General features: G+C 36.1%; 99 protein-coding genes, 1 tRNA gene, 1 other RNA gene, 3 pseudogenes, 1 riboswitch and 2 other annotated features. Of the genes and pseudogenes, 40 read left to right on the forward strand and 64 right to left on the reverse strand.

Annotated elements, in window-relative coordinates; genetic code table 11:
• The 3 genes and pseudogenes from ACFVQC_RS16130 to ACFVQC_RS16140 all read right to left on the reverse strand — a co-directional run.
• Positions 1-596 (reverse strand): annotated as a pseudogene (locus ACFVQC_RS16130) (hypothetical protein); the annotation flags it as partial.
• A gap of 194 nt (positions 597-790) precedes the next feature.
• A complete protein-coding gene (locus tag ACFVQC_RS16135) occupies positions 791-1,573 on the reverse strand; it encodes a membrane protein insertase YidC (RefSeq protein WP_377898690.1) in 783 nt (260 codons plus the stop codon).
• A gap of 28 nt (positions 1,574-1,601) precedes the next feature.
• Positions 1,602-1,886, reverse strand: a complete 285-nt coding sequence (locus ACFVQC_RS16140) for a hypothetical protein (protein ID WP_215574111.1) — start codon at positions 1,884-1,886, stop codon at positions 1,602-1,604.
• A gap of 275 nt (positions 1,887-2,161) precedes the next feature.
• On the opposite strand from ACFVQC_RS16140, the gene ACFVQC_RS16145 reads away from it, so the two are divergent.
• Both ACFVQC_RS16145 and ACFVQC_RS16150 read left to right on the forward strand, forming a co-directional pair.
• Complete coding sequence (locus ACFVQC_RS16145) at positions 2,162-3,055, forward strand: YitT family protein (RefSeq protein ID WP_016096587.1); 894 nt, start codon at positions 2,162-2,164, stop codon at positions 3,053-3,055.
• Positions 3,056-3,396: 341 nt separating this feature from the next.
• Entirely contained in the window at positions 3,397-3,783 is a 387-nt protein-coding gene (locus ACFVQC_RS16150) for a DUF3938 domain-containing protein (RefSeq protein ID WP_377898691.1), read from the forward strand.
• Positions 3,784-4,040: 257 nt separating this feature from the next.
• On the opposite strand, the gene ACFVQC_RS16155 is transcribed toward ACFVQC_RS16150, so the two are convergent.
• From ACFVQC_RS16155 to ACFVQC_RS16175, 5 genes are all read right to left on the reverse strand, one after another.
• Entirely contained in the window at positions 4,041-4,181 is a 141-nt protein-coding gene (locus ACFVQC_RS16155) for a DUF3985 family protein (RefSeq protein WP_087982923.1), read from the reverse strand.
• 96 nt (positions 4,182-4,277) lie between these two features.
• Positions 4,278-5,330 carry a M50 family metallopeptidase gene (locus ACFVQC_RS16160; protein WP_377898860.1) on the reverse strand — a complete coding sequence of 351 codons (1,053 nt, stop codon included), beginning with the start codon at positions 5,328-5,330 and terminating at the stop codon, positions 4,278-4,280.
• A gap of 42 nt (positions 5,331-5,372) precedes the next feature.
• Positions 5,373-6,080 carry a DUF3169 family protein gene (locus tag ACFVQC_RS16165; RefSeq protein ID WP_033715981.1) on the reverse strand — a complete coding sequence of 236 codons (708 nt, stop codon included), beginning with the start codon at positions 6,078-6,080 and terminating at the stop codon, positions 5,373-5,375.
• On the reverse strand, positions 6,070-6,291 hold the full coding sequence (locus ACFVQC_RS16170; RefSeq protein WP_002145012.1) for a helix-turn-helix transcriptional regulator: 222 nt from the start codon (positions 6,289-6,291) through the stop codon (positions 6,070-6,072). The genes ACFVQC_RS16165 and ACFVQC_RS16170 overlap by 11 nt, the downstream gene beginning before the upstream one ends.
• A 229-nt stretch (positions 6,292-6,520) precedes the next feature.
• Complete coding sequence (locus ACFVQC_RS16175; RefSeq protein WP_000455364.1) at positions 6,521-7,135, reverse strand: DedA family protein; 615 nt, start codon at positions 7,133-7,135, stop codon at positions 6,521-6,523.
• Positions 7,136-7,549: 414 nt separating this feature from the next.
• Between ACFVQC_RS16175 and ACFVQC_RS16180 the strand changes: the two genes are divergently transcribed.
• The 6 genes from ACFVQC_RS16180 to ACFVQC_RS16205 all read left to right on the forward strand — a co-directional run bounded on the left by ACFVQC_RS16180 (position 7,550) and on the right by ACFVQC_RS16205 (position 12,164).
• Complete coding sequence (locus ACFVQC_RS16180; protein WP_377889754.1) at positions 7,550-7,993, forward strand: DUF3978 family protein; 444 nt, start codon at positions 7,550-7,552, stop codon at positions 7,991-7,993.
• Positions 7,994-8,023: 30 nt separating this feature from the next.
• Positions 8,024-8,485 carry a L,D-transpeptidase gene (locus tag ACFVQC_RS16185; protein WP_012261946.1) on the forward strand — a complete coding sequence of 154 codons (462 nt, stop codon included), beginning with the start codon at positions 8,024-8,026 and terminating at the stop codon, positions 8,483-8,485.
• 364 nt (positions 8,486-8,849) lie between these two features.
• Positions 8,850-9,515: a response regulator transcription factor gene (locus ACFVQC_RS16190; protein WP_000148832.1), complete on the forward strand. Its 666-nt coding sequence runs from the start codon at positions 8,850-8,852 to the stop codon at positions 9,513-9,515.
• A complete protein-coding gene (locus ACFVQC_RS16195) occupies positions 9,493-10,932 on the forward strand; it encodes a sensor histidine kinase (protein WP_341308046.1) in 1,440 nt (479 codons plus the stop codon). Before ACFVQC_RS16190 ends, ACFVQC_RS16195 begins: the two co-directional genes overlap by 23 nt.
• A gap of 138 nt (positions 10,933-11,070) precedes the next feature.
• Complete coding sequence (locus ACFVQC_RS16200; RefSeq protein ID WP_377889758.1) at positions 11,071-11,973, forward strand: EamA family transporter; 903 nt, start codon at positions 11,071-11,073, stop codon at positions 11,971-11,973.
• Between the two features lie 62 nt (positions 11,974-12,035).
• The gene (locus ACFVQC_RS16205) at positions 12,036-12,164 is read left to right on the forward strand and encodes a hypothetical protein (RefSeq protein ID WP_269719584.1); all 129 of its coding nucleotides are present in this window, start codon (positions 12,036-12,038) and stop codon (positions 12,162-12,164) included.
• 42 nt (positions 12,165-12,206) lie between these two features.
• Here the strand turns inward: ACFVQC_RS16205 and metG are convergent, their stop codons facing one another.
• Positions 12,207-13,841 (reverse strand): methionine--tRNA ligase, encoded by a 1,635-nt coding sequence (gene metG / locus ACFVQC_RS16210; protein ID WP_377889761.1) that lies wholly within the window; start codon positions 13,839-13,841, stop codon positions 12,207-12,209.
• A 50-nt stretch (positions 13,842-13,891) separates the two neighbouring features.
• Positions 13,892-14,162: a binding site (T-box leader), on the reverse strand.
• 114 nt (positions 14,163-14,276) lie between these two features.
• On the opposite strand from metG, the gene ACFVQC_RS16215 reads away from it, so the two are divergent.
• The 4 genes from ACFVQC_RS16215 (at position 14,277) to ACFVQC_RS16230 (ending at position 19,537) form a co-directional block, all read left to right on the forward strand.
• Positions 14,277-15,095 carry a class I SAM-dependent methyltransferase gene (locus ACFVQC_RS16215; RefSeq protein ID WP_377898692.1) on the forward strand — a complete coding sequence of 273 codons (819 nt, stop codon included), beginning with the start codon at positions 14,277-14,279 and terminating at the stop codon, positions 15,093-15,095.
• Positions 15,096-15,512: 417 nt separating this feature from the next.
• Positions 15,513-17,207, forward strand: coding sequence for a methyl-accepting chemotaxis protein (locus ACFVQC_RS16220; protein ID WP_377898693.1), 1,695 nt, complete (start codon positions 15,513-15,515; stop codon positions 17,205-17,207).
• Positions 17,208-17,409: 202 nt separating this feature from the next.
• Positions 17,410-19,101 carry a methyl-accepting chemotaxis protein gene (locus tag ACFVQC_RS16225; RefSeq protein ID WP_377898694.1) on the forward strand — a complete coding sequence of 564 codons (1,692 nt, stop codon included), beginning with the start codon at positions 17,410-17,412 and terminating at the stop codon, positions 19,099-19,101.
• Between the two features lie 118 nt (positions 19,102-19,219).
• Positions 19,220-19,537 (forward strand): metal-sulfur cluster assembly factor, encoded by a 318-nt coding sequence (locus tag ACFVQC_RS16230; protein WP_000082521.1) that lies wholly within the window; start codon positions 19,220-19,222, stop codon positions 19,535-19,537.
• Positions 19,538-19,580: 43 nt separating this feature from the next.
• On the opposite strand, the gene ACFVQC_RS16235 is transcribed toward ACFVQC_RS16230, so the two are convergent.
• From ACFVQC_RS16235 to ACFVQC_RS16265, 7 genes are all read right to left on the reverse strand, one after another.
• Positions 19,581-21,230: a M4 family metallopeptidase gene (locus tag ACFVQC_RS16235; RefSeq protein ID WP_377889770.1), complete on the reverse strand. Its 1,650-nt coding sequence runs from the start codon at positions 21,228-21,230 to the stop codon at positions 19,581-19,583.
• A gap of 211 nt (positions 21,231-21,441) precedes the next feature.
• Positions 21,442-22,137: a pirin family protein gene (locus ACFVQC_RS16240; RefSeq protein ID WP_377898695.1), complete on the reverse strand. Its 696-nt coding sequence runs from the start codon at positions 22,135-22,137 to the stop codon at positions 21,442-21,444.
• A 50-nt stretch (positions 22,138-22,187) separates the two neighbouring features.
• Positions 22,188-22,598, reverse strand: a complete 411-nt coding sequence (locus ACFVQC_RS16245) for a MarR family winged helix-turn-helix transcriptional regulator (protein WP_377898696.1) — start codon at positions 22,596-22,598, stop codon at positions 22,188-22,190.
• 113 nt (positions 22,599-22,711) lie between these two features.
• Complete coding sequence (locus ACFVQC_RS16250) at positions 22,712-23,146, reverse strand: DUF3920 family protein (RefSeq protein ID WP_377889776.1); 435 nt, start codon at positions 23,144-23,146, stop codon at positions 22,712-22,714.
• Between the two features lie 137 nt (positions 23,147-23,283).
• Positions 23,284-23,877 carry an undecaprenyl phosphate transporter UptA gene (uptA, locus tag ACFVQC_RS16255; RefSeq protein WP_071748102.1) on the reverse strand — a complete coding sequence of 198 codons (594 nt, stop codon included), beginning with the start codon at positions 23,875-23,877 and terminating at the stop codon, positions 23,284-23,286.
• 81 nt (positions 23,878-23,958) lie between these two features.
• Positions 23,959-25,158 (reverse strand): cation:proton antiporter, encoded by a 1,200-nt coding sequence (locus tag ACFVQC_RS16260; protein WP_377889778.1) that lies wholly within the window; start codon positions 25,156-25,158, stop codon positions 23,959-23,961.
• The gene (locus ACFVQC_RS16265; protein WP_001026076.1) at positions 25,159-25,656 is read right to left on the reverse strand and encodes a cation:proton antiporter regulatory subunit; all 498 of its coding nucleotides are present in this window, start codon (positions 25,654-25,656) and stop codon (positions 25,159-25,161) included.
• Positions 25,657-26,065: 409 nt separating this feature from the next.
• On the opposite strand from ACFVQC_RS16265, the gene ACFVQC_RS16270 reads away from it, so the two are divergent.
• The 3 genes from ACFVQC_RS16270 to ACFVQC_RS16280 all read left to right on the forward strand — a co-directional run bounded on the left by ACFVQC_RS16270 (position 26,066) and on the right by ACFVQC_RS16280 (position 28,781).
• Positions 26,066-27,499, forward strand: a complete 1,434-nt coding sequence (locus ACFVQC_RS16270) for an alanine/glycine:cation symporter family protein (RefSeq protein WP_377898697.1) — start codon at positions 26,066-26,068, stop codon at positions 27,497-27,499.
• A 294-nt stretch (positions 27,500-27,793) separates the two neighbouring features.
• Positions 27,794-28,234, forward strand: coding sequence for a Dps family protein (locus ACFVQC_RS16275; RefSeq protein WP_377898698.1), 441 nt, complete (start codon positions 27,794-27,796; stop codon positions 28,232-28,234).
• Between the two features lie 349 nt (positions 28,235-28,583).
• Complete coding sequence (locus ACFVQC_RS16280; protein ID WP_000656314.1) at positions 28,584-28,781, forward strand: hypothetical protein; 198 nt, start codon at positions 28,584-28,586, stop codon at positions 28,779-28,781.
• 15 nt (positions 28,782-28,796) lie between these two features.
• Here the strand turns inward: ACFVQC_RS16280 and ACFVQC_RS16285 are convergent, their stop codons facing one another.
• Positions 28,797-29,078 (reverse strand): hypothetical protein, encoded by a 282-nt coding sequence (locus ACFVQC_RS16285; RefSeq protein WP_377898699.1) that lies wholly within the window; start codon positions 29,076-29,078, stop codon positions 28,797-28,799.
• 118 nt (positions 29,079-29,196) lie between these two features.
• The gene (locus ACFVQC_RS16290; RefSeq protein ID WP_483861740.1) at positions 29,197-29,775 is read right to left on the reverse strand and encodes an LOG family protein; all 579 of its coding nucleotides are present in this window, start codon (positions 29,773-29,775) and stop codon (positions 29,197-29,199) included.
• A gap of 73 nt (positions 29,776-29,848) precedes the next feature.
• Here ACFVQC_RS16290 and ACFVQC_RS16295 point away from each other — a divergent pair, with 73 nt between their 5' ends.
• The 3 genes from ACFVQC_RS16295 (at position 29,849) to ACFVQC_RS16305 (ending at position 32,052) form a co-directional block, all read left to right on the forward strand.
• The gene (locus tag ACFVQC_RS16295; RefSeq protein WP_377898700.1) at positions 29,849-30,172 is read left to right on the forward strand and encodes a MazG nucleotide pyrophosphohydrolase domain-containing protein; all 324 of its coding nucleotides are present in this window, start codon (positions 29,849-29,851) and stop codon (positions 30,170-30,172) included.
• Between the two features lie 53 nt (positions 30,173-30,225).
• Complete coding sequence (locus tag ACFVQC_RS16300) at positions 30,226-30,732, forward strand: ferritin (protein ID WP_002015996.1); 507 nt, start codon at positions 30,226-30,228, stop codon at positions 30,730-30,732.
• A gap of 147 nt (positions 30,733-30,879) precedes the next feature.
• A complete protein-coding gene (locus ACFVQC_RS16305) occupies positions 30,880-32,052 on the forward strand; it encodes a DUF418 domain-containing protein (protein ID WP_377898701.1) in 1,173 nt (390 codons plus the stop codon).
• Between the two features lie 43 nt (positions 32,053-32,095).
• On the opposite strand, the gene ACFVQC_RS16310 is transcribed toward ACFVQC_RS16305, so the two are convergent.
• From ACFVQC_RS16310 to ACFVQC_RS16320, 3 genes are all read right to left on the reverse strand, one after another.
• Entirely contained in the window at positions 32,096-33,277 is a 1,182-nt protein-coding gene (locus ACFVQC_RS16310; protein ID WP_016096573.1) for a NupC/NupG family nucleoside CNT transporter, read from the reverse strand.
• A gap of 351 nt (positions 33,278-33,628) precedes the next feature.
• On the reverse strand, positions 33,629-34,810 hold the full coding sequence (locus ACFVQC_RS16315) for a NupC/NupG family nucleoside CNT transporter (protein WP_219920795.1): 1,182 nt from the start codon (positions 34,808-34,810) through the stop codon (positions 33,629-33,631).
• 300 nt (positions 34,811-35,110) lie between these two features.
• Positions 35,111-36,541 carry an alanine/glycine:cation symporter family protein gene (locus ACFVQC_RS16320; protein WP_377889793.1) on the reverse strand — a complete coding sequence of 477 codons (1,431 nt, stop codon included), beginning with the start codon at positions 36,539-36,541 and terminating at the stop codon, positions 35,111-35,113.
• Between the two features lie 301 nt (positions 36,542-36,842).
• On the opposite strand from ACFVQC_RS16320, the gene ACFVQC_RS16325 reads away from it, so the two are divergent.
• Entirely contained in the window at positions 36,843-37,481 is a 639-nt protein-coding gene (locus tag ACFVQC_RS16325; RefSeq protein WP_377898702.1) for an NAD(P)-dependent oxidoreductase, read from the forward strand.
• Between the two features lie 45 nt (positions 37,482-37,526).
• On the opposite strand, the gene ACFVQC_RS16330 is transcribed toward ACFVQC_RS16325, so the two are convergent.
• From ACFVQC_RS16330 to ACFVQC_RS16350, 5 genes are all read right to left on the reverse strand, one after another.
• Positions 37,527-40,709, reverse strand: coding sequence for a putative mucin/carbohydrate-binding domain-containing protein (locus ACFVQC_RS16330; RefSeq protein ID WP_377898703.1), 3,183 nt, complete (start codon positions 40,707-40,709; stop codon positions 37,527-37,529).
• A 520-nt stretch (positions 40,710-41,229) separates the two neighbouring features.
• Complete coding sequence (locus ACFVQC_RS16335) at positions 41,230-41,697, reverse strand: GNAT family N-acetyltransferase (protein WP_377898704.1); 468 nt, start codon at positions 41,695-41,697, stop codon at positions 41,230-41,232.
• Positions 41,698-41,874: 177 nt separating this feature from the next.
• On the reverse strand, positions 41,875-42,810 hold the full coding sequence (locus ACFVQC_RS16340; RefSeq protein ID WP_377889799.1) for a thioester domain-containing protein: 936 nt from the start codon (positions 42,808-42,810) through the stop codon (positions 41,875-41,877).
• A 125-nt stretch (positions 42,811-42,935) separates the two neighbouring features.
• Positions 42,936-43,775 carry an aldo/keto reductase gene (locus ACFVQC_RS16345; RefSeq protein WP_377898705.1) on the reverse strand — a complete coding sequence of 280 codons (840 nt, stop codon included), beginning with the start codon at positions 43,773-43,775 and terminating at the stop codon, positions 42,936-42,938.
• A 15-nt stretch (positions 43,776-43,790) separates the two neighbouring features.
• Positions 43,791-44,954, reverse strand: coding sequence for an MFS transporter (locus ACFVQC_RS16350; protein ID WP_377898861.1), 1,164 nt, complete (start codon positions 44,952-44,954; stop codon positions 43,791-43,793).
• Between the two features lie 393 nt (positions 44,955-45,347).
• On the opposite strand from ACFVQC_RS16350, the gene ACFVQC_RS16355 reads away from it, so the two are divergent.
• The 3 genes from ACFVQC_RS16355 (at position 45,348) to ACFVQC_RS16365 (ending at position 47,787) form a co-directional block, all read left to right on the forward strand.
• Positions 45,348-45,695, forward strand: a complete 348-nt coding sequence (locus ACFVQC_RS16355) for a winged helix-turn-helix transcriptional regulator (RefSeq protein WP_002144974.1) — start codon at positions 45,348-45,350, stop codon at positions 45,693-45,695.
• Between the two features lie 428 nt (positions 45,696-46,123).
• The gene (locus tag ACFVQC_RS16360; RefSeq protein ID WP_002174139.1) at positions 46,124-46,564 is read left to right on the forward strand and encodes a DUF1641 domain-containing protein; all 441 of its coding nucleotides are present in this window, start codon (positions 46,124-46,126) and stop codon (positions 46,562-46,564) included.
• A 44-nt stretch (positions 46,565-46,608) separates the two neighbouring features.
• On the forward strand, positions 46,609-47,787 hold the full coding sequence (locus ACFVQC_RS16365; protein WP_098989429.1) for an NAD(P)/FAD-dependent oxidoreductase: 1,179 nt from the start codon (positions 46,609-46,611) through the stop codon (positions 47,785-47,787).
• 195 nt (positions 47,788-47,982) lie between these two features.
• Here the strand turns inward: ACFVQC_RS16365 and tyrS are convergent, their stop codons facing one another.
• The 5 genes from tyrS to ACFVQC_RS16390 form a co-directional block, all read right to left on the reverse strand.
• On the reverse strand, positions 47,983-49,245 hold the full coding sequence (gene tyrS / locus ACFVQC_RS16370; RefSeq protein ID WP_377889804.1) for a tyrosine--tRNA ligase: 1,263 nt from the start codon (positions 49,243-49,245) through the stop codon (positions 47,983-47,985).
• Positions 49,246-49,301: 56 nt separating this feature from the next.
• Positions 49,302-49,518, reverse strand: a binding site (T-box leader).
• A gap of 107 nt (positions 49,519-49,625) precedes the next feature.
• Positions 49,626-50,543 carry a UDP-N-acetylmuramate dehydrogenase gene (gene murB, locus ACFVQC_RS16375; RefSeq protein WP_377898706.1) on the reverse strand — a complete coding sequence of 306 codons (918 nt, stop codon included), beginning with the start codon at positions 50,541-50,543 and terminating at the stop codon, positions 49,626-49,628.
• Positions 50,544-50,930: 387 nt separating this feature from the next.
• Positions 50,931-51,326 carry an SET domain-containing protein gene (locus ACFVQC_RS16380; protein WP_002144963.1) on the reverse strand — a complete coding sequence of 132 codons (396 nt, stop codon included), beginning with the start codon at positions 51,324-51,326 and terminating at the stop codon, positions 50,931-50,933.
• A gap of 207 nt (positions 51,327-51,533) precedes the next feature.
• The gene (locus tag ACFVQC_RS16385; protein WP_377889808.1) at positions 51,534-53,036 is read right to left on the reverse strand and encodes a DUF4077 domain-containing protein; all 1,503 of its coding nucleotides are present in this window, start codon (positions 53,034-53,036) and stop codon (positions 51,534-51,536) included.
• 35 nt (positions 53,037-53,071) lie between these two features.
• The gene (locus ACFVQC_RS16390; protein WP_377898707.1) at positions 53,072-54,130 is read right to left on the reverse strand and encodes an endonuclease/exonuclease/phosphatase family protein; all 1,059 of its coding nucleotides are present in this window, start codon (positions 54,128-54,130) and stop codon (positions 53,072-53,074) included.
• A gap of 219 nt (positions 54,131-54,349) precedes the next feature.
• A riboswitch (Fluoride riboswitch) is annotated at positions 54,350-54,409 on the forward strand.
• A gap of 54 nt (positions 54,410-54,463) precedes the next feature.
• Here ACFVQC_RS16390 and crcB (ACFVQC_RS16395) point away from each other — a divergent pair.
• Positions 54,464-54,868 (forward strand): fluoride efflux transporter CrcB, encoded by a 405-nt coding sequence (crcB, locus tag ACFVQC_RS16395; RefSeq protein WP_377889965.1) that lies wholly within the window; start codon positions 54,464-54,466, stop codon positions 54,866-54,868.
• Positions 54,865-55,221 carry a fluoride efflux transporter CrcB gene (gene crcB / locus ACFVQC_RS16400; protein WP_377898708.1) on the forward strand — a complete coding sequence of 119 codons (357 nt, stop codon included), beginning with the start codon at positions 54,865-54,867 and terminating at the stop codon, positions 55,219-55,221. The genes crcB (ACFVQC_RS16395) and crcB (ACFVQC_RS16400) overlap by 4 nt, the downstream gene beginning before the upstream one ends.
• Positions 55,222-55,409: 188 nt before the next feature.
• Here the strand turns inward: crcB (ACFVQC_RS16400) and ACFVQC_RS16405 are convergent, their stop codons facing one another.
• The 7 genes and pseudogenes from ACFVQC_RS16405 to ACFVQC_RS16435 form a co-directional block, all read right to left on the reverse strand.
• A complete protein-coding gene (locus tag ACFVQC_RS16405; protein ID WP_377898709.1) occupies positions 55,410-55,649 on the reverse strand; it encodes a DUF3947 family protein in 240 nt (79 codons plus the stop codon).
• A 100-nt stretch (positions 55,650-55,749) separates the two neighbouring features.
• A complete protein-coding gene (locus ACFVQC_RS16410; RefSeq protein ID WP_377889815.1) occupies positions 55,750-55,983 on the reverse strand; it encodes a DUF3955 domain-containing protein in 234 nt (77 codons plus the stop codon).
• A 160-nt stretch (positions 55,984-56,143) separates the two neighbouring features.
• Positions 56,144-57,337 carry an MFS transporter gene (locus ACFVQC_RS16415; RefSeq protein ID WP_377889967.1) on the reverse strand — a complete coding sequence of 398 codons (1,194 nt, stop codon included), beginning with the start codon at positions 57,335-57,337 and terminating at the stop codon, positions 56,144-56,146.
• Positions 57,330-58,892: an ABC-F family ATP-binding cassette domain-containing protein gene (locus ACFVQC_RS16420; protein ID WP_377898710.1), complete on the reverse strand. Its 1,563-nt coding sequence runs from the start codon at positions 58,890-58,892 to the stop codon at positions 57,330-57,332. Before ACFVQC_RS16420 ends, ACFVQC_RS16415 begins: the two co-directional genes overlap by 8 nt.
• A 437-nt stretch (positions 58,893-59,329) precedes the next feature.
• On the reverse strand, positions 59,330-59,845 hold the full coding sequence (gene speG, locus ACFVQC_RS16425; protein WP_377889819.1) for a spermidine N1-acetyltransferase: 516 nt from the start codon (positions 59,843-59,845) through the stop codon (positions 59,330-59,332).
• A gap of 139 nt (positions 59,846-59,984) precedes the next feature.
• Positions 59,985-60,389: a phosphate-starvation-inducible protein PsiE gene (gene psiE, locus ACFVQC_RS16430; protein WP_002129862.1), complete on the reverse strand. Its 405-nt coding sequence runs from the start codon at positions 60,387-60,389 to the stop codon at positions 59,985-59,987.
• Positions 60,390-60,441: 52 nt separating this feature from the next.
• Positions 60,442-61,152: pseudogene (locus tag ACFVQC_RS16435) on the reverse strand (nuclease-related domain-containing protein); the annotation flags it as partial.
• Between the two features lie 456 nt (positions 61,153-61,608).
• Between ACFVQC_RS16435 and ACFVQC_RS16440 the strand changes: the two are divergent.
• The 3 genes from ACFVQC_RS16440 to ACFVQC_RS16450 all read left to right on the forward strand — a co-directional run bounded on the left by ACFVQC_RS16440 (position 61,609) and on the right by ACFVQC_RS16450 (position 63,772).
• Complete coding sequence (locus ACFVQC_RS16440; protein WP_002144944.1) at positions 61,609-62,139, forward strand: RNA polymerase sigma factor SigX; 531 nt, start codon at positions 61,609-61,611, stop codon at positions 62,137-62,139.
• Positions 62,140-62,142: 3 nt separating this feature from the next.
• Entirely contained in the window at positions 62,143-63,090 is a 948-nt protein-coding gene (locus ACFVQC_RS16445; RefSeq protein WP_377898711.1) for a DUF4179 domain-containing protein, read from the forward strand.
• 319 nt (positions 63,091-63,409) lie between these two features.
• Positions 63,410-63,772 (forward strand): hypothetical protein, encoded by a 363-nt coding sequence (locus ACFVQC_RS16450; RefSeq protein WP_377898712.1) that lies wholly within the window; start codon positions 63,410-63,412, stop codon positions 63,770-63,772.
• Positions 63,773-64,110: 338 nt separating this feature from the next.
• Here ACFVQC_RS16450 and ACFVQC_RS16455 read toward each other — a convergent pair whose 3' ends face one another.
• Complete coding sequence (locus tag ACFVQC_RS16455) at positions 64,111-64,542, reverse strand: Lrp/AsnC family transcriptional regulator (RefSeq protein WP_215580071.1); 432 nt, start codon at positions 64,540-64,542, stop codon at positions 64,111-64,113.
• A 166-nt stretch (positions 64,543-64,708) separates the two neighbouring features.
• Between ACFVQC_RS16455 and ACFVQC_RS16460 the strand changes: the two genes are divergently transcribed.
• The 4 genes from ACFVQC_RS16460 (at position 64,709) to ACFVQC_RS16475 (ending at position 67,941) form a co-directional block, all read left to right on the forward strand.
• Positions 64,709-65,290, forward strand: coding sequence for a beta-class carbonic anhydrase (locus ACFVQC_RS16460; RefSeq protein WP_002198892.1), 582 nt, complete (start codon positions 64,709-64,711; stop codon positions 65,288-65,290).
• Between the two features lie 31 nt (positions 65,291-65,321).
• The gene (gene cynS / locus ACFVQC_RS16465; RefSeq protein ID WP_001081567.1) at positions 65,322-65,771 is read left to right on the forward strand and encodes a cyanase; all 450 of its coding nucleotides are present in this window, start codon (positions 65,322-65,324) and stop codon (positions 65,769-65,771) included.
• Between the two features lie 127 nt (positions 65,772-65,898).
• Entirely contained in the window at positions 65,899-67,179 is a 1,281-nt protein-coding gene (locus tag ACFVQC_RS16470; RefSeq protein WP_377898713.1) for a purine/pyrimidine permease, read from the forward strand.
• A 240-nt stretch (positions 67,180-67,419) separates the two neighbouring features.
• Positions 67,420-67,941 (forward strand): cysteine hydrolase family protein, encoded by a 522-nt coding sequence (locus tag ACFVQC_RS16475; protein ID WP_377898714.1) that lies wholly within the window; start codon positions 67,420-67,422, stop codon positions 67,939-67,941.
• A gap of 280 nt (positions 67,942-68,221) precedes the next feature.
• Here ACFVQC_RS16475 and ACFVQC_RS16480 read toward each other — a convergent pair whose 3' ends face one another.
• The 12 genes from ACFVQC_RS16480 to ACFVQC_RS16535 all read right to left on the reverse strand — a co-directional run bounded on the left by ACFVQC_RS16480 (position 68,222) and on the right by ACFVQC_RS16535 (position 79,734).
• Positions 68,222-68,974: an iron ABC transporter ATP-binding protein gene (locus ACFVQC_RS16480; RefSeq protein ID WP_002144935.1), complete on the reverse strand. Its 753-nt coding sequence runs from the start codon at positions 68,972-68,974 to the stop codon at positions 68,222-68,224.
• On the reverse strand, positions 68,971-70,035 hold the full coding sequence (locus ACFVQC_RS16485; protein WP_002144933.1) for an iron chelate uptake ABC transporter family permease subunit: 1,065 nt from the start codon (positions 70,033-70,035) through the stop codon (positions 68,971-68,973). Before ACFVQC_RS16485 ends, ACFVQC_RS16480 begins: the two co-directional genes overlap by 4 nt.
• Positions 70,032-71,048 carry an ABC transporter permease gene (locus tag ACFVQC_RS16490; protein ID WP_002159921.1) on the reverse strand — a complete coding sequence of 339 codons (1,017 nt, stop codon included), beginning with the start codon at positions 71,046-71,048 and terminating at the stop codon, positions 70,032-70,034. The genes ACFVQC_RS16485 and ACFVQC_RS16490 overlap by 4 nt, the downstream gene beginning before the upstream one ends.
• A gap of 19 nt (positions 71,049-71,067) precedes the next feature.
• Entirely contained in the window at positions 71,068-72,081 is a 1,014-nt protein-coding gene (locus tag ACFVQC_RS16495) for a siderophore ABC transporter substrate-binding protein (protein WP_002139176.1), read from the reverse strand.
• 480 nt (positions 72,082-72,561) lie between these two features.
• Positions 72,562-73,239 carry a response regulator transcription factor gene (locus tag ACFVQC_RS16500; protein WP_377898715.1) on the reverse strand — a complete coding sequence of 226 codons (678 nt, stop codon included), beginning with the start codon at positions 73,237-73,239 and terminating at the stop codon, positions 72,562-72,564.
• A 394-nt stretch (positions 73,240-73,633) separates the two neighbouring features.
• Positions 73,634-73,988: a transfer-messenger RNA gene (gene ssrA, locus ACFVQC_RS16505) on the reverse strand.
• A 126-nt stretch (positions 73,989-74,114) separates the two neighbouring features.
• A complete protein-coding gene (smpB, locus tag ACFVQC_RS16510; protein WP_001123917.1) occupies positions 74,115-74,582 on the reverse strand; it encodes an SsrA-binding protein in 468 nt (155 codons plus the stop codon).
• 215 nt (positions 74,583-74,797) lie between these two features.
• Positions 74,798-77,212 (reverse strand): ribonuclease R, encoded by a 2,415-nt coding sequence (gene rnr, locus ACFVQC_RS16515; RefSeq protein ID WP_377898862.1) that lies wholly within the window; start codon positions 77,210-77,212, stop codon positions 74,798-74,800.
• Between the two features lie 223 nt (positions 77,213-77,435).
• On the reverse strand, positions 77,436-78,176 hold the full coding sequence (locus ACFVQC_RS16520; RefSeq protein WP_162836430.1) for an alpha/beta hydrolase: 741 nt from the start codon (positions 78,174-78,176) through the stop codon (positions 77,436-77,438).
• A gap of 162 nt (positions 78,177-78,338) precedes the next feature.
• Complete coding sequence (secG, locus tag ACFVQC_RS16525) at positions 78,339-78,572, reverse strand: preprotein translocase subunit SecG (RefSeq protein WP_002144925.1); 234 nt, start codon at positions 78,570-78,572, stop codon at positions 78,339-78,341.
• A 95-nt stretch (positions 78,573-78,667) separates the two neighbouring features.
• Positions 78,668-79,360 carry an LrgB family protein gene (locus tag ACFVQC_RS16530; RefSeq protein ID WP_377889838.1) on the reverse strand — a complete coding sequence of 231 codons (693 nt, stop codon included), beginning with the start codon at positions 79,358-79,360 and terminating at the stop codon, positions 78,668-78,670.
• On the reverse strand, positions 79,357-79,734 hold the full coding sequence (locus ACFVQC_RS16535) for a CidA/LrgA family holin-like protein (protein WP_179117541.1): 378 nt from the start codon (positions 79,732-79,734) through the stop codon (positions 79,357-79,359). Before ACFVQC_RS16535 ends, ACFVQC_RS16530 begins: the two co-directional genes overlap by 4 nt.
• Before the next feature lie 438 nt (positions 79,735-80,172).
• On the opposite strand from ACFVQC_RS16535, the gene ACFVQC_RS16540 reads away from it, so the two are divergent.
• Entirely contained in the window at positions 80,173-81,123 is a 951-nt protein-coding gene (locus ACFVQC_RS16540) for a nucleoside hydrolase (protein WP_377898716.1), read from the forward strand.
• Between the two features lie 50 nt (positions 81,124-81,173).
• On the opposite strand, the gene eno is transcribed toward ACFVQC_RS16540, so the two are convergent.
• The 13 genes and pseudogenes from eno to ACFVQC_RS16605 all read right to left on the reverse strand — a co-directional run bounded on the left by eno (position 81,174) and on the right by ACFVQC_RS16605 (position 92,679).
• Positions 81,174-82,469, reverse strand: a complete 1,296-nt coding sequence (gene eno / locus ACFVQC_RS16545; protein WP_002112796.1) for a phosphopyruvate hydratase — start codon at positions 82,467-82,469, stop codon at positions 81,174-81,176.
• Positions 82,470-82,499: 30 nt separating this feature from the next.
• On the reverse strand, positions 82,500-84,029 hold the full coding sequence (gpmI, locus tag ACFVQC_RS16550; RefSeq protein ID WP_377898717.1) for a 2,3-bisphosphoglycerate-independent phosphoglycerate mutase: 1,530 nt from the start codon (positions 84,027-84,029) through the stop codon (positions 82,500-82,502).
• Positions 84,026-84,781 (reverse strand): triose-phosphate isomerase, encoded by a 756-nt coding sequence (gene tpiA, locus ACFVQC_RS16555; RefSeq protein WP_002016069.1) that lies wholly within the window; start codon positions 84,779-84,781, stop codon positions 84,026-84,028. The genes gpmI and tpiA overlap by 4 nt, the downstream gene beginning before the upstream one ends.
• Before the next feature lie 32 nt (positions 84,782-84,813).
• On the reverse strand, positions 84,814-85,998 hold the full coding sequence (locus ACFVQC_RS16560; RefSeq protein WP_002112800.1) for a phosphoglycerate kinase: 1,185 nt from the start codon (positions 85,996-85,998) through the stop codon (positions 84,814-84,816).
• A 139-nt stretch (positions 85,999-86,137) separates the two neighbouring features.
• Positions 86,138-87,142 (reverse strand): type I glyceraldehyde-3-phosphate dehydrogenase, encoded by a 1,005-nt coding sequence (gene gap, locus ACFVQC_RS16565; protein ID WP_377889845.1) that lies wholly within the window; start codon positions 87,140-87,142, stop codon positions 86,138-86,140.
• A 26-nt stretch (positions 87,143-87,168) separates the two neighbouring features.
• A complete protein-coding gene (gene cggR / locus ACFVQC_RS16570; RefSeq protein WP_215554690.1) occupies positions 87,169-88,197 on the reverse strand; it encodes a sugar-binding transcriptional regulator in 1,029 nt (342 codons plus the stop codon).
• 135 nt (positions 88,198-88,332) lie between these two features.
• The gene (locus ACFVQC_RS16575) at positions 88,333-88,578 is read right to left on the reverse strand and encodes a glutaredoxin family protein (protein WP_002144911.1); all 246 of its coding nucleotides are present in this window, start codon (positions 88,576-88,578) and stop codon (positions 88,333-88,335) included.
• Positions 88,579-88,587: 9 nt separating this feature from the next.
• Positions 88,588-89,895, reverse strand: coding sequence for an RNA polymerase factor sigma-54 (rpoN, locus tag ACFVQC_RS16580; RefSeq protein WP_377898718.1), 1,308 nt, complete (start codon positions 89,893-89,895; stop codon positions 88,588-88,590).
• A gap of 258 nt (positions 89,896-90,153) precedes the next feature.
• Positions 90,154-90,229, reverse strand: a tRNA-Arg gene (locus tag ACFVQC_RS16585).
• Positions 90,230-90,589: 360 nt separating this feature from the next.
• Positions 90,590-90,790: a hypothetical protein gene (locus ACFVQC_RS16590; RefSeq protein WP_001029589.1), complete on the reverse strand. Its 201-nt coding sequence runs from the start codon at positions 90,788-90,790 to the stop codon at positions 90,590-90,592.
• Between the two features lie 33 nt (positions 90,791-90,823).
• A pseudogene (locus tag ACFVQC_RS16595) lies at positions 90,824-91,003 on the reverse strand (hypothetical protein); the annotation flags it as partial.
• 513 nt (positions 91,004-91,516) lie between these two features.
• Positions 91,517-91,816, reverse strand: coding sequence for a hypothetical protein (locus ACFVQC_RS16600; RefSeq protein WP_016096555.1), 300 nt, complete (start codon positions 91,814-91,816; stop codon positions 91,517-91,519).
• 83 nt (positions 91,817-91,899) lie between these two features.
• Positions 91,900-92,679 (reverse strand): YxeA family protein, encoded by a 780-nt coding sequence (locus ACFVQC_RS16605; protein WP_377898719.1) that lies wholly within the window; start codon positions 92,677-92,679, stop codon positions 91,900-91,902.
• A gap of 205 nt (positions 92,680-92,884) precedes the next feature.
• Between ACFVQC_RS16605 and ACFVQC_RS16610 the strand changes: the two genes are divergently transcribed.
• From ACFVQC_RS16610 to clpP, 8 genes are all read left to right on the forward strand, one after another.
• Complete coding sequence (locus ACFVQC_RS16610; RefSeq protein WP_000216167.1) at positions 92,885-93,091, forward strand: DUF1657 domain-containing protein; 207 nt, start codon at positions 92,885-92,887, stop codon at positions 93,089-93,091.
• A 107-nt stretch (positions 93,092-93,198) separates the two neighbouring features.
• Positions 93,199-93,687: a YhcN/YlaJ family sporulation lipoprotein gene (locus ACFVQC_RS16615; protein ID WP_377898720.1), complete on the forward strand. Its 489-nt coding sequence runs from the start codon at positions 93,199-93,201 to the stop codon at positions 93,685-93,687.
• 28 nt (positions 93,688-93,715) lie between these two features.
• Positions 93,716-94,192 (forward strand): stage V sporulation protein AC, encoded by a 477-nt coding sequence (gene spoVAC, locus ACFVQC_RS16620; protein ID WP_002034730.1) that lies wholly within the window; start codon positions 93,716-93,718, stop codon positions 94,190-94,192.
• Entirely contained in the window at positions 94,193-95,209 is a 1,017-nt protein-coding gene (gene spoVAD, locus ACFVQC_RS16625; RefSeq protein ID WP_377898721.1) for a stage V sporulation protein AD, read from the forward strand.
• Positions 95,206-95,556, forward strand: a complete 351-nt coding sequence (spoVAE, locus tag ACFVQC_RS16630; protein ID WP_000575919.1) for a stage V sporulation protein AE — start codon at positions 95,206-95,208, stop codon at positions 95,554-95,556. The genes spoVAD and spoVAE overlap by 4 nt, the downstream gene beginning before the upstream one ends.
• A gap of 11 nt (positions 95,557-95,567) precedes the next feature.
• On the forward strand, positions 95,568-95,774 hold the full coding sequence (locus ACFVQC_RS16635; protein WP_000215909.1) for a DUF1657 domain-containing protein: 207 nt from the start codon (positions 95,568-95,570) through the stop codon (positions 95,772-95,774).
• Positions 95,775-95,794: 20 nt separating this feature from the next.
• Positions 95,795-96,664 (forward strand): DUF421 domain-containing protein, encoded by an 870-nt coding sequence (locus tag ACFVQC_RS16640; RefSeq protein WP_002144904.1) that lies wholly within the window; start codon positions 95,795-95,797, stop codon positions 96,662-96,664.
• 239 nt (positions 96,665-96,903) lie between these two features.
• Positions 96,904-97,485, forward strand: coding sequence for an ATP-dependent Clp endopeptidase proteolytic subunit ClpP (gene clpP, locus ACFVQC_RS16645; protein WP_001049156.1), 582 nt, complete (start codon positions 96,904-96,906; stop codon positions 97,483-97,485).
• Positions 97,486-97,691 lie beyond the last annotated feature (206 nt).

Below are 97,691 nucleotides of genomic sequence, written 5' to 3' on the forward strand. Positions count from 1 at the left end.
TCTTGCTCTAAAATCGACTTCGCTTTTTCCTTTGTTGCCTCATCTAACCCTGCAAACATATCCTTGTGCTTACCCTTCTCTGGGAATTTCACACCTAATTTTGTTAATTCCTCTTTTGCTTGCTCACGTGTTAGTTTCCCGGATTTTTCTTGCTCTAAAATCGACTTCGCTTTTTCCTTTGTTGCCTCATCTAACCCTGCAAACATATCCTTGTGCTTACCCTTCTCTGGGAATTTCACACCTAGTTTTGTCAATTCTTCTTTTGCTTGCTCACGTGTTAGTTTCCCGGATTTTTCTTGTTCTAGAATCGACTTCGCTTTTTCTTTTGTTGCCTCATCTAGATTCGCAAACATATCTTTACGTTTCTCTTTCTCTGGAAGCTTTACACCTAGTTCCTCTAATTGTTTCTTTGTATCATCCATAATCGTTTTTACTTTTTGTTTTGTAGCGGCATCTAAATCTTTTTTCGCCGTTTTTGTAGGTTGATCCGCTACTGGAGTATTCGTTGCCGCAAATGCTGGTACACCAATTCCTCCTATAATTCCAAATGATAAAGCACCTGCAATTGCTAAATACCCAACTGTTTTCTTCTTCATAGGAAATTTCCTCCTTCACATTTCTAAAGCATGTACACTTTCGTATACAATGCCTATAGTAATGTTGATTTCTTAAAATTTCCTTAACGAGTTAAATAAAATGGAACTTTAATTAGTGGGGGTGTGCATCCTACACTACTCGGATTGGGCTTTTACGGGACAAAAAAACACCGCTCATCACGAGCGGCGTTTATCTAAGCTTTTTGTAATTGTAATTCTTCACGTTCCATTATTTTTCTTAATACAATTGTTTGTGTCATTGTAAATAAATTACCTGTAATCCAATACAGCACAAGTCCTGACGGTGCCGCAATTCCCATAAACAAAATCATCGCTGGCATCATTATTTGCTGTATTTTCAACATTTGTACTTGCTCTCCAGGCGTTATATTTGATTGGAACACCTTCATTTGAATAAATGTTGTTAACGCTGCGATAATCGGTAATATATGATATGGATCTGCATGTCCTAGGTTCACCCATAAAAATGAAGATGTACGAATCTCTTCAGTTCGGCTAATCGCATAATACAAAGCAGAGAAAATCGGCATTTGTATAAAGATTGGCCAGCACCCAGCTAACGGATTCCAACCGCCTGATTTCATTAGTTCTGACATTTCTTTTTGATACTGCTTTTGTTTTTCAAGATCTTTACCCACATCACCGTGTTTCTTTTTCAGCTTCTGTAATTCAGGTTGCATTTTTTTCATTTTCATTTGACTACGATATTGCGAAACAGCTAATGGAATCAGTGCTGAACGAACAACAAGCGTAATGACAATGATCGCAATCCCAAAGCTTCCACCAGATATATGATGAGCAACAAATTGAATCATATACGATATTGGATATACGAAATAATGGTTCCAAATTCCCGTACTATGTGAATCTATCGTGCCTGCATTACTGCAACCAGATAAAACAAAAACAAGTAATAATGATAAACTAATGAGCGCAGCTCGGTTTGATTTTAACATGTTCATTCCTCCAATGTTTCGTAATTAATTAGCGAAACATTGGTGTATACGGGCCTACCTCGTCACTCTCTCCACTCGATTCTTGTCTGCGGACAGAGCGAATCATTCCATATTTATAAAAAATCGAGAAAAGCGGTACATTTCCGATACCCTCTTCACACTTATCAACTAGTTTAAAAGCTCTCTGTCTACCGCTTGATGCTTGCTGACGTACGAAACGAGAAACGTTAGCAAGAAAAAAGACTTCTAATACACAAAGTGCTGTCGTTACAAACGATATATACAGAAGTGCATCCTGCAATAAAAATTCCATCGCTTCACATCCTTAATAAAGTCATTTTAGCACATTCAACAAACATTCTCTATTTCCTTTTATTTTCAAAAATGAATTTTGCATATTTTCTCAAAAAATTATGCTAGAAAATCAATGTATTCGCTTTCTTTAGTATATTCACACGTATCTTTGAATAGGTTTAATTTTTTAGAAATTTATAAAATTTTTGCATTATAATAAAACTATTGCCAGTTTTTGAAAAAAGCTTTATTCTCTTCTTGTAATCAAAAATGAATATGGAGATGAAACATACTATGGGTCAACTAGGAGACGCCGATTACGTTCCCGACACCGCCTTTTTATCCTTCCCAGCAGCTAAAACATTTCACTTAGAATTTATCATACAGTTAGTTGTTATTTTTATAGCTTCTATTTTGTATGCAATTTCTATGAATATGTTTTTTATCCCGCATAATATGATTAGCGGTGGGTTCGCTGGTGTAGGGATGATTATCGGTTATTTAATGCACTACAATATCGGTGCACTTATCTTTTTACTAAACATTCCTCTTCTTATTTTAAGTCACTTTTACTTAGGCAAGAAGACAACCTTTTTAACAGCATACTTCGTAGCTGTATCATCTTTAGCGATGAACATTATCCCAGTACACCAAGTTTCAGACGATATTTTACTTTCTTCTGTATTCGGTGGTGTCATCTGCGGCGCGGCCTCAGGAATCATATTCCGATTTGCTTCTTCAACAGGTGGTTTTGATGTTGTTGGATTGATTGTAGCGAAACATCGCGATGTTTCAATTGGAGCAATCATCTTTGGATTCAACTTAATCTTACTTGTTGCAGCAGGATTTATTTTCGGATGGGATATTACGCTTTATACGTTAATTAGTCGGTTTGTGGTCAGCAAAGTAATTGATGCCGTGCATACAAAACATATTAAATTAACGATAATGACAATTACAGAAAAAGGTGAGGAAATAAAAAGCTCACTACTACATCACGGCATACGTGGCGTAACAATGGTAGATGCTGTCGGCGGCTATACAAACCATAAGAAAAAAATGATTTACACTGTCGTAACTCGCTATGAGTTAGGCGAAATGAAACGAATTATTCGCCAAGTAGACAATCGAGCATTTATGAATATTACTGAAACCGTTGAAATCGTTGGACGTTTCAAACGTATATAAAAAAGCGCAAGGAGCTACAGTTCCTTGCGTTTTTTATTTTTTACACTTATTACAAAATCAGATAATTCTATTAGTGTGGCAATAAATGTGTTATAATAAAAGTAGACTTACAAAAAAGAGTATATAGACTTGGAAGTTTCTCTTATTTATATAAGCAAAAAGAAACAAGAAGTCGTGTATATTTCAGACACCATACACGTAACGGCTTAAAAAAGCTGCTCATCTTAGTTATTCTTCACTGATCTTTTTATAAAAAGATTCGTACAACTAAAATTCACTTCAATATACTATACCTACCTTTTTGACTTCCAAATCATCTTATTACATAAGGAGATGAACATATGAATCAACATATACGATACACAATAGCTGTCCTGTTTGCCATTATCGGCGGCGTAATTTGCTTCTGGACAAACACTCAACTTGGAGAGAATATCATTTTTAATGGAATCGAAACACTTGTAAGCGCTTCAATTTTAGGCGGCTACATTTTCTTCCTCTTCAATCCAGAAGAAAATGCTCAAAAAACAATGTTATTAACAATGATCGGAATCGTTGGCGGATGTATTTCCTACTCAATGACAAACTATACATTACCACTTCAATTAAGCTCAGCTTTCTTCCACGGTCTTTGGACTTGGTTTATTGCATTCTGCCTAGCAGATGTATTCAACCTATTACAAGATCCTGAAGAAGAAAACAGTCGCCAAATCGAAAGTAACTCTTAAGCTGGAAGATATTCTTCCAGCTTTTTTGTTTGTTATTCTTTCCTGTTCATACCCCATCACCAAAATAAAAAGAAGTTACCCCCACGGCAACTTCTTTTCCACATACCCCATCCGGTACTCACCGGAATATATCAACGATTTTTAAAATATATCGATCGTTTCTCCACTTATATCAGCGATTTTTTCATTATATCAACGATTCGACACAGTATATCGATTTATCGACATCCTTCGATATCTCTAAAGCACAACATACCCTATCCCCCAAGCAACTTACTACCGAACTCCACGATTAAAAAGATAACTAAAAGAATCGCGAGTATTTTTAATGCTACGTATGCGACTTTAAAAATAGCATAAATAAGCAAGACTATCAAAATAATCGTTAAAATTTCCATATTTACTTCCTCCAAGCTTTGCTCTTCTTATCTCATTTTACTCGCCTCAGACTTTTTATGGAACGGCATAAGATGACATAGAAAAAAGAGGATACCTCACCCGTCGTAAGATACCCTCTCCTTTAGCCGCTCAAACCATTCTCTCTCTAATTGTAAATATCCGATTTCACTCTTCTCTGCACTCTTCAATTCTTTATCAGCTTTCTTCATATAAGTGCGAGCATCTTCTAGATCTCCCTCTAAATATTTAACAATTCCATGTGTACGGTAATACCCATGTAAATCCACTTTTGTAATTGCCTTTACATGTGCCTTTGCTTCTTGCAAGGAAAGACTTTCCTTCTGATAAAGAACTTTATATAAGAGATACCAACTATGAAAACTACTAACGAAGAATTTATTTTCCTTCGTTACCGGTAGTTGAACAATTTGTTCTATATATGGTATTGCTCTTGCCATTCCCTTTTGATCTGATCTAGCAAGGAAGACGAGCATCAGTCCGCTCATGCTCTCTCTTATTCCTTTATTCTCTTTTAATTTTTCCTCACTAAGTTCTATTAACCTCTCATCCCAATCTTTCGGTCTTTTATAACTAAATAACTCACTTGATACTTGAATCGTATATAAATGCTGCTTAGCTTTTTCATCATCTTTAATTAAAATGAGAAATTGCATGCCATCACTCAGAAACGTTCCTTTTATCGGCACGATTGTAGCTGCAAAAATCACAAAATGGAAAACGGAAAAATATAAAAGATATTGATAATAACTCACCATATATATGTAACCAAAAGTAATACCAAATAGTAAACTTGTAATCGGTCCACCTAAAGTCATCCACGCCCATTTTTTTGAAAGGTTCGGTGTCTCTATAGAAGGCGGTACTAGCATCGCCACGCCTCCAAAGTACTCCCATAATTTATTTTCTCGAATTCGTATTTTTCCTTTCTCATTTTGCACAGTAATAGGTCCTACTGTCATAAATTTAAAATTCAAACCACCTATTAAACCAAATACTACATGCCCTAACTCATGAATGGATAGCACTAATAAAAAAACTCCAAATAATGCCCATATATCCAACATTGTTTCTAATTTACCAGTTTGGATTACTCCGTATAAAATGGACAAAACTAACGCCGCCGTCATGGAACCAGCTGGCCTTCTTAAAATATCCACCTTTTTCTCCCCTTAATAAATCATTTTTCTCTGCATTTCGTACATGAATTTTCCGAGATGCAATATCCAAATAAATGAGATTAAACCAATTAATACAAAATCGATATCACTAGCCGCTGTATATATAACAGCACCCCACCATACATATGCCAGTACTGTATTCGTAAACTCATACGCTTTATATCCAGCCTCATGCACAATGTGCTTTAACCCTTCATCTACGTTTTTCGTCCACATTTTCATTGATTCCATATATGTTACACCTTGTTCAGGATATAGCTTATTATAACGATTTTTTGTTATGATCCCGATAATTACTACAATAGTTAAACAGGCAATAGAAGCTACTAAATTCCACACTGCAAATGAAACATTTATATCCTGCAACAGTGCACGTCTACATGTAATAACTGCATATACAAACCATGCCTGCGTAACTATATCACCTACACGTAAATATATACTTATAATGCCTAATTTTCTGCCTTGTACGCTCTCTTCTTCATCACGCGCTTCCGCTAACATACGTGTATTCTTCCAAGTGTAATACATCATTACGATTCCAAAAATAGTACATACACCTATTAATATATTGGGTGATAATTTTCTCGGTTCATCCGAGAGTAAATCTAAAGCTATATAAGATGTTAAAAAGCCACCCATCATACTTAATGCTATTTTCCCCACAAAATCAAATTGTTTTTTTATTTTACTCTTCATCGTCCTCTTCCCCCTCCACTAACGTAAATATTTCCTCCACCGGTACATTGAAAATGTGTGCGATTTTTAACGACAATACAATAGATGGTGCATAATCCCCGCGTTCAATTAAACTAATGGTTTGCCGTGATGAGCCAATCGCTTTCCCTAAATCCCCTTGTGATAAACGATGCTTTGCTCGAAATTCCCTCACTCGATTTTGAAGCTTCATGTCTTCCCTCTTTTTCATTTATTTAATTAAAATTGTAAATAATATCCTTATCTTTGTCAATTATAATTGTCATTTTGACGTTAATAATTGTCAGGTAATCTATATAATAAATATGGAATATTAAGCATATGAGAAGACAATAGCTTATTAACATAGATTGGAACATAAAATAAAAAAGGCAGTGCTTTTGCACTGCCTCCCTAATTTCTGACATAGAATGGATTCCATATTAACTTGCGTTTTGTAACAGTACTCGTTTTAACTGTTTGCGGAAACGAATGCCTAATGTAATTGCTACAATAACAATAACTCCAAAGATGATTTTACCGATATGACCTTCTAGCACCCCAAAAATATCATGTAAGTTTCCTCCTAACCAATAACCACCGATTAAGAAGAATGATACCCAAAATAAAGCACCTGAATAAATTGTAATCGCAAAACGGCGAAACGGTAAGTTAATGATACCTGCAAAGTATCCTGTAAAATGACGTACACCAGGAATGAAGAAACCAATAAAGATAAGGAAATATCCATACTTATCGAACCACATTCTAGTTAAATCAATTTTTCTTTGTGTTAAAAATACGTACTTCCCGTACTTTTGAACAAAAGGCATACCAAGCTTATTCCCTAAAAAGTATTGAATCGTCATTCCTACACTTGTCCCAATAAAGGATAGGATAATTAAAATAGGTAAACTTAAATCACCCTTCTGTGCTAAAAATCCCGCATATGCTAACGTTGGCTCTCCCGGAAACGGAAGTGCAATATATTCTAACAGCAAACCTACAAGTACTACATAATACCCGTATTGCTGAAATAATTCATGAACCCATTCCATGTCATCTCCCCTTTCATCCGCGTACAACTTGTTACTATTATTGTATAAAAAAATTGTCGAAATAACTATCACAATAGCTTACATTTTTATTACATTTTTGTAAGGCTCACACTAAAGTTTTCTGTTCTTTATTTGCTTATACCCATTATCATTTTAAAATGAGCTAACAACTATATACCGTACGGAATATAGCCATTAATATACATTTTTTATCCAGTTTTTAACACTTGGAAATCACCTTATTTTGTTCTCTATAAAAAACCATAACAAACTCATATGAACTTCATATTAGCTTCATATACGTATTGTAAGATTATATCGGAATTTGTTGAAAAATTTAGCTAATATATGACTAAACATTAAATTGAATAAATATAAGTCGCTTTTCGAAATTGAAAAAAGGGTGAATAAGAAATGGAAGCTTATAAAATGCACGATTTTATTAATACGAATGTTGAATCTCATCAAAATGAAACCGTTTTTAATTTACAAATATGTGAAACAAATGAATTTGACGTAAGTTTAACAAAATCTACAACGCTGTCTTTTATCGTTTCAAAAAAGAACATTAAGATCGTCACGAGAAAATGGGTTAATTCAAATCAAGAAAGCATGATTGGCAAAAGCTACATCATTCCAACGAAAGCTTTTCACTATTTCTTACCGATTATTTCTGAAACTGAAGATGAACTAAAGATTCAAGTTCAAAGTTTTGGACTACATGGTGAGCTTTTATTAAATGAAAGATTACTTATTGATAAAAACAACAAATGCAATACAAAGATTACTACCTTCTTTGAAACATTAGATGAAAATGTCAATCAAGCATTACGAGGATTACAAATTCATTGTATGTAAGACTACTACAATAAGTAAAAGGAGAATATAATGAAAAAACTATTATTAAGTGCGCTATTATCATTAGGATTTTTAACTCTTCCATTCACTACTGCAGAAGCAGCTACGACGAAAGATCAGCTTATCGTAAACACACAAATAAATAAAATGGATTATTATCAAGATGGAAAATTCATAAAAAGTTTCACTGTCGCTACTGGAAAAGCAGCAACACCAACACCTAAGGGTACTTTTCAAATCGTAAATAAAATTAAAAACCGTCCTTACTATACAGGGAAAATTAAAGGCGGCGATCCACGTAATCCACTTGGGGACCGCTGGCTCGGATTAAATATGGCAGGAACTTACGGAACAACGTATGCGATTCATGGAACTAACAATAATCAAGCAATCGGGAAAGCAACAACACTTGGTTGTATTCGTATGTTTAACAATGATATTCACTGGTTATTTGAGCGCGTTCAGCAGCAAGCTACTGTCACTGTAAATTAGCCTAAGAACAAGATTTACGTGTAGCCAAGAATTTTATGTCTTGGCTTATTTTATTTATTCATTTACAGTAGCAAAACAACTGTATTTACATATATAATAAAAATAGATTGCATTCAACATCATCGTAACATTGATAAACATGGATATTAAAATTATACAGTTATAATATTTTATAAATTTTACAATACATACTATAATAGAACTACTGTAATTCTGAACTATTCAGTGACACTAAACAATCCCCCTTGCTACTTTCATTACTATTTTATAGCGGGGGCTTATTATATGTATAAACAATCTGAGTCATCCAAAAAATGATGAATTCGAATATTGCAGTAAAAAGCGTTATTTAGGAGGTGTTACTATGACGCATATACTGGTGATTGAAGACAACCCAGATATACAAGAACTTATTCGTGAATTTCTAATGGCACAAAACTTTACTGTTGATGTAGTTGGTGCTGGAACAGAAGGCATTCTTCTTTTCCAAAAAAATTCATACGATCTTGTCCTCCTCGATGTAATGTTACCAGATATAGATGGCTATAGTATTTGTAAAATTATGCGAGGACAATCTGATGTACCAATCATTATGTTAACAGGCTTACATAATGAAGAAAGTGAAATTAAAGGATTTGAGTTAGGTATTGATGACTATATTACAAAACCGTTCCATTACACCGTATTTATAAAACGTGTAGAAGCTGTATTAAGAAGGGCAGCAACGAAGGAAGCAGAAGCTGCAACTATACTACAATTCCATGAATTGATGTTAAATTCTACAGCATATGCCGCTTATGTTCATGGTAATCAAATTGAATTGACTACAAAAGAATTTGAAATTATATATACTTTACTGCAAAATCGGGGAAAAGTACTATCAAGAAGTGATTTGTTAAATAAGGTATGGGGCTATGAACATTATGGTGATGTGAGAGTTATAGATACACATATTAAAAACTTACGAAAAAAATTAGAAATTCCTTATATTAAAACGGTGAAAGGCATTGGCTACAAAATCGAATCGTAGCAAAGACAACATCACCAAAAATATATTCATCAAAACCTTATTATTTTGTATTCTGTTATCACTTTGTCTTTATCAAATTATTTATTTTCTAGCCTCAAATTACGATAAAGATCGTTTGAAAGCTTCTGGAACGCAAACTGCGGAACAAGCGGAATCAGACAAACAAAACGACCAAAGTAAAACAAAGCAAAATAAAGCTGTGTCAGAGAGTAGCATCTCTAATTTTCAATCTTCTCAAATAGACATGAAAACACTCTCTACAGCCATCAATCATCTTTTGCAGCCTAGCCAAACTGCAAAAGCAAAAGAACATGCACAAAATATTCCGGGGAAAAGTAACACAACGTCTTCACTTACAGAAGCGGAAAAGCAAGTTACTAACAATGATGCCTTACATACACAAAATGCAGCAAGTAAAGCAAATGATACACATGATAATCCAAAGTTAACAGATGTGTTGCAGCAGTTAGCTCCACATATTGGGGCGACAATGCTTGCATTATCTCTGCTTGGATCTTTAATCTACGCAAAAATAATCGCCAAACCTTTCCGATATATGAGCGATGCTTTAAAAGATATTATGAATCTTGATTTCTCAGATAAAAAAGCACTGAACAAAAATACAGATCAAACAGATTTTAATTTGCAAGTAGCTGCCTCACAAGTACCTACTATTGTGAAAAATTTACATGAAAGCAATCAAGATTTAAGAAATGAACTCAAGAAGGAACAACAGTTAGAACAATCTCGTAAAGAATTTATGTCTATGATATCCCATGAATTAAAAACACCAATCGCAGCCGTTATGGGACAACTCGATGGCATGATTCACGGAATTGGCGCTTATAAAGATAGAGATAAATATTTAAAACGTTCATATGAGATGATGCAAGATATTAACATATTAACGGAAAAAGTGTCAGAATTATCCAAAATACAAAACCCTCAATTTAAACCAAATTTAAAAGTTATCTCATTAACTAATATTATTGAGGACGTTATAAAGAAAGTAGATTATTTTGTATCTGTAAAACAATTAAATGTTCAATCTAACATTAAACAAGATGTACAAATTTTAGCTGATCCTAAATTTATGCAAACTGCTATTTTTAACATTATTTCAAATGCAATTCATTATACAATTGACCATCAGCATGTATATATAAAACTTTATGAAAAGCCAAACGGTTACGCATTAGAAGTATTAAATACAGGTTCTCAAATTGATGAAGATAAACTTGCCCATTTATTTGAACCATTCTATCGCGCAAATCCTGACAAACACGGCTTAGTACAAGGTAGTGGTCTTGGGTTATATATTGTAAAACAAATATTAGATAAACATCAGTTTCCTTATGGAATACAAAACACACCTCAAGGTGTAAAATGCTCCATTGTATTCCCAAAAGCAATGTAAAACCTACTCTAATTTCATACCCCAAATTCATACTTCGTATGAATGGCGGAATTTTGTAGAGTATCTTACTCTGTTTCGTTCGCCCGTTATCCTTATTTGGATAGCGGGCGTTTTTTATTATTTAAAAGGAGGATTTTTATGGAGAAGTTTAAGTATTCACTACTCGTTTTACTCGGTGCTTGTAGCTACGGCGTACTTTCAACTATTTTCAAACTCGGATTTATTGACGGATTTTCAGCACACCAACTATTAGGCGGACAATATGTCTTCGGATGGATTGGACTACTTTTACTCGTTCTGTTCTTTTCACGTCATAAAGTATCAAAAAAACAATTCTTTTCGTTACTAACAGTCGGCACAACAATGAGTATGACGGGTATTTTCTATGCTATTTCTGTAGAAGAACTGCCAGCTTCTATCGCTGTCGTTTTACTCTTTCAGTTCACTTGGATTGGTGTAGTCATCGAAGCGATTGCCAACCGAACATTCCCAAGCCGTGAGAAAGTTATATCTATTATTATTTTATTTACTGGTACATTGTTTGCTGGTGGAGTATTTGAAGGTCTTGGACAAAACTTTTCTACGAAAGGTATTATCTTCGGACTATTAGCTGCCGTCTCTTTCTCATTCTATGTATTTGTAAGCGGGCGCGTTGCTACAGATGTTCCGCCTTATACGAAAAGCTTTCTTATGACAACGAGTGCTACTCTTATTGTATGCTTATTTTTCCCGCCTACCTTTTTAACAGATGGTACCTTACAAGCAGGCCTATGGAAATATGCTTTCTTTCTTGGACTGTTCGGGGTTATTATACCTGTCATTTGTTTTTCGATTGGGGTACCAAAAGTCGGAACAGGACTTGGTACAATATTAGGTGCAGCTGAATTACCAACAGCAATTATCGCTTCTATTACACTTGTTCATGAAGTTGTATCGCTAATGCAGTGGATTGGGATTGTAGTTATATTACTCGGTATTTTCACACCACAACTACTTACTGCTAGGAAAGAAAAAAAACAGCATACGATGCATAGTGCGTGAACAATACGTTACTTGTAAGAAAATACAAATAACGTTACTATACGGTATATACGCAAGGGGCAGTGAAAACTCCTTTAGTAGAGTACTTTAACGATACATTTAAAATAACATATGCTATTGCGGCTATTATTCTCGTAATCCTTGCTGTGCTTTTCTTTTTGAAAGATAAGAAAGAAGGTTATACAGCATAACAAAAGACCTTTCATTTATTTGAAAGGTCTTTTCCTTATATTTCACTTTACCGCTCCATATAATTTCTCTACCTCATGTTCAATTTGTTTTACATCGATTCGCTCAAATAATGGCTGCACATTATCAATTCGGTTTGGCAACGTATTTTGAGGTTCCCAATTTACTTTAACACTCGATAATGTATTTCTAACTCTTTCACTTGAAAACGGTAAAAATGGTTCAAGCAGTTGTGCAAAGTTTGCTATCAGGTAAACACAATTACAAATTGTTTCCTCACATGAAACTGGGTCCTCTTCTCTTTGTTTCCAAGGTTGCTTTTCGTCAAAGTATTTATTTGCAAAGCGAACTGTATCAAATATTGTTTCTAGTGCCACCTTAAATTTAGTTTGTTCAATCGCCTCTCCTACACTTGCATATAATCCTTCTACCTTATCTCTCAGCTCTATATTAATATTTGCTTTTGGCACAATGCCATCATAATACTTTTCAATGAACTTCAACGTCCGATTCACAAAGTTCCCGTATGCGCCTAATAGTTCACTATTATGACTGTAAATGAATTCACGCCATGAAAAATCAGTATCACGATTTTCTGGTGCATTTACTGTTAAAAAGTAACGAATAGAATCTGGATTATAGCGTTCCAATATATCAGGTACCCATACTGCCCAGTTTTTACTTGTCGATAACTTTCTTTTTTCTACTGTTAAATACTCATTCGAAACGATATGACGCGGGATCGCTTCTTCTCCTATTCCAAGTAATACCGCTGGCCAAATGATTGAATGAAACGGGATATTATCCTTACCATGTACATAATATGTTTTCGCATCTCTATCCCAAAACTCTTGATCAGCTTTCTCTGTTTCTTCAGCCCAGTTTTTACTCGCTGAATAATATCCTGTCACCGCTTCAATCCATACGTAAATTTTCTTATCTTCATATCCTTCCACCGGAATTGGTACCCCAATTGGTAAATCACGTGATACTGCCCTATCTTGTAATCCTTCCTTTAAATATCTCTCTGTTAATTGAATTGCATTGTCGCGCCATGTTCCTTTCTGCTTTGCAATTTCTACAGCCGCTTTAATTTGTTGTTGAAATTTATGCAATGCAAAATAGAAATGCTCTGTTTCCTGTACTGATGGCGTACTACCGCACAACTTACATTTCTTTTCTAACAAATCGAGTGGATCTAAAATAGCGGAACAAGCATCACATTGATCGCCCCTCGCTGCTTCATGGCAATGCGGACAAATACCTTCTACATATCGATCCGGTAAAAATTGCGTACACGTTTCGCAATAAGCCTGTTCAACGACTTTTTTATAAATATAACCTTCTTCTAATAGACGTAAAAAGACTTTTTGCACAGTTTCATGATGATGCTCACTATCTGTACGTGTATAGTAATCATACGTAAAACCAAGATTATGAAAACATCGCTCGAATTCTTCATGATATTGATCAGCTATTTTCTTTACTGTAACCCCTTCTTGTTTCGCTCTAATTGCAATCGGTGTTCCATTACAATCACTTCCTGAAACATACAAAACATTTTCACCTTTAGCCCGATAATAACGCGCTAAAATATCTCCTGGTAACAAACTAGCAATATGTCCAAGATGTAACGAACCGTTTGCATACGGCCAAGCGCCTCCAATAAAAATACTCATCTTATATTCCTCCTTTAAAATATAAAAAGCCCCACCCCTATCTTAAAAAAGATAAGGGCGGGGCTGGATAAACAGTCGCGATACCACCTTATTTCGTCAGTCATTCACATAACTAACCTTAACAAGTACGGAGCTATATGCTCTTATACTGTGGTTTTGATAACGAGAACCAACTCTCGTCGCCGCCTACTATTATCATTTGATAAGTTCAGGACGAAGCTCAAAGGCCATTGTTCAAATGAATATTCTTGCTTCTTCTCAGCTACCGAAGCTCTCTGGAAAGAATGGTTCCATTCTACTTTTCCTTTTCAACGCTTTTATGTATAACACATATTTTACGACTTAATAACAGAAAAATCAAACTTTTATTCAAAAAAAACAGGAAATCCTATTCACTCACCGAATAACTATACGTTCACAAAAGGAGTGATAACATTGAATCAAAAGCAACTAAGTGCGATTAATGAAAAAAGCTGGAACGCAGCTGCTTATGAAGCTTGGACAAATCGCCACGGGGCGCCAGAGGATTATGCGAAAAAGCTCATGGAAGATCCCGTGCGCGAGGTAGATCATTATTTACCCTACATACAATCTCCAAAAGGAAAGCGTATTATTAATTTACTCGGATCAAAAGGCAACAAAGCAGTTGCTCTTGCTCTTTTAGGAGCCGATGTAACAGTTATAGACATTTCAGCAAGTAATGCTAAATATGCAAATGAACTAGCAGAAGCTGCTGGCGTCTCTATTCAATATATCGTTTCCGATGTACTAGATTTAAATCTATCTCAATCATTTGATATCGTGTTACTGGAACTTGGCGTGCTCCATTACTTTTTAGACTTAAAGCCACTCTTTTATATAATCTCTCACTTACTAAAACAAGATGGGACATTTATACTGCGTGACTATCATCCTGTTTATACAAAATTATTAGGAGTAGATCATCCAGCATTTCGAGCGAATGGCAATTATTTTGATGAGGAACTTATTGAAGATGACGTAGCTTATAGTGCTCTCCTTACTGAATCACAGAAATACACTTTACCGAGAACAAAAATTAGGCGCTGGACACTAGGAGAAGTTATTACAGCAATGGCAGAAACAAATTTCAAAGTTGAAAAATTGATTGAAGAACACGGATCTCATCAAAGGTGGGTCTTCCCTTCTACTTCACCCGAAGGAATTGAAGAACGTATACCCGGTCTATATACATTAATTGCGACAACATGCAAAAAAGGATCCCTTCACGGATAGGATCCTTTTTTTGCATGCTTACGCATATAAGTTGAGGTTGGAGATTACCATAATTCTGTAGAATAGGACACAAGATATTTCAACATTCGTCTCTGACTTACGTCGTCAAAAAGGGGTATGACCAACATAACGAAGAGTAATGTTCAGTTGATAGTGATAATCGTTATCAACTGATTAGAAGTATACAGGATGTCATTTCAAATTACAATAGCCTTTCTAGTTTTTATTTATGAATTTTTTGATATACAAATGTATACATTTTAAGAACTTTTACTCATATCAATTTGCCTTCTTCCATTATCTGCTATAATTTTCATTGAACAGATTAATAACTTCGTAATAATGGATTTATTAATTCTGTCCCTAATATCCATAAATCAAAATAAATAGTTCTTTTAAAAAAAGGTAGGGGTAACGATGAAATATATTAGTATTCGAAAAAAACTACTCTTCACACTCTTAAGCATTTGTTCCTTATTTAGCATTGCTCTCATTATTATTCTTACATTCGCTATGAACCAAGCAAGTGAAGTTGAAACATTAAAAAACGATGTATCGAAAAGAGCAACCATTTTAAAAGAACGCGGTGATTGGTTCCAAGCGCAAGTTGCTGGCTTACAAGAATATTTACTATCACACGATCAAAAAGGATTAGATAAATTCAACCGGGAAGGAAAGAAATTAGCTGATACAAGAGAAAAAGTAACAAGTGATAAAAAACTCCCTGAAGGAATGAAAGAGGCCATTTTAATGGGTGCGAAATGGCGAAGCGTCATAGATAATAAGGTTCTCCCCCTTGCGCGTGAAGGAAAATGGGACGAAGCATCCAAAATTGCTTTGGCTCAAACAGATTACGTAAATGACCTTTTAAGTCGTTTTACTAAATACGCAAATGAAGAAAATGAAAAACGTGACACATTAATTGCTGATGTTCAATCTTCATCATCTCTTATCCAATATATTATTTTCTTCTCACTCATTATATGCACATTAACTTCTATTTTATTAGCATGGTGGTTCTCTGGTAAACTCGTTAAACCTATTCGACAAATTGATGCGAAATTAAAAGAATTAGCTTCTCAAGATGGAGATTTGACCGCGAGATTGAATGTAACTAGTAAAGATGAGATCGGTGATATTGCATATTCCTTTAATCAAATGCTCGCTAACTTACAACGTATTATAAAGCAAGTTCAACAAACATCAACAAGTGTAAAAGAAGCTTCAGAAAATATGTTCATCGAAACAACTGCATCTATGGACACTACCACACAAATCCAAGAGACTATGAATGCTCTTGATCATAATATTCGTTCACAAGTATCTAGCATCGAAGAAAGCTCTACTGCAATGGATGATATGGCAACGAGTGTTCAACGTATTGCAGAATCTGCCTCTTCTGTTGCTGGTTTAGCTGTTACAACTTCTGAAAAAGCAGATGATGGAAATAAAGTCATTGAGAAATCTATTACACAAATGCATACAATTAACGAAGCTGTTAACGCTACATCACAAGTGGTAGAGCGACTCATTACACATACAAATCATATTGATACTGCACTTCAATCTATTTCTAATATTGCCGAGCAGACGAATTTGCTCGCTTTAAATGCTTCTATTGAAGCGGCCCGTGCTGGTGAACATGGAAAAGGATTCGCTGTTGTTGCCGATGAAGTTCGTAAACTTGCGGAACAATCTAAACTAGCCGCAACCGACATTAACCATTTACTTCACCAAATTCAAGCAGATACGAAAATAGCCAATGAAATGATGACACAAGGACAATCAGAAGCTTCACAAGGAATCACAATCATTCGTACGGCTGGCTCTTCATTCTCAGCAATTGTTAACCACGTTAATAAAGTCTCTGCACAGATGCAAGAAATGTCTGCAACTGCTGAAGAAATGGCCGCAAGTTCTGAGGAAATGAATGCAGCTTTAAATACTATCGCTTCTATTTCAAACGAAGTTGCCGCTGAAACATCACAGACAGCACATTCAGCTGGTGGCCAAGTAAATGTAATGAAAGACATTGCTACAAAGTCATCAGAAATGAAAACTGCAGTACAAGAACTCGAAGTTCTCGTTTCTCATTTCAAAACAAATGCATAATAGTAAAAAAGAGGGATTTCTTTTTTTAGCCCCTCTTTTTTACTTTAAAATATATCTTTCTCTCTCCCACTCTGTCTGCTATAATTCCTAAAGGAAATACGAAAGCTTTATTCTAACTTTAAATAGGAATAAGGCTTTCTTTTAAATTGTTATATAAAGTAATCCTAATACTAGAATTTCACAAAGGAGATTTTTCAATCATATGAATTTTATTAGCATTCGAAAAAAATTAATGTTCATGATGGGAACGATTTGCGCTTTATTTGGCATTGCCTTAGCTTTTATTCTATTCTTCGCTATTGATCAGACTCGTAAAGCTGAAGCATTGCAAAAAGAAATTTCGCCTCTTGCAACAGAGTTAAAAGAACGTGGAGACGCTTATCAAGTACAACTTTCTGCTTTAAGAGGTTATTTACTGCAACATGATCAAGTTGAATTAGACAAGTTTCATGAAATGAGTAAACGTCTTGAGGATTCAAAAGATAAGCTTCTTTCTAATCCTAATATTTCTCAGCAAGTAAAAGATACAATGCAATTAGGTTCTACATGGAGACAATTTATTGATGATAAAGTAGTTACTCTTGCAAAAGAACAAAAGTGGGAAGAAGCATTACAAGTTGCTTCTTCAGAAAATGGCACTGTTTATAAAGTTATTGGTGATTTCACAAACTATAGCAACGAACAAGCTAAGTTACGTGATCAATCCATTGAAAAAATTGACCAATCATCACTACTAATTGAATACGTTGTATTCTTATCACTTGTTATATGTATTGTCGTTGCAATTATTCTTGCATGGTGGTTCTCTGGTAAACTTGTAAAACCAATTCAGCAAATTGATACTAAACTAAAAGAGTTATCTTCCCAAGAGGGTGACCTAACAGCTCGTCTACAAGTAAATAGCAATGACGAGATCGGTGCAATTGCAACATCATTTAATAAAATGTTAGAAAACCTACAACATATCATTAATCGTGTTCAAAAAACTTCTGTGGAAGTACAAAATGCTTCTGAAAACATGCTAGAAAAGACTAATACATCACGCGAGGCAACAATACGAGTTCAAAGCTCGATGTCCAATTTAAATGCAAGCATTCAATCGCAAACTTCTAGTATGGAAGAAAGCTCGACTGCAATGGATGATATGGCAATGAGTGTTCAGCGTATTGCTGAATCAGCTTCTTCTGTAGCCGAACTTGCTGTAGCTACATCTGAACATGCTAACGACGGAAGTACTGTAATCCAAAAATCGATTTCACAAATGACCACGATACATGAAGCTGTGAATGCTACATCAGAAGTAGTCGAACGTCTAATCACTCACACAAAATATATTGATACAGCTGTACAATCTATTTCTAATATCGCTGAACAAACAAATCTACTTGCATTAAATGCTTCTATTGAAGCTGCTCGTGCCGGCGAACAAGGAAAAGGATTTGCTGTCGTAGCTGATGAAGTTCGTAAACTTGCTGAACAATCAAAAACAGCGGCAAAGGATATTAACCAATTGCTGCATCAAATTCAAAATGACACAAAAACTGCTAGCTCTATGATGGCTCAAGGTCGTTCCGAAGCATTTGAAGGTATTAACGTCATCCGTGATGCCGGCTCTTCTTTCACAACAATCGTTGGTCAAGTGAATAAAGTGTCTACTCAAATGCAAGACATATCAGCAACTGCTGAAGAAATGGCCGCAAGTGCTGAAGAAATGAATGCTTCACTTAATAACATCACTTCAATTTCTAATGAAGTTTCAAGTGAGACTGCCGCAACAGCACAATCTGCTGGGAAGAAAGTCCTTGTTATGAATGAAATGACAAAAACTGCAAAAGAAATGAAACAAACAGTTGAAGAATTAGATGAACTCGTATCTCATTTTAAAACTGAATAGCTTTTTTAAAAATATTCCTCTTCCAAGAGGAATATTTTTTTGAGCTCATTTCCTGCACATTATACATATATCCGTTATAATGAGAATCGATATCATTAATATTTAGGGGGTGCTACACATGTCACAACAAGCATTTGAAGAAAAGTTATATGCGAACTTAGAAGCTGTTATTGACCCTGAATTAGGTGTTGATATTATCAATCTTGGATTAGTTTATGACGTTACAGCAGATGAAAATAATAATGCTGTCATTACAATGACGATGACTTCTATCGGTTGTCCAATGGCTGGTCAAATCGTATCCGACGTTAAGAAAGTATTATCAACGAACGTACCTGAAGTAAATGAAATAGAAGTAAATGTTGTATGGAATCCACCATGGTCGAAAGAACGCATGTCACGTATGGCGAAAATCGCATTAGGTATTCGTGATTAAATAAGGAAAAGACCTGACAATCCAGTCAGGTCTTTTTCTCTTATTATTTTACTCCTACAGCATCATAAGCTTTCGTTACAGCTTGTACAGCTTTAGAGTTTTTACCGTATAAATCCTCTGCTGATTGAAGTGCAGCTTGGCGCATCATTTTAAAGTCAGAGTTTGCAGTTAAATATTTAGTAAGAGCACGGTAGTAAATTTTTTCTGTTGCTTCACGGCCAACACCAACAACTTTCACACCGTAATGAGTGCCGCCCTCAGATACTAAATATGCTGCTTTATTATTGATGCTACTGTTAATATGAACGCCGCCATTATCAGCTGTTCCAGTATAACGTTTATTGTAATGATCTGGGTAACCTTCACCAGGTTTTAATGGATTCGGAATAGATGCTGGATCTTTCAGAGATCGAAGTGCATCTCCAGGTTTACCAGGTGTATAAATATCGGCACCTAAATCCCAGCTCTTCTTTTCAACCATGACACCCATGATATCAGATATCGATTCATTTAACGCTCCTGATTCATTTTTATATACAAGGTTTGCTGTATGTTCAGTTACAGCATGCGTTAATTCGTGGCCAATAACATCTAGCCCTGCTGATAATGGAATGAATGTCTTACCATCTCCATCACCATACATCATTTGCACACCGTTCCACGCTGCGTTATTCCAAGATTCACCTACGTGAACAGCAGAAATAAGTTTCGCACCTTTATCATCGAAAGAGTTACGGTTAAATGTCTTTTTATAATAATCATATACTTTTCCTGCATTCACATGCGCATCTACTGCCGCTTTATCTTCGAAGAACTTAGATTTACTTGCAATTTCTTCTCCTGTATATCCAAGAATTTGTGAGAATAAATTAAACCAGTCTTCGTTCATATTCTCTGCATCAAATGTATGGACACCTTGTCCTCGTGTACCATCAAATAAGTTGAACGCTCCTGTTTTCGTATCTTGAGCAATTTCAAATGATTGTCTAGCCCCTAATACTCCGTAACCAAATCCAGTAATGTTATCTACAGCATTATATTTCTCAATAACATTCCCATTTGTTGCATCAACAAAATAATGCCAATATCCTGGTGCTGGTTTAGAAATTGATGCTTTAACGAGGTATGCAAGATAGTACTTTCCATCTTTTTCATAAACAAATAAATCTTTTTTCACACCATCATAATTCTTTACTTTACCAATTTCTTTCTCAATATCAGCTTTTGCGATCGTTTCTGCTTGTTCCGCACTAATACTTGCAGATGCAGGAATATTTTTATCTTCTAAATTCGGAATAACTTGTCCGAAAAATGCTTTTACATTATTCTCTTTATCAAGCGTAACCGTTTGATCTGAGCCATACACAGGAATGTTATTATGCTTCTCAACTAACTTCACATGTGTTGTACCAGATTCAGCATCTTTTTCTTCACCAACGACATTAAAATGTTTATCAATATTTCCTGCTAGTTTAAACATATCTTTCTTGCTCTCTAAATATTGAAATACTGTCTCTTTTTTATCTAGGCCTTCTGGTGCTTTCCACTCTTCACCTATGTAAGCTGGTGTTTTAAACTCTTGGTGATACTGGATTTTTTGCTCTTCCGCTTGTGTTTTTGTTGCTCCAAACGCCCCAAATCCCCCAATAATAACGGATAACGCTAATGCTGATGAAACTGCTTGCTTTTTCAATCTAACACTCCCCATTCCCCTAAAAGTTTTTGACACCTTTATAAAATTCTAAATAACCAAGCAAATACCTTTTTCTAAAAATTGAGAAAATTTTTTCTGATAATTCAACTCACCAAAAAGAGGACATCGTTTTTCTATGTCCTCTTTCCTATAACTTTTCATTCCGCTATTTATATGCTGGGAAAACACCAATGATTAAAGTTTCACTTTATTACATTTTCATTTCAATTGCTAAATAGTGAGATTTTTCTTTCGCTTGAATATGAATATCTTCTTCTACAGCCTCCGCTGCATCACGCATTACAAGTGTTTCACCGTTTACAACGCTGCTACCTTCAATTTGTACAAGGTATAATTGACGTCCTTCTTTAACAGGAAAATGAATTTCTTTACCAGCCTCTAATGATAAAGAATATAAATTTGCATCTTGGTGAATATGAATTGGTGCATCTCCATCAGAAGGAGATACCATATGGAACCACTCATTTTCACGTTTACTCCAATCAAATTTAAACTCACCATAGTTCGGCTTATGACCATCGCGGTCTGGTAAAATCCAAATTTGCAATAAACGTAATGTTTCATTTCCTAAGTTATGCTCACTGTGAAATACACCAGTACCTGCACTCATATATTGAACATGCCCACGCTCAATTGTCCCTCGGTTCCCCATACTATCTTCATGTGTTAATTCACCATCTATAACGTAAGAGATAATCTCCATATCACGGTGCGGATGCATATCAAAACCAGTTTGTGCCGCTATTAAATCATCATTCATAACACGTACTGCTCCAAAATTCATGTTGTTTGGATTATAATAATTTGCAAAAGAAAAATGAAAATGTGTATTTAACCAACCGTGATTTGCTCTTCCCATATTTTTATGATCAACTTTTCTAAACATATCCTTCACCTCATATTATCTTGAAATCGAGATATTTATTTTTAATTTTATCACTGCAACTTCTTCAGTAATTCTAATAATTGTTTTTGTTCTTCTCTATTTAACTTATCAAATTTCTCTGCTTGAAATGTTTCTTGCGGCGGGACTATTTCTTCATATAGAACCTTTCCCTCTTCTGTTAATGAAATATATTTCGTGGTACCTTCTTGGTCACGCTGAATCCAATCGAGTTGCTCCATCTTATTTAAAAGTTGAGTAACATTTCCTTTCGTAACAAATAACTTATTTCCAAGCTCTTGCTGCGTTAAACGATCGTGTCCTCCAACTTGAACTAATACATCAAACTGAGCAGCAGATACATTCCACTTTTTCAAATGCTGATTCGTCTCACGAATACTTCTATTATAAAAGCGTGATAAACGAAACCATAATAGTAATCCAAGTCTTTCCTCTGCTTTCATTCCATCACCTCGCTCATTTGATACTATTAGTTTAGAACTAAACTTAATAAAGGTCAAATACTTATTTTTCATTAGCAACAAATAAAAGCACAGTGATTTTTCTCCACTATGCTTCAGCTTAAATTTCTATTTTTATATTCATCTAGCTTCCTCTCCGCGAAATGCCTCGCATCTTTCTCGATCCATCTTTCTTCGTATCGTTCATGTCCAACATGTAGTACATCGTCCTTATGCTGCATCGCATGCCTGAATTCATGCAATAGCGTTTTGAGCACTTGCTCATACTCTTCCCACATACAGACGAAAATTAATTGTTTTTCTTTATGATAAAAACCACCTACCGGGAATAAAAACTCCTCTTCTTCTTCTCCTAATGATAAAAGTACATGATTCGCATCACACGTATCACAAAAAATAACTGGCGTTGCACTTACTTCAATAAGAGAAAACAAATCATTTCTTAACTTTTTGACATCCCAAGGAAGCTCCGAATCCAACACATACCAATTCTCAACTTGTTGATATACATTTTGAAACTGGAGTTCCATTTTTCTATAATCCCCTTCCCAAACTCCCTTTTCCTATATGTATGCCACAATATGGTAAATATTAAACGTACTCTTTGCCCTTTGAAAAATGACAATAAAAAAAGGAACCTATGTCGGCATAGATTCCTTTTCCGTAATCACTTTTTTTTCATCATTTTTTTGAGTACAAAATAACCAAGTGCGCAAACAATAGCAGCAAGTGCAAAATATTTCACATATGGCCCAGCTACTTTATTAATACTTTCCCACTCTGTTCCTAATTTAAAGCCTAAATATACAAACACAATTGACCATGGAATAACAGCTAGTGTAGTTAGCGTAATAAACTTAGCATGTGACATTTTCGCAATACCGGCTGGTATCGAAATAGCATGACGCACAACAGGAATAAAACGCGCTGTAAAAATAACACCAGTTCCGTAACGATTAAACCACGCTTCAGCATAATCAATATGTTTCTTCTGAATCAAAATATATTTTCCATATCGCTCTAGAACAGGTCTTCCTCCATATCGACCGATCCAATAAATGAATAGTTGTGCGATTACACCACCAATTGTACCGAACGCGACAGCACCCCAAAATGTAATGCTTCCTGTTGATACTAAATAACCTGCATAAGATAATACGATTTCACTTGGGATAACCTCTAGCATTAATCCAAGCATAATTCCCCAATAACCAAGTCCTTCTAGAAAAACTAAAACTGAATGAATCAACTCTCCTAACATCATTTACCTCTCTTTACTGTTTTCATTGCAAAAAATAAAAGTACAAGCAGTAAATATCTTGTACTTTTATTTTTTAAAAATTTATCTAGTCTTCGTATCCCACTTAAAGATTTTATTTAAAAATTTATATACATTCTTTGATTCTTTCGTTAGAAGCGGACCTAAAATGGATAGTATCAGCACATATAGTGCTGAGAATGGTTTCAATACCGACATTAAACCACCCGCGATACCGATATTAGCCATAATAATTGAGAATTCTCCCCTTGAAACGATTGTCAATCCAATATTTGTTGATGCTTTATGAGATAATCCAGCTTGTCGTCCTGCAATCATCCCTGCTACGAAGTTTCCGATTATCGTCAGAAGTACAGCACCTAACGTTAACCATATTGCTCCGCCCAATGAGAATGGATCAATACTTAATCCGAAACTGAAGAAGAAGATAGCTCCGAAAAAGTCTCTAAATGGAACAACAAGATGTTCGATTCGATCACTGTGCTCTGTTTCAGAGAAAACTAAACCTAAAAGAAGTGCTCCGATTGCTTCTGCAACATGAATTGTTTCTGAAAAACCAGCGATAAAGAACAACGAAGCAAATACTACAATAATAAAGATTTCATCGGAACTAATATTGAGCAATCTATTTAATAACGGCGTAGCCTTTCTAGCTACTACGAAGAATAGAAGCATATATCCTAAAGCAATTCCAATTGAAGTGAGGGCACCTAAGAACGAAGCATGATCCCCAAGGACTAAGCCAGAAACTACTGATAAATATACAGCAAGGAATATATCTTCAAACATAATAATTCCTAATATTAATTCGGTCTCATTATTACCAGTTCTTCTTAAATCCACTAACACTTTAGCAACGATGGCACTAGAAGAAATCGTAATAATACCCGCAATAATTAAGATTTCAAGTAAGGGGAAGCCCATTATAAATCCATATAATAATCCAAGTGAAAAGTTAATTAAAATATAAATTGTTCCGCCAATCGCAATAGAACGTCCAGATTTAATTAGTTTTTTCATCGAAAACTCTAGGCCTAGATAGAACAGAAGGAACAGAACTCCAATCCTTCCAAGGAAGGAAATTACACTTGCACTTTCAATAAATTTGAGATCGATAACACCTATTGTCGGCGCATGCGGTCCCACTAACATGCCAAGAACAATTAGAAAAGGTATTACTGAGAATTTAAACTTTCCAGCGATTACTGCCGCAATTGCTACTAAAACTAAAGCTGTACCAACTTCAAAAATTAAAGTATCCATCTAGTCAGTCCCCCTATTCGAAAGTAACTCATTAATAATTTTTTTAATTTCTTCTCTCTCACCCGAAACTACAAGCATATCTCCTTCTTCAATTACTGTTTCTGGTCCTGGATTAAATAGCTTTTTCATATTCTTTTTCATAACTGCAATGATCGTTACGCTATATGTTTTTCTTATTTCAAGATCACCGATTGTTTTTCCGATTGCTGGAGCTGTATTCTCTACTTTAAACCACTCAATCGCTAAACCTTCAAAGACCATTTCAACATTTTCTAATGCTCTAGGCTTGTATACCATTCCACCTAATATTGCTGCAATTTGTCTTGCCTCTGAGTCACGTAATGAAATACTTGAGATGCTTTCTTCATGGTCTGAATCAAAATGATACATTTCTCTACGCCCATCATCATGAATGACAATCACCATCTTTTCGTTACCTTTCGTAACGATTTGAAATTTGTAACCAATACCCGGAAGTTCACTTTCTCTAATATTCATATTTAGCTCCTCCACAACGATTTTTATTTGAATTTTCTGTTTTTCCGTCTTTTATTCATCAAATCAATTTTAGAAATTCTAACCATTCAGGATACCTGTGATTTGGAAATCTTTTATTGTAATAATAAGTGGCTCCTAAAAAGATACTTAAAGATGTAATGATAAAAAATAAATTACTTCTCATTTTCAAACTCTTAAGACTTACTTTCAATAAAGATTCTTCTTTCAAATTATCCCCTCTTTTTCGCTTTAAATTTAGTTTTTTAAAATGTAAATAATTCTAAAAATATTACGATGTAACATAATCATAACACAAAATACGTTTAAGTAACATAATTTTTTAGAAAAATTGATTCTGGTATATTTTTTGCATATAATTTTCTTATTACGAAAAAAGGAAGTGTATTATATGGTTGATATCTTTAGCAGATTCCTTGAGGTAACGAATAATATTTTATGGTCATATATTCTTATTGCAATGTTAATCGGCTTCGGTCTTTATTTCTCTTTCAAATTAAAATTTGTCCAAATTACTCATTTCGGTGAGATGGTCAGTTTAATTAGTAAAGGATTTAATCGAAAAGAAAAAAAGAAAGATAGCATCTCTCCATTCCAAGCATTTTGCTTAAGTGCAGCAGCACGTATTGGTATCGGGAACTTAGCTGGTGTAGCATTAGCCATTTCAATGGGTGGACCTGGCGCAATATTTTGGATGTGGTTTATCGCTATCCTTGGAGCAGCTACTAGTTTTGTGGAATGTACGCTCGCGCAAATTTATAAAGTAAAAGATGGAAGCAGATTCCGTGGTGGACCAGCATATTACATGGAAAAAGGGTTAAACAAACGCTGGATGGGTGTTTGGTTTTCACTTCTTATTACAGTTGCGTACGGATTAATTTTCAATTCTGTACAAGCAAACACGGTAACAATAGCATTTGAAAATGCTTTTGGACTAGAGCGAACGATCGTAGGAGCTCTATTAGCTTTATTAGTTGCAGTTATTATTTTTGGTGGTATCAAGAGCATTTCACGTATTACAGAAATGATTGTTCCTCCAATGGCGATTGTTTATATTGGTGTGGCTATTTTTGTCGTTATTAACAACTTCAATATGTTACCAAGCATTTTTACAGAAATATTTAACAGCGCATTTGGTTTAGACCAAGCTATCGCTGGTGGTATTGGAGCAGCAATCAAATTCGGAATTCAGCGCGGTTTATTCGCGACAGAAGCAGGTATGGGTAGCTCTCCTAATGCAGCAGCAACATCAGATGTATCTCACCCTGTAAAACAAGGACTTGTTCAAGCATTAGGTGTTTTCGTAGATACATTCTTAGTATGTACATCAACAGCGTTTATCGTATTATGTTCTGGACTCTACAAAGGATCGAATTTAGAAGGTATTGAATTAACACAACAAGCATTAAGTTCACAAATTGGACCGTGGGCAAGCACGTTCTTAGCGATTATTATTTTCCTATTCGCTTTCAGTTCTTTACTAGGAAACTACTATTATGGTGAAACAAATATCGCATTCATTAAAGAAAGCAAAACATGGTTACTGATTTATCGTGTTGCAGTTGTCGGAATGGTGTTCTTCGGATCTATCGCTGCCCTTCAAACGGTTTGGAGTTTAGCTGATTTCTTTATGGGACTAATGGTATTTACAAACTTAATTGCCATCTCATTCCTTAGCAAGTTCGCCTATGCGGCATTAGTAGACTATATAAAGCAAAAGAAACAAGGAAAAGATCCTGTTTTCATTGCAAGTTCTATCCCTGGCTTAAAGAATACAGAGTGTTGGGATGGACAGGATGTAGAAGAAAAGAAACAGGCTGTTTAAAAAATAAAAGCGGAGGCGGCTCATTCAGAACAGGAGGATGTTGGAACCCCTGATTCCGAGGCGCTCTTTGCCTCGAATGAAGGAGTGAAACAACCGACTGTTCTAGCCGCTGGAGCTATATATCAAATAAAAATCCCTATTACTTCACAGTAATAGGGATTTTTTATTTACAACAGTTCATAATTTGTTCAAATTAATTCCAGCAAAAGGGTTGATTTATACAAATTACTAGATTATAATAATTATAAATTAGTAATTTATATAACATAATAACTCAAGAGGAGATTGATCATAATGAACAAACAAGTAATCGAAGCATTAAACAAACAAGTAGCAAACTGGAGCGTTTTATTTACAAAACTACACAACTTCCATTGGTACGTAAAAGGACCTCAATTCTTCACACTACATGAAAAATTTGAAGAGCTTTACACAGAATCAGCTACTCACATCGATGAAATCGCAGAACGCATTTTAGCAATTGACGGTAAACCAGTAGCAACAATGAAAGAATACTTAGAACTATCTTCTATTCAAGAAGCAGCTTACGGAGAAACTGCAGAAGGGATGGTCGAAGCAATTATGAAAGACTACGAAATGATGCTACGCGAACTGAAAAAAGGCATGGAAATCGCTCAAAATTCTGATGACGAAATGACATCTGACCTACTACTAGGCATCTACACAGAACTAGAAAAACACGCTTGGATGCTACGTGCATTCTTGAATCAATAATATATTTAAAAGCGGAGGTGGCTCGTTCAGAGTCGCTTTTTTCTATGAGGTTGCCGCGCATGAAAGTACATGAAAGTATATCAGCGATTTCCCAATTATATCGGCGATTCCATCAAATATATCGGCGATTTTTTCATTATATCGACCGTTTCATCAAATATATCAGCGATTTTTCAATTATATCGACTTACCGACAAAACACGACAATATTAACACACCTCTCCCCTACTTTTATCAATATATTACAATCTCTTTTATGTTAAAATATAGGAAACACCCTTTAGTAATTAGATCCAAAAAAGCTTTTCCAAGTTCATCATTTACGACTTAAATGACGGGAGTGGTTCAGTTGAAAGACTACTTAATTAGAGCATTTTTTGCGTTAATAACAGTTGGGATTCTCTTACTCATAGCTAATATTTTCAACATACGTGTCGAGGTTAAAGACTATGCTTTCCTCGTTGTTGTAGCAATTGGTGGCGGCTGGGGTGGCTGGTACCTGTATAAAAAACAAAGTAATCAAAGTGATAAAGGCATTCCGAAGTAATATGGAATGCCTTTTTTATTGCCGTTTATAATAAATAATAAAATTCAAGCCGCTAATACAGCCAATCGCAATAAACATGCAAAATGATTGTGGATCTCCACTTAGACTATACTCATCAACGATAAACCCAGACATAAACAATGTTATCGCGGAAACACCGATACACATTATCGAAATAAACCAAAGCGAAAACTCATTAATCAGCTCTTTCTTCTGTCTTAAAACAATTAGCATAACCAAAATAGACGCTGCTAAAATACTTTTAAAAACAGGACGTAAATACACAAACTCCTCCATCTATTTCCCTTTTCCAAAAACGTTATATATAAATATTAAAATATTTAACTAACTTAAAAACACATGCCTTTTTACGATAAAAAAGACATGTGTTTCTATAAATCGCTATAAAAATGTACTATGATAATTGCTTCCACTTCGTCCCCAAGACAGGACGCTTGTAATTTTGGATTTCATGAATTAGTTTATCTGCCGTCTCAGCGGAAACGATTAACTCTTTATTCGATGGATTCATAAAGCCTTCTTCTGCTGCCCGTTCAACCATTTGCAAAATTGGTCCGTAAAAGTCTTTAATGTTCAATAAACCAATCGGCTTATTATGTATACCAATTTGTGACCAACATACAACTTCAAATAGTTCTTCAAAAGTTCCATATCCGCCTGGTAGTGCAATGAAAGCATCCGCAAGCTCTGCCATTTTCGCCTTGCGCTCATGCATTGTTTCTACTTCAATTAATTCTGTTAATCCTGTATGTACGATTTCTCCTCGAAATAGACCGCGCGGCATAACACCTGTTACACGTCCACCTAAACGAAGAACTTCGTTTGCCACTTCTCCCATTAATCCAACGCATGAACCACCGTATACGAGCTCATAGTCGTTCTCAACAAACATTTTGCCTAATTCCATTGCCTGCTCTTTAAATTCTGGTCTCTCCCCTAAATTGGAACCTGCAAACACACAAATCTTTCTCATTCCTACACCCCGAAACTATATATTGTTATGATACAATTGACATTGTACAACATATTGAAGGGATGAGGAAGAAATGGATATCGTTGCATTTCAAAGATGGGTTGAGGAATTTTACGAAAAACGAAGCTGGTCGCAGTATGATTCCTTTATTCGCTTAAATTTCTTAACTGAAGAAGTTGGGGAAGTTTCACGAGTTGTTCGCGCAATTGAAATCGGCCGCGATCGTCCTGATGAAGATGCGAAAACAGAAGAAGAGCTAAAACAAGAACTAAAAGAAGAACTTGGTGATGTACTATCTAACCTTATTGTTCTTTCACAAAAATATGATTTAGATTTACAAGACATTATGGAAACACACGTCACAAAGCTTTCAAAAAGGTTCGAAACATCTAAATGAGAACATTATCAATTGTGATATAATGTTCTTGTCAAAATAATAAGGGGGATTTTATGTTATCTAAAAAATTGCACGACGCACTAAATGAACAAATGAATTTTGAATTTTACTCTGCCCACGCTTATATGGCAATGGCTGCTTACTGTACAGCGGAAAGCTACGATGGATTCGCTAACTTTTTCCTTGTACAAGCTGAAGAAGAACGTTTCCACGCAATGAAGCTTTACAACTATATTAATGACCGCGGCGAGCGCGCTATTATTACTGGATTTGATCATCCTAATAACGAATACGAATCTGTATTAAATGCTTTTGAAGTCGCACTTGAACACGAGCGTGAAGTAACGAAACGTATTTATCACTTATCTGATATCGCTTGGGATGAGCGTGAGCACGCAACAATTACATTCTTAAAATGGTTCGTGGATGAGCAAGTAGAAGAAGAAGCTTCATTCGATAGCATCATTCAAAAATTAAAACGTATTACAAGCGATTCAAATGCACTATTTATGCTAGATGCTGAATTAGAGAAGCGTACATTTACGCCTCCAGCTGAGTAATATTGTAATCACCTTAATGAGTGTATTAAGGTGATTTTTTATTTTCTCTCTAGCTTAAAATCACCTTAAATTTCCTCGGATTTGACATAGAAACAGTAAATAAATGGTATTATTTTCAATATAAAACAATATAAGAGGAGAGAAAAAATGAACCAACGTGTAGAATTTGTTGACGCCATTCGTGGTTTCGCTTTATTTGGCATTTTGCTTGTTAATATAACATTAATTCAATTCGGATTATTCGCTAATGAAAAACCCACTTATATTTTCGGAAAACTCGATGAAAGTGCTAATTGGTTTATTCAATTTTTCGGCACACAGAATTTTATTTCCCTATTCTCTTTTTTATTTGGGCTTAGCATTATTTTGTTACAAAAAAGTATTATTGCAAAAGGAAAAAAATTCTTCCCGACATATATAAGGCGTATTATCATTCTTTTACTACTAGGCTACATTCACGGCACTTTTGTTTGGGAGGGAGATATTTTATTTGCCTACGGGATTGTCGGGATTTTCTTAATGATGTTCATCAATCGAAAACCAAAAACGTTACTCATTTGGGCATCCATTTTATTAGCACTCATTATGTTCGCATCTTATCAATCTGAACCAACATCAAACACATTCAATGATGTCGCACCTTATATTGAAAAAGAGCATAAAGTTCATGAAACTGGAAGCTATATGGATCATATCAACTTTAGATTAACTGAAAATCCTTTTGATTACATGGGAATTAACGGTGTCTTCGGATTAGTTATCTTGTCAATTTTCGCATTAATTTTTATGTCTCCACTCTTCTTACTCGGCATGTACGTAGGAAAAAAGGGGTGGTTATTTGAAATTGATAAACATATGTCTGCTGTCAAAAAAATATGGCTTATTACTGGTATTTTTTCTTTTACAATCAAAATTTTAACCATGTTCGTAAAACATCCGATTTTAATTATGTTACAAGATGGCCTTACACCCGTAACCATGACCTTCCTTTACGGAAGCACAATTACTTTATTGTTCCATTACAAAAAAGCATCGCGCTTACTAACATACATGGCGAACATGGGAAAAATGTCAGTTAGTAATTACTTAGCACAATCTATTATTGCAACAACCATTTTTTACGCATATGGGTTTGGCTTATACGGTAAAATCGGCTATTTCTTCGGTATTCTTTTAACCATTGGAATTTATACGATTCAATTATTCGTTAGTACCTATTGGCTACAGAAATACCGAATGGGGCCTGTAGAATATGTGTGGAGACTGGGAACTTATTTAAAAAGACCACGATTTAAAAAAGACTTGGATAAAGCAAGTTAAACAAAAAAGCAATGAGCCTACGCTCATTGCTTTTCTTAATTTATTAAAGCATAACCCCAACGATAATCGCTGATAATATACTTACTAACGTTGCACCGTATACAAGTTTTAGTCCGAATGATGATACAACATTTGCTTGTTTGCCATCGATACTCTTCGTTGCACCTGCGATAATTCCGATAGATGAGAAGTTCGCAAATGATACAAGGAAGATTGATAAAATACCTACTGTACGGGCTGATAACTCACCAGCTACTTTTCCTAGATCAAGCATCGCAACAAATTCGTTCGTTACTAATTTCGTTGCCATAATTTGTCCCGCTGTTAGCATCTCTGATGTTGGAATACCCATTACAAATGCTAATGGTGAGAAGATATATCCTAAAATGCTTTGGAATGTGATTCCGAAAATAGAATCGAACACACCGTTAATTGCTGTAATTAATGCCACGAAACCAATTAACATTGCCGCTACTGTTACAGCGATAGAGAAACCTAGCATAATATATTCGCCTAACATTTCAAAGAATGTTTGTTTCTTATCTTCTTGTAATTCTAAAATATCGTCTTCTTCGTTTACGTCATATGGATTAATGATATGAACGATAATGAATCCACTAAATAAGTTTAGTACAAGTGCTGTTACTACATATTTCGGATCAATCATTTTCATATAAGAACCAACGATTGACATTGATACTGTTGACATTGATGATGCACAAAGTGTATATAAACGATTTTTCGGTAATTTGCTTAGTTGATCTTTTACTGTAATAAATACTTCACCTTGACCAACAATTGCAGCTGCTACCGCGTTGTATGATTCTAATCTTCCTAAACCGTTAATTTTACTTAATACGAAACCGACTGCACGAATGATAATCGGTAAAACTTTAATATGTTGTAAGATCCCGATTAATACTGCTAAGAAAATAATTGGTAATAATACTGTTAAGAAGAATGGTGCTTGTCCGTCATTTGCTAGCCCACCAAATACGAAATTAACCCCTGCTTCCGCAAATTTTAAAATAGCGCCAAATCCATCTGCAATCCCTTTTACTAACACAAATCCGATCTTTGTATTTAGTAAGAAATACGCAAGTACCAATTGAATGACAAGCATAAGTGCAATTGGCTTATATTTAATTTTCTTACGATCTGAACTTATAAGGAAACCTAGTACAAACACTACAAGTAAACCGACTAGAAACATTACTATTTTCATATGTGAATCCTCCACTTCTCTCACGAGTTATTGGTCGTATAACGTATAACGAATGACGTCTGACCATTGATGTTAAAAAAATTTAAAACCCCTAAATATTATTCAACTGTTATCTAAAATCAGTAAGCGTTTACATAAATTGCAATTTATAAAAGGTAGCCTCTTCTCTCCTACCATACTTGAAAGTCTGAAATTGATACCACCTACAAATCAAATTGTAAGCGCTAACTAATTGAAATGCAATATAAATTTTAAAATATTTTTATATGTTAATATATTCCTAATCAATTGGGTTTTTTATGTAAATTTACCATAAAAAATAGCCCTAGCTATGAGCTAGGACCACCCTTTTTATAACATAACACCAACGATAATCGCTGATAAAAGACTTACTAATGTCGCACCGTATACAAGTCGTAATCCGAATGATGAAACAACGTTTGATTGGTTTTCATCGATTCCTTTCGTTGCACCTGCGATAATTCCGATAGATGAGAAGTTCGCAAATGATACGAGGAATACAGAAAGAATACCGACTGTACGAGCTGATAACTCACCAGCTACTTTTCCTAGATCAAGCATCGCAACAAATTCATTCGATACTAATTTCGTTGCCATAATTTGTCCCGCCGTTACCATTTCTGATTGCGGGATACCCATTACGAATGCTAATGGTGAGAAGATATATCCTAAAATAGCTTGGAATGTAATGCCGAACACTGAATCAAACAAGCTATTGATTGCTGTAATTAATGCTACGAAACCAAGTAACATCGCTGCTACTGTAATCGCAATCGTGAAACCAAGCATAATATATTCGCTTAACATTTCAAAGAATGACTGCTTTTTCTTATTTTCTAACTGCAATGTATCTTCTTCTTCCGTAATATCATACGGATTAATAAGATGAATAATAATGAAACCACTAAATAAATTTAATACAAGTGCTGTTACTACATATTTTGGCTCAATCATTTTCATATAAGAACCAACGATTGACATCGATACTGTCGACATTGAAGATGCACATAGTGTATATAAACGATGTTTTGGGATTTTACTTAATTGATCTTTTACTGTAATGAATACTTCTGCTTGCCCAACAATCGCAGCTGCTACCGCATTATAAGATTCTAATTTCCCTAAACCATTTACCTTACTTAACAAAGTACCAATAGCACGAATAAATATCGGTAAAATTTTAAAATGCTGCAGAATTCCGATTAATACCGCAAAGAATACGATTGGCAATAATGCCGTTAAGAAGAATGAAACTTCTCCTTTATTAACAAGGCCTCCAAATACGAAAACGATTCCAGCTTCCGCATATCCAAGAAGCGCTCCAAATCCATCAGAAATTCCTTTTACTAAAATATAACCAACTTGCGTATTTAATAAGAAATATGATAATACCAACTGAATAACAAGCATAACCATAATTGGTTTATACTTAATCTTCTTTCGATCGGCACTTATAAGAAAACCGAGTACGAATACAACGAGTAATCCTACCAGAAACATAACAAACTTCATTAATAAAATCCTCCATTTAACTCTTCTTTAATGTTGAACGTCTGACCATTAGAAATGAGAAATAATCCGAACTTTCCCTTTATCACTAAAAATATAAAAATGAATATAAAAATCCGTCTAATCTCTTATTCCAAAGCCATTAATCATTCTAACACAAATTACAACTCACATCTGCATTTTTCTAAAAAAAATACATTTTATTATAAAACTCTCATTAATGTTCGTCTTTTACCTCTCTCCCTTAGTTTATTGCTATAAAAAAACGAGCATCAAATTTCTTTGATGCTCGTTCCTTTTTTATTATACAGCTTTTTCTTTATCTGCTACTGCTGGCTTGTCCCAGCACTCTGTGTTCGTTAAACCAGGGATAGAATCTGCACTGAAGACTGGATCTTTTCCTTGTTTCTTTTGTTTCACATAGTCCGCTAATGCTGCATACGCAAATCGGCCAAGAAGTGTAATCGCAATTAAGTTTGTGATTACCATTAGACCCATAAATAAGTCTGCCATATTCCATACAACTTGAAGTGTCGCAACAGAGCCGAATAGTACCATTCCAACTACCGCAAGACGATAAATCGTTAACCAAGTTTTACTTTGTTTAATAAATTCAATATTCGTTTCACCATAATAGTAGTTTCCTAGAAGTGAACTGAAAGCAAATAAGAAAATAATAATAGCTAAGAAGCCGCTTGCCCACGAACCAATCTGTGAACTTAGCGCAACTTGCGTTAATTCAATACCTTCTAAATTTGTTGCTTTATATGCACCAGAACATAGTACGATAAATGCTGTTGATGTACATACTAAGAATGTATCTACTAAAACTCCAATTGTTTGAATAAAACCTTGTTTCGCTGGATGCGTTACGTCAGCTGTTGCTGCCGCGTTCGGCGCACTACCCATACCTGCTTCGTTCGCAAATAATCCGCGCTGAATACCATATTTCATCGCAGCACCAATACCGCCACCTACAGCTGAATCTAAACCGAATGCACCTTTAAAGATTTCTGTAAACATATCCGGTATTAAATAATAATTTTTAATAACAACGAACACAGCTACTGCAATATAAATAATTGCCATCGGCGGAACAATCATTTCTGACATACGCGCAATACTTTTCACACCACCAAAAATAATAACCGCAACTAACACCGCAAGTACAATCCCTACAACATAACGCTCAATACCAAATGCATTTTTAAATGCTAATGTCACTGTATTTGCTTGTACTGAGTTAAAAATTAAACCGTAACTAATTGTGATCAGAATAGAGAACCAAATCCCCATCCAACGTTTATTTAAACCTTTTTCCATATAATAAGCAGGACCACCACGGAAGCCACTGCCATCTTTTATTTTATAAATTTGTGCAAGCGTACTTTCTACGAAACTTGAAGATGCTCCAATAATCGCAATAACCCACATCCAAAATACAGCTCCAGGTCCTCCCATAGAGATAGCTAGCGCTACACCAGCTAAGTTCCCGATACCAATACGAGCTGCTGAACTCATACAAAATGCTTGGAATGACGATACACTTCCCTTTTTACGTGTCTTTCCAGTTAAGCCATCACCCATTAGTCGAACCATTTCCCCTAAATGAGTAATTTGTACGAATTTCAATTTAATAGAAAAATAAAGCCCTAAGCCGATTAACATTGCAATAAGAATATATGACCAAAGAATCGTATTCATTGATGAAACGAACTGTTCTAAAATATTCATACAATTAGTCCCCTCCCTTTTTTCTTCATAAATTGAATTATATTTAAAAAATATTCAAAAATCAACATTTTTCGACAGGATATTGCTTCCATGTGTTAGATTTTATAACATGATCATGTTATTTGTTATGTTTTATGACTTTGTATTTATAAAATGCACATACTAAAACAATAAATAATCCATTGACAAAAAAGCCAACCTGTAACTATAATGATTACATCAGGTTGTAACAAACCTAATTACACCAAATTCATTCATTTTCACATATACACTTTAACAAAACACTTTGGAGGGATTTATTATGAAAATCGGAATTATCGGAGCAGCTGGTAAAGCTGGAAGTCGTATTTTAAAAGAAGCATTAAATCGTGGACATGAAGTTACTGCAATCGTAAGAGACGCTGCAAAAATTACAGACCAAAACGTAAAAATTTTAGAAAAAGATGTATTCTCTCTTACATCTAACGACCTAGGAACATTTGATGTAGTTGTAAATGCATTCGGCGCTCCAGCAGGACAAGAACATCTTCATGTAGATGCAGGAAACGTACTTATTGAAGCTGTGAAAGGTGCACCTAATACAAAATTACTTGTAGTTGGCGGAGCTGGAAGCTTATTTGTAGACGAAGAGAAAACAACACGTGTATTTGATACACCAGGTTTCCCAAATGAATACCTTGCAACAGCTCAAAACCAAGGTAAAAACTTAGAAATTCTTCAACAAACAAGTGACATCACTTGGACATTCATCAGCCCTTCTGCACTATTCGCATTAGGAAAACGCACTGGCTCTTACAAAGCTGGCAAAGACAACCTTCTTGTTAACTCAAAAGGTGATAGCTACGTAAGTTACGAAGACTTTGCAGTTGCAGCACTTGATGAAATCGAAACTCCAAAACACGTAAACGAACGCTTCACAGTAGTTTCAGAAGCTGAGTAATATAAAAAAAATGCGCGTAGATCCAATATCTACGCGCATTTTTTATTACAATGTTCCCTTTACTAGCTCTAATCCACTTTGAGTGATTTTAAATACAACTTCTGTTGAAGCTACTTGTTCTGCTAACTCATTCTTTTTATACCATTTCAGACGACTTGGTTCTGCATGATACACTTTTACAACATCCCCATACTCAAATGGAGTACCATTTACTTGTTCTGCAAAATTCTTTGAAGTCTCTTGTCCTTCTGCTGTTACATGCTTTTTCTCATTTCCATTTTGATCATAAATCGCAAGACCTATATATTTTTCATTCTCAAAACGATAATGAATTGTATCATCGGTAAATGTTGCATGTAATTTCTTTTCGTCATGATTTAACGTAACAATAGAACGTGTAACATTGGACACACCTTGATATACTATGCTATCCCCATATGTTACTTCCACAGGAACTTCTGTCACTTTCTTATTTCCGAAACGATCTTTCGTTTCTACTTTTACTTTTTGTTCTCCGATTTTTGTTGTACTAGGTTTTTCCACAAAACCAACTACTTCTCCACCTTTTACTTGAACAAAGTTTTTTGCATCTAATTTTTCAGCGTCTGTTCCGATTGTCACTTTTTGTGGTACTGCTGTTACTTCTTGTAAGCTTTCCAGTTTTTCAAAACCTTTTTCCGTTATTTTAAAGTACAACTCTTGTTCCACGTTCCCTTTACCGTTACCTACAAACTCATTCTTTTGATACCACTTTAATCGATTTGATTCTGCATGATATACCTTAATAACATCACCATATGCGAAGTCTACACCATTCAACTGTTCTGCAAAACTTTCAGAAGTCTCTTGCCCTTCTACCGAAATAACTTTCTTTTCATTTCCATTTTGATCATATAGCGTGATTCCCATATATTTTTCATTCTCAAAACGATAATGAACTTTAGAATCCGTAAATGTTGCCTGTAGCTTTTTCGTATTATGATCCGCAGTTACGACAGAACGCGTTTTATTACCATCACCTTGGAAGACTAAACTATCGCCATACATTACTTCCAATGGCACTTCTGTCACTTTCTTATTTCCAAAACGATCTTTCGTTTCTACTTTTACTTTTTGTTCACCGATTTTTGTTGTATTCGGTTTTTCTACAAATCCGATTACTTCTCCATCTTTCACTTGAACAAAATCTTTTGCTTCTAATCTTTCAGCATCTGTTCCGATTACTACTTTTTGCGGTACTACTGTTACTTCTTGTTGAGCTTCCATTCTCTCAAAGCCCTTTTCTGTTACTTTAAATAATAATTCTTCCTCTACCTTCGCCCTACCTTGGCCGATAAAGTTATTATTTTGATACCAATTAAAGCGATCTGATTCTGCGTGATACACTTTTACAACGTCACCATACTCGAACTCTAACCCATTAATCGATTTTGCGAATTCTTCCGCATTTTCAACACCTTTTACAGTTGCTTTCTTTTTCTCATTTCCATTTGGATCTAGTAATGTGAATTCAAAATACGCATCTTCTTTAAAATAATAATGCACTTGATTAGAATCAGCTGTCGCACTAAACTTTTTCTGATCGTGTTGCAGTGTTACAATCGATTTAATATCAGTACTATAATTGAGCCCTTTGAATACTAAGCTATCACCATAACCAACATTTACTACAACAGGAATTAAATTTTTATTCCCTTTTTCATCTATAATTTCTACTTTTACAGTTTTTTCTCCAACTTCAGGCTTATCTTGCATAATCACACCTGTTGTTTTTACACCTTCTCCTAAATTCTGTACAAGTTCTTTTGCTTTTTTCTCATCATATGTAGTACCAATTACTACATTTTGTATTTTTTCATTATTTGGCTCGCCATATGGAATTTCATATAACTCAGTTTGTTTTTCACGAATTGGATTGCTATCTGTAGATAACCAAACTTCCTTTTCTAATTTTGGTAAATTTAATTTTTCAATCTTCTCTCTAGTATCATCATTTGGAATTATTCCCCATTTATCAAAGAAAGGAATTAAATTTTGCCCAGCTACTTTTGACGTCATGTAAATAAACATCTGCTTTTTCTCTTCATCAGATTTAGGCATTTCTGTATCATGTAACATACGATACATTTGATGTAATTTCGGATAGAACTGGTCTCCATAAGCTAAATGCAACTGCCAAAACATAACTAATTTTTCGAATTCATTCATCTTCTCTTGCGCATTCGGTTTACCTAGATAAGCAAATGCGGCTTCATAACGATTTTCTTGCTCTAACCTTGTTTTATGTCCAAATGCAGTTTGAACTGCTAAAGAATAAATGTTAACGGTTACTTCTCCAAGCCCCTCCCATAACCAAGTGTCCTGTTGATGTTGATGCCCCACTTCATGCCAAGGTCCCCATCCATCAGCAGTTAACTCTTCTAGATTTAGTACTGACTCTAAATTCCCTTTACTATAAGCTGTTCGATAATAAGTCGCATACATATAATTGTCCGTATACCAGTCTTCAACATAATGAATGGAATGTTTGCCTTGATTCGCAACACCCACACCATCTTTTGATAAACCCGATATCTTATGCTCTATATTAATTATTTCATCATGTTTCTTTAATAACGCAGCTGGATCTTCTTGCTTCAAATGTTCCGCCACAGTCTCAGGATGCATAGTTAATAAACTATTTTCCCCTTTCATTTCGATTGCATATGGATTCGGTGGTTCCTTCAACATACGTTTCCAATCTTCTGGCGTATGTTTACCTAAAATAAATAAAGGATTTGGTATACCACCTTTTTTTACTTTAGCAACTACTTCTCCTGTGTTGTGATAATTATAAAAGTATAATAGCCCTCCATTCGGAGAAGAAATTTTATTTTCACCAGGATTTAAATTGAATTGTTTAGGTTCTTCTTTTTCATAAGAATATGTGCCAATATAAGCTTTAATCTTTTGATTCCCGTCTACTTGAATAACTACTTCTTCACCTGGCTTTACATAAATACCAGTTGGTTCATAGGGAGAAAAACTCATTCGACGCTGATGCAACTCACGCATCTCATCTACATCACCTTTTGGCAGCAATTTATACACTCGCTCTTCTTGGTGTTTCTCCTTACCTTCAATCGTCATCTCTGCATACGCTTTAGGCACTTCAAGACCATATGGTGCTAATAACGCAGCTAAACAAACACCAGCTACTAATACCCTACTCTTCTTTTTCTTCGACATAATCTGTGTCCCCTATTCTTTTTGTAATGCAAACCATCATAGATATATTTATTTACTGTAAAATCAAATTATCTTTATACAATCATTTAATATATACAACTCAACCTCGCGCCCCTACACCTCTTACCATTGTTCACTTTAAATGTATCTGCTTTCTTATGTGACAAATTTTTTGAAGCGAAAGTTCCTCCTCATCTTTCTCTATATTTCGTGATGAGTTCTCTTTTTCATGTCAAAATAATGATGAGAGATGGTTTTATCAAGTATTGTTGTCTATACATGAAAAATGTGTATAAAAATATCGTTTTTTACAATTCATTCATAGGCATCCATCTATGGACAGTTTTTCCAAAATGAATTGTACATGATTTCTTTCTCGCTAGATAGCCTTTTCGATTAGATTAATATTACAATTTTATGAATTTAATCCAAAAATCGTAATGTTTAGATTTCTAACTTTTAATGTTATTTTAAAATAAAAACCTGCCGGAAAGATACTATTCTTTCCGGCAGGTTTTTATTAATCCAGCATTCGTTTCATTATAAATCCTTTTCCACTTACCCATTCACCCTCAATTTCACCAGTTAAATGAAATCCAATTGATTCATATAGTTTTTGGGCAAGTTTATTTTCTGGATGTATGCTTAAATATATAACTTTTCTATTATATTCCTTTTGTAAATACTCTATTAGCAAACGTAATAATGGTTTTGCATAACCTTTACCTTGGCATTTACTATCAATCATAAATTGATTTAAATATACAGCCTTCTCTTTTTCTTCAAACCAACCGTACATCGCGTATCCGATTGGCATGTCACCGTCATAAAACCCTACCGAAGCAGCATCACCTTTATATTTTGTATCAGCATCGACTAAACAATCTAAAACCGTACTTTCAATAAATTTAAGCTGTTCGCCGGTTACTTTTAAATTAGCAATTTCATTTCGATTTTCATTTGTTATTTTACAAATATGAAGAGTCATAATTCCCTCTCTCTTTCTAATTTCTCATTTTCATTATACCTTACGGTGGTGTAAAGAAGCCAAAACAGCCTAATTCTAACCCTTTTTCGTACTTATAAAAAAGGGTTACTATAGTAATTTCCGCACCCAAAATTTAGGCCAAGAAAAAAGCATCGGCAAATGCCAATGCTTTTTCTACTATCTTTTAATTTGATTCGGCTTATGTGGTTCATTTGGAGTATATGGTTTATTTGGTTTATGCGGGCCTTCAGCCTTTTTCCAACTTACCGCTAACTCCGGACTCGTTTTCTCTTCACTACGCTCTAATAATACAACCGCATTTTGAATAGTCGGTGTACCTTTATGTGCAATTCCTTGTAATTTCGTTAAATTCCCTGATACTTTAAAGCTAAATCCACCCGATGGTGTTTGTTTCGGAATTAAAATGCGGAATTTTTCTCCTACATTAAATTCAGTTTTTGCTTCGCCTTTTTCATTTACAAACTTCGCGCCTTCTGGTGCACCTGTTGCTTGTACTTTATACGTTCCACTTTTCGCGTTTGTTTCTACTGTATATAGACCTGTTTCAAAGAAATCATTTTTTAATACTGCTTCTTGTTCTTCTGTAGGAGTTACACTCATCGTAATTTCTTGTAAATCTTCACTAGCGCTTGCTTTTGCAACGATATCTTTCGTTACTTTTTCTACATTTTTATTACGGAAATCTAAATCGTTAATATCAATTTGTTTTAAAGCATTCCACACCGCAAGCTGCGTTGCGTAATGTGCCTCTCTCCAATCGGAAACACCTAATTCTTGTGGACTCTTCTGTGGATATCCATTTAATAGTACACGGTACACGTTAATATCCACTTTCCCCATTTCCGGTAAATCTTGACCGCTTGGAGATTTCAAATCTACATTTAGGCAAAAGGCAATTTTTCCGTCTGCTGTTTTAATAAGTTCTGTTCGAATCGGCTTTTTCTTTGACTTACTATAACTCCAATCCATTTCATACTTTGTATGATCCATAACTTCTGCGGATGCCTTTTGAAGTGGAAATAATAAGTTCGCAAATACAAATAAAACACTCAAAAAAGCGGCCATTAGCTTGAACGATCTTTTTATATTCATGTCTACAACCCCTTATTAAATAACAAATTTACTCCTGTTTATTATTTAGTTAGAAATTTTTTTTATACATAAGCGCAACAAAAAAAGAGTGCAAACTGTTTGCACTCTTTCTTTCTACTTTAAGCTTAGAAATCGAAGTTATCAGGATCTGGACCAACGCGGTGATTTTGGTTTAATGCATCGATCTTTTCCATATCTTCTTTTGTTAATTCAAAGTTAAATACATCAGCGTTTGCAATAATGCGGTGCTCTTTCGTTGACTTTGGAATTGTAATCACTCCATTTTGTAAGTCCCAACGTAAGATAACTTGCGCTGTTGTTTTGCCGTGTTTATCAGCAATTTCTTGTAATGTTTCGTTATCTAATAGTTGACCTTGCATAAGCGGTGACCATGCTTCCATTTGAATACCTTGTTCTTTACAGAAAGCTTGTAGTTCTTTTTGTGTTAAACGCGGATGATATTCCACTTGGTTAATCATCGGTTTAATTTCTGCACCTTCCATTACATCCTTCAGGTGATGGATTTGGAAGTTACTTACACCAATTGCACGCGCGCGCCCTTCCTTATAAAGTGTTTCTAAAGCTCTCCACGAATCTTTATATTTCCCTTCTACAGGCCAGTGAACAAGATATAAATCTAAATAATCTAGTTCTAATTTTTTTAAGCTCTCTTCATATGCAGCAATTGTTGTTTCATATCCTTGATCTGCATTCCATACTTTTGAAGTGATAAATAATTCTTCTCTTGAAATCCCAGTCGCTTCGATTCCAGCACGGATTCCTTCACCTACTGCTTTTTCATTTCCATAAATCGCAGCTGTATCGATGCTGCGGTATCCTGCTTTAATCGCCGATTTTACAGCTTCTACAAGTTCTGGTCCTTCTTCTACTTTAAATACACCTAAACCGAACCAAGGCATTTCTACACCGTTATGCAATGTTGTTTTACTTTGTAAATTTTTCATTTTATTTTCTCTCCTTTATTTTGCTTGATCTCTTTTTTCTAATGTCATACTCCACGCTGTTAAAATAACAGCACCTACTACCATAATGCCACCTACCCAAGCAGTATGGATTAACCCTAACGAGTTCGTTACAAGACCACCTATATAAGAACCGAGAGCAATCCCTGCGTTAAATGCAGCAATATTAATTGCTGAAGCAACATCAACCGCACTTGGAACAAAGCGCTCAGCCAATATAACGACATATACTTGTAGCCCTGGAACATTCATAAATGCGAATAACCCCATGAAAATAATTGTGATTACTCCAGCTACTTTAAATGGTGCTGTAAATGTTAAAACAAATAATATAATCGCTTGAATAAAGAACATGTAAAATAGCGCTCGAATCGGATTATGATTCGATAATTTTCCGCCGACCATATTCCCTATCGCAATTGCGATTCCATACACTAATAAAATGATGGTAACAGTACTTGCTTCAAATCCTGTTACTTCTTGTAATAGCGGTGATAAATACGTAAATGTTACGAATGTTCCGCCGTATCCAAGTGCAGTAATAATGAAAACAAGTAACAGTCTTCCATTCTTAATTAGTTTGAACTGATCACGAAATGATACAGGTACACCATTTTTTAAATTAGATGGGACTAATATACTGTTTGCGATGAAAGCAATAATTCCAATTACCACAATCACCATAAACGACGCTCTCCAGCCAAATTGTTGACCAATAAATGTTCCAATTGGGACACCTGTAATCGTCGCAACCGTTAAACCAGTAAACATAAAAGCAATTGCGCTAGCACGTTTATTCTCTGGTACAAGTGCAGCCGCAATTGTAGATCCGATTGACATAAAAACGCCATGTGCGAAAGCAGATACAATCCTTGCGATAATTAGTACAGTGAAGCTTGTTGCTACTGCCGCAATACCATTACCAATAATGAAAATAACCATAATCCACATTAATAATGACTTTCGCGACATACTAGCCGTTAACGCTGTTAAAACAGGAGCTCCTACTGCCGCTCCTAACGCATATAGGGAAACCGTTAAACCAGCTGTTGTAACCGAAACATTTAAATCTTTCGAAATGGATGGTAATAAACCGACGCTAATAAATTCTGTCGTTCCTATTCCAAACGCACTAATTGCTAGCGCTAATAAAGCAAACATACTTCTTCTATTCGCTTGAACATTTGAAGAAGCGACTGTGTATGAACTCAATTGAATTCCTCCTTATTACAAGAAATCCAATCATAATAGTATGATAAAAAGGCCTTTTTATCTTCTACAAAATAACTTTATTGCTTATAAATGCTATTATGAATGGCTTCACTCTTTTTTTGAAGAACGCACTTTAAAGTACGATAGGTACCAAAAAGTAACATAGGCACTTTTTAGTACCGTACTACTCATTTCCCTCTTACGTATGCTATTATGAAACATATTCAACACGATAAAAAGTACGTACTTTAAAGTGCTATAGGCACTAAAAAGTAACATTTAACTTATTTAGCTTCTTTTGTTGAAGAACTGAAATTTACATTCATCAAAGGAGATTCTTATATGAAGAAATATAATATTCCTGTGGAGGCAACTTTAGAGGTTATCGGTGGAAAATGGAAAGTCGTTATTCTTTGCCACTTAACGAAAGGTACAAAGAGAACGAGTGAACTAAAACGTTTAATGCCTGGTATTACACAAAAGATGTTAACCCAGCAATTACGCGAGTTAGAAGTAGACGGGGTTATTCAAAGAAAAGTATACAATCAAGTACCACCAAAAGTAGAATATTCCCTTACTGACTACGGATGGTCTTTAGAATCAATTCTCGATTCTCTTTGTACTTGGGGCGAATGCCATCTTGAAAAAAGCGGTAACACATCGATGCTAATTACAGAGGGTGAACAATAAAAAAAAGGGAAAAATGAACATAAATTTGTCCGTTTTTTCCTTTTTTTCTATATATATATGTACATTTCTAACTTAAACAAAATAATTTATGCGCTTTCATGCCTTGTCAGTACTAGGTTATACGCTCAATATCAAATAATTAGGAATCATTTTTATGTTAACATAGGTGTATATAGTATATAATATAGGATATATATTATATACACTTTCCGATAAAGGAACTTTCCATTATGCGGACAAGCCATGTATCGGACAGTTCATAAATAATAGGTAGGACATTATGGTTTTGGATTTATGATTTCAGCTTACTTGCTATCATAAATTTAAAGGCATTTTATTGTGCTTTGTGAAACTTTGTATAAAGTTTCGCAAGCGTTTAGCTTACCTATCAAAAATAAGAGTATTGCTATCGTAAAGGAGAATTGGAGATGCCAGAAACTATGACTCAAACAAAGCCAGAACAAGAAACTGTACAAATTTCTGCTAGCCAAGGACAACTTGATGTACTTGATCAGTTGTTAAAACCTGAGGTACAAGAATCATTAACAACACTAGTGGAACAGCTTCCAAAATTAACTGAGCTTGTTAACATTTTAACTAAATCTTATGACTTCGCTCAAACTGTTGCTACTGACGAAGTATTAAAAAGCGACACTGTTAGCGCAATCCAAGAGATTGTAGAACCTGTAAAAGATACAGTGAAAAGCATGGCTGCAACTGCAATCGAAGCGAAAGATCGTGCTGATGAAAGCAGCGAAGTTATCGGCCTGTTCGGTCTGTTAAAATTACTAAAAGACCCACAAGCACAAAAAATGTTCCGCTTTGTTAACGCATATCTTCAAGTTAGCGCAGAACGTAATAATAAATAATTTAACTTATAACAACAATTAGTAAAGACGGGGGATATCATACTATGTCAAAACAAATTGTCATCTTAGGCGCTGGTTATGGCGGTCTTCTTGCCGCTTTAAACGTACGTAAATATTACAGCAAATCAGAAGCACAAGTTACAGTGATTAACCAATACCCAACACACCAAATCATCACTGAACTACACCGCCTTGCAGCTGGTAACGTTGCTGAGCAAGCAATTGCAATGCCACTTACAAAGCTTTTCAAAGGCAAAGACATCGATCTTAAAATTGCAACAGTTGAGTCATTCTCAGTTGATAGCAAAGAAATCAAACTAGCTGGCGGCACTACTCTATCTTACGATGCACTTGTAGTTGCTTTAGGAAGTAAAACTGCTTACTTCGGTATTCCAGGACTAGAAGAAAACAGCATGGTATTAAAATCTGCTGCTGATGCAAACAAAATCTACAAACACGTTGAAGACCGTATTCGTGAATACGCTAAAACGAAAAACGAAGCTGATGCTACAATCGTAATCGGTGGTGGCGGATTAACTGGCGTTGAGCTAGTTGGTGAGCTTGCTGACATTATGCCTAAACTTGCAAAAAGCCACGGCGTAAATCCAAAAGAAGTTAAACTTCTTCTTGTTGAAGCAGGTCCAAAAATCCTTCCAGTATTACCAGACCATTTAATCGAACGTGCAACTACTAGCTTAGAAGCACGCGGCGTTACATTCTTAACTGGTCTTCCTGTAACAAACGTTGCTGGCAATGAAATCGACTTAAAAGACGGTCAAAAACTTGTTGCTAACACATTCGTTTGGACAGGTGGCGTACAAGGTAACCCATTAATTGGTGAATCAGGTCTTGAAGTAAACCGTGGACGTGCAACTGTTGATGCACACCTACAATCTACTTCTCACAAAGACGTATTCGTTGCTGGAGACAGCGCTGTTGTCTTCTCTCCAGACGGTCGCCCATACCCACCAACTGCACAAATTGCTTGGCAAATGGGTGAGTTAATTGGATATAACTTATACGCAGCACTAGAAGGCAAAGCATTCGAAGAGTTCGCACCTGTAAACTCTGGAACACTTGCTAGTCTAGGACGTAAAGATGCTGTTGCTACAATCGGAGCAAGCAATACTCCGCTTAAAGGTTTACCAGCATCATTAATGAAAGAAGCAAGTAACGTTCGTTACTTATCACACATTAAAGGTCTATTCAGCTTAGCTTACTAATCTGAATATAAGCCCGAATCATGCCCTGCATGATTCGGGCTATTTTTATCCGTAATTTTCTCTAACTTATTTATTCGGCAGAAGAATAATATAACCCTCTTTAATTATCAAAATATACTGAATTTTTGTGTCAGAATTGTGTATATGAAAAGAACGGAGGTAGCTATCTTCCCTACCTCCACTCTTTCACAAGAACTATTCTCCCAATTTCACTAAGCTATAGTTCTTCTTCCCTTTACGAATAATAATAAATCTTCCATCAAATGAATTTTCCACAGTAACATCCGTACCCACATCCGTTACTTTCTCGCCATTCATAGATATAGCTCCATTATTAATATCCTCACGTGCTTGACGTCTAGATGGCTCAATTCCTAAATCAACTAGCCACTCTACAATATTTTTCGCCTCTTTTGAAGACTGGAATGTTGGCATCTCTTTAAAGCCTTGTTCAATTTCATCAGCTGTTAACGATTTAATATCTCCGCTAAATAATGCCGATGTAATTTTCACAGCTTGCAATAATGCTTCTTCTCCATGAACGAATTTCGTCATTTCTTCCGCTAATACTTTTTGCGCTTCACGTTTATGAGGCTCTGTTTCTACCTTCGCTGCCAATTCATCAATTCGCTCTTTCGTTAAGAACGTAAAGTATTTCAAGTATTTAATTACATCACGGTCATCTGTATTCACCCAGAACTGGTAAAATTCAAACGGTGTTGTTTTTTCAGGATCAAGCCAAATAGCACCACCTGCTGATTTACCAAATTTCGTACCATCCGATTTTAATAATAACGGAATTGTTAGTCCGAATACTTTCGCCTCATGACCTTCTAACTTACGAATTAAATCTAAACCACTCGTAATATTTCCCCATTGATCACTACCACCGATTTGCAATTGAACATCTTCTTCTTTGTATAAATGATGGAAGTCCATTGCTTGCAAGATTTGGTACGTGAACTCTGTAAATGAAATTCCTGTATCTAAACGACTTGCGACAATATCTTTTGCTAACATGCTATTTATGCTAAAGTTTTTTCCGTAATCACGTAAAAACTCGATAATATTTATTTTATGTGTCCAGTCATAGTTATTTACCATCTTCACTTCGCTATTTCCGCCAAAACCAAATAGCTTTTTCATTTGCGCTGTTAAAGCATCTACATTATGCTGGACTACTTCTAACGTTTGCAATTGGCGCTCTGATTGACGCCCACTTGGATCACCAATTGTTCCTGTTGCCCCGCCGATTAAAATAACCGGATGATGTCCAGCTAATTGAAATCTTTTCATCATCATGAACGGAATTAAATGTCCAATATGCATACTATCACCAGTCGGATCCACTCCGCAGTATAGTGAAATTTTTTTCTCTTCAACTAACTTACGTAAACCTTTTTCATCTGTCTGTTGATTCACAGCACCGCGCCATTCTAATTCATCAATAATATTCATCTTTTGTCATCCCCTTTATTTTTTGAAAACAAAAAAGCCCCTATGTCTACAATAGACATAGGGACGATTATTCACCGTGTTACCACCCAGTTTGCATAAATAGCATAGCTATTCATACCACTCTTAGCAATAATATCGATTGCTAGTCCGCTTAGCGTTACCTAAGATACTCCAGAGTGTAATTCACAGGTTTGTTTGTGCTAGGTTCCAGCAATCCCTAGCTCTCTTTGATAACAGTGACAAACTGCTACTGGGCTCTTTCAACGTATATTTTATTTGTTAAATTATTAGCCATTATATTGAATCAAAATCAAATTGTCAACAATACCCAAATGTTATTTCGAAATAATTCATACTTTTATACGTTTTTTATTCAAAGATTACTGTAGATCTTCTCCAATAATCCTTACTTCTCGCTCTAATTTCACACCGAATTTTTCTTCAACAGTTTTTTGTACGAAATGAATTAAGTCGATATAATCTTGCGCTGTTCCGTTATCAACATTCACCATAAATCCAGCGTGTTTTAAAGAAACTTCCACTCCGCCAATTCGCTTACCTTGCAGTCCTGATTCTTGAATAAGCTTACCCGCAAAATTATTTGGTGGGCGCTTAAATACACTACCACATGAAGGATACTCTAAAGGTTGTTTTGATTCACGTTTAAACGTTAAATCATCCATCTTTTCCTTAATCTCTTCACGCACACCTTCTTGAAGCTCAAATTTTGCTTCAAGAATAATGTAATGATTATTAGAAAACACACTCTTACGATATCCAAATTCAAACTCATCTGTCGTTAAAGTACGTAAATCTCCATCACCTGTCATTACAACTGCTTCTGTTAATACATAAGCTACTTCACCGCCATATGCACCAGCATTCATATATAACGCTCCACCAACTGAACCTGGAATACCACAAGCAAACTCAAGTCCTGTTAAATTGTGATCCAATGCAATTCGTGACACATCAATAATCGCTGCACCACACCCCGCAACAATCGTTGTCCCTGTTACAGTAACACCTGTAATATGAATTAAACTTACTGTAATCCCGCGAAGACCACCGTCTTTAATAATAACATTAGATCCGTTTCCTAAAAACGTAACTGGAATATTGTGTTGATTCGCATACTTTATAACTTCTTGAATTTCATCATAATTCGTAGGAGCAACGAACACATCCGCTTTCCCGCCCACTTTAATATGCGTATGATTTTTTAGCATTTCATCTTGCTTCACATGACCTTCAGGCAATACTGTACTTAAATATTTATAAACCTCTTGCATATTCATTTTACGATTCCTCTATTTCTATAATCTTTTTATCCCGCTGTCCACGGGCCCATAATATCCCCACATAACAATGCGCTACAAATAAAAAGCCCAAGTGGTAGATAAAGTGTACATAAAGCACACCTATAAACCTCTTAAATTATAAGAGGTTCCACTCATATTAAAATATATATCGCATAATAAAGCAACCCAAATGAGCTACTAAACTTGACATGTAACCATATAGACAACAATTTGTAAAATATATAGGTTTTTCAAAGCAATACCCTTCAGTATCTTACTATACCATACGAAAGAAAAGTGGTATTTTTTTGTAATCTTTACTTTATTTTCTTCATTAAAAAAAGAGCACATCCCACAGAATGCGCCCTTTCTATACTCTTTAAATTATTTTTCGTTCTCTTCTTTTTCCTTATCAAACCATAATAGCTCTTCGTCATCAACTTCACCATTATAATTGATTAGAATCTCTTCTCCCGCTTTTATATCTTTGTAAGCAAAGAAGTTAAACGTATGATTCTCAAAGACAATATCATACGTTGCGTTCGGCTTATATGAATGATTAAATAACATGCCGTATCCTAAAAGGAATGCCGTATGATTTACCCCATACTCAAATGCGTAATCAGCAAGTAACGTTTTCTCAATATGTTCATGCTGTTCATTCGGATAAGAGATAACTGGTGCTGAGTGTATCAACTCACCCTTTTTAATATCACGAGTTGCAAATACACCTCTATTAAATTCTCCATCACTAAGTTCAGAAGTCTTAACTTCAATCATATGCTTCACCTATATATTTCTTTCTTTGAAGTATTTTATTCCGCTATTTGCGGGTTCAACTAATAATCAATAGGTAGCCCCCAATGATTAAAGTCTCACTTTATCCCCTTAAGCTTGGCAGAAAACTCGTAGAAAAGCAATTAAATTCCTATCAAGTATTCGTTCAAATGAAAAAGAGCACATCATTTGTGCTCTTTTTCAGCGATATTATTTTTCTAAAATATCTTCTAGCAACTTCACTTGCTCGCTAACAGTATGTAGCGTCTTCACCGACGTATCATTTCGATTCTTTTCTTCTTCAATACTTGCTAACACTTCTTCCGTAGCTGCAGAAGTTTGCTGAATTACGTTAGAAGCATGTGTAACATCCTTTACGATATTCGTCGTTTTAGCTTGGAAACTTTCTTGATGATCAACAATCTCCCTCATTACATCATTAATCGTATCAATAAACTTCCCTAAATCCGTTACATTCGTTAAAACACTTGCTAACATTTCGTTACACTCTTCTTGTACTCTTTCTGACTTCCCTACCTGCACTTCTACTTTACTTGCTTGATTACTAAACTCCTTCAAAATCCCTTGAATTCTCCCCGCAGAATGATTCGATTCTTCAGCAAGCTTTAACACTTCATTCGCTACAATAGCAAAACCTTTTCCATGTTCTCCTGCCCTTGCAGCTTCAATATTTGCATTTAAAGCTAGCAAACTCGTCTGACTTGAAATATTCGTTATTACATCTACAATTTCATTAATTTGTTTCGATTGTGTCATCAATTCTCTAAATATAGTTCCTGATTGTGAAACAACATCATTTAAACTTCTCATGTTAGCTTCAAAATTTCTTAAAGTGTTTACACTACCCTTTGAGATTTCCAAACTTTTATCAACGCGAATCGAAGCATTCCTTACTTGAGGGATGATTTGGTTAATATTTTCCTCCATATCATTCAATACTTCTACTGAACGTGACATCATCTCTGATTGTGATTGGGTGCCAACTGCTACTTCTTCAAAAGCAAAATTAATTTCACTCATCGACTCCATCGACGTGTTCATATTCTGCCTTAAATGATTGAAATTACTATCTAACTTCACAACAGTTTCCTCAATAAGCCTTTGCGTTTCTTCTAACTCCTGAGCTTTCTTCATCACTGCTTGCTTCTCATCACTTAAACGAGCCAATAGATTAGAACCAATCTTTGTGACACCCCACATTGCGATCGTTACAATCGCTAACAAGCTTGCGAAATTTGCAGCTTCAGATGACGCTGTATAAGCAAAAAATTGATTTGGCCAATAACTACAAAGTATAAATGTAACAACAACTGCTACCCCGCCAAGGATTAAAATAAGACGTTCACTCAAATAAATAAGTGAAACCGCTAATGTAAAATAGATCATTTGAAATACAGCTGGGCTTTCATTAAAAGCTTGTACCATAATGAAAGACATAATAAGTAGCATAAATGTCATGATGTATTTATACATTGCTTCCATACTTTCTATAAAAGTAAGCAGCGTTCCAAATACTACGATAGAAATACCACACATCCAAAATGCTATTGCTCTCTCTGTAAAAATATATCCGTAATACCCAATCGCGATTATCCCAAGGAAGAAACTACAAATCGTGATAAACAACAATAAATGATTTTTCTGCGATTCTTTCTCGAGGTTAGAAAAACAAGTTCTCTTTAACCACTCCATATATGAAGCCCCACCTTCTTACTCATACGTATCGATTACTTCAGCTTGAATACCGCACTCACTGGGTTATGATCGCTATTTTCAAACTTCAAATCTTTCCCTTGTACATTTACAATTTCAACATTCGGTGAAACGATAAAGCCATCAATAATCGTGACAAAGTTTTCACCTTCCACGTATTTCTTTACATCATCTCTCACAGTCATAACAGACGGATCTACAGCCCACTTAAATCCACCGTCAGTAAAGCCCTTCGGTAATTCTACTAACCACTCAGGACGCTCTTTCACAAACTTAGGATCGCTTAACTGAACGTTAGAAAGTAATTGATTCCAGTCTCCGCCCATTATGACATAATCACCATTTTCATAATGCTTGTTCATATATTTTTTTAAATATTCTACTTGTTGTTTTCTAATTTTCCCGCCTTCATCATAAGCAGACAAATGTAAATTTACGAGTCTAATAAATTTCCCATTATTAACAGGTATTTTATGTTCAACAATCGCTCGGTCTAAATCAAATAAACGCTTTGGCCACGGCTCCATTCCAGGAAGCTGAAATCTCTTCGCTGTTTGAACCGTATATTTAGAAAATGTACTTAATCCAGCTTCAGCATATCCCATTGGATTTGTTATTGGCACCGGAACCCATTTCGTATCGTAGTTCTTTCCGAATGACGAAGCATAATCAGGTAATCCTTTTTTCAAAAATTCATGCCCATTTACATCAAATGATCGCATTGATTTTATATCTGTTTCTTGTAATAGTGCAAAATCACTATTCTCATTTTGTAAAAACGAAAGCATATTCTTTAAGTTAGTTTCCGTTTGTTCTTTACTACTTGAACCAGACCCTTTTCCCCCATCCATAAAGAAGTCTTGATCCTTATCTAGTCCAGCATATCCAATATTAAATGTTGTAACTTTAAATTCATTTCCAGGCGCAATTACGCGCTCCTTATTGTTTTCCACCTTCAAGCTTATAACATCAGCCGGCTGTTCCTTTGTAAGTGTCATATACGCTAAAAACCCACCTACAACTCCCACCCCTACTAAAATACATATAAGTACTATTTTTAATAACTTTTTCAAACAAACGACTCCTTTTCTAAAACATACGATTTTACTTTTCTTTATTTTCAGTTAAATAAAAAAGCGACAGACATACGAAACATTTTATCACACCGAAAACCTTATATCACTATATTTAGTTTATAAGTAAGAATTCCCTATCTTAAACTATTAGAGAAATACAAAATACACCAACTTCTCCACTGGAAATCAAACGAAATTTTTAGTACACTATATGTAATAATTATAGGTGATGGAGTTCGCCATAACTGCTGCTTAGCTAATGACTCCTACCAGTATAACTACTGGTAGGAGTCTATTTTTTTGAGCAAGCTATTTAAAGAGGTGAGGAATTTGATTTATATTATCGTTGGCATAGCCGGTATATTAGGAGCCCTTTCCCGTTATTATTTAGGTCTTACTATTCATGTATTTTGGCATCATTCATTTCCATTAGCTACATTATTCATTAACTTAATCGGCTGTTTCTTATTAGCTTGGCTGACTGCGTATATCGCTCGGCTAAACATCTTACCTTCGGAGGTTATCACAGGCATCGGAACTGGATTCATCGGTTCCTTTACGACGTTTTCAACATTCAGTGTAGAAACTGTGCAATTAATCAATCATTCTGAATGGAGCGTGGCCTTCTTATATGTAGCATGTAGCATACTTGGCGGCCTCATTATGTCTGGACTTGGCTATACACTTGGTGATTTCTTAATTAAGAAGCATCTTACGGAAGGTGATTACTCATGATGGGAGCTTTATTAGTCGCAACAGGAGGGTTTTTCGGTGCCATTACACGATTTGCAATTAGCAATTGGTTTAAAAAAAGAAATAAAACATCCTTTCCAATTGCTACATTCCTTATTAATATAACAGGAGCTTTTTTACTCGGGTATATAATTGGCAACGGAGTCACTACAGGCTGGCAATTATTATTAGGTACTGGATTTATGGGCGCATTCACTACATTTTCGACGTTTAAATTAGAGTCCATTCAGCTTCTCAATCGCAAAAAAATTTACACATCCCTTTTATATTTAAGTACTACTTACATAATTGGTATCCTCTTCGCATTCCTTGGAATGAAGTTAGGAGGAATATAAAGTGCAACTTTAATCAGTGGGAGGTTTTGTTCATCCCCCACTGATTATTAGTTGAACCAATCGGGCTTTTACGAGCAGCCCGCCCCCCACCTAACTTCTTTTCTTTCGCTGAATTTTGAGGTGGGGGTCTTACTGCCCGGCAAATAGCGGGATAAAAAAAGAAAGCGATTCTCATCAGTCGCTTTCTTTCATAAGAAGTATGTCCCGCCATATGGAATGGAAAATAAACTAGCTGGATCCACATCGTAATGTACAATTTGCATCGGAAGCTGTGAATACAGCATATACTGACTTTGCATCATTTGTGCAAGCTGTGCTTGTTGCTGCATTTGAATAACTTGATTCATAGCATGAATTGTCCCCTGTGCCCCGGCTAGCGTTATAGCTGCCCCTACTTGTCTACCATTATAAAAATAATGATTCATCATTATTCAGCTCACTTATTATTTTTCTTCCATATGGTATGTTTCTATTTCATAGTGAGTATTTTGTCCCGATTGATGAATCCCTCACTAATTAAACTTCACTTTATCTATTACTTTTTCTCAGCTTTGAAGTAATAAATCCAAATAGTAATACACCAATACCACTCAAGAACAATACATAACTTATCGGTACTAGGAAAAAGAAAGGTTCTTCAAGAAATCCATTCGCTCCTACTTTACTGTTTGAAGCATGTATAGTTAAAGAAATAATCGCTAAGATCATGAAAGAAATGGCTACTACGTATTTATTTTTCATTTTACATTCTCCTCTATTCATATAATTCTTCTTAATTAATTAACATCATATTACCCAAAATAAAATCATTAGTCAATAATAATTTATTGTTTTACAATAAATTATTATTGACTAATATAAAAACAAAAGGTTTATGAAGCATCTTAAATTTCCTCACAAACCTTTTATAGACAATTAATATTTACACTTCAAACTTCCTGCTTAATACAACATACATTGCACATAATAGTACGAATATCCCAGCATAAATTAACAAAATCTCTACACTAAACACATCAGCCAAAGGACCAAATATAACCATCCCTAAAGGTAAAGCACATGAATTTGCAATTTGTACGAGGCTAAACATTCTGCCATGCATAACTGGATCTACTTTCTCCTGCAATAACACAGTAACTGGCGTATTAAAACATGGCATTGTTATACCAATTAAAAAATTAAAGACTAAATACATAATAAATATCGGTGCAATTCCTAGTCCTATCATAAGCAGACCATATAACGCACAGGCTATCGCCGTTGTATGCATACGATTACGAAAGCCACCCCACGCTGCAATCAGTACGCCACCAGCTGCTGCACCAGCACTAAAGGTCATCTCACTAGCAGTAAGTCTCCACATTTCTGCTCCGAAGGAACGAGTTACCATTAAAGGTGTTAAAAAGGCAGCTGGACTTATTAAAATCATGATAATGATTAATAAAACGAGTAGCCTTTTAATAAATACATTTTCTTTTAAATAAACAAATCCTTCTTTTATACCTTGTAGATTAGACTTTTGCTTACTCTCTACATTCACATGTCCTTCAACTTGAATGATAAACATAATACTAATTCCGATTATAGCCGTAATAACATCAATAAAAAATGTCGTTTCAATGCTGGCAATAGAAAGAATTGCAGCACTTACTGCTGGAGAAAGAAACATAATTATAGATGTAATACTGCTATTTATCCCATTTACTTTCATAAGATAATCTTTCGGAACAATTTGTGGAATTAACGCATTCACAGCCGGTGTTTGTACCCCTGTACCAGCTGAGCGAATGAGTAATACTATAAAAAACATCCAAATACTTTTATATCCTGCTAAAAATAAAATTGCCAAAACTAACGTAGCAATCGCTATAATCCCATCCGATAACATGATCATTTTTTTACGGTCATAACGATCAATCCACACACCAGCAAATAAAGATATCGCAATTTGTGGTAGAAAACCGCAAACAGTTGAAATGGTCAACATCACTCCTGATGATGTTGTAAGGGTGATATACCATATGATCGCGTACTGTACGAGAGATGAACCGAACAACGAAATCGTTTGAGCGGTCAAAAACATTATTATTTTCACTTTCCAATCATTATCATTTATCATCTTTTTTACTCTCCTCGATTAAACCACTTTCTATGTTGAAAATACTATCTGCCCAATCATGATACAAACGTGCTTCGTGAGATACGAGTATGATGCTACCCTTAAACTGAATTAATGCCTTTTGCAAAGATTCCTTCGCTTCTGCATCTAAATGATTCGTCGGCTCATCTAAGATTAAAAAATTACACGGTGATAATAATAATCCGCACAGTTTCACCTTCGATTGTTCACCACCACTTAACGTATGAATTTCTTGCGAAACATGAGTATCCTTCACACAACACGCAGCTAAATGATGACGTATTTCCTTCATATTCAGTTTAGGAAACTGTTCTGAAATAATTTGAAGCGGCGTTAAAGAATCATTGCTCCAATTTAAATCTTGTTCATAATATCCAATCTTTATTTGCTCTGAGAAGTGAAATTCTCCAGAAATACTAGCAATAGTGCCAACGATTGTTTTTAATAAAGTAGATTTCCCTACTCCATTGAACCCTGTAATAACAAGTTTTTGCCCACCCATTACTGAGAAATTCAATTTTGGTAAGAGAGCAAAGTCATAACCAACTTCAAGGTTATTTACCTCAAGAACTGTTTGAACTGAAATAGGAAGTTCCCGAAAATGAATAGACGGTTTATAAGTAAAACTTGGTGGCGCAATTCTTTCCATACGTTGCAACTGCTTTCTACGTCCTTGTGCTATTTTTGAATTCACTCCAGCAATATTTCTACGAATATACTCTTCCGTTTTTTCAATCTTTTTTTGTTGTGCATGATATTGGCGAATATAATCTTTTCGCAAATGCTCCTTTTGTCTTACAAAATCTGAGTATTTTCCGTAATACTTCTTAACCGTTCCAAACTCTACATCACATATGCAAGAAGTCACTTTTTCCAGAAAATCAAAATCATGTGACACTACAATAAAAGCCCCTTCAAAATTCATTAAATAATTAGCAAGCCACTCCACATGCTCTTTATCAAGGAAGTTCGTCGGTTCATCTAGTAATAAAATATTAGGCTCTTCTAATAAAAGCTTCGCTAAAATTACTTTTGCACGTTGTCCCCCGCTTAGTTCAGCGATTATACGATTCATGCCAATAGCATCAATACCTAAGCCAACTGCAATTTTATTAATTGTGCTATCTACCGAATAAAAATCACGAGCCTCAAGTTGTTCTTGATATGCGGCCGCTTTTAACAATTTGTCAGGATCACCTGTCATAGCACTTTCTTCATACAATTTGTTCATTCTATCTTCCATTTCAAACAAATCATGAAAAGCTCTCTTTAAATATTGTGAAATGGTATAAATTCCATCAATTTCTGCAAATTGATCAAGATGCCCAATTTGAATATTAGGCTGCCACTTTATGTCTCCCTTATCAGGAATTATTTCTTCAATCAATATTTTCATTAACGTACTTTTCCCCGCACCATTCTGTCCAACAATCCCCATATGTTCTCCTTTATGCAAATCAAAAGAAGCATTTTCATATAAGGCTTTATCTATAAAACTATGTGATAAACTTTCAACTTTAAGTAAACTCATTCGTATTCCTCTTTTCCTGAAATTAAAAAAAGCAGAGAGATAGCGTCATTCGACACTAGCCCTCTGCTTCGTGGTTTTTTCCTATACTACTCCAATTTATTGTAAAAAATCATCGGAATAATATACACAAAGGGCCATAGACAAAGCATTGTCTATGGCCCCTTAATCTATTTTATGCATCAGCTAAAAACCAAAACCAAATAAGCATAGATAAACTATACTTTTTTGGAAAAGTTATTCAGCCGATGAATATCGGGGATTTATACCCCTTGATTAAGCTCCGTACAACGCTTCACCGTATACATTTGTGCGGAGCAAAGTTTTCTAATGAGTTTTACAAATTTTATATAAAGCATGTTCTGCACCTTCCTTAATACTTAAAAGGGATCTTAGCATACGGTTTTATGAAGCGTCAAGATTACTTCCAAATAATTCAACTACTTATTTTCAAAATATTGCTTCTGAAACATACACATTCTTATCGCATTATGGTAGTTACCATCAACGAAAAATTCGTCTTGTAACTCACCTTCCACCATAAATCCAACCTTTTTATAAACATGTACAGCCTTTTCATTTTCTTTATCAACAACTAAATAGAGTTTATGCATATTTAATACAGAAAAAGCGTAATCCATCGCTAAACGTGTTGCTTCCGCTGCATAACCATATCCTTGATAATTCGGATCAATAATAATCTGGAATTCAGTTCTTCGATGAATATAATCGATTTCCACTAACTCGACTAATCCAACCATCTCATTATCTTTCTCCAGGATAAAACGGCGTTCACTTTGATCGTGGATATGTTTATCATATAAATCCTGTAGTTCTACAAAAGCTTCATACGGCTCTTCAAACCAATAAGACATAATATGCGCGTTATTATTAAGCTCGTGCACGAACTTTAAATCTTCCCGTTCTAAAGGACGTAACTTTAATTCCTGACTCATTTCTATAACCTCCAAGTAAAATAACCTCTTCACTTAATTTCTCAATTTTTTTCGATTTCAAACGTCCTATTTACATTGTAAACCTTAAAGTAACTTGAAGGTCAAGATGAAAAAGTAGTGCAAACTTATGTCTGCACTACTACTCTTTTCTCAAATCTCTCATATTCGATATGTATAAAGCAATGACTAAAACAAGAATGGATCCCGCATATAATAACGTCTCCATCGGTTCCTCATGAGATACAATAATTAACCGAATTAATGCCGTAATTCCGATATAAATAAAATAACGTAACGGGAAATGATAGTTCGATTTAAAATACTTAATAATTAATGCAATAAACTCGAAGTATAAGAAATAGACGATGATACTTTCAACCAATTTATAAGATGTATACTTCTTCGCCGAAAATATGTATTGAATAAATGTGATTGTCTCATTAATTAAAAAGATAGATAAGACAATGGACAATATAATTAGAGCTATATTTAATATCCACTGTAACACGCTAGCTATATAATGATCGATATTAAATGACTTCATTTTCTCTTTAAACTCCCCTTCGTATACGTACGTATTTATTATAGCAAAATTATCATTGGAAAGAAGTTAAATCATATATTCGTCCTTTGTTTTCCCCTGTGTGGGGGATGTTCATTGTTTGGAGGAGTCTTTTAACAGCAGAGCTAGATTGCATATTAAGAAAATCCCTCAATTTTCTATTAGTAGTTATCATTTCAAATAGAAGTGTGTAATCTTGTAAAGCGCGTAAATGAGCGTGTTTAGACACACTATTACAGTTTGAGCAACGCCATCCCTGTTTTTCTTTTAACATTGCCATTGTAAAACATTCCTCACACTGTACGCCCTTTAGCAATTCCACTTTTTTAATTTTATATTGCGCAAGAATATTTTGTCGCTGTAGAGAATACTCATTCATAATTTGATCTATAAGTCCATTTATATTGCCAAGCGATTTTTCTTTATATTGATTTTCAATTTGTTTTATTCTATTAGGTAAATTTGCACTGTGGATAACTTTACTAAGAAGTATTTTATCTGAAGTTTTAATAATTGTACGAGGTGAACTAATTACAACAAGGGATTCAATCGGAAGATTATGTAAACCATGTAGACTCAGCCATTTTCTCAGCTTCATCTCTTGCCGTTTCAGTTGTAAAAGCGGATCTGGGAAACCTTCTTCAGAAGCATCATCTGATATTCGAATGAGCTGATTAAACTTTGCATCAAAAATTAATGTACCAATAATATTTTTTATTTCAAGAAAAAGAAGAAAATATGAAGAAGTACAGAAAGGCTGATTTACCTGCAAAAACAAAAGAAAATTTAGGTGTAAAATAAATTTCTAAAAGTAAAAGGATCATCAATTAATTGATGATCCTTTTACTTTCCTTACTGATAAAGTGTTAAATCATACTTCCTCCCTTTACTCTCACCGGTATATAGAACTTCCAATACTTGAAGTAACCTTTTCACGATTGAGCTTAATTGCACATTCAGAAGCTCTTCCAACTCACTATTATAAATCGCCTTTTCAATAAGACGTGTTTAATCTTGTAAAATACACTTATGTGCATAGTTAGAAACACTATTACAACTCGAACACTGCCATCCTTTTTTCACCTTAACAGATGAATATTTTTTTCGTACATAATAAAAAAATAAAAAATTTTGTCACAAAACCCGTTATTCCGGGTTCTCTATAATACAGGCATCAAATGAGAGTGAGGTTTTAACTGACATGTTAAAAATAAAAAAGGAAGACAGCCCTTTTTCGGATGTGACATTTGAAGATTTGTTTAAACAAAACTATGTTTACGTTGTGAAACAGATCGTATGGATTGTCAAAAATCAGACTATCGCTGAAGAATTAGCCCAAGAAGTCTTTTTACAGCTATATCGCAACGATTGGAAGAGAATTGAACACTTACCTGGATGGCTAATAAAATCTTCTACTTATGTAGCGTATAAATATCTACGATCTGAAAAACGACATCAGGCGAGAGTAGATAAAACCATACAATATCATGAAGTACAACATATTTCATCATTAGATGATGACTGGATTAGACAAGAAGAAATTACAAAGGTACAAATGGTACTCCGTAACATGGATGAACGAGATCGAACCATTTTATTGATGAAATTTTCTGGTTTTCAGTATAAGGAAATTGCCGAAGTGCTTCAAATCGACATATCTTCTATTGGAACATTATTAGTCCGAGCCAAACAAAAGTTTCGTAAGATTTATAAACAGTTAGAGGAGGCGTAATAAATGAATTGTTATGATGTGGGATTTATTCAAGCATATATGGATGGGGAATTACCTTATGAGACAAGAAAAGAATTCACAAAACATTTAGATACGTGTAACGCATGCCAAGACTTATTACTAGAAATTAGCAAATTAAATCAATGGGAAAATGTCATGTTAGAGGAAGAAATAGTACATTCATCAAAGGAAATCAAAATTGATGTAGACCAAGCGTGGAAAGCATTTGAAAATCGCGCAAAATTAGAAGATGTTTCTTATATCAATCAAAAACCTGAACAGAAGAAGGGATTATTTACAAATATGAATAAAAAATCAAAACGTTTCATGTATATAGCAGTAGTGGTAGCAGGGCTTTTTTCAACAGCCATGATTCCACAAGTTCGAGTGGCAGCTACAGATGTTGCCTCTTATTTTTCCAATGCAATTTCAAATGATACGATTATTGATGAAGGAAGAGACGTTACAAAAGGGCAATTTATTCCTCTTGATGAAAAGATTACAGATCAAGGTGTTACAGTACATCTGAAAGAATTATATGTAGCGGATGCACGTATATCCGTTCATTACAAAATTGAAAAAGAAAATGGAAATGTAGTACCGTTTGAATTTGATACAACGGGGTTACAACTTGAAGATGACGGCAAAGTAAATGGTCAACAAGAAAAAAACCCAGAGTATAAGAAAAATGGGTACTTCGGACAATTAGCATTTATTCAAGGAGAAAATGGTGGACCATTCGAACTAAAAGCATCCGGTGAAGAATTAAAGCATATAGGTATTCGTTTTAAGGATAGACCAGAAGGTGTCATTACATTTATCGAAGGTCCTGAAGGGAAAGATTCTTTCAAACAACCACTTACATTAGATGTAAATATAAGCAGGATTGGAAAATTATCTGGTTCTTGGAAAGGTCAACTTCAAATTGATCCTACCAAATTGAAAAAATAAAGTAAATCTAAATGAAAAAAAGAATAGAACGATGTATATCCAATACCATGCTTATATTCTTCCTTGTGTTACTTACATTTATTTCATACATGATTTCTACTCTATCATTTTTAATTTCATAAACATAAAAAGGTAGTATAGAAAGTAGCCGGTTCCTTAACATACAGGGAATCGGCTACTTTTTGTCCAAACGCACAATTTTCTTTTTTCGTATGGTGCCCCTACATGCAAAACTTACATAAAATCTAGATGAACTCCAAATAAACTCCAGATACTTGTTTTATGCTAAATGTAATCTTAAACAAGGAGGTAATGGAAAATGTTTAAAACATTATTAGCAGGAACACTTTTAAGTACAGGATTATTAGCGGGTGGTGCAGTAGATACAGAAGATATGAAAACGAACAAACTAGAATCGAATAAAAAAATAGAATGGAGACAAACAAATAAAAGTGAAAAAGAATCCGCAAAAAAGATGGACAAAGGTACAAAAATTGATCAAAATCAACCAATGTCAGTTACAACAAGTGTAGATGGAACAACAACTTCTTCGCCAATCCATAGTTCACCTGAAGACGCAGTGCCAGCAATTCCTAACGAAGATGTGAAATCTAACCATAATCAAACCTTTGAAATGCCTGAGGACACTAAATCAAAACCTGTACATGATTCTTCTAAATAAGCTATAAAATGAAATAGGATCATACCGTCAGATAAGTAATAATAGAATCCCTGTTGCATACAGCGCAGGGATTTTGATGTTAAAAAAGTTCCCTTCACTAGTCAAAAGCAAATAATGAAAAAACGAAAGAAAATGCAGTCTTACGCCTTTACATTAAACAAGAGGACGTAAAGAAAACAGATATACCAGCAAAAATAAAAGAAAAATTAGGTGTAAAATAATAAATAATTATTAAAAACAAATAAAAGGAGTATCTCTTATTTAATAAGGGATACTCCTTTTATTTTTCGAACCATGTCTTAGCCACAAGCAAAAAGAACCATAAACTTGCAGAAAGTTTATTTTAACTTCCCTATTGATAGGTTAACACGGTAATTCCCATACTTTAATAGTCGTCCTAGAAAGTTATCTAACTCTTCATTGGAAGAAAAATGTGTTTTTAATAAATAACATCCATCACCACTTATACGGTGTACTTCAGAAATCCCTTCTTCTCCTTGAAAGAAATTCATAAACTCTTGATGGTTAGCTGTTGTTACGAACAAAGTAACAAACGCAGTCACTACTTGTCCTAATTTGATTCGGTTTATTGCGATTGTGTATTGCTCAATAATCCCTAAATCCTCTAACCTTCGAATTCGATTTCCTACAGCCTGCCCCGTCATATGTATTTTCTGACCAAGTTCTTTCCATTGTATTCTTGAGTTTTCTCCTAATAATTTTAGTATCTCAAAATCTGTTTGATCAATGATATAAACCAATCCTTTCACCGTGAAAGTAGAAAGCCAGAAAGTGTTTCGCCAGCTTATTCTGCTTATCGATACAATTCACTATACTTAGTTTATCCTCTTACAACACATTATCTATCAGTTATATTCACTTATAACATAGAGGACGCAACAAAAAATACATCTAGATTTAAAGGAGGTTACAAATATGTTATTACAAGAAATCCTATCGTTCAATGAACAATTTGTAGAAAATAAGGAATACGCTCCTTGTGAAGCGACAAAAATGCCTAAAAAACGTATGGTTGTTGTTTCTTGCATGGATGCTCGTTTAATTGAGCTACTTCCAAAAGCTTTAGATATACACGATGGTGATGCAAAAGTTATCAGAAATGCAGGTGGTAAAATTGCTTCTCCTTTCGATAGCGTTATGCAAAGTGTTGTAGCATCAGTATATGATCTAAATGCAGATGAAATCTTTCTTATCGGACACCATAGATGTGGCGCAAGCCAAACTAATCCAAAAGGAACACTTCAAAAAATATTAGATCGTGGAGTAGCTTCACCAGAAATTTTATCAGCAATTGAATATGCTGGTGTTGACCTTGAAAAATGGTTATTTGGATTCGATGATGTCTGCGATTCAACTCAAGCTAATGTTGATTTAGTAAGAAATCATCCACTTATTCCAAAAGATGTCCCTGTACATGGTCTAGTTATTGATCCTCACACAGGTAAATTAGATTTAGTAGTTGATGGATATAAAAAATTAAATGGTATGGAACATTAATTATTACTTAAATGAAGGGAAGTTATTAGATATGAATAGACAAGAAGCTACGCAAAAAATTATGGAAGCAAAAATCGCAAAAGGTTTAACATGGGAAGAAATTTCAAAAGTAAGTGAAAACTCTGAGACTTGGGTTGTAACAGCATTATTAGGACAAGCTACAATGACACGTCCGGAAGCAGAAAAAATTGGTAAACTATTAGAATTAGATGAAGAAGTAGTTCAGGCATTAACAGTAGTTCCACTTCGAGGTCAAGTAATGCAAATGCCTCCTACTGACCCAATCTTATATCGATTATATGAAATGATGTTACAATACGCACCAACTCTTAGAGAATTAATCTTAGAAAAAGCTGGCGAAGGTGTAATGAGTGCAATTAACTTCAATCTAGGTGTGGATACACAAGAAGATCCAAAAGGTGGCGATCCTCGTATCGTTATTACACTTAACGGGAAATTCTTACCGTTCCGTACATGGTAATTAATTAAAAATCTATCTATATAATTAAAATGATTTTATAGATTTACAAAATCCATCCTTTTTAATCTAACTGTATAGAAAGGGTGGATTTTTACTACGAAATTCTTTTTCGGCAAAGGAGAATAATATGAATAAAAAATACTTTGATACGAGCTTTAGTATTCTACAGTGGTTTGTGTTTTTATTAGCAAATGCAATTGCATTGCCTATAATTATTGGTGGCATATTCCATTTATCAATAGAAGATATTTCAACATTAATGCAGCGAACTTTTTTAGTCGTGGGAGTAAGTTCATTTATACAAGCATGGTTTGGGCATCGCTATCCCATAGCGGATGGTCCAGCCGGTTCATGGGTAAGTATATTTGTCATACTGGGACAAGTAGCTATGCATCAGGGCCAAAGCGCAAAAGACGTGTTGCAACTTTTAGAAGGCGGGTTAATTATTGCAGGTATATTACTCTTCACGCTTGGTATAACAGGGCTTGTACATCGAACCTTGCGTTTATTTACCCCTTTAGTTACAGGAACTTTTCTTTTAATCTTAGCCCTTCAGCTTAGTGGTGTGTTACTAAAAGGAATGATGGGGTTACATGGGGCCGCAACTCATCCTGATTATACAACAGCTACTATTGCACTCTTTGTTTTTGCCATGATTACCTTCTTATCAATTAAAGGGAAAGGATGGATGAAAAGTTACGCTGTGTTACTTGGCATTTCATTTGGTTGGCTTTTGTATGCTGTATTAGGAAAATCATCTCATATGCCTTCACACACACCGTTAGTTAAGTTACCAGAGATATTCGCTTGGGGCATGCCTAGATTCGATATTGGAATGACTCTAACTGCAACTTTATTTACATTTCTTTTAGTTGCAAATACGATTGCTGCTGTTTCAGCTGTAAAACAAGTGGCTCCGTTATCTAAAGAAAATGAAAAGCAAACACTGAACCGTGGTGTGTGGGCCGGAGGTATATCACATATTATCTCGTCGTTGTTCTCTACAATTGGAATTGTACCATTACCTGCATCAGCAGGATTTATTCAACTAACAGGACAAAGAAAAATGAAGTCGTTCCTTATAGCAAGTCTCATATTAGCAGGAATTTCTTTTATTCCCTCAATTGTAAGCTTTATATCCTTGCTACCAGGTCCTATTGCTAATGCCGCACTTTTAGCAACATTTGTCCAAGTAATAGGCATTTCATTTCAATCCATTTTACGTGAAGAATTAAATCAACGCCGATTAACTATATTAGGAATTTCATTATTAATCAGTTTGGGAATAATGTTTCTTCCAGAAAGTGCATTTAGCGGAATTCCTTCTTCCTTACAATATGTTTTAAGTAATGGATTACTTGTGGGTACTATGATCGTTATTCTGCTAGAACAGTTTTGGAAAGAGTAAAGTATTTATATACTTAATTATAAAAAGAAGAATTAGATGGATTTAATAGTGAATTAAAAAAATAATATTCATATTTCTCTTTTTGATTATTGTTACCATACCAATTTTTACTTTTTACACCATGAAACTATATACGTCAAAATCGTTTCATGACGTTATTACTTCCACATACTTGCACTTTATATAATAACGGTACAGTACAAATAACATGCTGTATAAATAAGTGTGGGGGGATTTACTATGAACGAAGCGTTACTATTAGTCGACATACAAAATGATTACTTTGAAGGCGGCAATATGGAATTACATCAGCCTGAAAAAGCCGTACAAAAAGCGACGGAAGTATTGAAAGTGTTTCGTGAAAAACATAAAACAGTTATTCACGTACAACATATTGCGAACAATGAAGGGGCTACTTTCTTCTTACCCGAGACAGTAGGGGCTCAAATTCATGATGACGTACAACCGATTGCTACTGAAAGAGTCATACAAAAACATCATCCTAACAGTTTTTTAAGAACAAATTTATTACAAATATTAAAAAAAGAGAAAATAGAGCAACTAGTCATTTGCGGTATGATGACTCATGTATGTATTGATGCAACAGTACGCGCTGCCAGTGATTTAGGATTTCAATGTGTTGTAATTGAAGATGCTTGTACAACAAAAGATTTAGAATTCCAAGGAAATCTAATCCCAGCAGTACACGCTCATCAATCGATCATGAGCGTATTAGAGTTTGGTGATATTTACTTTGTCTAACACAATTGTGTTAGATTGTGAGCGCTAACCAAGCCAGAAGATAATAATTCCCCTACGTCACCATCCGAGCGTTCAAAGCGTCGCAAAATACTTGTGGGACTGTTACGAGCAGCCAGAAACATTAAGAGTTATCATGGGCAATCGCATTAAAAAAAGCTGCTGCCTATAAAATACAGACAGCAACTTCAACTAGAGTAGCTGGCATAATTTACGCAAGCTACCGTATATAATTTGATTTTCTATTAGTTTTTTTGGCATAATCATTTTTTACATTTTGTAACTAATAAACAGCGATTGGCCCATAAGGACCATTGATAATTTCTATTTTTGTTTCAAAAATATCTGTCAAAATTTTTGGGTCCATAACCTCTTCTACTGTTCCAAAAGCAGCAATTTGTCCATCTTTCATAGCACAAATTTTATCAGAGTATTTAGCAGCAAAATTTATGTCATGCATAACAGTCAAAATTGTTCTTCCGAATTCATTAGCTGCACGTCTCAAATGCTCCATCATTTGAACAGAACGAGCAACATCAAGGTTGTTCAGAGGCTCGTCCAAAAGTACATATTCAGTCTCTTGGCACAATACCATCGCTACATATGCTCTTTGCCTTTGACCACCAGAAAGCTCATCTAAATATCTATTCTCTAAATTAGTTAAATCCAAGAAATCGATATATTTAGAAATAATAGATTCATCCTCTTTAGTTAACCTTCCCTTTGAATAAGGAAAGCGCCCAAATCCAACTAGTTGTCTAACAGTAAGCCTCGTTACAAAATGATTTTCTTGTCGCAATATAGTCAAAACTTTTGCTAAGTCTTTTGATTTGGATTCAGAAACATCCATATTCGCTACCTGAATTTGACCTTCATCCATATCTAAGAGTCTTCCAATCATCAAAAGTGTCGTTGACTTTCCAGCTCCATTTGGTCCAATTAAAGAAGTAAAGCCCGCTTTTGGTATTTCAATATCTAAAGGTCCTATTTTTACCTTATCAGTATAGAACTTTTTAACGTTATCAATTTTTATCATAAAGCCCTCTTCCTTAAAACTATAGTTAAGAATATTATTCCACCAAATAATTCGATAATAACTGAAACTACACCTTGAGCATGGAATACATGATACATTAAAAAGTATGCACTCGTCATTATCAAAAATCCTATAGCAAAAGCCATTGGAAAAATATATCTATGATCATAAGTTGACGCCGCCTGATAACTCAAAGTTGCTACTAAAAAGCCGTAGAAAGTAAGTGGCCCAATTAGAGCTGTTGAGATGGACATTAAAATAGCTACTAATACAAGCGTATAAATTACACTAGGTTGATATTTAACCCCAAAAGAAGTAGCAACATCCTTTCCTAGTGACAAAACATTCAAATTCTTAGAATGAGCCAAAATTAATACTGCTACAATTATGACCATAGGAATTACAATAGGAAAATATGCAGGATCTGCATGATTAACAGAACCAAATAACCTTGCTTGTAAAATATCAAACTCTGAAGGCGCAAGTAGTTTTCTCATGAAAGTTGACACAGAATTTAGCCCGGTACCAATAATAATTCCAACTAAAAGCATAAGTTGTAAATTCCCGTATTTACCGGAAAGTAACCATCCATAAAGTATCAAACTCATGAAGACCATAACAACAACTTGAAATAAAAATGATCCAATTCCACTAAAATTTATCAATGCACTAGCACCAAAGAAGAATATTGTACTCGTTTGAATTGCTGAATACAGTGATTCGAAACCTAAAAGCGAAGGAGTAATAATTTTATTATTCGTAATAGATTGGAAAGCAACTGTCGACAAACTATGACAAACTGCAGCAATAATCATAGCAACAATAGCTACTATCCTTCTCTTAACAACTGGGATAAAAGAAGGTGAATCTATCGGAACTGGATTGTTATAAACTAAAAGTCCATATGAAGAAAGGAGACCTAAAGCAATCAATGTTATCAGTAAAATCCAATAACGTCTTGCTTCCTTCTTAGAACGAAAAGCACTAGCTGATCTACTTTCATTATGAAGGCTAGAATCGATTTCGACATTTTCTTTATTTCTATATTCTAATGTGATCATCGTAGCCTCCTTGGTTTTCTTTGTCTCAATAAAATAGTAATAAACACGACTGCTCCCACTGTTGCAAGTATTAAAGAAACAGGTACTTCAAACGGCTTTATAATTGTTCGAGAAATGATGTCACAGGCAGTTATTGTCCCCATTCCGATCACACATACCCAAGGTAAATTACTCCTAAGATCATCACCTCTAAACATTGAAACAATATTTGGCACAATTAATCCCAAGAAAGGTAAGTTTCCAATAACAGCTGCAACAATTCCAACAGCAACAGAGATAAGACCAGTCCCAAAAAGAACAATTCTATTGTAATTAACTCCAAGGCTTGTTGCGACATCTTCTCCTAGTCCAGCTAAAGTCAATCTATTAGCATACATAAAAATAAGCAAAGTAATGATAACAATCAGCCATAAATATTCATATCTTCCCACCTGAATGTTAGCAAATGAACCTACAAACCAAGTTTCAATACTTTGCGTCATTTGAAAAAGGAGTCCCAAAAAAGTAGACACTGCAGAAATAACTGCTCCAAGCATCAATCCGATAATCGGGACAATTAAAGACGAACGAAGTTTAACTCTTCTTAAAAATAGAAAGAAAATCATAGTTCCTATAAAAGAAAAAATGATTGCACCAGTCATTCTTTGAACTAAAGTCGGGGCAGGAAATAATAAATATACAAAAAGCAGGCCTAAGCCTGACCATTCAATAGTCCCCGTTGTAGTAGGTTCAACAAAGCGATTCTGTGTAATGAGTTGCATTACGAGCCCTGCCATCGCCATTGCAGCTCCAGTAAGCATTAATGCTACTGTTCTCGGAACACGAGTTATGAAAAACATCTCCATTCCGTCCTCTTGTCCACGTATATCATAAACTCCAGTAAACAGTGATATAATCCCTAAAATTATAACAATCATAATCGCTATTATAAAAGGTTTTGTCCATATTTTATTGTGATTATAAAACTGGGGTTGAGAAATATTCTCAACCCTAGAAATCATATTTTTTGACACTGTTTCGTACTCCTTTACACTACTTAGCTAAAGTTTTTGCAATATTTCCAAACAACTCTATATAAGTCTCAATTGATTCATTTGTGTAAGTATCTGCTGGTGCATAAACAATTTGTTTTTTAGAAACAGCAGTTGTGTTTTGAAGAGCAGGTGATTTAGAAATAACATCCTGAGCAGGAGCTGAAGTAGCAGCATCAGATGTTGCAGCATCACGATCTAATACGAAAAGCCAATCAGGATTTGTTTGTGCAATAGCTTCAACAGAAACGTCATCACCTTTATGACCTGCAGTAGAATTAGACACTTCTAGTGCTGGAGTCCAACCGAAAATCTCATACATTGGTCCCCAAACGCGACCAGAGTGAGGAGCAGCAAAACCAATATTCCCACCAGTAACGATAACACTCATAACTTTATCTTTTCCATTATAAGCAGATTTTACATTTTCAATAGATTTATCAAAATCAGCTACTAATTTTTTAGCTTCTTTATCTTTATCAAAGATTTTTCCTAAAGAAATTGTAGAATCTTTAAGTCCTTTTACTAAGTTTTCTCCAGGCTTAGTAGCTTTCTCAGAAACATCAACATTAAGATCAATAACAGCTGCATTTGGCACTAATTTTTTGATCTCTTCGTAATGGCCAGCAAATCTTTGACCAACGATTACAAGTTCAGGGTTTGCCGCTGCAATAATTTCAAGATTTGGTTCGCGGTGATTTCCAATATTTTGAACTTTACTATCCTTTACATATGCTGAATCTGCAGGCATTACATCCTTTGGAGCAGCCGCTAATTTAATTCCCCAATCAGCTAAAGTTTCAAAAGTTCTATTATCCAAAGCAACTACATTTTTTGGATTTACAGGGACTTTAACAGTTCCATGTGCATCAGTGATTTCAACTGTTTTTGGCTTATCACTACTATCACCTTTATTAGCTTTCGAAGTTTCCTTACTTGAATCTGAGCAAGCTACTAACATTAAAGTGAAAATTGCTAAAATACTTACTAATTTTAAAAGCATAGTTTTTTTCATACGTATACTCCTTATAATGTAATTTAGTTCGAAAATGATAACGTCCATAGATTAAATTAGATAGTAACCTTTATGCATCTAAATTGCTATTGATAATCATTTTCATTTGAATATCCTGTTAATAAGTATAGTCATTAATTATGTGAAAATCTTGTGAATGGTGTGAGTTAATAAAACTAAACATAAATTAGATACAGTCTCATCTAATGCGCACCAGAGTCATCCCCCACACGTACTAATCAATAGATTGGGCACCTTATAAACCATGATTTCTACTGCAAAAAAATGCCCATTAATAGCTAATTTTTCATAATCCATTGCCTGGTAGCAATCTTCTTTTTATAGTTTCCGTCTTTTAATATTTCACAGAAACTATTTGATTATCAGGTTTAATAGAAAAAACGAGTAAAACTGTATGAAATAGTTTTACTCGTTTTTTCTATTATGACAAACTGTACTTTACCTATTATCTTATTTTTATCATTCAACCATTGAATAGCCTCTGCCATGTATCGTTTGAATATATCTCTCTTTCTTCTCGCACTTTAACTTTTTTCTTACATACCCAATATATAAGTCTACTACATTTGGATTGACTACTACGTTATATCCCCAAACCTGATTCAAAAGCATTTCACGGCTCAATATTGTATTTTTATTCTTAATTAAAAATACAAGTAAATCATACTCGCGCTTAGTAAGCGAAAGATTTTTACCACCTTTTTTCACAATATTGCTAGATGCATCAACAAAGAGATCTTTAAACTGAAAAAAGTTTGTCTCATTTTGCTGGATACAGTCACTTCTCCTTAAAATTGCTTGAACCCTTGCTACTAATTCTTCTTTCACAAATGGTTTTCTTATATAATCATCTGCTCCTGCTTGTAGCCCTGCTATACAATCCTTGCTAGAAATATTGTCAGTCACAATAATGATCGGTGTCGTTTTAACAAGTCGTATTTGTCTGCAAATTTCTGGTCCCGATATACTTAATGAATCCCAATCCAATATGATAATATCCCAATCTTGTTCATATATTATATTTAAACCTTGGTTTTCATTGTGAAGTTTTAAAATGAAATAGCCTTCTTGCGTTAGACCGCTTACGATTTTCTTTGCAAAAGACCGTTCATTCTTAATTACCAACACCTGCTTCACCGATGGTTCACCTCTACTTCAATATAACTTAGTTAGATAAAAAATTATCCCGAAAAAATAATTTAAGATTTATAAATATTAAATTCCTAAAAAAATCCATTATAACAGCTTATTAGAATAGCTCTATACAATCTTACAATAGATATGGATAAAAACACAAAATATATGAAGATTTAAATAAATGTTATTTAATCATTAAAGGGCAGCTATAGTATCTACCTGCTTATCATCAATAACTATTTCTTCACTTTCTGTTTCAGGGGTACCGCCCCCGCCCCATCCCCATCAACTTAAGCATTTTATAAAACCACAAAACAAAAAGAACCATAAGCTTGCCAAACCGGCAAACTTATGGTTCATATCATATAAAATAAAAAAACCACCAAATATGTATTGGTGGAGACGGTGGGAGTCGAACCCACGTCCAAAAATATCGGCACTTAAGCTTCTACGAGTGTAGTCGATATATTAGCATTTCGCAAACTCTTCGGCCTATCGACAGGCTTCCAAGTTGCTAGTCTGATTGTTCTCTTCCTTCGCCCTCAGACGGCGAACTCCGGCGTAGTCCACTTAGTTTGAGTCCCTTACCCTACCACATGGACGATGGAGGGAGGAACCTTTAGTGCAATTAAGCAGCTAAAGAAAGATTGTTTTGTTTGCCAATTATAGGCTTTGACGTTTTAACGAGGCCGATCCCCTCGACTCGCAACCTAAGCTCGAACTATCCCTGTCGAATCCGTAACGTCCCCATGATAAAAATGGAGCATACGAAGAAAATATCGTGATAGCTACTAAGAGCTGTTTTTCAATGTACAACAACCTTACATAAGTTATTATATCATACGCGCGCCGTTTTACAAATGTAAATATCTGTATTACATCTTTTGGCGATCACGGAACACGCGTGCAATTTCACGTTTCGCTTCTTTCTCTTTTAAATCATGACGTTTATCATATTGTTTCTTACCTTTTGCTAAACCAAGTGCCATTTTTGCAAATCCATTTTTCAAATAGATTCTAAGTGGAACTAATGCGTAACCCGTTTCTTTTGCAGCTCCCGCTAGCTTATCAATTTCTTTTTTATGAAGAAGTAATTTTCTCGTACGAAGCGGATCATGGTTAAAACGATTCCCTTGCTCGTACGTATTAATATGCATATTATGAACCCATACTTCACCATTATGTATACGTGCAAACGCATCTTTCAAGTTCACGCGTCCAGCGCGAATCGACTTAATTTCCGTCCCTTGAAGGACAAGCCCTGCTTCGTATGTTTCTTCGATGAAATAATCATGAAATGCTTTTTTATTTTGTGCAATAACCTTACCTGTACCTTTTGGCATATAACGTCCCTCCTCTATTTTTACCATTGTAACAAATGTAAACAAAAAGCGAAAGTGGCTCGCTCAGAATGTGAGGTGGATGGAGCTTCTGACCTTGAGGCGTTCTTTGCCTCTCCGGGAAGAAGCGAAGCCACCGAACATTCTAGCCACTGCAGCTGGATTACAACAAAAAAGAAAAAGGCCTCGCTTTTTATCAAAGCGAAGCCACTCTTTTCTTACTTACGCTTTTTCTTTTTCTTCTTGAATCCTGGTACATTTTCAAAGAAGCCTTTTTTCTTCTTACCATTACCGTTACCATCTTTTTTCCCTGGCTGACTAGCGGATGTGGATGCTGATGGAGATGCTGATCCTTTTCCTTTTCCTTGTCCACCACGATCAAACTTTCTTCCTGTGCCGCGCTCATTAGTGCGCTCGCTACGTCCACCGCGTTTCTTTCTGCCTGTTCTTGGCTGTTCAATCACAACTGGACGATCTTTGAACTTACGACGAGGTGTGCCTTTCATACCAACGATTTCAAAGTCGATTGCGCGCTCGTCTTTATTTACGTTAATAACACGAATTGTAATTTCGTCACCGATGCGGAATACGTTACCTGTACGTTCTCCAATCATCGCAAAATGTTTTTCGTCATAACGATAGTAATCATCTGTTAAATAGCTAACGTGTACAAGACCTTCAATTGTATTTGGAAGCTCTACGAATAAACCGAAGTTTGTTACAGAGCTAATCATACCGTCATACTCTTCGCCAATCTTATCAACCATATACTCTGCTTTTTTCATTTCATCTGTTTCACGCTCTGCTTCAACAGCACGACGTTCCATATTAGAAGAGTGCTCTGCAATCTCAGGTAAGTTTTCACGCCATTTCGCTTGCGTTTCGTTGTCTACTTTACCATTAATTACGTATTCACGAATCAACCTATGAACAATCGTATCTGGATAACGACGAATTGGTGATGTGAAATGCGTGTAGAACTCAGTTGATAAACCGAAATGTCCTAAGCTCTCCGAATCATAACGTGCTTGCTTCATAGAACGAAGCATAACTGTTGAAATGACTACTTCTTCCGGCTGACCTTGAACCATTTCAAGAATTTGTTGCAACGCACGAGGATGTATTTCATTCGCACGTCCTTTTACTGCATATCCGAAGTTTGTTACAAACTCGAAGAAACGCTCAAGCTTATCTTCTTTCGGATCTTCATGGACACGGTACATAAACGGTACGTTCATCCAGTGGAAGTGCTCTGCTACTGTTTCGTTCGCAACAAGCATAAACTCTTCAATTAACTTCTCTGATACAGAACGATCACGCATTACAACATCAGTCGGTTTCCCTTCTTCATCTACTAGTACTTTCGCTTCTTTAAAGTCAAAGTCAATCGCACCGCGGCGCATACGTTTTTCACGTAAAATTTGTGCTAACTGCCCCATTTCTTTAAACATCGGTACTAGCGGCTCGTAGCGTTCAATTAGTGCTTCGTCTTCATCTTCTAAAATGCTTCTTACGTCAGCATACGTCATACGCTCTGTCGTTTTAATTACACTTTGGAAAATCTCGTGTTTTACAACATCACCTAGATTGTTGATTTCCATTTCACAAGATAGTGTCAGACGGTCTACTTTCGGATTTAATGAACAAATACCGTTAGATAAACGATGCGGAATCATCGGAATTACACGGTCTACAAGATATACACTCGTTGCTCTCTCCGCTGCTTCAACATCAATTGGAGAACCTTCTTGAACGTAATGACTTACATCCGCAATATGAACGCCAAGCTTATGGTTACCGTTCTCAAGCTTCGTTACTGTAACAGCGTCATCTAAGTCTTTCGCATCCGCACCATCAATTGTAACAATCATTTGATCACGTAAATCACGGCGATCTTTTATATCTTCTTCTGAAATCGTTTCTGGTACACTGTTTGCATGCTCCATCACCTCTTCAGGGAACGCTAAAGGTAAATGATGTTTATGAATAACAGATAAAATATCTACCCCTGGGTCATTTTTATGACCTAGAATTTGAATAACTTCACCTTCCGCACTTAAACGATTCTCTGGATAACTCGTAATTTTCACAACTACTTTATGGCCTTCTACAGCACCCATTGATGCGCTTTTCAAGATGAAAATATCACTTGTCCAACGCTTATTATCAGGTATAACAAACCCAAAGTTCTTCGATTCTGTATATGTACCAACTAATTCTTTCGTTCCACGCTCTAAAATACGAACAATCGCGCCTTCTTGGCGTGATCCACTTGATTGCGCGCTAACACGTGCTAATACTGTATCACCATGAAGTGCGCCATTTAATTCTGTAGGCGGGATGAAAAGATCATCATCTCCTGTTTTCTTCTCTTCTGGAACAACGAACGCAAAACCACGTGCGTGCCCAATTAATTTACCGCGTACTAAATTCATTTTTTCTGGAAGACCGTAGCGGTTACTACGTGTGCGGATAACAAGCCCCTTCTCTTCCATCATTACAAGTGCCTTTACGAAATCTTTAAAGCCCTCAGAGCCTTCGATTCCAAATGCCGATTCTAATTCTTGTATCGTTAACGGTTTATACGCTTCTTCCCTCATAAATAATAACAACTTATCAATATGTTCTTGCATGATTTCTTCCAAGCAGAAATACCTCCTTTAAACCCTTATATTATTTAGTGTATCCGAAAGATGGGGGATGTATAAAGTGAAACTTTAATCATCTCCCAATGATTTTTTACAGCTTTCATAAAGTGTAACTTTAATCAGTGGAGTTTTGTCCCTCCCCACTGATTATTAGCCCACACCAATTGGGATAATAAATTCCCTTATGAAAAAAAGAGGCAACTAGATCTTACCAATCTAGTTGCTCCAAGAAGTTATATACATCCTCATGTAGCACATCACGTTCTTTATCAAGTGTAATGACATGCGTAGAGTCTTCATACCATTTAATGTCTTTTAACGTAGATTCTACACCGTTATAAATAATGTTAGCACTATCTGTATTAATCATCTCATCATGACGTGCTTGTACAACGAATGTTGGAGCATAAATCATATCAACATTATTGCGTACGTCACGAATCAACTCCTGTAATGCTTTTAATGTATTCATTGGTGTCTGTTTAAATTCAAACATTTCCTGCTCAATTCGTTCTGGTGATTTTTGCTCACGCTTTTTATATTCGCGGGCATATGCCAATATACCTTGGTACATAATTTCTTCACTTTTAATGTACATCGGTGCACACATTGGTACAACACCTAAAATCGGTAATGTATAAGCAAGTTTTAATGAGAATACTCCGCCTAATGATAATCCAACCGCAGCTATTTTCTCGTAACCTTGATCTTTTAAATGCTGGTAGGCATTCATTACATCTTTCCACCAGTCTTCAGGGCCTGTATGAACAAGCTCTTCTGGTGGTACGCCGTGTCCTTTATAAATTGGCGCATGACAAGTATAGCCTTTCTTCTCTAAGAAACGCCCTAGCATGCGTACGTCAGCTGAGTTCCCTGTGAATCCATGTAATAACAAAACAGCGCGGTCTCCACCTTCAAATGTAAATGGTTTTGGAGATGCTAATTTCATCATGTACTTCTCCTCTTTCTCTTCTGTAATCTAGTCGTATTCTTTCTATTCTTAGTGTACCATATTTATAATTCTATAATCTAATTAGAAACTTTTTTCGAATAACAAATTAAAAAAAGAAGAACCATTAGCATAATCGGCTAACGCTTCTTCTTTTTAATTCTATAAATTTAAGTACGTAACACCAATTGTTAGTACGAAGAATAATACAGCTAAGACAACTGTAATACGGTTTAATACCGCTTCAATTCCACGTGCTTTTTGCTTACCAAACAATTGCTCTGCACCACCTGAAATAGCGCCTGAAAGGCCTGAGCTATTACTAGACTGCATAAGTACCATAACAATCATTAAAATCGATACAATAATAAGTAAAACTGATAATAACGTATGCACTTGGCGTACCTCCTACAAAGATTCAGTTAGTTTAAATGTTAGCATAAATCCTATAGAAAAGCGAGAGCTATAGAGTCACTCTCGCTTTTCTTCTATTACATAAACACCATTGCGAATAACGGTCCGAGCAAACATGTCAAAATTGCTGTTAATGTCATTGTTACCGATCCAATAACACCTTCATGCTCATTATTTTTCATCGCTCTCATAACACCCATAATATGAGAAGCACATCCAAAGCCAATCCCTTTACCAACTGAGTTTGTAACGCGGCTCCATTTTAATAAAATTGGTCCCGTAATCGTTCCAGTAATCCCTGCGATAACGACGAAGGCTGCTGTTAAGGACGGGACACCACCAACTTGTTCCGATACACTCATCGCAACTGGCATTGTCACTGATTTTGGTAAAGAAGATAAAATTAAGCTTTTATCTGTTCCCATAAGTGTGGCGATAGCGAAATCACTTGCAATAGCAACTGTTGTACCAACTAATACACCACCAGCAATTGGTACAACATATTTTTGCAGAACATGACGTTGTTTATAAAGCGGGATTGCAAATGCTACAACACCTGGTCCGAGTAGCTTCGCAATCCAGCCACCACCACTTTCCATATAATTTTGATATGGTATATCAAGCACTATAAATAAGAAAGCCATTAATCCTGTTGCAACAAGCATTGGAATGGTAAATGGCGTTGGAAATAATTTGTAGATTTTTTTAGATAATTGATATAATAGCACCGTAAAAAGAACCCAACCAATTCCGATTAATATTTTGCTCATTGTGTCTCTTTTTCCTTTCTATTCGCAAGATATTGTCCTGTATGTCCTGCGACAATAATAATTAAAAACGTACTCGCTACAACTGTAATGAAAAGAGAAATTCCTTTACTCATAAAAAAAGCACCGTAATTCATTAAGCCAAGCGTTGGCGGAATTAATAAAAACGGCATAATAGCAACGAGTGTTTCTGCTCCTAAATCAAACCATTTCACTGGAAGTACTTTTAGGCTAAGTAAAACAAGTAGAAGGAACATCCCAATCAAACTTCCTGGAATCGGAATATTCAACATTTCTTGCACCCAATTTCCAACCATATACAATACATAAAGAGCAGCAATTTGGACAAGAATCTTTGTAAGTTTCATGTTCATCATCCCTCATGTTTATACGATCTTCTGTTAATATCCTTATCATAGTATAAATTGTAAAAACCTGCAATTTATCAAATCAACAACGAAAATCCACTATATTATACGCTTACACCCTTGATATGACTGCGTTTCCACATGTAATTTACGTCAAAAACCTTGACCTAATATACAAAGTTTATATATTCTGAATTTTGATGGTTATTATTTCAATAAAATAAAGTGAAACTTTAATCAGAGGGGGGTTGTCCATCCCCCTCTGATTATTAGCCTTCACCAATCGGGCTTTTACGGGCAGTTAATCTCCCACCTAACTTCCTCGCATGTGCCGAACTTTGAGGTGGGAGTCTTACTGCCCGTTAATGCGGGATAAAATCCTTCCCTCCATTTTTATTCTGCCTTCTCTCTAGCACACATATATATATAAAGATAGGTGGTGAACATATGTCTAAAAAAGTTCTTATTTTTTGTGATCCTGGAATCGACGATACGATAGCCCTCCTCCTCGCATTCTTTATCGATGAAATTGACATCGTTGGGATTGTCGCTGATTACGGCAATGTTCCAAAAGAAATGGCCGTACAAAATGCTCATTTTCTTAAACAAAAATCAAGAAATAGAGATATAAAAATATTTGGTGGTTCAGAACGTCCTCTCAATGGATGTCCACCCGCTTTTTTTACCGATGTTCACGGTAAAGAAGGATTAGGACCAATCATTCCAAATGAAAAGTTACAAAACGGAGAAATGGAGAATTTCTTTGAAGTTATCCCTCTTATCGAGCAGTATAAAGACAAACTAATCATTGTAAGTTTAGGGCGACTCACTTCCCTAGCTATTTTATTTATTTTATATAAAAACTTAATGCAGCAAATTAAATCTTATTATGTAATGGGTGGTTCCTTTTTGCACCCAGGTAATGTAACTCCCGTATCAGAAGCGAATTTTTATGGTGATCCAATCGCGGCTAACATTGTATTACAATCCGCATCCAACATGTACATATACCCGTTAAATGTAACGCAGTATTCCATCGTTACACCTGACATGGCTGAATATATTGAGGCGAAAGGAAAGGCTTCTCTCGTCAAACCTCTATTCGATCATTACTACTATGGATATTACGAAAAAATTTTACCACAATTAAAAGGCTGCCCCTTTCATGACACAATGCCAATATTAGCCCTTCTTGATAATTCCATGTTTACTTACCACGAATCCCCCGTCATGGTCATGTCTGAATCCCATGCCCGCGGAGAGAGTATTGGTGATTTTCGCTCCTTAGTTGGAGCGCCCTCGTTTATTAATTGGCCAAAACAACGAATTGCTATAGATTTTGATTACAATCTCTTTTTTAAATATTTCATGTCATTCATGACAGATGAACAATTTTAACATAAAAAAACAGACCGTGATTTCTCACGGTCTGTCGTTATTTTCTACAATTATCGTTTGATATTGTAGAAAGATTGTAAACCAGCGTAAACAGCGATTTCGCCTAGCTCGTCTTCGATACGTAATAATTGGTTGTACTTAGCAATACGGTCAGTACGGCTCATAGAACCAGTTTTGATTTGGCCAGCGTTAGTTGCAACTGCGATGTCAGCGATTGTAGCATCTTCAGTTTCACCAGAACGGTGAGATACAACTGCTGTGTAACCAGCACGTTTAGCCATTTCGATTGCTTCGAAAGTCTCAGTTAAAGTACCGATTTGGTTAACTTTAATTAAGATTGAGTTAGAGATACCTTTTTCGATACCTTCAGCAAGTTTTTGAGTGTTAGTTACGAATAAATCGTCACCAACTAATTGTACTTTATCACCGATACGCTCAGTTAATAATTTGTGACCATCCCAGTCGTTTTCGTCTAAACCATCTTCAATAGAGATGATTGGGAAGTCTTTGCAAAGCTCTTCGTAGAAATCAACCATTTCTGCAGAAGTTAAGCCAGTACGGCCTTCGCCTGCAAGGTCATATTTACCAGTTTCTTTGTTGTAGAACTCAGAAGAAGCAACGTCCATTCCTAAGAATACGTTCTCGCCAGCTTTGTAACCAGCTTTTTCGATAGCTTCGATGATTACTTCTAATGCTTCACGGTTAGAACCAAGGTTTGGAGCGAATCCACCTTCGTCACCTACTGCAGTGTTAAGACCTTTGTCATGTAATACAGCTTTAAGTGCATGGAATACTTCAGCACCCATACGGATTGATTCTTTGAATGTTGGAGCACCAACTGGTAAGATCATGAACTCTTGGAAATCAACGTTGTTATCAGCGTGAGAACCACCGTTGATGATGTTCATCATTGGAGTTGGTAATTGTTTTGCATTGAATCCACCAAGGTAACGGTATAATGGAAGACCTACGAAGTCAGCTGCTGCGTGAGCTACTGCCATAGATACACCAAGAATAGCGTTAGCGCCTAGTTTACCTTTGTTTGGAGTGCCATCTAATTCGATCATAGCACGGTCAATACCAGCTTGATCAGTTACGTCGAAACCAACGATTTCTGGAGCGATTGCTTCGTTAACGTTGTTTACTGCGTTCATAACACCTTTACCAAGGTAACGAGATTTGTCACCGTCACGTAATTCTACTGCTTCGTGCTCACCAGTAGATGCACCACTTGGTACGATAGCGCGTCCGAATGCGCCGCTTTCTGTGTAAACTTCTACTTCTACAGTTGGGTTACCACGAGAGTCAAGGACTTCGCGAGCATAAACATCAATAATTGTTGACATAATAAATTCTCTCCTTTTTATATAAGCAAATTATTTAATAATTGTTTTACCTGTCATTTCTTTCGGTTGTTCCACATTTAAAAGTGTAAGCATTGTTGGAGCGATATCTCCTAAAATACCACCTTCACGAAGCTCTACATCATTTTTTGTAACGATGAAAGGAACCGGGTTAGTTGTATGAGCTGTCATAGGACCGCCTTCAGCAGTTAACTCCTGATCGGCATTACCATGGTCAGCAGTAATAAGTGCTACACCATCTTTTGCAAGAATCGCTTCTACAACTTTTCCTAAACATTCGTCAGTTGCTTCTACTGCTTTAATTGTTGGTTCCATCATCCCAGAATGGCCAACCATATCACAGTTTGCAAAGTTAAGAATGATAACATCATGTTTATCATTTTCGATGTCATTTACTAAAGCGTCCGTTACTTCATAAATGCTCATTTCAGGTTTCAAGTCATACGTTGCAACCTTCGGTGAGTTAATTAAAATACGCTCTTCTCCTGGGAATTCAGCCTCACGACCACCGCTAAAGAAGAATGTAACGTGCGGATACTTTTCAGTTTCCGCGATGCGAAGTTGCTTTAATCCCGCTTGCGCAACAACTTCACCTAATGTGTTATCAAGGTTCATTGGCTTGAATGCCACGTAACCATCTACAGTTTCACTGAAATGTGTCATACAAACGAATTCAGGAATGTGAGGTACTTTTTCACCACGATCGAACTCACGGAAGTCTTCGTTTGTAAATACACGAGCAATTTGAATTGCACGGTCTGGACGGAAGTTATAGAAGATAACTGCATCATCATTATTGATTGTTGCAACTGGCGTGTCATCTTCGTTAACAATTACAGACGGCAATACGAATTCATCATGAATACCATTTGCATAAGAGTCTTCTACACACTCTTCTGCTGATTTATAAGTAGGGCCTTCACCATTCACCATAGCACGGTAACATTTTTCTACGCGATCCCAACGCTTGTCACGGTCCATGGAGTAATAACGACCAGAGATAGTCGCGAATTGTCCTACTCCTGTTTCTTTAATTACTTCATTTGTTGCATCGATATAGCCTTTTGCTGTTTGTGGTCCAACATCGCGGCCATCTAAGAATGCATGGATATATACTTTCTCCACGCCTTCTTTTGCTGCTAAGCGAAGAAGAGCAAACATATGGTTCATGTGACTATGCACACCACCATCAGAAAGTAAACCGAATAAATGAAGAGCAGTACCTTTTTCTTTCACGCTTTTAATTGCATTTTGGAAAGTTTCGTTCTGATCGAACTCACCTTCACGAATTGCAACGTTTACGCGTGTTAAGCTTTGATATACGATGCGGCCAGCACCGATATTTAAGTGACCAACCTCTGAGTTACCCATTTGACCTGCTGGAAGACCTACTTCCTCACCACAAGCTGTAAGCGTTGCGTGAGGGAATTTGTTCCAGTAACCATCAAAATTAGGTTTCTTAGCTTGTGCTACAGCATTCCCGTAAGTTTCTTCACGTAGTCCGAAACCATCAAGAATGATTAAAGCTGTTGGCTTTCTCATTTTACCGCCCCCAGAAGACCTAAGAACGAAGCAGGCTCTAAGCTAGCACCGCCAACTAAAGCGCCGTCGATGTCAGATTGTGCCATATACTCTTTAATGTTTTCTGGTTTTACGCTACCGCCGTATTGAATACGAACAGCTTCTGCAGCTTCTGGAGAAACTGCTTCTGCAACAACTTTACGGATGTGCGCACATACTTCATTTGCATCTGCAGAAGAAGAAGATTTACCTGTACCGATAGCCCAGATTGGCTCATAAGCGATAACAGTTACTTTAACTTGCTCTTCTGTTAAACCTGCAAGTGCTTTTGTCACTTGACCTGCTACTAGATCAAATGTTTTTCCGCTTTCGCGCTCTTCTAAAGTCTCACCACAACAAACGATTGGTGTTAAACCATGTTCAAATGCTGCAAGAGTCTTTTTGTTTACTGATTCGTCTGTTTCAGCAAACATTTCACGACGCTCAGAGTGGCCAAGTACTACGTAGCCTACTTTTAAGTCGCTAAGTGCTACTGGGCTAATTTCGCCAGTGAACGCACCATTTTTTTCGAAGTGCATGTTTTGTGCACCTACTTGTAAGTCAGTTCCTTCAGCCTTTGCTACAAGACGCTCTAGGAATAGAGCTGGAGAGCAAACTACTGCATCAACAGCTGAAGCTGCTGGGATTTGACCTTTAACTTCCTCTACGAAGCTAACTGCTTCAGATAGAGTTTTATTCATTTTCCAGTTACCTGCGATAATTGGTTTACGCATGCTTTGCACCGTCCTTTTTCTTTGGCTGCTACTTATTTGTCGTTAAGACAAACTACACCTGGAAGCTCTTTGCCTTCCATGAATTCTAATGACGCACCGCCGCCAGTAGAAATGTGGCTCATTTTATCAGCCATACCGAATTTTTCAACAGCTGCTGCAGAGTCACCACCGCCGATAACAGAGTATGTATCTTCTGCATCTGCTAATGCTTGCCCTACTGCTTTTGTACCTTCTGCGAATGGAGTCATTTCGAATACACCCATTGGTCCATTCCATACAACAAGCTTAGAGTTTTTAATTACATCTGCATAAATTTCACGTGTTTTAGGACCGATGTCCACGCCTTCCCATGTAGAAGGGATAGAGTCGATACCAACGATTTGAGTTGTTGCAGTTTCAGAGAATTCCTCTGTGATGACAACATCAACTGGCATATAGAAGTTTACGCCTTTTTCTTTTGCAAGTTGCATAAATTCTTTAGCTAGTTCAATTTTGTCGTTTTCACATAGAGATAGACCAATTTCATGACCTAAAGCTTTAACGAATGTGTAAGCAAGTCCGCCACCGATGATTAAGTTATCTACTTTGTCTAATAGATGACGAATTACACCGATTTTATCTTTTACTTTCGCACCACCGATGATAGCTGTGAATGGACGTTCTGGGTTAGAAAGTGCTTTACCTAATACATCTAACTCTTTTTCCATTAATAATCCAGATACTGCTGGTAGGTAGTCTGCGATACCTGCTGTAGAAGCATGAGCACGGTGAGCTGCACCGAATGCATCGTTTACGAAGATATCAGCAAGAGCTGCAAATTCTTTCGCAAGTTCTGCATCGTTCTTTTCTTCGCCCGCATAGAAACGTACGTTTTCAAGAACTACTACGTCGCCTTCGTTCATTGCTGCAACCATTTCTTGTGCAACTGGTCCGAATGCTTCGTCCGCTTTTTTAACATCTTTACCAAGAAGCTCGCCTAAACGTGCTGCTACTGGAGTAAGACGTAATTCTTCTACTGCTTGACCTTTTGGACGGCCTAAATGACTTGCTAAAATTACTTTCGCACCTTGCTCTACTAAATATTGAATTGTAGGAAGAGCTGCACGGATACGAGTTTCATCTGTAATTTTGCCTTCTTTCATAGGTACGTTGAAATCAACGCGGCAAAATACACGCTTACCTTTTAAATCTACGTCACGAATTGATTTTTTGTTCATTGGATTTCCCTCCGACTACTAGTTAGGATTGACAAAACCCATTCAAAAGCTTATCACATTTGCTTCTAAAACGAAAGAAGAGAGAGAGGGAACAAACCCTCTCCCTCGTTTTGTCATTGATTGCTTATATACTTAAGAATTAAAGACCTTTAGAAGTCATGTATGCAGCTAGGTCTACTACGCGGTTAGAGTAACCAGTTTCGTTATCGTACCAAGAAAGTACTTTAACCATGTTACCTTCCATTACCATTGTAGATAATGCATCGATTGTAGAAGAAGCTGTACATCCGTTATAGTCGATAGATACTAATGGCTCTTCGCTGTATCCAAGGATACCTTTTAATTCGCCTTCAGAAGCTGCTTTGAATGCTGCGTTTACATCTTCAACTGTTACTTCTTTGTCAAGTTCAACAACTAAGTCAACAAGAGAAACGTTAGCAGTTGGAACACGTACAGCGCCGCCGTTTAATTTACCTTTAAGTTCTGGTAATACTAATGCTACAGCTTTAGCAGCACCAGTAGATGTTGGGATCATGTTTTCAGCTGCTGCACGAGCACGACGTAAATCTTTGTGTGGTAAGTCTAAGATTTGTTGGTCGTTAGTGTAAGAGTGAATTGTTGTCATCATTCCGCGTTTTACGCCGAATTTTTCGTTTAATACTTTAGCGAATGGAGCTAGACAGTTTGTAGTACAAGAAGCATTAGATACTACGTTGTGGTTAGCTGCATCGTATTCTTCGTGGTTAACACCCATAACTACAGTGATATCTTCGTCAGAAGCTGGAGCTGAGATGATAACTTTCTTAACTGATCCACCTAAGTGTTTCTCAGCGTCTGATTTTTTAGTGAAACGGCCAGTAGATTCTACTACTACTTCTACTCCGTAGTCGTTCCATGGTAATTGAGCTGGGTCACGCTCAGCGATAACTTTAATTTCTTTACCGTTAACAATGATGCTGTTTTCGTTAGCAGATACTTCTGCATTTAAAGTTCCGTGAACTGTATCATATTTTAAAAGGTGAGCTAATGTTTTAGCATCTGTTAAGTCGTTGATTGCTACTACTTCTACCTCAGAGTTGTTAAGAGCTGCGCGGAATACGTTACGTCCGATACGTCCAAATCCATTAATACCAATTTTAGTCATTTAAATTTCCTCCTTGGGGGATTATATTAAAGGGTATTACCCTTTGTTAATTGTTTTGCTGCACCTTCATCTGTAATTAGAATTGAAGTGTGCCCTTGCTTTATTACAGCCTGTATTGCTTTTGCTTTTGAAGAACCTCCAGCGACTGCGACAACGTGAGATACATGTTGTAAATCTTCAAGTTGCATACCAACTGTTCTTACTTTATGAACAACATTTCCTTGTTCATTAAAGTAGTAACCGAAAGCTTCGCCAACTGCTTCGCTTGCCTGAATCTTTAACCAATCTGCTTCTGAAGTATTTCTGCGACGTGCCATTGTTAACGCATCACCAATTCCATGAATGACGATATTGGAAGATCGAATCAACTCAAGAACTTCTTTCACGGAGGGCTCTATTACAATAGACGCATATGCTTCGCTACTAACGTGATCTGGAACATACAATAAGCGATAATTACTCATCGTATTTTGTGCCATTTTGGCGCAAATGGTATTGGCTTCTAACTCGACACCTTCTCCAATTCCACCACGTGCTGGGACAAATAGCATATGTAAATCTTTGCAATCAAGTTGCATCATGTCCGCAGCAGCAGCTAGCGTAGTTCCTCCAGCCACAGCAACGATATTATTCACTGTCAGACGGTCTTTTATACAAGTCACACAAGCACGGCCCATCTCCAGTTTGACCCAAGGTGATTCATCACTATCACCAGGGACAACGAAAACTTCATCCAAGTCTAATGTTTCCTTAAGTTGTTTTTCTAAAACCTTTAACCCGGAAATTTCTTTCATAAAGTCTTCCAAAGCAAGAACTAAAGCTGTTCCTTCTTCTGTCAAAGTCATTCCAGAAGAAGCGACGTGAACTAAGTTTTGTTCTTTCAAAACTTGAACTTCACTTCGCAATACTCGTTCTGTCATACCGAGACTTGCAGATAAGTTTCTTCTTCCAATCGGCTGCATAAGCCTAATGTACTGAAGCACTTGCATTCTCGTTTGCATAACAGGTAGCAGATCAGGTAATAATTTTTTTGTGTTCTGAATCCATGAGCGCATATCTTTTCTCCTCACTACATCGGTTCATTTTCCTTCGTGGTCACTTTGTGTCCCGTAGTGACATTTTGTGTCCCACTTAGGTTAAAAAAATAATCCCTGCTACGTGTATTATTGTAACAGGAGATAGAAACTTATTCAACTCTTAACTGCATTGTTTATATAGTTTATTATGACACCTTTGTGAATGTTACCATATTCTACTTGTCTTCCGCCTATTTCTACAACAGGAATCATTAGATGGTATTTCTCTAAAAGGTCATTATCTTCATATATATCTATTTCCTCAATTTGAAAAGAATATTCACATTGTACTTCCTTTAAAATTTGTTTCGCCTTCACGCAAAGACCACAATCTTTTTTTGTATATAGTACAACCTTCATCTTCTTCACCTATCCAATTGTTTTTCTTAGAGACGAAGCAGGAATATGCATTTGTTCTCTATATTTCGCAACCGTTCTGCGAGAAATAACGATTTCATGCTCTTCTTCTAATAATTTTGAAATCTTTTGATCCGAAAGTGGCTTTTTCTTATTTTCTGCTCCAACAAGCGTTTGAATGAATTGTTTCACACGCTTTGTAGAAACCGCCTCATCTTCCGTCGTAGAAATAGAATTACTAAAGAACGATTTCATCTCAAATAAACCATGCGGCGTTTGCACATATTTATTACGCGTTGCACGACTAATTGTAGACTCATGCACACCTAACTCTTCCGCCACCTCTTTTAAAGCAAGTGGTTTTAAATACTCTGGACCTTTCCAGAAGAAATCATGCTGTTTTTCCATAATAATATTCATCACTTGTAAGAGTGTTTGTTTTCTCTGTTTCAAACTGCGCATAATCCATTGCACATGCTGATACTTCTCCGATACGTAAGAAGCCACTTCACTTTCACTATTATTTAGTAACGCACTATACTCAGAGTGAATTTCAATTCTTGGCATATTTCTCTCATTCATCTGTAAAACGAGATGATCACCATCTTTTTTCACCGCCATATCAGGCACGATATAAAGTGGTTTATCAGAAGAAAATGCAAGACCTGGTTTCGGCTGTAATGATGTAATACAGTTCACCGCATCCTGTAATTCCTCGTTGGTACACTTCAACACCTGAACGAGCTTTCGCCAATCTTTCTTAACGAAATAATTAAAATGATCATCTATAGTTTCTTCCGCTAAACCATTTCTTCTTTGTAAGCGCTTCAATTGAATTGATAGACATTCCTGAATATTACGCGCACCTACCCCTGCTGGCTCTAACGATTGAACAAGCTCCACGGAACGGTCCACTACATCGATTGGCGCAGAAAGAAGCTCTGATAACTCTTCATTTGTTTCTTGTAAATAGCCATTTCCATCCATGTTCATAATAATGAAAGAAGCTGCTTTTCGCTCTTCTTCATCTATTTTATAATACTGTAGTTGATTTAATAAATGTTGCTGAATCGTTGTAGAATCCACACTGTAGATTTCCATTTGATTCTCGACTTGTTTGCCGGTACTTTTACTTGTGTTAGAGCTCTTTTTCTTCTCCCTCTCGAAACCACCTAACTCAATAAGGGGATTCTCTAACGATTGCTCATATAAAAACTCCGATAATTCTTGTACATTATACTGGAGCATTGTAATCGCTTGCCTTAACTCTTGTGTCATTGCCAAACGTAAGCTTTGTTCTTGTAAAAGACTTGCCTTCAAACTAATCTCCCCCTTGTTTCTATTGTACAATAAGTTTGGTAAAAGGAGAATCCTCACGCAGACACCCATTCCAAAATATTATTAATTTATATGTATTAATGAGATTTACAACTTACAACCGAAATTTGAATAATATTGAAAGAAAATAATAACGCGCAAAAGTTATTACCACATACTAATAGTAAATCTTATAACTAGATATAACAAGAGGGAAATAAAAAAGTCCTAACCTACAAAACGTAAGTTAGGACTTTTTGACGCGCCCAGAGGGATTCGAACCCCCGGCAGACGTGGTACCGGAAACCACCGCTCTATCCGACTGAGCTATGGGCGCATGATTATTACGATAATATCAACGGTTTGCCTCCGTCTTCTTCCGATTTGTTCTTACCGAAAGTTAAACGTAGGATACGAACACCAACACGTAGACGTTCGCTTCTTTACATATGGATATTATATCCTGACGCTAACCTAATGCGCAAGCATAAAAATCTCGTCTACACTAGCTTTAGCACGCAGTTTTCCTTCTTTCGTTCCCCCTCTTAATCTAATTAAATCGCAATAGAACGCATATAGGCGCACCTGTTCATCACATTAAATTTAATCGACTGGAATTGCGCCTCTCGGCATCGCACTTTCCGCATATAGTCTACAAAAAGAAAGACAGGCGAAGTGATTCCCGCCCATTTCCGCACTATTTTATATATTTTGATCGCAGTCTTAATATATCTTCCTCTTCACGAATGCCTGCTGATCCCTTCCTCACATTTTTTACGACAGTCCAATTTGGGTTAGTTTCATCACCGATGTTCTGTATTGTAAAGTTGCCGTCACCATATTTTCGTTGACCTTCTGCCAATTTCTCCGTTAAATCACTCTCTTTTGCTTTCGCCATCTTTGCGCCATCTCCCTTTTTTATACAACCTTCTTAAACTGTCCAACCAATCACACGTCCAGTCAATTGGAGATCCTCGCTTTCCGCTTCGATTAATTGTAACACACTGTCGAGGATAGGTTCCGATAACGGCTGCCCAATCGCATTAGAAACATTATTTTCTTTGAATGTGAATGATCCGACGCCAGTTACGCTAAATGATGCGATGCGATGCGATTCCATTCGTTACCAATCTATATCGTTTACGCATAAAAAAAGCGACTAGAGCCGAAGCCCTAGCCGATCATTTTCGATTATTTCGTTTTAGCTAACGCCTTAACGACTTCTTCTTCCTTGACATTTTCGTCGCCTAAGATATATAGAGTGCCGTCATTCTCGGTATCTCGCTTTTTGCATATAGCCTATAAAACGAAAGAAAGGCGGGATATTTCCCCGCCCATTTCCGCTAGCTTATCGACCCCTTGATCGCTCTAGACTTCGCTGCCACTTCGCCATTATCCTACGATGTTTCGTGCCATCGCCCTGCCGTGGATTACGATCGGCGCCGCCTTCTTCATTTCCGCATTTCCCGTGGGCTGACTATGCCTAGACATTACCATGCCCGATCGTGACTGCGTTGTCTCTTTTGTCGCTGCTGCCCTTTCCTTCGCGCTGATCTTCGCCATCTTATCGCATCCTTTTCGTTATAGTAGCGATCATTTGACCGCTCAAAAGAGTTTCGCCGACCTATAGCCAACGATCAAATATATCTTCCTCCTTTATTCCTGCCGATCCCTTTGCCACCAGTTGGTGTACGATCTTCCAATTCGGATCATCTTCGCTGCCTTCGTTAACTAAAATAAAGTTGTTTCCGTACTTGCTGCGAGCCTCGCCGATCAGCTCCGATAAATTACGAGCAAGTTGCCCTCTCGTCCTAGATGCGTCAATCTCGCACATTCTCCTAGTAACGACGTTCGGATTTTCCTGTTTAATTTTCGTCTCGTTATCGTACCCGCTTTCTTTTCTCCATGATGTGGTATGTGCCATTTCTTCGCCATCTCCTTTTTGTCATTTTATAACGAGGCGTAGCGAAGCCCGTAGACCTCGCCGCCCCGATCTTCCGCATCCTCTTATTGGATAAGTGCGCCCGTCATGTCCGCATGTTCCGTCTGTACTTGTAGAATGCGATCGCGATGCACGTTCTTATATGTTTCCGTGTCGTTCGCGTATTCGACTAGATTCTTTGAGAACTCACCAAACGCCGCCTCAAACTTCGCAGTATTTACGAATGCACCATTTTCGATAGATTCGATCGTTTGTAATACTTCGAATGCTTCGCCCGCTCCTTCGACCTGAGTAGCACGAACTAATTTATTATGCGTATTTACTAGCGATTGGCGAACCTTGTGTGACGCTTCTACGCTGCCGCCTGCGCTTTGTAATACCGCTTGTCCTAAAGTAAAGAACTCGTCTTGAATGGATCGCGCTAACGTCGGATGATCCGCAGCTTGTACCATTTGTTCTAAGAATTCTGCCGCTCGTGTCGGGTTGGCTGCGAATAATACGCGACCTTTTAACTCTTTCATTTTCGCATTAAAGATCGTTTCTTTATTCTTATCGACCTTCAACGGCTCTTTGTATAGATCTCTTTCCGCTGCTCCTTCTCTAAGTCCACGCGGCGCATAAAACTTAACATCTCTTCCTTCACCCGAAGCGTAATAACCAGTAAGTTTATAGTCTCCAGCTACCTCTCCAACTGTGGATAGTCGGCCAGACTCTTTCGCTTTTACATATACAAAGTCTTCTTTCACAAGCGGATTATATCTATCAGTCACCTCATTATGAGAAAAGCTTGCTACACCAATAACTAATATAAAAATTCCAATTAAACCTAATAATAATTTCTTCATTTTTCTCTCCTTAACATATCCTTTTAACTTGCTTTGCGTTCTTTATTCTAGGAGAAAAAGGTTTTTTCCACTATCGCTTATTCTTATATATTCATTACAAAATTGTAACCTACACATGTAGCACACCTAAATTTTCCAATCATAAATTCACCTCAACTCACAAATTATAATCTTTGAATTGATATTCCAAAGGGGGCTTCATTCAATGACTGTAATTACAAAACTTAAGCAAACTGTTTCAGGATTAAAAAGTGCACAAGCTAGCTTAGAGGGATTCGCTCTTGATACGGATAACCAACAAGCAAAGCAACTTTTCCAAACAGCTGCGCAGCAAACACAAACAATTATTGATTCTTTAAATCCACGTGTTGAAGAAGTCCAGCAAGAAGAACCACAATACACACAGCAATAACCGAAAGTACCATTTCATCTAATGGTACACAATTTGAGAAAAAGGGTGATATGCAATCATCCTTTTTCTCTCACATTACATAATGCAATAGAAATGGAATGATTATAATGCGAAAACTTGGAATCATAACCGCGTTATTTATGCTCCTATTCGGTTCACTTACCGGATGTGATAATAGCCCGTTAGATAAAAAGGTAAAAAAAGAAGAAACAAAACGAACGGAAGAAGACAAGGGCCCTAAGTTAACAAAAATGAGTACAGAATCCTTTAATCAATCTATATCGCAAGAAGCTAAGAAAAAAGCTCTCGCTATGGAGGGAATTATAGAAGCTACCGCCGTTAATACAAATTTAGATCTTTACATAGCCGTCAAGCCTGAACATCACGAAAGATTTGGTTTAAAACCTTTACGAAGTAAATTAAAAAAGAAGCTAAGTGATGAAAACCCTACTTTCGATATTCGTGTAAGTACAGACAAAAAGATCTTTATGCTCATAGAAGAACTTGAAAACAAAATTAAGAAAAAGAAAGTAAGTAAAGATGGCATCAAAAAACAATTAAAACTCATTCAATCAGAAATGGGATCCAATATTTAAGCTTTCTAAAAGAGAAGGAAGGATTCAAATGTCTAGTAAAGATAAAAACTTAACACCTGTACAACAAGAATATAAAAAATTCGAACAACAGCGCGAACCGAAGCGTCCCGTCTTAAAAAATTGTATTAAAGCTTTTTTCGTCGGGGGATTAATTTGTCTAATAGGCCAACTGATTTCCACTTTTTACATTACCTATTTTGATTTCACTGAACGCTCTGCCGGGAATCCTACCGTTGCAACTCTTATTTTTATCTCCATGCTACTGACTGGATTTGGCGTCTACGATCGTCTTGGGCAATTTGCTGGTGCTGGTACCGCAGTACCTGTTACTGGATTTGGTAACTCCGTTATTGCTGCATGTATTGAACATCGTACAGAAGGATTCGTTCTCGGCGTTGGGGGTAACATGTTTAAACTAGCAGGATCGGTCATCTTATTTGGCGTATTTTCAGCTTTCGTCATCGCTCTTATTAAAACGATTCTCTTTCAATGGGGAGGGCTGTAAATGCTACAAGGACACCGAACATGGGTATTCGAAAACAAACCAGTTATCATTTCAACAGGTGTAGTCGGCGGCCCATTTGAGGCAAATGGAAAGATCCCTGAAGACTTTGATACCCTGCATGAAGATTTATGGATCGGACAAGATTCCTATGAAAAAGCACATAAAATTTTGTTTGAAGAGGCTTGTAGCCGCGCTACAGAAAAAGCCAGACTTAGGAAAGATGATATTCAATTCGTACTCGCCGGAGATTTAATTAATCAAATTACTCCTACAAGCTTTGCTTGCCGTACACTTGGCACTCCTTATCTCGGATTATTTGGTGCTTGCTCTACTTCTATGGAAGGTTTAGCACTCGGTGCAAGTATCGTAAATGCAAAAGGCGCAAAATATTTATTAACCGGAGCTTCAAGCCATAACGCTGCCGTGGAAAAACAATTTCGTTATCCAACTGAATATGGTGGTCAAAAACCTCCTACGGCCCAGTGGACAGTAACCGGTGCAGGTGCAGCAATTTTAAGTGATACAGGAAATGGTCCAAGAGTAACTTCCGCCACAATTGGGCGAGTTGTTGACATGGGTTTAACAGATCCGTTTAATATGGGCGGCGCGATGGCCCCAGCTGCTGTCGATACGATTGAAGCCCATTTACGCGAACGACAAATCGACGCCTCTTATTACGACTTAATCGTAACAGGTGACCTTGGACATGTAGGACGCGAAATCGCTTACGACCTACTACATAAACACGGTACAAAAGTAAAGAGCGAACAATTCCAAGATTGCGGAATCATCATTTATAGAGAAGGTCAACCTGTCATAGCTGGCGGAAGTGGTCCTGGATGTTCTGCAACAGTCGTATACGGTCACTTATTAAACCGAATGAAAAGAGGAGAATTCAAAAAAATACTTGTCGTTGCGACAGGCGCTTTACTATCTCCACTTACATTCCAACAAGAAGAAACGATTCCGTGTATCGCCCACGCCGTTTCGATTGAATTTGGAGGTGCAACGCAATGATTTTTTTCTGGGCTTTTGTAATCGGTGGACTTATATGTGTAATCGGACAACTTATGTTTGATGTCGGCAAGCTAACACCAGCTCATACAATGGCAACACTCGTTGTTGCTGGAGCTATATTAGACGGATTCAATTTGTATGAACCATTAATTGATTTCGCCGGAGCTGGGGCAACTGTACCTATTACAAGTTTCGGAAATGCCCTCGTTCACGGTGCGATGGAAGAAGCTGCAAAACATGGAATCGTCGGCGTAATTACTGGTATGTTTAAAGTAACGAGCGCAGGTGTATCAGCAGCAATTATTTTCGGCTTCATCGGAGCATTACTATTTAAACCGAAAGGATAAGAGGTGTTTACATGACTGTTATCGCTAGCGTAAAAACTTGCCTTGCCAGTGTAAGAGGGGCTCAAGCAAGTTTAAGCTCCCTTTCATTAAATTCACAAGACGAAGAATCAAAACGCGTATTTCATGAATGTATGTTAGAAATGGACAGCGTCATCGCTGATTTAAAGGATAGAATTTCAGTATTAGAACGTGAAGAACCTCAATATAAAGGGTTTTAAGTAGACTGGAGGAAATGACTATGTCTCACCTGCCCGAATGGACACTCGTTATTCTTCGCTCTGTATTCATATTAATCATTTTATTCGCTATTACGAAATGGTTAGGGAAAAGACAAATCTCTCAGCTCTCCTTTTTTGAATACATAGCCGGAATGACAATCGGTGACATCGCTGCCCAAGTATCTACAGGGCTCGATTCAAAATTTTTCCACGGCGTCTTTGCGATACTCATTTTCGCTGTGGTACCTTTTTTCACAGGAATCCTCTCCTTAAAGAACAAAACAGCTCGGGACTTCTTTGAAGGGAAATCTACCGTATTAATAAAAGATGGAAAAATACTCGAAGATAACTTAAAGAAAGAAAAATATACAAGTGACGAATTACTTGAACTACTCCGAGGAAAAGATGCGTTCAGCGTAGCTGATGTTGAATTTGCAGTACTAGAACCGAGCGGTGAATTAAATGTATTATTAAAGAAAGATCGCCAACCACTTACAGCAAAAGACGTAGGCTTAAAAGTACCAAACGAGAAGGAACCACAAACTGTTATTATGGATGGAAATGTACTAGATGAACCTCTGTCATCAAGCGGGCATAACCGAGCTTGGCTACATTCAGAATTAGAAAAACTCGGCGTTGTCATTGAAAATGTCTTTCTCGGTCAAGTTGACTCATACGGACAACTTACTATCGACATTTATAATGATAAACTCCAAATGCCTTCTCCTCAAAACAAACCTTTATTATTAGCATCTTTAAAAAAATGTCATGCTGATCTTGAGCTATTTTCTTTAGAAACAAAGTCGAAATCAGCTAGCGAAATGTATAGTAAAAACGCGAAACAAGTCGAAACAATTTTAAATAAAGTAACCTATCTTTTAAAAGAATAAATACCGAAAGAACGCTTCAGTAAAAAGGCGTTCTTTTGCCTTTTCCACACCTTTAATCACGTTTAAATTTATGTAATTCGGTTATGATGTTGAAGATACATAAGCAGGGAATTTTAAAAACATAGCGAATAAATCATGATACAACTACATATTTTTTTGATTTAAAGTGGTTTCGTTTGACCTTTATTGACCATAATTGTATTATAAACTAAGAAAGCTTTAAAAGGAGGAAATAACAGATGAATTTAATTCCTACAGTAATTGAACAAACAAATCGTGGAGAACGCGCTTACGATATTTACTCTCGACTATTAAAGGACCGCATCATTATGCTTGGTAGCGCAATTGATGACAACGTAGCAAACTCAATCGTTTCCCAGCTTTTATTCTTGGAATCTCAAGATCCAGAAAAAGATATTCACATCTATATCAACAGCCCTGGTGGTTCTATCACAGCTGGTATGGCAATTTACGATACAATGCAGTTTATTAAACCACAAGTATCAACAATCTGTATCGGTATGGCTGCATCTATGGGTGCATTCTTACTTGCAGCAGGTGAAAAAGGAAAACGTTTCGCTCTTCCTAACAGTGAAGTAATGATTCACCAACCACTTGGTGGTGCACAAGGTCAAGCGACTGAAATCGAAATCGCTGCAAAACGCATCCTATTCTTACGCGAAAAATTAAACCAAATTCTTGCTGACCGCACAGGTCAACCACTTGAAGTTCTACAACGCGACACAGACCGCGACAACTTCATGACAGCAGAAAGAGCTCTAGAATACGGTTTAATCGATAAGATCTTTACAAATCGTTAATAACTAAAAGCAGAGGCGGCTCGTTCAGCTCTGACTGGCTAAGGTTCTTTCGCATAAAAGGCGCTTTTTGCCTTCTTATGCGGAAGGTTCTTAGACACGAAGAGCTTGCCGCCGGAGCTGGATACATTTAAAGCGGAAGCGGCTCGTTCAGAATCGCAGGGCGCCTAAGCCCCTGATTCCGAGGCGCTTTTTGCCTCGAATGTACG

The organism is Bacillus sp. NPDC057893, from assembly GCF_042796455.1.
Classification (GTDB): domain Bacteria; phylum Bacillota; class Bacilli; order Bacillales; family Bacillaceae_G; genus Bacillus_A.

What these genes read in the sequence shown, in the direction of transcription:
- ACFVQC_RS16385 (WP_377889808.1), bottom strand. Translation starts at nt 53,036, where the DNA reads ATGGAGTGGTTAAAGAGAACTTGTTTTTCTAACCTCGAGAAAGAATCG.
- ACFVQC_RS16420 (WP_377898710.1), bottom strand. Translation starts at nt 58,892, where the DNA reads ATGAGTTTACTTAAAGTTGAAAGTTTATCACATAGTTTTATAGATAAA.
- ACFVQC_RS16460 (WP_002198892.1), top strand. Translation starts at nt 64,709, where the DNA reads ATGTTATTACAAGAAATCCTATCGTTCAATGAACAATTTGTAGAAAAT.
- metG (WP_377889761.1), bottom strand. Translation starts at nt 13,841, where the DNA reads ATGAGTATTTTTATTGGAGGCGCTTGGCCGTATGCAAACGGTTCGTTA.
- ACFVQC_RS16470 (WP_377898713.1), top strand. Translation starts at nt 65,899, where the DNA reads ATGAATAAAAAATACTTTGATACGAGCTTTAGTATTCTACAGTGGTTT.
- ACFVQC_RS16590 (WP_001029589.1), bottom strand. Translation starts at nt 90,790, where the DNA reads ATGGCGAAAGCAAAAGAGAGTGATTTAACGGAGAAATTGGCAGAAGGT.
- ACFVQC_RS16345 (WP_377898705.1), bottom strand. Translation starts at nt 43,775, where the DNA reads ATGAAAAATTTACAAAGTAAAACAACATTGCATAACGGTGTAGAAATG.
- ACFVQC_RS16230 (WP_000082521.1), top strand. Translation starts at nt 19,220, where the DNA reads ATGTCACAACAAGCATTTGAAGAAAAGTTATATGCGAACTTAGAAGCT.
- ACFVQC_RS16250 (WP_377889776.1), bottom strand. Translation starts at nt 23,146, where the DNA reads ATGGAACTCCAGTTTCAAAATGTATATCAACAAGTTGAGAATTGGTAT.
- ACFVQC_RS16405 (WP_377898709.1), bottom strand. Translation starts at nt 55,649, where the DNA reads ATGATGAATCATTATTTTTATAATGGTAGACAAGTAGGGGCAGCTATA.
- ACFVQC_RS16305 (WP_377898701.1), top strand. Translation starts at nt 30,880, where the DNA reads ATGAACCAACGTGTAGAATTTGTTGACGCCATTCGTGGTTTCGCTTTA.
- speG (WP_377889819.1), bottom strand. Translation starts at nt 59,845, where the DNA reads ATGAGTCAGGAATTAAAGTTACGTCCTTTAGAACGGGAAGATTTAAAG.
- ACFVQC_RS16310 (WP_016096573.1), bottom strand. Translation starts at nt 33,277, where the DNA reads ATGAAAATAGTAATGTTTCTAGTCGGTTTACTTGTAGTGTTTGTACTA.
- ACFVQC_RS16190 (WP_000148832.1), top strand. Translation starts at nt 8,850, where the DNA reads ATGACGCATATACTGGTGATTGAAGACAACCCAGATATACAAGAACTT.
- ACFVQC_RS16135 (WP_377898690.1), bottom strand. Translation starts at nt 1,573, where the DNA reads ATGTTAAAATCAAACCGAGCTGCGCTCATTAGTTTATCATTATTACTT.
- ACFVQC_RS16200 (WP_377889758.1), top strand. Translation starts at nt 11,071, where the DNA reads ATGGAGAAGTTTAAGTATTCACTACTCGTTTTACTCGGTGCTTGTAGC.
- ACFVQC_RS16185 (WP_012261946.1), top strand. Translation starts at nt 8,024, where the DNA reads ATGAAAAAACTATTATTAAGTGCGCTATTATCATTAGGATTTTTAACT.
- ACFVQC_RS16350 (WP_377898861.1), bottom strand. Translation starts at nt 44,954, where the DNA reads ATGTTTGCTTTATTAGCGCTAGCAATTAGTGCGTTTGGAATAGGAACG.
- ACFVQC_RS16270 (WP_377898697.1), top strand. Translation starts at nt 26,066, where the DNA reads ATGGTTGATATCTTTAGCAGATTCCTTGAGGTAACGAATAATATTTTA.
- ACFVQC_RS16165 (WP_033715981.1), bottom strand. Translation starts at nt 6,080, where the DNA reads ATGAAGAGTAAAATAAAAAAACAATTTGATTTTGTGGGGAAAATAGCA.
- spoVAC (WP_002034730.1), top strand. Translation starts at nt 93,716, where the DNA reads ATGTCTAGTAAAGATAAAAACTTAACACCTGTACAACAAGAATATAAA.
- ACFVQC_RS16220 (WP_377898693.1), top strand. Translation starts at nt 15,513, where the DNA reads ATGAAATATATTAGTATTCGAAAAAAACTACTCTTCACACTCTTAAGC.
- psiE (WP_002129862.1), bottom strand. Translation starts at nt 60,389, where the DNA reads ATGAAGTCATTTAATATCGATCATTATATAGCTAGCGTGTTACAGTGG.
- tyrS (WP_377889804.1), bottom strand. Translation starts at nt 49,245, where the DNA reads ATGAATATTATTGATGAATTAGAATGGCGCGGTGCTGTGAATCAACAG.
- cggR (WP_215554690.1), bottom strand. Translation starts at nt 88,197, where the DNA reads ATGCGCTCATGGATTCAGAACACAAAAAAATTATTACCTGATCTGCTA.
- ACFVQC_RS16600 (WP_016096555.1), bottom strand. Translation starts at nt 91,816, where the DNA reads ATGGCACATACCACATCATGGAGAAAAGAAAGCGGGTACGATAACGAG.
- ACFVQC_RS16175 (WP_000455364.1), bottom strand. Translation starts at nt 7,135, where the DNA reads ATGGAATGGGTTCATGAATTATTTCAGCAATACGGGTATTATGTAGTA.
- ACFVQC_RS16325 (WP_377898702.1), top strand. Translation starts at nt 36,843, where the DNA reads ATGAAAATCGGAATTATCGGAGCAGCTGGTAAAGCTGGAAGTCGTATT.
- spoVAD (WP_377898721.1), top strand. Translation starts at nt 94,193, where the DNA reads ATGCTACAAGGACACCGAACATGGGTATTCGAAAACAAACCAGTTATC.
- ACFVQC_RS16160 (WP_377898860.1), bottom strand. Translation starts at nt 5,330, where the DNA reads ATGACGGCGGCGTTAGTTTTGTCCATTTTATACGGAGTAATCCAAACT.
- crcB (WP_377898708.1), top strand. Translation starts at nt 54,865, where the DNA reads ATGATGGGAGCTTTATTAGTCGCAACAGGAGGGTTTTTCGGTGCCATT.
- ACFVQC_RS16640 (WP_002144904.1), top strand. Translation starts at nt 95,795, where the DNA reads ATGTCTCACCTGCCCGAATGGACACTCGTTATTCTTCGCTCTGTATTC.
- ACFVQC_RS16635 (WP_000215909.1), top strand. Translation starts at nt 95,568, where the DNA reads ATGACTGTTATCGCTAGCGTAAAAACTTGCCTTGCCAGTGTAAGAGGG.
- cynS (WP_001081567.1), top strand. Translation starts at nt 65,322, where the DNA reads ATGAATAGACAAGAAGCTACGCAAAAAATTATGGAAGCAAAAATCGCA.
- ACFVQC_RS16335 (WP_377898704.1), bottom strand. Translation starts at nt 41,697, where the DNA reads ATGACTCTTCATATTTGTAAAATAACAAATGAAAATCGAAATGAAATT.
- ACFVQC_RS16295 (WP_377898700.1), top strand. Translation starts at nt 29,849, where the DNA reads ATGGATATCGTTGCATTTCAAAGATGGGTTGAGGAATTTTACGAAAAA.
- ACFVQC_RS16315 (WP_219920795.1), bottom strand. Translation starts at nt 34,810, where the DNA reads ATGAAGTTTGTTATGTTTCTGGTAGGATTACTCGTTGTATTCGTACTC.
- ACFVQC_RS16145 (WP_016096587.1), top strand. Translation starts at nt 2,162, where the DNA reads ATGGGTCAACTAGGAGACGCCGATTACGTTCCCGACACCGCCTTTTTA.
- ACFVQC_RS16485 (WP_002144933.1), bottom strand. Translation starts at nt 70,035, where the DNA reads ATGATCACATTAGAATATAGAAATAAAGAAAATGTCGAAATCGATTCT.
- ACFVQC_RS16290 (WP_483861740.1), bottom strand. Translation starts at nt 29,775, where the DNA reads ATGAGAAAGATTTGTGTGTTTGCAGGTTCCAATTTAGGGGAGAGACCA.
- ACFVQC_RS16320 (WP_377889793.1), bottom strand. Translation starts at nt 36,541, where the DNA reads ATGAATATTTTAGAACAGTTCGTTTCATCAATGAATACGATTCTTTGG.
- ACFVQC_RS16355 (WP_002144974.1), top strand. Translation starts at nt 45,348, where the DNA reads ATGAAGAAATATAATATTCCTGTGGAGGCAACTTTAGAGGTTATCGGT.
- ACFVQC_RS16150 (WP_377898691.1), top strand. Translation starts at nt 3,397, where the DNA reads ATGAATCAACATATACGATACACAATAGCTGTCCTGTTTGCCATTATC.
- ACFVQC_RS16575 (WP_002144911.1), bottom strand. Translation starts at nt 88,578, where the DNA reads ATGAAGGTTGTACTATATACAAAAAAAGATTGTGGTCTTTGCGTGAAG.
- ACFVQC_RS16330 (WP_377898703.1), bottom strand. Translation starts at nt 40,709, where the DNA reads ATGTCGAAGAAAAAGAAGAGTAGGGTATTAGTAGCTGGTGTTTGTTTA.
- ACFVQC_RS16520 (WP_162836430.1), bottom strand. Translation starts at nt 78,176, where the DNA reads ATGAAATTAGCATCTCCAAAACCATTTACATTTGAAGGTGGAGACCGC.
- ACFVQC_RS16560 (WP_002112800.1), bottom strand. Translation starts at nt 85,998, where the DNA reads ATGAACAAAAAATCAATTCGTGACGTAGATTTAAAAGGTAAGCGTGTA.
- ACFVQC_RS16265 (WP_001026076.1), bottom strand. Translation starts at nt 25,656, where the DNA reads ATGAATATTAGAGAAAGTGAACTTCCGGGTATTGGTTACAAATTTCAA.
- ACFVQC_RS16410 (WP_377889815.1), bottom strand. Translation starts at nt 55,983, where the DNA reads ATGAATAGAGGAGAATGTAAAATGAAAAATAAATACGTAGTAGCCATT.
- ACFVQC_RS16260 (WP_377889778.1), bottom strand. Translation starts at nt 25,158, where the DNA reads ATGGATACTTTAATTTTTGAAGTTGGTACAGCTTTAGTTTTAGTAGCA.
- uptA (WP_071748102.1), bottom strand. Translation starts at nt 23,877, where the DNA reads ATGTTAGGAGAGTTGATTCATTCAGTTTTAGTTTTTCTAGAAGGACTT.
- ACFVQC_RS16140 (WP_215574111.1), bottom strand. Translation starts at nt 1,886, where the DNA reads ATGGAATTTTTATTGCAGGATGCACTTCTGTATATATCGTTTGTAACG.
- ACFVQC_RS16225 (WP_377898694.1), top strand. Translation starts at nt 17,410, where the DNA reads ATGAATTTTATTAGCATTCGAAAAAAATTAATGTTCATGATGGGAACG.
- spoVAE (WP_000575919.1), top strand. Translation starts at nt 95,206, where the DNA reads ATGATTTTTTTCTGGGCTTTTGTAATCGGTGGACTTATATGTGTAATC.
- ACFVQC_RS16495 (WP_002139176.1), bottom strand. Translation starts at nt 72,081, where the DNA reads ATGAAAAAAACTATGCTTTTAAAATTAGTAAGTATTTTAGCAATTTTC.
- ACFVQC_RS16450 (WP_377898712.1), top strand. Translation starts at nt 63,410, where the DNA reads ATGTTTAAAACATTATTAGCAGGAACACTTTTAAGTACAGGATTATTA.
- ACFVQC_RS16380 (WP_002144963.1), bottom strand. Translation starts at nt 51,326, where the DNA reads ATGATTGAAGTTAAGACTTCTGAACTTAGTGATGGAGAATTTAATAGA.
- ACFVQC_RS16285 (WP_377898699.1), bottom strand. Translation starts at nt 29,078, where the DNA reads ATGGAGGAGTTTGTGTATTTACGTCCTGTTTTTAAAAGTATTTTAGCA.
- ACFVQC_RS16615 (WP_377898720.1), top strand. Translation starts at nt 93,199, where the DNA reads ATGCGAAAACTTGGAATCATAACCGCGTTATTTATGCTCCTATTCGGT.
- tpiA (WP_002016069.1), bottom strand. Translation starts at nt 84,781, where the DNA reads ATGCGTAAACCAATTATCGCAGGTAACTGGAAAATGAATAAAACTCTA.
- clpP (WP_001049156.1), top strand. Translation starts at nt 96,904, where the DNA reads ATGAATTTAATTCCTACAGTAATTGAACAAACAAATCGTGGAGAACGC.
- eno (WP_002112796.1), bottom strand. Translation starts at nt 82,469, where the DNA reads ATGTCAACAATTATTGATGTTTATGCTCGCGAAGTCCTTGACTCTCGT.
- smpB (WP_001123917.1), bottom strand. Translation starts at nt 74,582, where the DNA reads ATGCCAAAAGGTACAGGTAAGGTTATTGCACAAAATAAAAAAGCATTT.
- ACFVQC_RS16275 (WP_377898698.1), top strand. Translation starts at nt 27,794, where the DNA reads ATGAACAAACAAGTAATCGAAGCATTAAACAAACAAGTAGCAAACTGG.
- ACFVQC_RS16170 (WP_002145012.1), bottom strand. Translation starts at nt 6,291, where the DNA reads ATGAAGCTTCAAAATCGAGTGAGGGAATTTCGAGCAAAGCATCGTTTA.
- rnr (WP_377898862.1), bottom strand. Translation starts at nt 77,212, where the DNA reads ATGCAAGAACATATTGATAAGTTGTTATTATTTATGAGGGAAGAAGCG.
- ACFVQC_RS16605 (WP_377898719.1), bottom strand. Translation starts at nt 92,679, where the DNA reads ATGAAGAAATTATTATTAGGTTTAATTGGAATTTTTATATTAGTTATT.
- ACFVQC_RS16445 (WP_377898711.1), top strand. Translation starts at nt 62,143, where the DNA reads ATGAATTGTTATGATGTGGGATTTATTCAAGCATATATGGATGGGGAA.
- ACFVQC_RS16365 (WP_098989429.1), top strand. Translation starts at nt 46,609, where the DNA reads ATGTCAAAACAAATTGTCATCTTAGGCGCTGGTTATGGCGGTCTTCTT.
- ACFVQC_RS16180 (WP_377889754.1), top strand. Translation starts at nt 7,550, where the DNA reads ATGGAAGCTTATAAAATGCACGATTTTATTAATACGAATGTTGAATCT.
- ACFVQC_RS16540 (WP_377898716.1), top strand. Translation starts at nt 80,173, where the DNA reads ATGTCTAAAAAAGTTCTTATTTTTTGTGATCCTGGAATCGACGATACG.
- ACFVQC_RS16530 (WP_377889838.1), bottom strand. Translation starts at nt 79,360, where the DNA reads ATGAGCAAAATATTAATCGGAATTGGTTGGGTTCTTTTTACGGTGCTA.
- ACFVQC_RS16360 (WP_002174139.1), top strand. Translation starts at nt 46,124, where the DNA reads ATGCCAGAAACTATGACTCAAACAAAGCCAGAACAAGAAACTGTACAA.
- ACFVQC_RS16155 (WP_087982923.1), bottom strand. Translation starts at nt 4,181, where the DNA reads ATGGAAATTTTAACGATTATTTTGATAGTCTTGCTTATTTATGCTATT.
- ACFVQC_RS16340 (WP_377889799.1), bottom strand. Translation starts at nt 42,810, where the DNA reads ATGAATATAAAAAGATCGTTCAAGCTAATGGCCGCTTTTTTGAGTGTT.
- ACFVQC_RS16475 (WP_377898714.1), top strand. Translation starts at nt 67,420, where the DNA reads ATGAACGAAGCGTTACTATTAGTCGACATACAAAATGATTACTTTGAA.
- ACFVQC_RS16535 (WP_179117541.1), bottom strand. Translation starts at nt 79,734, where the DNA reads ATGATGAACATGAAACTTACAAAGATTCTTGTCCAAATTGCTGCTCTT.
- ACFVQC_RS16610 (WP_000216167.1), top strand. Translation starts at nt 92,885, where the DNA reads ATGACTGTAATTACAAAACTTAAGCAAACTGTTTCAGGATTAAAAAGT.
- ACFVQC_RS16480 (WP_002144935.1), bottom strand. Translation starts at nt 68,974, where the DNA reads ATGATAAAAATTGATAACGTTAAAAAGTTCTATACTGATAAGGTAAAA.
- ACFVQC_RS16240 (WP_377898695.1), bottom strand. Translation starts at nt 22,137, where the DNA reads ATGTTTAGAAAAGTTGATCATAAAAATATGGGAAGAGCAAATCACGGT.
- murB (WP_377898706.1), bottom strand. Translation starts at nt 50,543, where the DNA reads ATGAATATGCAAGAGGTTTATAAATATTTAAGTACAGTATTGCCTGAA.
- ACFVQC_RS16300 (WP_002015996.1), top strand. Translation starts at nt 30,226, where the DNA reads ATGTTATCTAAAAAATTGCACGACGCACTAAATGAACAAATGAATTTT.
- ACFVQC_RS16245 (WP_377898696.1), bottom strand. Translation starts at nt 22,598, where the DNA reads ATGAAAGCAGAGGAAAGACTTGGATTACTATTATGGTTTCGTTTATCA.
- ACFVQC_RS16440 (WP_002144944.1), top strand. Translation starts at nt 61,609, where the DNA reads ATGTTAAAAATAAAAAAGGAAGACAGCCCTTTTTCGGATGTGACATTT.
- gpmI (WP_377898717.1), bottom strand. Translation starts at nt 84,029, where the DNA reads ATGAGAAAGCCAACAGCTTTAATCATTCTTGATGGTTTCGGACTACGT.
- gap (WP_377889845.1), bottom strand. Translation starts at nt 87,142, where the DNA reads ATGACTAAAATTGGTATTAATGGATTTGGACGTATCGGACGTAACGTA.